The organism is Streptomyces sp. NPDC048734 (assembly GCF_043198675.1).
In the GTDB taxonomy this organism is placed as follows: Bacteria; Actinomycetota; Actinomycetes; order Streptomycetales; family Streptomycetaceae; genus Streptomyces.
Window position 1 is genome coordinate 339,658 of record NZ_JBICUZ010000005.1, and the last position, 115,343, is coordinate 455,000.

Here is a 115,343-nt window from a genome sequence, read left to right on the forward strand (position 1 = left end):
CGAACCACTGGAGCTTGTAGGCGTAGTGCGGGTGGTCCACCTCCCGGCCGTTGGGGACGTAGACCGACCAGACGCGGACCGGACCGCAGGTCGCGGAGACCGCGCGGGGCTCGGCGGCGCCCTCGTACCCCGGATCGCCGGGCAGGCCCTTGACCACGTCCTCGAGGCCGACCCGGGAGACCACCGCCACGCCGTTCCACCGCCCGGTGGCGTTGACCGCCGCCTCGTAGCCCAGCTCGCGCAGCTGGTCGAACGGGAACTGCGCCTCGGCGACCTTGGCCTCCTGGAGGCAGAGCACGTCGGTGCCGCTGCTCTCCAGCCAGGCCAGGAGCCTCGGCAGGCGGGCGGTGATCGAGTTCACGTTCCAGGTCGCGATACGCATGAACGACAACTTACCCGCAGGGTCCGACAACGCCGTGGCTCAGATCCGCGCCGACGCTCCCGACGCCAGCCGCTGGTGGTCCGCGCCGCCGAGATTGCCCAGGTGGGTGTCGTAGATCGGGCGGGCGAGGTCGGTGAGGAGGGCGTCGTGGATGTCGTAGACCCGCAGCGGCCTCACCTCCCTGACGTACTCGATCACCTCGGCGATCTTGTTCCAGGGGGCCATGACCGGGGCGAGGAGGGTCTCCACCGGGTGGTCGGGGACGGTGAGCGCGTCGCCGGGGTGGAAGACGCGGCCGCCGTCGATCAGGAAGCCGACGTTGGTGACGCGCGGCAGGTCCGGGTGGATCACGGCGTGCAGTTCGCCGTGGACCTGGACGTCGAAGCCCGCCGCGGTGAAGGCGTCCCCGTGACCGACGGTGTGGACGCGTCCCGGGAAGGCGCTCGCGATCTTCTCCGCGACCGACTCGAGGGTCCAGATCTCGGCGGCCGGGTCGGCCTCCAGGGCCGCCCGCAGCCGCTCCTCGCTGAAGTGGTCGGGGTGCTCGTGCGTGACGAGGATCGCGTCCGCGCCGAGCGCGGCGTCCGCCTCGGTGAACCCGCCCGGGTCGATGACGAGGGTGCGGCCGTCCTTCTCCAGGCGGACGCAGGCGTGCGACTTCTTCGTGAGCTTCATGGGAGCCGGGGGCGTCATGGTGGTCTCGGGAGTCCTGGGCGTCTCGGGGGTGGTGGGCGTCATGGGTCCATCCTGCCGCCGTCGGGCGGCCGGCTCACTCGGTGGGCGTCGTCTCGTCCCGGATGACCTGCTGCGCCACGCGGAACGCGCTGTTCGCGGCGGGTACGCCGCAGTAGACCGCCGTCTGGAGCAGCACCTCCTTGATCTCGTCAGGGGTGAGGCCGTTGCGCAGGGCGGCACGGGTGTGGGCAGCCAGCTCGTCGAGGTGCCCGCCGGCCACCAGTGCGGTCAGGGTGACGCAGGAGCGCGAGCGCCGGTCGAGGCCGGGGCGGTCCCAGATCTCGCCCCAGGAGTAACGGGTGACCAGCTCCTGGAAGTCACCCGAGAAGTCGTCGGCCTGCGCCAGCGCCCGGTCCACGTGGGCGTCTCCGAGTACCTCTCGCCGCACCTTCAGCCCGGCGTCGTAGGGGTCGGGGCGGCCCATGGCCTGCGAGGGCACGACCACGGGGGCGGGCGCGATCTCGGCGATCGGCGCGGCCTGCGGCGGCACGGGCTGCACCGGCCTGAGGGAGACGCCGGGGACGGCGGTCTGGCCCGTGCTGTTCTCGTACGCCGGCTGCCAGGCGGTGGAGAAGTGCCGGACCAGCAGGTCCGTGACGGCGGCGGGCTGTTCGACCGGCACCAGGTGGGAGGCGCCGGGGACGACGGCGAGACGGGCGTCCGGGATGCCCGCGACGAGTGTGCGGGCCTCGGCGGGGCCGGTGACCTGGTCGTCCGAGCCGACGAGGACCAGCGTCGGCACGCCGACCATGCCGAGTTCGGCCCGCACGTCGAAGGAGGCGAGCGCCTCGCAGGCCGCGATGTAGCAGCCGGGGTCGGTGGTGCGCACCATCTGTACGGCCCACTCGGTGATCGCGGGCTGGGCGGCGGCGAAGCCGCTGGTGAACCAGCGGTCGGGCGAGGTGCGGGCGATGGGGTCGAGACCGTTGGTCCGCACGATCACCCCTCGCTGCCGGAACTCGTCCGCCGTGCCGAACCGCGGCGAGGCCGCGATCAGCGCGAGCGAGGCGACCCGCTCGGGGCGACGCAGCGCCAGCTCCACACCGACCGCGCCGCCGAGCGCACAACCCGCGTAGCCGAAGCGCTGCACGCCGAGCGCGTCGAGCGTGGCGAGCAGCCGCTCGGCGAGGTCGCCGACCGACCCCGCCGGATAGGCCGGCGCCCCGCCGTGACCGGGCAGGTCGAACCGGAAGATCCGCCACTGCTGGGCCAGTTCGGGAACCTGCCGGTCCCACATGTGCCATGTGGTGCCCAGTGAGGGACCCAGGATCAGGACCGGGGCCTCTTCCGGCCCGTCAAAGCGGTATTGCAGGGTGTTCGGTGGTGTCTCACTCACGCCCCAGACCTTCTCACGTATCACGAAATCCCACACGGCCGGTCCCGGTCCGACGGCTCTCGTCCCTCTCCCCACGACAGACCGGCGCTGCCGGCCGGGGCAGCGCAACCCGGCGCCCGCCCGGTGCGACAACCGGGCCGGCAGCCTGCCCGTCGTCGGCCACCGCGCCCGTGTCCCGGTCGACACCGGACGACGGGGAGTCCCACCGTCCTCGCCCAGGGCGAGGTCGTCTCCGGGCACTCGCACACCCTGTACGTCTCGGCCAGACGGCACATCTCGGCCAGACGGCGACGAGCAAGGAAGGCAAGCCCGAGCACGACGGTGACATGGCGGCACAACTGGCTCTGAGCATCGACAACATCGAGGCGGTGCTCGTCGAGGCGGGCATGTGCCTCTGGAACCTCGTCCGGCTGAACGTCTGCACGACCGACGTCGACCTGCTCTTCCAGCACCACGGTGTGCCGGCGGGCCGTCTGGGCGCCGCGGGCGTCGCGCCGACCACCACCATGCTCGGTGCGGCGCGCCTGGCGATCCCCGGTCAGATGATCGAGCCCGAGGGCACCGCCGTCGCGTGAGGTGACCCCGTCCACCGCAGAGCAAAGAAAGAGGAAAGCAGGGTTCCGGCCATGGCCCGCGAACGGTTCCTCGGAAAAGGAATCAGCCGCCCGGTGGATTTCCGGCCGCCACGTCCCGAACGGGGACGGCCGCGCGTTACAGCCTCGTCCGGTCTGCGCCCGGGAGGACGACCGCCTGGTGGGCTCTCTCCACACTGTCCGGGACGGCGGAGCCCACGTGTTCGCCCGGGACACGGTCTTCGACGGCGATCCCGCCCCGTTCGGCCCACGGCGGTTCGTCTCCCCGGCGGACGGCGAGCGCACGGGGGCCGACCGGCCGGGCCGCGCACTTGGCGGATCTCCCGGAGCTTCTTCCTGTCGGCTGCTTCCGGCACCGGGCTTGTGAGCACGTCTTCGAAGGACACCGGGCCGGGCCGTGGTTCACAGGTCGTCGGCCCATGTGGCCAGGCCGGTCAGGGCGCCCACCGGGTCGATGTCGGGGGTGCCGCGTGGCCACCAGTCGTCCTGGCCGGGCTCCGATTCGTACGGGTACCACAAACCGTCGCGGCCGAGGCGGAGTTGGACGTGGCCGAAGGGGTGGGTGAGGTGGTTGCGCCAGGGGCGGAACGCGGGGAGGTCGGCGGCACGGAGCAGGGGGCGGGCCCGGTCGAAGCGGCCGGCGGGCGGGTCCCAGGGGTCCTCCAGGACGGCGAGTCCGTCCGGGCCGCCCTGTCGCCAGGCGGCGACCGCGCGGGCCAGCTCGCCCGGGGTGCGGCCGGCCGCGGAGGCCAGGGAGGCGTAGAGGGCGCGGCTGGTGGCGGTCAGGCCGGAGCCGGGACGCGCCGCGGCGAGTCGTACGGCGTCCTGCCAGAGGGTCAGTTGACCGATCTCGTCGTGACCGGTGGTCAGCAGCGCGTGGGCGCGGAGGGCGGCGTCGGTGGCGAGCTGGTCGAGGGCGAAGGAGTCGGGGCCGTTCGGCACGGCGGGGTAGGAGGGCGGCTGTTCGGGGTGCGGCGGCGGGGGCAGGGGTGCCGGCAACGGCGGGAGCCGGCGTGCGGCGAGGGCGTCGGTGGCGCGGATGCCCGGCACGGGTTCCGGTTCCTGCTCCTGGGCGGCGCGGGCCGCCCGCGCGGCGTTGCGGCGGGACAGCGTGTCGAGCAGTTCGCGTTCGCCCCGGCCGCGCAGCAGGAGCAGGACGAACGGGTCGGCGTCGAGGAGCCGCGCGGTCTGGTAGCAGAGGGCGGCGACGTGCTTGCAGGGGTGTCCGCGGTCGGGGCAGCTGCACTGGGGGGCGAGGTCGCCCGGGCCGGGGAGCAGCGGCACGCCGCAGTCGGCGAGGGACTCGGGCATCTCCTTGTCGAGCAGCGCGGCGATGAGCCCCGGCCGCTCCACCGCGGCGTCCAGGAACCGCTCCCAGTCCTTCTCCCCGAGGGTGCGCAGACGCACCTGGACGCGGTACGGACGGGCCCGGCTGCCCCGCACGTACGCCAGGACCAGGCCGGGCGTGACGGTGATGGCGTCCACGTGCCCCTGCTCGGCGTATCCCCGCCCGCGCGCCAGCCGCTCGGCGTCGAGAGCGCCCTCCTCGAGCGCGGTGATCCAGGCGTCGCCCCACCAGGTCTCGGCGAATCCGCCGCCCTTCCCGGCCGACCGGGGCGGAAAGGCGGGGAAGGTGCGGCGGTGATCGCCGTCGCGGGCGGGGGCGGCCATGGAAGGGAGGGCGGGGGCGATATCAGGACGGGGGTCGGGATCAGGACGGGGGTCGGCTTCGGAACGGACGGCGGGGGCGTCCAGGGAACGGGCGGCGGGGGCGGTCAGGGAACGCGCGGCGGGGGCGGGTGTCCGGGAGGGCGGAGCGACCTCCCGGGGTGCGGACCCGGCCGGCCCGGGGGCTCCGGCCGCTGCCGCGGGGTCGGTTTCCGACGGCATCCGGAAGGCGTCCGCGGCGAAGGTCCGTACGTCCCGCACGCGGGCCTCGGCGGCAGGGTCACCGGCGCGCACCCCGGCGCTCGCGGACGCGCCGGGGCGGGTGGCCCGGCGCGCACTCGTGCCGTCTCCCGGTTCCCCGGTTTCCGGCGGCGTCCGCCGTGCCTGTGCGCGGGCCGCGCGCAGTGCCTCCCGGGCCACGTCGCCGGGCCGCGCACCGGACCTGTCCCGCGGTGCGCGGGGAGCCCGGGGTACGTCCGCTGCCGGGGGGACGTCGGTCCGCGGGGCTTCCTGGCGGGCCCGGGGCGCGTCGGCCGCGCGCCGCAGAGCCGCGCGGGCGGCGTCCCCCGGGCGGGGCGGGGTGCCTTCGGACCGCCGTGCGCCGGACTCCGCGGGCGCGGTCTCCTGCCGCGGCCGGTCCGGGCGCGCCTCGGAGGGTTCCGTGGGTGCGGGTGCGGGTGCGGGTGCCGGTACCGGTGCCGTGTCGTCCGCGCGCTCCCGTGCCGCCCGCAGGGCCCGGCGGACCGCCTCGGCCGGACCGGTCTCCCCGGCCGGACCGCTTGTGCTCGCCTCCGTCATCACGCCTCCCTCCGCAGCCTGACCAGGTCGGACAGTTCACGGTCCGTCAGCTCGGTGAGGGCGGACTCGCCGGAGCCGAGGATCGCGTCGGCGAGTGCGCGTTTGGCCTGGAGCATCTCCGCGATGCGGTCCTCGACGGTGCCCTCGGTGATGAGGCGGTGCACCTGGACCGGCTGGGTCTGGCCGATGCGGTAGGCACGGTCCGTGGCCTGTTCCTCCACGGCCGGGTTCCACCAGCGGTCGAAGTGGACGACGTGGCCCGCGCGGGTGAGGTTCAGGCCGGTGCCGGCCGCCTTCAGCGACAGGACCAGGACGGGGGTCGCACCGTCCTGGAAACGGTCCACCATGCGCTCGCGCTCGGGCACCGGCGTACCGCCGTGCAGGAGCTCCACCGGGACGGCACGGTCGGCCAGGTGGGCGGTGATCAGCCGGGCCATGCCGACGTACTGGGTGAAGACCAGGGCCGAGCCGTCCTCGGCCAGCAGGGTGTCCAGCAACTCGTCGAGCAGGGCGAGTTTGCCGGAACGGGCGGCGAGGGCGTCGCCGGTGGCGGGGGCCTGCTCCTTGAGGTAGAGCGCCGGGTGGTCGCAGATCTGCTTGAGCGCGCCGAGCAGCTTGAGGACCAGGCCCCGGCGGGCGATGCCGTTCGCCGTCTCGATGACGTGCAGCGACTCGCGCACCACCGCCTCGTACAGCGCGGCCTGTTCGCGGGTGAGCGGGACGGGGTGGTCGGTCTCGGTCTTGGGCGGCAGCTCGGGGACGATGCCGGGGTCGGACTTCTTGCGCCGCAGCAGGAACGGGCGGACCAGGCGGGCGAGCCGCTCGACGGCCTCCTCGTCCTCGCCGTTCTCCACCGCGCGCGCGTGGCGGGCCCGGAAGGCCTTCAGAGGGCCGAGCAGACCCGGTGTCGTCCAGTCCAGGAGGGCCCACAGCTCGGAGAGGTTGTTCTCGACGGGGGTGCCGGTGAGGGCCACGCGGGCGGGGGCGGGGATGGTGCGCAGTGCCTTCGCGGTGGCCGAGAAGGGGTTCTTGACGTGCTGCGCCTCGTCGGCGACGACCAGGCCCCACGGCTGCCGGGCCAGGGTGGCGGCGGCCGAGCGCATGGTGCCGTAGGTGGTGAGGACGAAGCCGCCGGTGAGGTCGTCCAGGGTGCGGTCGGAGCCGTGGAAGCGGCGGACGGGGACGCCGGGGGCGAACCGCGTGATCTCCCGCTGCCAGTTGCCGAGGAGGGAGGCGGGGCAGACCACGAGGGTGGGTTCGGGGCGGGCCCGGCGCAGGTGGAGGGCGATGAGGGTGACCGTCTTGCCGAGGCCCATGTCGTCGGCGAGGCAGCCGCCGAGGCCGAGGGAGGTCATGAGGTCGAGCCAGGCCAGGCCGCGCAGTTGGTAGTCGCGGAGGGTGGCGTCGAGGCCGGGGGGCGGCTCGGCGGGGAGGAGGCCGGCGGTGAGGCGGTCGCGCAGGGTGGCGAGCGCGCCGACGGGGACCGCCTCCACGGTCTCGCCGTCGACCTCGGCGGTGCCGCTGAGGGCGACGGCGAGGGCGTCCACCGGGTCCAGCAGGCCCAGTTCGCGCTTGCGGGCCTTGCGGACCAGGGCGGGGTCGACGAGGACCCACTGGTCGCGCAGCCGGACGACGGGGCGGTGGGCCTCGGCGAGGGTGTCCATCTCGGCCTCGCTGAGGGGGTCGCCGCCGAGGGCCAGCTGCCAGCGGAACTGGAGCAGGTCCTCGCTCTCGAAGAAGCCGGTGCCGTCGGTCGCGGAGCCCGGCGCGGGCCGGACCACCGCGGCCGCGCCGAGGTCCTGGGCGAGGTCGCGCGGCCAGTGCACGGCGACCCCGGCCGCCGCGAGGCGGGTAGCGGCCACGCCGAGGAGGTCGCTCAGCTCGTCCTCGGACAGGGCCAGGACGTCGAGGGTCTGCGCGTCCTGGTCGGCGAGGCGGGCGAGGGGCGCCCAGACCCGGGCGGCGCGCCGCAGGGCCAGGGCGGCGTCCACGCGGGCACGTGGCCCGAAGTCGGCGTCGGCCCGGCCCGACCACAGGGCCGCCGCGTCGGTCACCAGGGTCGGGTCGGCGAGGCTGTGCACCTGGACGACGGCGGCTCCGGCGCGCCGGGCTCCTTCGTTGTCGTCGAACAGGTCGTACGCCGACAGGTCCAGGCGCAGGGAGATCCGCACGCCCGCGTCCATGCCTGCGGCGACCTCGGCCGCCCAGTCCCGGGCGCCGGGCAGCCGCTGCGGCCGGCGGTCGGCGAAGGGCCTCCCGGAGGCGTGGGGCGCGGCGGGGGTGCGGGGCAGGGTGTCGGCGACGGCGTCCAGGAAGGCGCGCATCAGGGCCTCCGGCTGCGGCAGCCGGAGGGGACCGGGACCGGGCAGCGGGACGGCGTGGCCCTCGTACGGCAGGGCGGCGGCGACGGCGCGCAGGTGGGCGACGTCCTCCGGTTCGAGCGGGCCGGCCCGCCAGGCGTCGTGGCCGGCCGGGGTGAGGCCCGGCAGCAGCCGGCCGCGGGCGGTGAGCCGCAGCGCGTGCAGGGCGGCGGCGCCCCAGCAGGCGGTCGCGGGGTGGGCGGCGGGGTCGTGCCGGGCGCGCACCAGGAGCGGGAGGGCCACCTCGACGGGCAGGGAGAGGGCGGGGGCCTGCAGGCGGCGGACCGAGGTCCCGTGCGGGCGGACGACGGTCAGTTCGGTGCGCTCGGCGTGCGCCGGCCCGGGCAGCGGGCCGTCGTCCGGGTCCCAGAAGGCGACCCGGCCCTCGCGCGGGAGGGGGGCGGGCAGGAAGACGGCGGCGAGGCTCGCGCCGACGAGTCGCGCCGGGTGCCCGGCGACCCCGGTCGTGTCGCTCATGCGCAGTGTCCACCTCCCGCCCGCGTGTCGGACCAGTCGTCTCCGACTCTACGGGCGGGGTCTGACAACCGGTCCGAGGGAGGGACCCCGGGCACCCCGGGCACCCCGGGCACCCTAGGGGACGGTGCGCGAGACGACGTACACCATGGGGAATATCGGGTTGCCGGTGTTCACCACCACGTCCTGGGTGGGCTGGGGGTCCTTCTGCCTGCGGACGAAGCCGTAGTAGTCGCCGGGCCGGGAGCCGGGTCCGGAGAACTTCCAGCCGGTGATGCTCCGGTCGCGCTCGCTGATCGTGATGTCGTCCTTCTCCAGGTCGGACCGGCTGTAGCCGAGTTCGGCGAGGAAGGCGTCCAGGCCCGCGTGGGTGGTCTGGAACTGGACGTAGAGACGGCTGGTCCGCCAGTTGTTCGTCTCGTAGTAGGCGACCTTGTTCGACGGGTGCGGGACCGGCACCTGGTAGAGGCGCTGCTGGACCTTGGACGGCCAGGCCTCGGTGAGTCCGGTCGCCGAGTACTTGGCCTCCTTGTCCTTGCCGCTGTCGCGGCTCTGGTTGGCGGAGATCACCAGGTAGCCGGCCGGGACGCCGATGAGCAGCACGATGATGAGCAGGGTGAGCGCGCGGCGGCGGATCACGTGGCCGCGGGTCTCGGGCGGGCGGGACGGTTCGTCCGGGGACGCGGACCGGTGGGACGGGGCGGACGTCACGCCGTGTCCCCGGTGGCGCGGCGGGCGGCCTCCGCGAACCGCTCGAAGCGTTCGTGGCGCTCGACGCGGCGCCGGTTGGCCCGCCGGAAGCGGCGGGCGACGAGGCGGGCCAGGTCGGCGGCGCCGACCATGCCGGCCTCCGGGCCGAGCTGGGCGCGGACGATCCGGGCCTCGGGGCGGTAACCGCGCCCGGTGAGCTGCCGCTTGAACGCGTCGCGCGCGGGGCCGATGAGCAGGTCGTCGGCGGCGGAGACACCGCCGCCGATCACGAAGCAGGACGGGTCGAGGGCGGCGGCCAGGTTGGCGATGCCGACGCCGAGCCACTGGCCGATGTCCTGGAGGAGTTCGACGCACATGGCGTCGCCCTCACGGGCCAGCTCGGTGATCATCGGGCCGGTGATGTCACCGATCTGCCCCTTGACGTGCTCGATGATCCCGTACGCCACCGGGGAGTCGGCGGCGGCCAGCTCCTTGGCTTCTCTGACCAGCGCGTTCCCGGAGCTGTACTGCTCCCAGCAGCCGCGGTTGCCGCACGGGCAGCGATGGCCGCCGGGCACCACCTGCATGTGGCCGAACTCGCCCGCGACGCCGTACTTGCCGCGCTTGACCTGGCCGTCCTCCAGGATGGCGCCGCCGATGCCGGTCCCGAGGGTGATCATGACGAGGTGGTCCTCGCCGCGGCCCGCGCCGAAGCGCCACTCCGCCCAGGCGGCGGTGTTGGCGTCGTTGTCGACGAGGACGGGCACCGCGAGGCGGCCGGCGATGCGGTCGCGCAGCGGCTCGTTGCGCCAGGACAGGTGGGGGGCGAACAGGACGCGGTTGCGGTCGGCGTCGACCCAGCCGGCGGCGCCGATGCCGACCGCGTGCACGTCGTGCCGGTCGGACAGGTCCAGGACCAGCTCCACGATCGTGTCCTCGACGACCTTGGGGCTCTTGGACTTGTCCGGGGTCTCCGTGCGGACCTTCTCCAGGATGTTGCCGTCCGCGTCGACGACGCCCGCCATCACCTTGGTGCCGCCGATGTCGATCCCGACCGTGGGCACCCGGGGTGCGGTCAGGTGGGAGCGGCGCTCGCGGGTGCCGACCGTGCGCAGCGCGGTGGCTCGGCGGGAGCCGATGGGGGCGGTGAGGTCGCGGTAGGTGCTCATCGTGGCCGATTGTGCCGCACGGGTACCCGCGGTGCCGAACGCGGGAGGCGGGGTGTGCGCGCGTTGCCGGCAGCAGGCGCGTCGTGGCCTGTCGCGCCCGCGCGGCGGAGCCGCACACCGGTACGGCCCCGCGCCCCTCAGGGACGCCGCAACTCGTGGCGCAGGTCGTCCAGGTCGCTGCCGCCCGCCATCTGCTCGATCAGCTCCTCCAGGGTGATCCCGTCCCGCGTGTGGCTTCCCACCATGCTCCCCCGCCGCAGCAGCACGAACCGGTCGCCCACCAGGTAGGCGTGGTGGGGGTTGTGGGTGATCAGCACGACGCCCAGGCCCCGGTCGCGGGCGGCGGCCACGTATTTCAGGACCACGCCGGACTGCTTGACGCCCAGGGCGGCCGTCGGCTCGTCGAGGATCAGGACCTTCGCGCCGAAGTACACCGCGCGTGCGATGGCGACGCACTGGCGTTCGCCGCCGGAGAGGGTGCCGATGGGCTGGTCCACGTCGCGCAGGTCGATGCCCATGCGCAGGAGTTCGGCGTGGGTGGTGCGGCGCATGAGGTCGACGTCCATGCGCTTGAAGGGGCCGGTGCCCTTGCGGGGTTCCGAGCCGAGGAAGAAGTTGCGCCAGACCGGCATCAGCGGGACGACGGCCAGGTCCTGGTGGACGGTGGCGATGCCGCGGTCCAGGGCCTCGCGCGGGGAGGACAGCCGGGTCTCCTCGCCGTCGAGGCGCAGGGTGCCGCCGTCGTGCCCGTGCAGACCGGCGATGATCTTGATGAGGGTGGACTTGCCCGCGCCGTTGTCGCCGAGGACGCAGATGATGCGGCCGGCGTGGACCTCCAGGGAGACGCCCTCGAGGGCGCGGACGCTGCCGTGGTGCTTGCTGACGTCGGACAGCTCGACGAGCGGCGTGGGGCTGTCGGTGCGTGCCGGTGCGGTGGCCGGTGCCGGTGTCGTCGTCGGTGTCCGGGTCACTTGGTGGCCTCCGCGCGCTTGCGGACCCAGGCGTTGAGCAGGGTCGCGAGGAGCAGCATCGCTCCGAGGAAGAACTTGAACCAGTCGGGGTTCCATTCGGCGAAGACGATGCCCTTGCTCGTCATGCCGAAGATGAGCGCGCCGACCGCCGATCCGGCCGCGCTGCCGTAGCCGCCGGTGATCAGGCAGCCTCCGATGACGGCGGCGATGATGTAGATCAGCTCGTTGCCGACGCCCTCGCCGGACTGGACGACGTCGTACGAGAACAGCAGGTGCTGACCGGAGATCCAGGCACCGAGGGCGACGCCCATGTACAGGCCGATCTTGGTCTTCCCGACGGGCACGCCGACCGCGCGGGCGGCGTCCTGGTTGCCGCCGACGGCGAGGATCCAGTTGCCGGCGCGGGTGCGCAGCATGATCCAGGTGGCCACCGCGACCAGGGCGAACCACCACAGGATCGTGATCTTGACGTTGACGTCGCCGATGGTCAGGGTGGACGCGAAGACGTCGTGGGCGCTCGGGAAGCCCTCCATGTCGGCGATGGTCTTCGTCGAGACGGTGCCGTCGATCAGCTTGGTGAAGCCGAGGTTCATGCCGGTCAGCATCAGGAAGGTGCCGAGCGTGACGATGAAGCTGGGCAGCCCGGTGCGGGTGAGCATGAAGCCGTTGAAGGCGCCGATGGCCAGGGTGACCAGCAGGGAGACGCCGACGCCGACCCAGACGTTCGCCGTCATCTGGTAGCTGAACATCGACGACACCAGTGCCGAGGACGTGACCATCACGCCGGCCGAGAGGTCGAACTCGCCGCCGATCATCAGCAGCGCGACCGGGACGGCCATGATGCCGATGGTCGAGGACGCGTACAGGACGGTGCTGAGGCTGCCCGCGCGCAGGAAGCTGTCGGCGGCGAGGGCGAAGAAGACGAACACCGCGAGCGCGCCGACGACCGAGCCCAGTTCGGGCCGGCCGAGGAGCCTGCGCAGCGGGGAGACCCGCAGCAGCCGTTCGTCCGGGGTGAGCGCGCTCATCGGGTGCCCCGCTCGGTGTACGCGGCCAGCTCGTCCGCCTGGTCCTTCGTGATGATCTGCGGTCCGGTCAGGACGGGCCCGCCGCCGCCGAGGACGTCGGCGTTGTACTTGTACAGCCACAGCAGGTCGACGGCCTGGTAGCCCTGGAGGTACGGCTGCTGGTCGACGGCGAAGCCGAGGGTGCCGTCCGCCAGGCCCGCGGCCACCTTGGCGTTGAGGTCGAAGGTGTCGATCTCGGCCTTGCTGCCGGCGCCCTGCCGGGCCTTGACGGCGGTGTCGGCGAACGGCGCGCCGAGGGTGACGACGGCGTCGGTCGACGGGTCGGCCTGGAGCCTGGCCTCGATGGCCGACTGCACGTCGGGCATGTTGGTGCCGGTGACGTAGAGGTCGGTCACCGTGCCGGTGAAGGTCTTGGCGACGCCGTCGCAGCGCTGCTCGTGCCCGACGTTGCCCTGCTCGTGCAGGACGCAGATGGCCTTCTTCTTCCCGCGCCGGTTCAGCTCCTCGCCGACGGCCTCGCCGGCGATCGTCTCGTCCTGGCCGATGTGGGTGAGAGCGCCGAACGCCTTCGACTCCGCCGAGCCGGAGTTCACCGTGATCACGGGGATGCCGGCCTCGCGGGCACGGGCGAGGGCGGCCTTCATCGCGTCGGGCTTGGCGAGGGTGACGATGATGCCGTCGACCTTCTTGTCGACCGCCGCGTCGACGAGTTGCGCCTGCTGCTGGGCCTCGTCGTCGTGGGAGTACAGGAAGTTGATGTTGTCCTTGACCGCGGCCTGCTTCGCGCCGCTCTGGACGATGTCCCAGAAGGTGTCGCCGTCGCCCGAGTGGGTGATCATCGCGAAGGTCCAGCGGGGGGTGTCGACCGCCGCCCGGCCCTGCGCGGCCGCGGCCTTGCGGGCGTCCTCGGCACGCTTTCCCCCGGTACTGCTGCACCCCGCGAGGGAGACGCAGAGCACCCCCGCCATCGCGATCCCTGTCCAGGTCCCAAACCGTGCCACGAGGCCGTGCCCTTCTTGCCGTGTGCTGCCGTACGCGCGCCTTCGGCGTTCTCTCACCGGACGCAAACGCCCCAGTATCGAACACGGGGATCACGCGTCGCGCGGCCGGGGAGCGCGCACCGGTCGCATTGTCCGGACATTGCGACGAGGGCGACCCTCGGGAAGGCGCGCGCTACGGGCGAAGGCTCGCGCTACGGGCGCACGAGCAGCTGGAACTCGAAGGAGTAGCGGGCGGGTCGGTAGATGTGGTCGCCGAACTCGACCGCGCGGCCCGTGTCGTCGAAGGTGGTGCGCCGCATGGTGAGCAGCGGGGCGCCCTCCGGCTCGGCGAGGCGCTCGGCCTCGGCGGCGGTGGCGGCGCGGGCGCCGATCGACTGACGGGCGCTGTGCAGGGTGATCCCGGCCGCCCGCATCATCCGGTACAGGCCCGTGGTCTCCAGCTGGGCGGTGTCCAGGTCCAGCAGGCCGGGGGGGATGTGGTTGGACAGGTACGCCATCGGCTCCCCGTGCGCGAGCCGCAGCCGTTCCACGCGGTGCACCTCGCTGCCCTCGACCACCGCGAGCGCGGCGGCGACCTCGGCGGACGCGGGCACGACGGTGTTGACCAGGACCGTCGTCGCGGGGCGCTGGCCGGCCGCCTCCAGGTCGTCGTAGAGGCTGCTCAGTTCCAGGGGCCGCTTGACCTGGCTGTGCACGACCTGGGTGCCGACGCCCCGGCGGCGGACCAGCAGGCCCTTGTCGACGAGGGACTGGATGGCCTGACGGACGGTCGGGCGGGACAGGCCGAGCCGGGCGGCCAGCTCGATCTCGTTGCCCAGCAGGCTGCCCGGGGTGAGCGCCCCGTGCTCGATCGCCGCCTCCAGCTGCTGGGACAGCTGGAAGTACAACGGCACCGGAGAGCTTCGGTCCACACGGAGTTCGAGCTGCACGGTCGGGTCCACCTCTGGTTTCGGCACGGGCTCGAGCGTAGCTCTGCGGCCGGTTGACGGGAAGTCGTGTAGTCAGATTGTCCGGACAAACACATTGACAGGTCCCCGCCTCCGACGTCACCTTGATTCCATGCGCATCGGGGTCATCGGGACGGGCCGCATCGGCACCATTCATGCGAACACACTCAGCCGTCACCGCGAGGTCGGATCCCTCATCCTTACGGACACCGAACCCGCGCGGGCGGCGGAGCTGGCGCTGCGACTGGGCGAGACGGCCGCGCCGGGGGTCGAGGAGATCTTCCGGTGGGGCGTGGACGCGGTGGTGATCACCACGGCGACCTCGGCCCACGCCGAACTGATCGGCCGGGCGGCGCGCTCCGGGCTGCCGGTGTTCTGCGAGAAGCCGATAGCCCTCGACCTGGCCGGCACCCTGGCGGCGATCGCCGAGGTGGAGGCCGCCGGAACGGTCCTCCAGATGGGGTTCCAGCGCCGCTTCGACGCCGGGTACACGGGCGCCCGCGAGGCGGTCCGCTCGGGCCGGCTCGGGCGGCTGCACACCGTGCGCGCGGTGACCTCCGACCGGTCACCGCCCCCCGCCGCGTGGCTACCGGTGTCCGGCGGCCTGTTCCGGGACGCGCTGATCAACGACTTCGACGTCCTGCGCTGGGTGACCGGGCGCGAGGTGAGCGACGTGTACGCCGCCGGATCGGACGCCGGACCCGCGATGTTCCGCGCCGCGGGGGACGTCGACACCGCGGCCGCGGTCCTCACCCTCGACGACGGCACCCTCGCCACGGCCACGGCGACGCGGCTGAACGGCGCGGGGTACGACGTCCGCATGGAGCTGGCCGGGGAACTCGACCAGGTCGTGGTGGGACTCGACGACCGCACGCCGATCGCCTCCACCGAACCGACCGGGCCGCCGGCGGCCGACAAGCCGTGGACCGGCTTCCTGGAGCGCTTCGGTCCCGCGTACGAGGCGGAGCTGATCGCCTTCGTCGACGTCGTACGGGGCGGGCGGGCCAACCCCTGCGACGGCCGCGAGGCCCTCCAGGCCCTGCGGATCGCCGAGGCCTGCGAGGTGTCCCGACGCGAGCGGCGGGCCGTGTCGCTGACGGAGATCCCGGACTCGTCGGCGGCGGCGACGGGGGCGTAGCGGGGGCGCGCGGTGTGCGCGGTGCGCGTGTGCGCGGTGCGTGCGCGGCGCCGCGAAGCAGTACGCCGCCCTGCGACCCGGCGCGGGGAGCACGCGGTACGGGCGACCACGCGGTGCCGGCGGAGCACGCGCGGTGCGGGCGACATCAGCGGCGGGCCGCGCCACACCTCACCGCACCGCCGGTACGGTCTCCTGCTCCCCCGGCACCGCCGGTACGGCCCCCTGCGCCACCGCGCACCGCCGTGCCGACGGGTCAGCGTCAGTCGCCGTCCTCCAGCAGTCCCGCGTCGTACGCCAGCAGGGCGATCTGCACCCGGTTGTTGAGGTCGAGCTTGGCCAGGACGCGGGAGACGTGCGTCTTGACGGTGGCGACGCTCATGAACAGCGCGGCGGCGACCTCGGCGTTGGACAGGCCGCGCCCGACGGCGACCGCGACCTCGCGCTCCCGTTCGCCCAGGGCGGCGACGCGCTCACGCGCGCGTGCCCGCCGGGTGTCGGCGGCGGTGCCGACCGCGTGGGCCATGAGCCGACGGGTGACGGTGGGCGACAGGACGGGGTCACCGGCCGCGACCCGGCGTACGGCGTCGACGATCTGGGCGGGCGGGGTGTCCTTGAGGACGAACCCGGCGGCGCCCGCGCGCAGGGCGCGCAGCACGTGCTCGTCGGCGTGGAAGGTGGTGAGGACGACGACCTGCGGGGCGTCCTCACGGGCGCGCAGCCGCTGGGTGGCGGTGAGGCCGTCCACCGTCGGCATCCGGATGTCCATCAGGACGACGTCGGGGCGGGTGCGGTCGACGAGCGCCTCGACCTCGCCGCCGTCGGCGGCCTCACCGACGATCTCGATGTCCTCGGCGCCGCCCATCATGAGGGACAGACCGGCCCGTACCAGGGGGTCGTCGTCGACGAGGAGGAGTCTGATCGCAGTCATGAGCCCTACGTAATCACGTCCGGGGCCGGTGAGTTGGGCCCTGGCGGCAGTCCTGCGACGAAGGCGGCGGCGCGGCGGTGACCGGCCTTCCGGGGATCGGCGCCGCGACCACTGGAGCCGCCGGCGACCGGAGCCGCCGGCGACCGGAGCCGCCGGCGACCGTCCTTTCGGCGGTCGGACTTCCGGTGCCGGCCCGCGTGCCCGGCCCCCGGCCCTCGGTCAGCGTCACGCGTCACCCGGTCCGGGGCCACGGCAGCCACGCGCGCACCTCGAAGCCGCCGTCCTGGCGCGGGCCGTGTTCCAGGCGGCCGCCGGTGAGGGTCGCGCGTTCGGTGAGGCCGATCAGGCCCTGGCCCGAGCCGGGGACGGGCCGGGCGTCACCCTCCGGAGCGGGGTTGCGGACCGTGACCGTGAGGCCTTCTCCGGGGGCACCGGCGACCGTGACCGCGGCCTCCGCGCCCGGCGCGTGCTTGCGGGTGTTGGTGAGGCACTCCTGGGTGATGCGGTAGGCGGTCCGGCCGACGGACGAGGGCACGGCGGCCGGGTCGGTGACCCGCTGGTCGAGGACGACCCTCATGCCCGCCTCGCGGGACTCGGCGACCAGCGCCTCCAGGGCGGCCAGCGTCGGCTGGGGGCGGCCGGCGTCGTCGGGCTCGCCGGCCCGCAGGACGCCGATGATCTCCCGCAGGTCCTGGAGGGCCTCGTGGGCGCTCTCGCGGATGACCCCGGCCGCGCGCACGATCTCCTCGCGCGGCGCGTCCGGCCGGAACTCCAGTGCGCCCGCGTGCACGCTGAGCAGGGTCAGCCGGTGGGCGAGCACGTCGTGCATCTCGCGGGCGATGGCCTCGCGGGCCAGCCGCTGCGCCTGCTCGGCCCGCAGCCGCGCCTCCGTCTCCGCGCGCCGGGCCCGGTCGCGCAGGCTCAGCATGAGCTGCCGCCTGGACCGCACGAGCATGCCCCAGCCGCCGACCGCGAGGACGAGCAGCACCGTCCACACGACGGCAGGACCGTACTCCAGGTCGGGGTCGGGGCGGACCCGCAGCAGCAGCGGGACCACGGCGAGCTGGAGGCCGCCGATCCAGGCGACGTACCGGAAGGGCCGGTGCACGGCGAGGGTGAAGAGGGCGATCGTGCAGGCTCCGGCCGAGGTCGTGGAGAGGAAGCCGAGGGGGATCGTCGCGGCGGCGAGGCCGACGGGCAGGCGGCGACGCAGCCACACCGCGGCGCAGGACAGCGCGCCGAGCCACTGGTCGGCGACGAGGAGGGGACGCGGGAGGTCCTCCTGGTCGGTGAGCGTGTCCGCCACCAGCAGGCCGAGGACGACGGCCAGCACGAAGCAGGTGAAGTCGACGAGCCAGTCGCGCACGGTGCGCCGGGGCCGCCGTCCGGGGCGCGCGAACGGCCCGCCGTCCGGGTCCAGTTCCGCGGCGACGGCGGACGGCAGCAGCCATCGCCGCGTCGGGAAGGCCGCTGCCTCCGTTGTCGGCGCCGGCCGGTCGTCACCCCTCATGGTCGGCAAATCTACGCAGCGCGGAGCCGCGCCGCCCCGTCCCGGCCGGGATCGGCGACCTGCGCCGGACGGACGGCGACCAAAGGAGCGGCGCCGCCGACCGAAGGTGTACTCGGACTCAGCCGGAGGGTGCGTGCGGTGGCCCGCCGAAGGCGGACCCGGTCGCCGACCGCGGATGTACCGCCCCCCGCCGGCGCCCGCCTTCCGGCGCCGGCGTCTCGCCCCGCGGCCGATGTGTGTGGGGGGACCGCGGGGCGAGGGTCTGGGGTATGAGACGACTACTGGAGGCAGCCGGCTTCATCGCCCTGGTGCAGGGCGTCGCCGGCCTGGTGCACGAGTTCACCGACCTGCGCTGGGGACTCGTGCAGCGGCTCGGCGTCCTCGACGGCCACGAGGTCTACGCGAGCGTGGCACTGCTGGTGCTCGCGTTCGCCCTGTTCGCCGCCGCGGAGAGCCGAAAGCCCGGCTGAACGCGGTCCGGGCTCCCGGCCGGTGGCACCGTTCTCCGTGGGCCGGCCCGGTCAGCAGTCGTAGTCGACCAGGTCGAAGCTCGCGTAGTGGTCGGCGGTGTAGTAGTCCTCCTCGTACTGCTGACCGGTCACGATGCGCCGCGCGCCGCGTGTGGAGGAGCCCGGCGTCTTGACCGTGTACTCGTGGTAGTAGCCCGAGGACTTCGAGGGCAGGATGCCTTCCCGGTTCTGGAAGACGGATCCGTCCTGCGAGTACGGGAACGGGCCGCCCTGGTCGATCAGCCGCAGCGTGGTGTACGCCTGCGAGGGCAGGTCGCTGTAGCAGATGCTGCCGACCGCGGTCGCCGCGGCGTTCGCCGGTCCGGCGGAGACGGTTCCGCCGACGAGGAGGGCGGACAGGAGGGCGGCGGTGCCGCCGATGCGAGTGATCCGTGGGGGGAATCTCATGCCTTCATGATGACGCGCGTAGACGATGGCATGTCAATGACAACTTCGAAGATTTTTCCGTCAAGTGCGATGAGTTTTCCGACAGTTAACCTGAGCCGGGCGGACCGGGGCTGCGGCGACGGGCACCACCGGTCGGCGTCCCTCCGCCGCCGGCGGGGCCGAGGTCGACGTCCGCCGGCGGGGCCGAGGTCGACGTCCGTTCGCCGCCAGCGGGGCCGGGCGTCCGGCGCTGGAATGGACCCATGACGACTTCGGGCAAGACACTGAACGGCAAGGTGGCCCTGGTGACCGGCGGCAGCCGCGGCATCGGCGCGGCGACGGCGGTACGGCTGGCGCGCGAGGGCGCGGACGTGGCGCTGACGTACGTGAACGGCAAGGAGGCCGCCGACGACGTCGTACGGGCCGTCGAGGCGCTGGGGCGCCGGGCGGTGGCCCTGCGGGCGGACGCGGCGGACGCCTCGGAGTGCGCGGGCGCGGTCGGGGCGGCGGCCGAGGCGCTGGGCGGGCTCGACGTGCTGGTGAACAACGCGGGGGTCGGGGTGCTCGGTCCGCTGGAGGACCTGTCGCTCGCCGACGTGGACCGGGTGCTCGCGGTGAACGTGCGGGGGGTCTTCCTGACCTCGCAGGCGGCCGCAGGGCGGATGACGGCCGGGGGACGGATCATCACGATCGGGAGCTGCGTGGTCCAGCGGGTGCCGGGGCCCGGGGGAACCCTGTACGCGTTGAGCAAGTCGGCGCTGGTCGGGCTGACCAAGGGGCTCGCCAGGGAGCTGGGGCCGCGGGGGATCACCGCGAACCTCGTCCATCCCGGGCCCATCGACACGGACATGAACCCGGCGGACGGGCCGTACGCGGCGGGCCAGACGGCGATGACGGCGCTGGGGCGGTTCGGGACGGGGGCGGAGGTGGCGTCGACGGTGGCCCACCTGGCGGGCGCCGCCTATGTGACGGGGGCGGAGTTCGCGGTGGACGGCGGTCACGCGGCGTAAGCCCCCCGGGGGGATGTCCCACGAAGGGAATCCCCCGCCGCCCCTCCCCGGACCGGACCCGGGGCTGCCGCCGCAGACCCCGCATCGGTCCCGGACGGGCCTCGTCCCGCACTCCCTCGGCCTCGTCCCCGCACTCCCTCGGGAGGGGACATCCCCGGACGGCGCGGCGCCCTCCGGCTCAGCCACCCAGCTCCTGGTGCCTGGCCCGGAGGGTCGCCGCGCCGTCCTCCGTGAGGGAGCCGATGAGGCGCAGGCGCGAGATGCCTCCGTCCGGGTAGATGTCCACGCGCGCGTGGGTGCCCACCACCGGCGCGGGGAGCACGAAGCGGTGGTTCGTGTCCGGCTGGAGGCGGGTGCGCGCGAGGACCTCCCGCCAGTCGCCTTCCTCGCCGTTCTCGGCGTTCTCACCGTCCCGCACGGACACCGCCGCCCAGCCGGCACTGTTGCCCTTGAGGTACGCCGTGTCGATCTCCAGTGCCCGGATCTCCGCCCGCGCCGCCAGCCGGTACCGGATCCAGTCGTTGCCCCGGTCCCGGCGCCGCCGCGTCTCCCAGCCGTCGTCCATCTTGCGGGAGCGTCCCGGCCGGATGGTGTTGGCGGCCGGTGAGTAGAAGAGGTCGGAGGCGTCCTCGGCCTGCCCGCCGTTCTCGAGGGCGACGACGTCGAAGGTGCCGAGGACGGCGAGCCACTCGGGGTCCGGGACGACCTCGCCGTACACGCGGAGGCGGGCGATGCCCCCGTCGGGGTGCTGGTTGACCCGCAGGTGCGTGAAGCGCCGTTCGACCGACACGGCGAAGCCGTTCGCCGCGTGGCCGCCGACGGGGGTGCGCGGGACGAGCGTCGTCCAGGCGACGTCGTCCCCGAGGAGTTCGCCGGGCGACGGCGAGCCCGGTACCGAGGCGCCCTCGACCGACACGGCCTGCGGGTAATTGCCGCGGAAGTGGGCCGTGTCGACGACGATCCCGCGGATCACGCCGGGCGCGCCGAGCCGGACCAGCGCCCAGTCGTGGTCGTCGGCCGCCGGCCACGGGTGCTCGGCGCAGCCGCCGCGGCGCCGGCGGGTCTCCCAGCCGTCCATGATCTTGCCCTTGTGCCCGAAGTGCCCGGGGTCGAACTCGGCGGGTCCGGGCAGCAGCAGGTTCTCCCGCTGGGCGAAGAACTCGTCGTTGGCGGCGACGACGGCGGCGCCGAGCCGCCGGTCGGCGAGGTCGGCGTGGTGGGCGAAGGGGAGGTCGGCGGTGCGGTAGTCCGCGTAGGGGTCGCCGCCGCCGTAGGGGTTCGCGTCGCCGGTGAAGCCGGGAATCGCCGTCACGGTGATCAGGGGTTCCTTTCGGGGGTCGGCCGCGTGCGGGCGGGTGCGGGGCACGTCGGTGACCGCGGGTTCGGTGACCGCGGTTTCAGTGACCGCGGGTGAGGAGGCGGCCCTTCGGTTCGGTGAACTCGCCGTCGGCGAAGATGCGTTCGCCGCGCAGCCAGGTGGACCTCACGACGCCGTGCAGGGTCTTGCCGGCGTAGGCGGTGACGGGGTTGCGGTGCTGGAGGGCCGCCGGGTCGACGGTGAACGTCTCGTCGGGCGCGAGGACCGCGAAGTCGGCGTCCCGGCCCGCCTCGACGGCGCCCTTGCGGTCGAGGCCGACGAGTGCCGCCGTGCGCGTCGACATCCAGCGGACCACGTCCTCCAGGCCGTGGCCGCGCCGCCTCGCCTCCGTCCAGACGGCGGCGAGGCTGAGCTGCAGGCCGGAGATGCCGCCCCAGGCGGTGGTGAAGTCGCCGGTCTTGAGGTCGGCGGTGGACGGGGAGTGGTCGGTGACCACGCAGTCGATGGTGCCGTCGGCCAGCGCCTGCCACAGGAGGTCCTGGTTGGCGGCCTCGCGGATGGGCGGGCAGCACTTGAACTCGCTGGCGCCGTCGGGCACTTCCTCGGCGGTGAGGGTGAGGTAGTGCGGGCAGGTCTCGACCGTGACACGCACGCCCTCGGCCTTCGCGGCGGCGATCAGCGGCAGCGCGGCGCCGGAGGACAGGTGCAGGACGTGCACGCGCGCGTGGAGGCGTTTCGCCTGCCCGACGAGGCTCGCGACGGCGGTGTCCTCGGCATCGCGCGGACGGCCGGCGAGGAAGTCGGCGTACCTGGGCCCGCCCTGCCGGGGGGCGGCGTCGAGGTGGTGCGGGTCCTCGGCGTGCACGATCAGCAGGCCGTCGAACCCGGCGATCTCGGCCAGTGAGCGGGCCAGTCCGTCCTGGTCGAGGTGGGGGAACTCGTCCACGCCGGACGGCGAGAGGAAGGCCTTGAAGCCGAAGACCCCGGCGTCGTGCAGCGGGCGCAGGTCCTCGACGTTGCCGGGCAGGGCGCCGCCCCAGAAGCCGACGTCGACGTGCGCCTTGTCGGCGGCCACCTGCCGCTTGGTGCGCAGGTGTTCGACCGTCGTGGTCGGCGGGAGGGAGTTGAGGGGCATGTCGACGAGGGTGGTGATGCCGCCGGCCGCCGCCGCGCGCGTGGCGGTCCAGAAGCCCTCCCATTCGGTGCGGCCCGGGTCGTTGACGTGGACGTGCGTGTCGACGAGGCCGGGCAGCAGGACGTCGTCGCCGAGGTCCTCCAGGCGGGCGCCGGGCGGTGTGGCGGCGTCGTACGGGAGTACGGCCGTGATCGTGCCGGCGGACACCGCGACCGAGGCGGCGCGGGTCCCTTCCGCGGTGACGACACGCGTCGAGCGCAGTACCAGTTCGGCGTCGGACACGCGGACCCCTCTCTGCCGCCGTTCACTTCCGGGAAACGGAAGGAGGCCGGGGACGCGCTCAGGGGCGCACTCCCGCGCAACCTCCCCGTAACAAAATTCAACGTTCTGTTGAAGGAGTCTTCACTCCCGGCCGTCGCGCCGTCAAGAGCCCGCTCCCCCCTCGCGCGTTCACCGCCACCACTCTGGACTTTTCCGCATGACGAAATCAAGATTCCGACGAACAGAGCACCGTCCCGCACCAGCGAGGAGCCGACCGACCGCCGGGTAGGCTTCAGCCCTTCCCGCCAGTTTCGAAAGGAACGCGCCGTGCCGACGTCCAGCGCCACCGGCTCCGCCAAGTCCAGCAGCGGCGGGGTCCAGTCCCTCGAGCGCGCCTTCGACCTGCTGGAGCGGATGGCGGACGCGGGCGGGGAGGTCGGTCTCAGCGAGCTGTCCGCGAGCAGCGGGCTCCCGCTGCCGACGATCCACCGGCTGATGCGCACCCTGGTCGCCTGCGGGTACGTCCGCCAGCAGCCGAACCGCCGCTACGCGCTCGGCCCGCGGCTGATCCGTCTCGGCGAGTCCTCCGCCCGGCTGCTCGGCACCTGGGCCCGCCCCCACCTGGCCCGTCTGGTCGAGGAGACCGGCGAGACGGCCAACATGGCACTGCTGGACGGCGACGAGGTCGTGTACGTGGCGCAGGTGCCGTCGAAGCACTCGATGCGGATGTTCACCGAGGTCGGCCGTCGCGTCCTGCCGCACTCCACGGGCGTGGGGAAGGTCCTGCTCGCGGGCTTGCCCGACGCCGAGGTGCGCGCGCTGCTCGCCCGCACCGGCATGCCGGCCGCGACGGACCGGACGATCACCACCCCGGAGGGCTTCCTGACGGCCCTGGAGGAGGTCCGCGCCACCGGTTACGCGGTGGACGACAACGAGCAGGAGATCGGCGTGCGCTGCCTCGCGGTCCCGGTGCCCGGCTCCCCCACCGCGGCGGCCGTCTCGATCTCCGGCCCGGCCGGCCGCGTCACCGAGTCCGCCACCGAAAGGATCGTGCCGGTGCTCCAGCAGGTGGCCCGGGAACTGTCCGAGGCGCTGTCGCACCCGGGCGGCACGACGTTCTGAGGCCTGGCCGCCAGGCCGGTCCGGCCGCCGCACCGGACCGCCCACCGGACCGGGCCGGTCACCGCACCCGGCCGGCCACCCGCCCGACGGCCCCTCACCCGCGCCCCGGCTCCCCGAACAGCTCCACCGCGCTCCGTACGTCCGACAACCCCCGCGCCAGCGCGCTCACCGAGCCGATCGCACCCGCGATCAGCAGCAGGGAGCGGCGCAGCCGGGGTGTCTCCGGGACGCCGTGGGCCGTCATCGCGGCGAGCGCGGCGAGTTCGTCCTCGGCGATGATCCGGTCCGGGAACTCGGCCGGATGCGCGGCGAGTTCGCGGCGCAGCCGGGACACCGCCGTCCGCAGTTCCGCCACCCTCGGATCCCCGTCGCTGCCGGTCACCGGCCGCCGCCCCAAGCTCCGCAACACGACTCCCCCCTGCGCACGTTCTCGCGCGTCCGTACATAGCGTCCTCGTGACGGTGGTCAGACGTGCCGAGGACGCGGGCCAGTAAACGCCACGCGGCGCCCGCCGCGCCACACGGGGGGCCGGAATTCAGCCCGGCGACACCACGCGGCCGGCGCCCCGTCAGGTATGCAGGACCCATGACGCACACGGAAACCCAGGTCGCCGGGCTGCTCCTCGCCGCGGGCGGGGGGCGGCGCCTCGGCGGACGCCCGAAAGCGCTGTTGACTCACCGGGGGCGCCCGCTCGTCGAACACGCGACGGAGGCGCTGCGGGCGGCCGGCTGCACGCGCGTGCACGTGGTGCTGGGGGCCGCCGCCGACACCGTACGGGAGCGGGCACGGCTCGGCGGGTACGTGGTGGTGGTGAATCCGGAGTGGGAACGGGGCATGGGCGGCTCGCTGCGGGCGGGCCTGGACTCGCTGGCCGGGACGGGGGCGCGGGCCGCGCTGGTCTGCCTGGTCGACCAGCCGGGCGTCGGGGAGCGGGCGCTGGCGCGGGTGCTCGCCTCCTACGAGGACGAGACGTCGCTGGCGTCCGCCGCCTACGACGGCAGGCGGGGGCATCCCGTGCTGCTCGGCGCCGCCCACTGGGCCGGTGTCGCGGCGGCCGCGACCGGTGACCGGGGGGCGCGCGACTACCTGACGGCCCACGAGGAGGAGATCCGGCTGGTGGAGTGCGGGGACGTGGCGCGGCCGTACGACATCGACACCGTCGACGATCTGGCCCACCTCGACTGACCCGGGCGAACAGGGCGGCACGCGGAGCGGCACGGAGAGCGGCACGGAGAGCCGCCCTCCTCGCCCCGGAGGGTCTCGACATCAACAAACCATTGAACTTCCACGATGAGGAAACTAGTATCCACCGATCAGTGGCGTTCGGCCGCTCCCCGAGCGCTCCCCGCCGTACCCGGGTCTCCTGGCCCCCGGTGCCAGGCTCGCTGAAGGAAGTGACCGCTCATGTCCGCACCCGTGCCGTCCCCGGCGGCCGTCGTCGACGCCGGACCCCTGCCCCGGCAGGAGGAGGTCCTCACCGACGCGGCCCTGGCCTTCGTGGCCGAACTGCACCGCCGGTTCACGCCGCGCCGTGACGAACTCCTCGCCCGCCGTGCGGAGCGCCGCGCCGAGATCGCCCGCACCTGCACGCTCGACTTCCTCCCGGAGACCGCCGCGATCCGCGCCGACGACTCCTGGACAGTGGCCCCCGCACCCGCCGCGCTGGAGGACCGCCGCGTCGAGATCACCGGCCCCACCGACCGCAGGATGACCGTCAACGCCCTCAACTCGGGCGCGCGGGTCTGGCTCGCGGACTTCGAGGACGCCTCCGCGCCCACCTGGGAGAACGTCGTCGGCGGCCAGCTCAACCTGATCGACGCGTACCGCCGGAACATCGACTTCACCGACCCGGCGTCCGGCAAGTCGTACGCCCTGCGCCCCGACGGGGAGCTGGCGACCGTCGTCATGCGGCCGCGCGGCTGGCACCTCGACGAGCGGCACCTGCGGGTCGACGGCCGGGCGGTCCCCGGCGCCCTCGTCGACTTCGGCCTGTACTTCTTCCACAACGCCCGGCGGCTGCTCGACCTCGGCAGGGGACCGTACTTCTACCTCCCGAAGACCGAGTCGCACCTCGAAGCCCGCCTGTGGAACGACGTGTTCGTGTTCGCGCAGGACCACGTCGGCATCCCTCGGGGCACCGTGCGCGCGACCGTCCTCATCGAGACGATCACCGCCGCGTACGAGATGGAGGAGATCCTCTACGAACTCCGCGACCACGCCTCGGGGTTGAACGCGGGCCGCTGGGACTACCTGTTCTCCATCGTGAAGAACTTCCGGGACGGCGGCGCCAGGTTCGTGCTGCCGGACCGCAACGCCGTCACGATGACCGCCCCGTTCATGCGGGCCTACACCGAACTCCTCGTGCGCACCTGCCACAAGCGCGGCGCCCACGCCATCGGCGGGATGGCGGCCTTCATCCCGTCCCGCCGGGACCCCGAGGTCAACAAGGTCGCCTTCGAGAAGGTCCGGGCCGACAAGGACCGGGAGGCGAACGACGGTTTCGACGGCTCCTGGGTCGCCCACCCCGACCTGGTGCCGATCGCCATGGAGTCCTTCGACCGGGTGCTCGGCGACCGGCCCCACCAGAAGGACCGGCTGCGCGAGGACGTCCGTGTCGAGGCGGCCGACCTGATCGCCGTCGACTCGCTGGAGGCGCGCCCGACGTACACCGGTCTCGTCAACGCCGTGCAGGTCGGCATCCGTTACATCGAGGCGTGGCTGCGCGGGCTGGGCGCGGTCGCCATCTTCAACCTGATGGAGGACGCGGCCACGGCCGAGATCTCCCGCTCGCAGATCTGGCAGTGGATCAACGCGGGCGTCGAGGTCGAGCGCGACGGCACGACGGTGCGGGTGACACCGGAGCTGACCCGCGAGGTCGCCGCCGCCGAACTGGCCTCGATCCGCGCCGACATCGGCGAGGAGGCCTTCGCGGCCGGCCACTGGCGGCAGGCCCACGACCTGCTGCTGACGGTCGCCCTGGACGAGGACTACGCCGACTTCCTCACCCTGCCGGCCTACGAGCAGCTGGAGGGCTGACGCCCCCGACGGCTCATTCCGCCCTGTCCGGCATGTCCGGCCTATCCGAGTGGCCCAGGGACCGTCCCGGGGCCACCCGGTCGCGGACGAGCCGCTTGACCGCGGTGGGCTCCGGGAAACCCTGCTCGCGGCGGTCCCAGACGACCTCGTCGCCGACCCGGACGACGAAGACCCCGCCCGTGCCCGGCCTGAGGGCCAGCTCGGTCAGCTCCGCCTCGAAGGTGGTGAGCAGCTCCTGCGCCAGCCAGGCCGCGCGGGGCAGCCAGCGGCACTGGGTGCAGTACTCGATCTCGATCCGCCGCGGGTCGCTCCCCTCGGGCCGTGTGCCCGCCATCCGTGTGTCCGTCATCCGAGGTGAACCGACCAATCCTGTTCCGCGGCCGGCTTGCCGTGCAGGTCGGGGACCCGCTTGAGCCAGTCCGGCCGTCCTTGCCGTGTCCTCGCCGCCCGCCGGGCCTCCTCGGCGGCGAGTTCGTCCCCGGTGGGGAAGTCCGTGGGCAGCCACGCCGCGGAGGCCCGTGCGCGCGCGTGGAGGTGGTTCACGTACGCCGTCCTGGCCTCGTCGGCGGTCGCGAAGGCCGGCTCGTCCAGGAGCCAGGCGTCCGGGACCTCGGCCACGATCCGCCGCAGCAGTTCCTCGGTCACCTTCGGCGCCAGTTCGGCGTCGGCGGTCCGGACGTCGGGCGCGTAGCGGCCGAGGGCGTGGTGGCGGAAGTCGTACCTCTTCGCCGGGTCGGAGCCGTCCCAGCGGTGGTGGAAGACGAGGGCGGCCCCGTGGTCGATCAGCCACAGGCGCGGCGGCACGGTGCCGAGCGTGGGCCACACCATCAGGTTGGAGCTGTGCACGGTCCGGTCGACGTTGACCGTGAGGGCGTCGAGCCAGACGATCCGGCCGGCCTCCAGGGAGTCCACGGGGAACACCTCGGCGACGTCCGGGGTGAAGTCCCGCGCGCCCGGCAGGTGGTCCATGCCGAGGTTGAGGCCGTGGCTGGCGGCGTGCAGGTCTCGTACCTCCTGGTGGGGCTCGCCGCCCGCGATCGCCGGGTCGAAGTGGACCAGGACCAGTTCCGGGAAACGCAGCCCGAGCGCCCGCGCCAGCTCCCCCACGACCACCTCGGCGACCAGCGCCTTGCGGCCCTGCGCGGAGCCGGTGAACTTCACGACGTAGGTCCCCAGGTCGTCGGCCTCGACGACGCCGGGGACGGAGCCGCCGGAGTGGAGGGGTTCGACGTAGCGGGTCGCGGTGACCTCTCTCAGCATCGTCCGAGGCTCCGCGGCTCTTCGACCGGCATTCTCGTCTTCCTGTCTCGCAGCGGTCCGTCCATGGCGGTGCGGCCCTTGCTTCCCCTCGGGCGTGAGGCGAGCACGATAACCAAGCGTGACACAGACTTCCTCCCGTCGTCCTCCGCCCCCGGCCGGAGGGCGAAGGACATCCGGCGTGCCTGCCGCGCAGGCCGCAGCGGCAGGCCGGGGCCGGCCCCGGCGTCGTCGTCGCCCGGGCCGCCGACGCGCCGCCCCCGCTCGACGCCCTGCGGATCGGCGGTCTGCTCTTCCGGAACGGTCCCGACGACGGTGCCGTCTCCCACACCGGCATCTACCTGGGCGTCGACCAGCACGGCGAGCGCCGCTTCGTCTCCAGCCGCAAGACACCGAACGGGCCGACCATGGCCGGCGTCGGCGGCAGGTCGATCATCGACGGCACGCCGAGCGACCTCCACACGGACAAGCTGCGGGTGATCCGACGCCTCTGATCCCCGCGCCGCCTCGGCGTCGCGCACCGGCGGCACCCGCGAAGGGACGTCACGCCTCCGTCGCGAACTCCACGAACCGCACCCACCCCCCACGGCCGACGGCGAAATGCGGGCGCGTGACGTCCTTGGAGTCCCCTACGCACACGGCCACGCCACGTCGGGCATCCGCCGCCCCAACTCCACCGACTCCATCGTGTGCCTGGAGAAACTCACCAGGCTCGCGAACTCGGTTCTGCTGTACCCCGCGTGCTCGCGCAGTGCCTGCATGACCGCCCCGAACGTCCGCAGGCTGTCCGAGGGACCGGGTTCCCGGTCCGCCTCGCCGCCCGGCACACCCTCGTCCTCCACCACGCCGCCGTCGGTCATCCGCGGCCACCTCCGGTTCCCTGCGCGCACTGTTCGCCGTCCCACATCCGACGAAACTCAACGTGACGCACGAACCGTCGCACCGTCCACGGAATGCGCCCGTACGCTCACGCAACGTACGGCCTGTGTGCCATGAGTTGCGGACGGCCACGGTCCGCACAGCCTCGCCCACGGAACTCCCCGGAACTCCATGGAGCTTTTCGGCCCCGCAGCCGGTGAAGCACCCAGCCTTCCCGCTGTGGGCCGTGTGGCCGGGGTTGATGGGGCCGAGCGGCCCATGCCTCGGGGGTCACAAGCCCCAGGTCTTCCCGTGCGGGTAAGCCTAGCCTCACCTTTGTCGGCGATCGATTGCCGGGCGGACGTGCCCGGCGCGACGGGGTGGAGACGCACATGAGGCGCACGGACGGAGTGTTCGACGAAGCGGACGGTCCGGGGGTCTCCGTCGTCGACGCCCTGCCGCGCTCCCTGGCGGACCTGGCGCCCGGCGCCCGCGCCTCGGTGACCGGAGTCGTCGCCGACGGTGAGCCCACCGTGGTCCGCCGACTGCACGACCTCGGATTCACCCCGGGCGCGGTGGTGGAGGTGGTGCGCCGGGCGCCGCTGCGCGACCCGGTCCTCTACCGGGTCAAGGACTACGAGGTGTGTCTGCGCCGGGCGCAGGCCGCGTACGTGCACATCGTCGAGGCGCAGCGGTGAGCGCGGACTGCCACGCCCGAGAGGGCGCGGACGTGACCCCGGCCGGGGCGCCGCGGATCGCCCTGGTCGGTGCTCCCAACTCGGGCAAGACCAGTGTCTTCAACGGCCTGACGGGCCTGCGTGCCAAGACCGGCAACTACCCCGGGGTGACGGTGTCCCGGTTCGTCGGGACCTCCCGTACGGGCCCGCACCGGCACGTGATCGAGGATCTGCCGGGCACCTACGGCCTGGAGCCGGTCAGCCCGGACGAGCGGATCACCGTCGATGTGCTGGACGGCCGGCTGGAGGGCGCGGAGCGGCCGGACGCGCTGCTGGTCGTGGCGGACGCCACCACGCTGCGGCGTTCCCTGGGGTTCGTCGCCCAGGTCCTGGCCCGCGGACTGCCGACCTGTGTGGTGGTGACCTTCACCGACGAACTGGCCCGCCGTCAGGGCCGCCTGGACCTCGACGCGTTCGCCCGGGCGCTCGGCGTGCCGGCCCTGCCCGTGATCGGCCACCGCGGTCACGGCATCGCGCGGTTGCGCGAGCTGCTCACCACCTGGCGCGCCTGGCCGGTTCCGGCCGTGGCACCGCCCGTGGACCCGGCGGAGCGGGACGCCTGGACGGAATCGGTCCTGGCCCATGCCGGCTACCGGCCCCCCGAGCGTCACCGGATCACCCAGCGCGTCGACGCAGTGCTGTTGCATCCGGTCTGGGGCACGGCGGTGTTCTTCGCGGTGATGGCACTGTTCTTCCAGACCGTCTTCACCCTGGCCGCCTCGCTGCAGGACCGGGTGGCGGCCCTGTTCGCGTGGCTGTCGGCCCAGGTGGACGACCATGTCGGCAATCCGTGGCTGTCCGGACTCCTGGGGGACGCCCTGATCGGCGGGGTCGGTGGCGTGCTGGTGTTCGTCCCGCAGATCGTGCTGCTGTTCCTGCTCCTGGCCCTGCTGGAGGGAGTGGGGTACATGGCGCGGGCGGCGTTCCTGATGGACCGGGTGATGGCCCGCTTCGGCCTGGAGGGCCGGGCCTTCGTGGCGCTGCTGTCCTCGTTCGCCTGCGCGATCCCCGGCATCATGGCCACGCGCACCCTGCCCTCGGCCAAGGACCGCCTGGCCACCATGATGGCCGCGCCCCTGATGACCTGCTCGGCGCGGCTTCCGGTCTACGTGCTGCTCATCGGCCTGCTGGTGGACCCGTCCGCGAAGGCCGGACCGTTCGGCGCGCAGGGCCTGGTCATGTTCGGTCTGTACCTGCTCGGCGCCGTGTCGGCGGTGCTGGCCGCCTGGGCGTTCAAGAAGCTCGGAGACCGTCACGGCCGACCGGTGCCGTTCTTCATGGAGCTGCCGCCCTACCGGTTGCCCGCCCCGCGTGCGGTGCTGGTGGCGATGTGGTCCTCCGCACGTGCCTTCCTGCGCAAGTGCTCGACCGTCATCGTCGCCACCAGCATCGTCCTGTGGCTGCTGCTGAACCTGCCGCTGCACACGGCCGCGCAGATGCAGGCGGCGGGCGTGGACACCACCAGCCCCACGGCCGTCTCCGCCTACACCGTCGACCACAGCTACGCCGCCGGCCTGGGCCGGGCGGTGGCCCCCGTCTTCGACCCGCTGGGCTTCGACTGGCGCATCAACGTCGGCGTCCTGTCCGCCCAGGCAGCCCGCGAGACCTTCGTCGCCACCCTCGGCCAGGTCGCCGCCGCCGAGGACCCCGAACAGCCGGCACAGGCCCTACGGGCCATGACCTACTCCGACGGGCCCCGCGCCGGACAACCGGTGTTCACCGCGCCCACCATCGCCGCGCTGCTGGTCTACTTCGTCTACGCGCTGCAGTGCATGGCCACCGTGGCGGTTCTGCGCCGGGAGACCGGCACCTGGAGATGGCCGGCCACCGCCTTCGCGTATCTGACCGCGCTGGCCTGGCTGATGGCCTACCTGGCGCGGACGGTCACCGTCCTGCTGGGCGGGTGACCCGAACCGTGATCCCCCTGCACCCGCAACGAGTGCCCGGCCGGTCCGACCGGCTGCGCTGGATCATCCCCGCCGGAATCCTCACCGGCACCGGCCCGCTCGCCGAGGTACCCGAACCGCTGGCCGCGCTGATGGCGGACGGCACCCTCGCGGAGATCGCCCTGGAGGGCGAGGCCGTCGTCACCCGCCTCGGTGCGGGCCGCACCTGGTCCCGGGAGGGCGCCAGGGTCCGCAGCGTGCTGCACACCGCTCTCGGCGACCCCTCCGGATGGGTCCCGGCCCGCGGCAGCACCCCCTGCGACGACGACGCGCTGCTGTACGGCGTGGTACGCGAGGTGCTCGCCGGGGAGGTGGGTGACTTCGTCCGGTCCCACGGCGGCAGCATCGGCCTTGTCGGCGTACGCGACGGCATCGTCACCGTCCGCCTCGGAGGCGCCTGCCACGGCTGCCCCGCCTCGTGGTTCACGCTGCACCAGCGCCTGGAGCGTCAACTGCGGCGGCGCCATCCCGGTCTGCGCGAGGTCCGCAACGCCGCCTTTCCGACAAGTCTGTTCGGCCGACCGCACGACTCCCCCGAGACGCCCTCCTGACCACCCCGGCCCCACCGCACGCCTGCGTGAACCGGCCGGCGGGCTGACGGTGAGCAACGATCCGGCCGCCTCCCCGACCGCGTTCCCCTTCAGGGTCGCCGACCTGCCCGGCACCCCGGCCGACCCCGAAGTCGGCGACGCCAGCGCCCGCGTCCGCGACCTCGGCTGTCCACGTACGCCCTACCGCACCCCTCGTGGCGCCATCGGCTACCGCTGCCCGGCGGAGCCTCGTGCGGCGTACGTCCGCAAGAGCGGGGACGCCGGGCGGACCGAGGGGCGGCGGTGTCCGTGCAACGGGCTGCCGGCCGCCGTCGGGTTCGGACGGCGCCGCCCGCGGGGCGTGGTCGAGCCGCCCGTCGTCACCATCGGCCAGGATCCGGACTTCCTGCGGCACATCGCCCCGGACGGCAGGCCGTACAGGGCCGAGACGGTGGTGCGGTGGCTCTCCTCGGGACCGACCGAGGCCGCCGGCTCCCGCGCGTGAGCCACCCGGCCGGGGGCGACGCGGCCTGCTCCTCTCCCGTCCCTCGTCCCCCGTCCCCCGTCCCCCGTCTCCCGTCTCCCGTCTCCCGGGGACCGTCGCCGCCGGGTGCGGCACACCCGGGCGGGGTGGCCGGGCGGGGTGGGCGGGCAGGGCGGCCCGGCGGCGGATCGTGGCGGACGCAGCCGTCGGGCACATCCGCGTCGGTGAGCCCGGCCACCGTGGGCCGGATCGTCACCGCCCCGGGGGTGCGGCGGCCGGTCAGCGCACGCGGAAGACGCCGTGTGCGCCGCGTTCCGCGTCGGTCATGACGTGCGTGACGAAGGGGTAGTCGCCCGCTTCGGGGAAGGACAGCTCGACGAATCCGCCCGACGCGGGAGCGAGATCGAGGACCTGTGCCCCACCGCGCTCGGAGTCTCCCGGTCCCAGATCGTAGGCGCCCTCGCGGAAGACGGTGTCGAACTGACCGCCCACGACGTGGAAGGCGCTGGACACGTTCGGTCCCGCCGCCAGGACCCAGATCCGCACGCGTTCACCGGTCCTCGCCGTCAGCGGGTCGTGGTCGTACTGGTTGGCGTACCCGTTGAAGGCGACCATGTCGGGCTCCTTGGCGTTCACCTTGTCCGCGTCGGCCGTCCCGTTCTGCTCGCCCAGGTAGAACTCGGACTGGACCAGCACGTACTCGCGGTCCGCCTCCGGCAGGCCGGGCGGGTCGATGATCACCGTGCCGAACATGCCGTTGGCGATGTGCAGGGACATCGGCATGGTCGAGCAGTGGTACATCCACACCCCGCTGCGGGTGGCCTTGAACCGGTACGTCAGCGACCGGCCGGGCTGGATGGTGCGCATCGGCCGGTCCGGCGCCAGCGCTCCGGCGTGGAAGTCGACCGAGTGACCGATCGTCCCGTCGTTGACGAGGGTGATCTCGAAGGTGTCACCGACGCGGCCGCGCAGTACGGGGCCGGGCGCCGTCCCGTCGAAGGTCCACAGCGTCTGCCGCACGCCGGGCGCGACCTCGGTCTCCGCCTCCTCGACGGTGAAGGTCCGCCGGTGCAGCCGGGGGCCGGATCCGTCTGCCGCGGGCGGCAGTTCGGCGTCGCGGGCGGCGAAGCCCTCGGCGGGCCCGGCCATCGGGTCGAACGCTTCCGCGGCGGACTCGCCCGTCCCCTCGGACGCTCCCCCGCCGTGGTCGTGCGTGGTGCCGCCGCCTTCCCCGGAGCCGGTGCCGCCGCCTCCGTCGCTGCCGCCGGCCTCGTCGGACGCCCGGGCGCCCGTGACCCGTACCGCGAGGACCATGCCCGTCTGGCGGTGCCCGACCACCGAGCACCAGCCCGAGAGGTCCCGGCCGACGACTCCCGCGTCCAGGGTGTCCCGTTCCCCGGGGCTGAGTCGGTCGGTGCGGGCCCCGGTCTCCAGCACCAGGTCGTGCGTGTCGGTGCCGGTGTTGTGCAGCCGGACCACCAGGCGGTTCCCCGCGGGCACGTCGACGGCGGAAGGGGAGAACCGCATGCCGCGGATCGTCACGTCGGCGGTGGTGGTGCGGCCGGTCGGCCGCACCTCGCCGACGCCGTCCGCGGTCGTGGCGGCGGACCGGCCCGCGGCGGGCAGCGAACGCACGTCCACCGCCCCGCCCGCCGCGACGGCCAGCACCACGACCGCGAGCCCGAGGGCCGCGCCGCCGAGCACACGGTGCGGCGCCGCCGACACCTCGGCGGACGCCGGGGCCGGGGCGGACGCCGGGGCCGGGGCCGGGGCGGACGCCGGGGCCGTGTCCCCGCGTGCCGCCCTGCGGCGGTTCCGCACGCCGCGGACGACCGTGAGCACGAGCAGGACGAGGAAGTACAGCAGCATCCCCAGCAGCAGCGACGAGCACGCCACCCGGACCGTGGACGGCACCGGGAGCACGCAGAGCAGCAGTGCGGCGTTGGTGACGGCCAGCCGGGCGGGCCAGGCCCGTTCGAGTCCCGCGGTGGCGGCGCGTACGGCCGCGGGGCCGCCGCCCAGGACCACAGGCACGAGGAAGCTGAGCGCCCCGAGCAGCACCTGGGCGATCCAGCCGGCGGCGAGCGGCGCGGTCAGCAGGGACACGCGCTCCGCCACCGTCGTCCAGGACGTCGTGGACACGAGGATGCCGGCCAGGGCCGTCAGCGATCCGGCGAGCCACAGGCAGCCCGCGGCCACCGCCCATGCGGCGAAGGAGCGCGGCGTCTTCGCGCGGGCCTCGCGCAGCCAGGGCCTGCCCGCGACCACGAGCCCGGCGGCGTAGCCGGCCACGCCGGGGGCGGCCAGGGGCGGAGGGGCGAGCAGTGCGGCGGCGACGGCCGCGGCGAGTCCGGCGAGCAGGACGGGGAGGGCGGTGCGCCCCGCGCGTTCCGCGCCGTCCGCCACCCGGGTGCGCAGCATCGTCGGCCACAGGGTGACGAGCGTTCCGGCGACGGTGAGGCCGACCCAGCCGAGCAGGTTGATCATCTCGTGCGCGATCAGCAGCCGGTCGGAGAGATCACCGGCGAGATCGCCGCGGGCCATGACGACACCGAGCGCGGCACCCGTCGGCAGCAGGGCGGAAGCGGCGATGTAGTAGCGCACGGTCATGGAGAACCTGCCGGGCAGGGCCCTGCGCAGGAGCCGGACCAGCCACACGGCGTGGGCGACGACCGCGGCCGCGACGAGGCCCGCGCCGACGAGGACGACGTGCCACCGCCCGACGAGCATACCGACCGTCACGGTGACGGCTCCGGCGTTCAGGCAGAGCAGCCGCAGCGCCGCGGGGGCGCTCCGGTTCGCCTCGGGCAGCCGGAGCACGGACGCGGCGAAGTGCCCCGACCAGATGACGACCGCGTTGGTGACCGCCCCGAGCAGCAGCACGTGGACGAGCAGCCAGGAGGAGTGCGGCAGGAAGTGATGGGCGGACGCGGCCGCGGCGAACAGAGCGAGCCAGGCGAACACGATCGTGTTCACGCCGAGGTGCCAGAGGGCGCGCGGTGATCGTCCCGGCGGCCGCGGGGCGGGTCCGCTCGCCGTAGGGGGAGACAGGTGCGTGGTCACCGGGGGTTCCTCGGGTCGGCGGAGGCGGAGGCGGTGGCCGCGCCGGTGTCGGCGGGCCTGGGCGTGATGGTGGCCGCACCGGGATCGGCACCCCTCGGCGGGGCAACCACCGCGCCGGGATCGGCGCCCCTGGGCGGGACGCTGGCCGGACCGGGATCGGCGGACCTGGGCCGGACGGCCACCACGCCGGGATCCGCGCTCCTGCGCGAGCCGGTGGTCCGTGCCGCTGCGGACGCGCGCCGGGTGGCGGTCACCGACGTGGTCGCCGCCGTCAGGACGAACAGCAGGACGGCGGCGATGTTGAGCGCCCCGCCGACCTGCCACGCCTCTCTGACCTCGCGGAGATCACCGATCACCACGCGCAGGGCGAGGGAGAGGTGCAGCAGCCAGGCCGCCACCGCGAGCGCCGGGTGGTACGGCAGGGGGCGGCGCAGCACGGCCGGCAGGATCACCGGGGCGTGCGCCATGATCATCGACATGACGAAGCCCAGGAAGACGGCGTGCACCAGCGCGTCGTAGCGGGTGCCGTCGGTGACCGGTCCGGCCAGCAGCCACAGGGTGCCGGCCAGGCCCAGCCACGTGTACCCGGCGAGCAGGCACGCCGCGGTGAAGCGGGGCAGACCGGTGGAGCGCAGCAGACGACGGGCGACGTCGTGCACGACGAGCCAGGAGACCAGCGCGAGCAGGCCGGCACCGAGGAGCAGGCTGCCCGTCGCGGGCCACATGAGGGTGGTGACGACGCCGGTGACGACGGCAGCGACACAGCCCAGGAAGGTCTGCTCCGCCGACGGCGTCAGGGCTCCCACCCGCGCCAGTTCCAGCCGTTCACCCGCGATGGTCAGGACGAGGAACGCGACCAGCCAGGGCAGCATCCGCGGAACGTCGAGGCCGCCCAGCCACAGCAGTGCCGCGCCGAGCGCCGACACGGCGCCCGCGGCCTGCGCGAGCAGGGAGGCACTCGGCTGCCGGCGCCAGAAGCGGATGTACAGGACGATCAGGGCGGCGGAACCGGCGACGAGCAGCAGCCGCGGGACGACCAGGTCGACCGGGGTGAGCAGGAACAGGCCCCCGGCGCCGAGGCCGGCGGGGGCGAGGTACGGCCAGCGGCCGCCCAGGGCGACCGCGCGTTCCAGCGCCACCAGCGTGCCGGCGAAGCCGAGCACCAGCAGCACGCCGTGGACCTTCGGCAGCCGGTCGCCGGTCACCGGGGCGGGCAGTCCGAGCAGGACGAGGGCGGCGTCGAGGCCGGCGAGCAGACAGAGACCGGCGGCCAGCAGCAGGGGCGCCCGGCGGGCGCCCGCGCGCCGGGCGGCGGAGGTCGGGACTGCAGGGCTCGGAGCGGCAGGGGTCGGGGCGGCAGGGGTCGGGGCGCCGGAGGTCACCGGTTCTCCTCGGGGGTGGTGGGCCGGTGGGGGTGCTGCGCGGCGTCCGGGTCCCCCGGGGCGGTGCCCGTGTCCAAGTGGAGACGGCAGGCGTCGGGTTCGGCGAACGGAAGCAGTTCGACGTCCTGGGGCGTCCCGCTCAGGGCGTCGAGGCCGGCCCGGGCCAGCCCTTCGTGAACGCCGCAGATGACGCCGGGGTGTTGGCGGGCCGCCTCGACGAAGGGGCAGCGGCGCAGCCGGACCCGGCGCGCCCGGGCGTCCGCCTCCGGTGCGAAACCGATCTCCGCGAGAAGGTGCAGCAGCCGTGTCCGCGCTTCTTCGGGATCCGCCGTCGGCTCCTGCCCGGCGGTCAGGACGCGTCCCCACTCCTCGCCCGCGGCGAGGGCGTCCGCCCGCGGATCGGCGCTGGAGCGGGCGATCTGGGCGGCGAGTACGGCGGCGAGCCCGGCGTACTCCCGTGCGGGGGACCCCTGCGGCGGACGTGCCCGGTAGCGCCAGGCGGGACGGCCGCGCCCCGAGGGTGCGGACCGTTCGCGTACGGCGAGACCGTCGTCCACCAGGGCGTCCAGGTGCTCGCGGACGGTGTTGGCGTGCAGCGCGCACACCTGCGCGAGCGCCGTCACGGTCACGGGGGCGGCCTGGCCGCGCAGGTGCTGAAGGACTCCGCGGCGCTGCCGGGAGAGTGGCAGACGGTTCGATCCGCTGCCGGGGAGCGGGCCGTTATTTTCCACGGACATGTCCGTACTATATCGACTGCCGGAACGCCGAGCCCTCACGAGTGCCTCACGGGCACCTCACGAGTGCCTCACGTGCACCCCGTCCATCACATCGGCCCAGCACGCGGTGGCCGCCGAAGCCGTCAGCCGTCAGCCGTCAGGCGTCAGGCGTCAGGCGTCAGGCGTCAGGCGTCAGGCGTCAGGCGTCAGGGCATCGAAACCGTCGAGGCGTCGAAACCGTCGCGGCGCACCCCGCGCGGCACATCGGCCGGCGCGCGGTTCAGATCATGCGCGGGCCAGCGGGTTGGGCAACGGCAGGTAGCGGGCGTCGGCGCCGTCCGCGTCCGTCCAGCGCAGCAGCAGGTTGGTCTTGCCGGGCAGGGTGGGCGCCGCGAGGAGGGCGCGTACCTCGGGGAGGTCGTGGCGGGCCAGCTCGCGGCGGGCGGCGGGCCAGGGGTCGAAGCCGGGGTGGTGTTCGGCCAGGGCGGCGGCGACCTCGGTGAGGTGGTTGACGACCAGGCAGTACACGAGCCGCTCCCAGCCGGCGGCCCGCTCGACGTCGGGCAGCAGCTTGACGCCCTCGGCGTCCCGGAACAGGGCCTGTACCGGCAGTCCGGTGGCGTCGACGGCGACGAGGGTGTTCTGGAGGTGGGCCTCCAGGACGACGCCGTGGTCGGCGAAGGCGGCGAGCGCCGGGGGGACGACCGCGCGCAGGTACGCCTCCCACCAGAGCGCCGGGTCGGCCGTGGCGGCGAGCGGGCTGCCCTCGAAGCCCTCCACGAGACCGGCGGCGAGGAGCGGGGTCGCGCCGGGCGTCACGTGCGCGTGCAGCCCGTCGCGGACCAGCACGGCGAGTTCCTCGAAGGCGAAGCCGGCGGTGCGGTACCCACGGTCGCTGAGCCAGGCCGCGGGGCCGCGGGCCGCCTCGAAGGCCTTGCCGACGGCCGCGTCGGTCCGGCGCAGCCCCAGCAGGTCGTGCCGCCAGAGCCGGCGGACGTCGTTGGTGATGCGCACGTCGAGGCTGACCTTCAGGAACAGGTCCCGCCCGGGTGCGTACAGGGTGCGCACGGCGGCGGTGGGCCACACGTCGAAGGCGGTGGTGCCGAGCCGGATCAGACGGCCGTCGGCGAAGGCGGGGGCCAACGCGGTACGGGCGAGGTCCAGCTGCCAGGGGTGGGCGGGCAGCAGCCGGTAGCCGGGCGGGGCCTCGCCGAGGGCGTCCAGCGCGGTGGTGTCGCCCTCCTCCACCACCGTGTCCTCGCGCAGCGCCAGCAGCACCAGCGGGAAGCGGGCGTACGCCTCGGGCGCGTACGGCAGCCAGCTCTCGGGTGGGCCGCCGCCGCGCGTCTTGGGGGCGGGGTGGTGCGGATGGCCGGTGAGGAGGGACTGCTCGGAGCGCAGGTAGGGGTCCTCGGGCGGGGTGGCACGCGCGCGTGCGGCGAGGAGCGCGGCGACGGCGTCCCTGCTGTCCAGCATCTCGGCGGGCAGCCCGGGGTTGGCCAGGCCGGTGCGGTGGCGCAGTTCCGTGCCGGCCAGGTCGACCAGGCCGCGGTGGTCGAGCCGGTGCCAGGCGCCGTCCGCGCGCACCTCGGGTTCGACGGGCCGCCGGGTGCCGCGCACCCGCAGCAGGCGGCCGGAGGGCAGCCGGTACACCTGCCGTACGCCGTCCCCGGACCGCGGTTCGGCCACCTCCCGCAGCAGACAGTTCAGCAGCGGCGCGGCCGCGAGGGCGTCGGCCCGGACGGCGAAGGCATCCGGGCCGACGGGTTCGGCGCCCCGTCCGGCGGCGTCCACGCCCCGGCCGGCAGCACCGGAGCCGGACGCGGCGGCACCGGTTCCCCGTCCGGTGGCACCGGAGTCCGGTCCGGCAGCACCGACACCCCGTCCGGTGCCGTCGACACCCGGTCCCGCGACACCGACACCCCGTCCGATGCCGTCGACACCCGGTCCCGCGGCGTCGGCGGCCAAGGCGGGCTCTGCGAGCGCCGCGGGGTCGGCGGGGTCGGCGGGGTCGGCGGGCGGGGGGATGAGGTCCACGCGTTCCACTGGTTCCTTACGGTTCTTTCGGGCGGAGACGATCAGTATCGCCGGGGTCACGACCCGTCCGTGACGTCCTGCTCGTGCCCGACCTGTACCGACCTGTACCCGACCCGTACCCGAGGAGCCCGCCCGTGCACCGTCCCCCCACCGCCGAGGCCGAGTTGGCCGCCGGTCTCGCCGCCGTGCGCCCCGCGCTCGGTGCGCGGTTCGCGGCCGAGCTGCCCGGCGCCCGCGCGGCCGTGCTGACCCGCCTGTGGCGGGCGCTCGCGCACGAGCCGCTGCCGTGGGTCGTGCGCCGGGAGCCGTCCCGGGACGGCCTGACGCTGCGCCTCGCCGACGGCCGCCGCCTGCACGGCCCGCGCTCCGACCCGTACGCGACCGTGGACCGGGTGACGGCCGTCGACCTGGAAGGGACGGCGTACGACGATCCCGCGCGGCTGACGACGGCCCTCGCCGTGCCGCACGGCGAGGGCCTCGCCACCGAGCTGGCGGACAGTACGGCGTCGTTGGCGTTGTCCCGGGCCGGTCAGGAGCCCACCGTCCGGAAGCCGGGGAGGCGCCGCCCGCACGAGTGGCCCGCGCACGACTGGGAGTGGGAGCAGCGGGTGGTCGACGGACACCCGTACCACCCCAACTGCCGTTCGCGGCCGGGCTTCTCGGTGGCCGAGCAGCTGGCGTACGGGCCGGAGCACCGGCCGCCGCCGGTGCGGCTGGGGTTGTTGCCGGTCCCGGCCGGCGAGTGTCTCGTGTCGGGCGGGTGGCCCGCCGGACTGCGGGACGGCGGACGACTGCTGATCCCCGTGCATCCCTGGCAGGCGGCGCACGTGCTGAAGCGGTCGTGCGCGGAGGGCGTCGCCGCGCATCCGCTGATGTCGCTGCGCACGCTCGCGGTGCCGGGCGGACCGCACGTGAAGACGGCGCTGAGCGCCCGGCTGACGTCGTCGGTGCGGGACATCTCGGTGGGTTCGGTCGCCGCCTCGGCGGCCCTGTCGGCGTTCGCGCAGGGCCTGGCGGAACGCACGGACGGCCTGCTGCACATGACCCGCTCGCTCGGGGCGGTCACCGCGAACTCCCCGGACCTGGCAGCGGTGTTGCGGGAGTCGCCCGGCGTGTACGCCGGGCCGGGCGAGCACGTCGTCCCGGTGGCCGCCCTCGCCACCACCGGACTGCCGTCCTCGCCCGCCTGGTCGGCACAGTTCGCCCGGCTCGCCCTGACCGTGGGGCTGCGGCTGCTGGAGCAGGGCGTGGCCCTGGAGGCGCACGGGCAGAACCTGCTGGTGGTGCTGTCGGCGTCGGGGGCGCCGGTGCGGCTGGTCTACCGGGACCTGGCCGACATCCGGGTCAGCCCGGCGCGGCTGGCCCGGCACGGCGTGGCGGCGCCGGAGCTGCCGGCCCGGATCCTGACGGACGACGTGCCGGCCCTGCGCCGCAAACTGTTCGGCTCGCTGGTCGCGGGCGCGCTGGCGGCCACCGTGGGCAGCGGGGAGGCGCTGGGCGCGGCGCTGGCGGCGGCCGTGCCGCAGGTGCCGGACACGGTGGACCTGCGGGCGCTGTGCGAGGAGTCGGTGCCGGTGAAGGCGCTGACGCTGATGCGGCTGTCGCCGGACGTGTCCGGGGACCAGTGGGCGCGGCTGCCCAATCCGCTCGCGGGTCACGAGTTCTGATCCCGTTTTGAAGCGGGACACCTCTGATCAATAGGATCCGCCGATGATCAGAACACAACGGCTGGCGGCGGGCGTCTGCGCCCTGCTCGCCGCGCTCGCGGCCGGGCTCGCCTTCCCGGCCGGGGCGGTGGCCGACGAGACCACAGCCAATGCGCCCAAGGTCGACCTGGTTCTCGACGTCAGCGGCTCCATGCGGGCGAAGGACATCGACGGCGGCTCGCGGATGGCCGCGGCCAAGCAGGCGTTCAACGAGGTGCTGGACGCGACCCCCGAGGAGGTCCGGCTCGGCATCCGCACCCTCGGGGCCAACTACCCCGGCGACGACCGCAAGACCGGCTGCAAGGACACCGCGCAGCTCTACCCGGTGGGACCGCTGGACCGCACCGAGGCCAAGGCCGCGGTGGCCACGCTCACGCCCACCGGCTGGACACCGATCGGCCCGGCCCTGCTGCAGGCGGCGGAGGACCTCGACGGGGGCACCGGCTCCAAGCGCATCGTGCTGATCAGTGACGGCGAGGACACCTGCGCCCCGCTCGACCCGTGCGAGGTGGCCCGCGAGATAGCGGCCAAGGGCATCGGCCTGACCATCGACACCCTCGGCCTGGTGCCGAACGTGAAGATGCGCCGGCAGCTCAGCTGCATCGCCGAGGCCACCGGCGGCAGCTACACCTCGATCGAGCACACCGACGAACTCACCGACCGCGTCAACCAGTTGGTGGACCGGGCGGCGGACCCCGTGGTGACGCCGGTCGCCACGCAGGGCGCGGAGTCCTGCGCGAAGGCGCCGACGCTGAAGTCGGGCCTGTACACGGACCGCGAGGAGTTCGGCCAGGAGCGCTGGTACCGCGTGGACCTGGACCCGGGCAAGGAGCTGCGGGCCTCGGTGAGCGTGTCCGCGGACCGGGCGATGAACCCCGACCACGGGGTGCTGCTGCGGGCGGTCACGGTGCACGGCCGGGAGATCGTGCGCGGTGAGGCGGCGGGCAACGGCCGCACCGACGTCATCTCGACCGGTCTGCGCTACCCGAAGGCGGAGAGCGACGACGACGAGGCGCCGGCCGAGACGGTGTGCGTGCAGGTGACCAACTCCTACTCGGCGGCCGCCGGTGTGGAGACCACGCCGGGCATGCCGCTGGAGCTGACCGTGGACGTGGTCGACGGGCCGTCGCGGGCGAGCGACGTGGCCTCGTTCGGTCTGGGCCGCGGCTGGTGGCTGCTCGGCACCCTGGTGCTGGTCGGCTTCCTGGCGGGTCTGCTGTGGGGCTGGCTGTCACGCTGGCGTGTCGCGGTCTGGAGGACCAACTGATGCGGATCGACCGGGTACGGATGAACCAGGTACGGATGAACCGAATTCGGATCAACCGGGTACGGATCACGCGCGCCCTGGGCACGGCCCTGCTGGCGCTCGGCCTCGCGGCCGCTCCGGCCGCCGCCGACTCCACGCCGTCCGCGAGCCCCTCGGGCGACGGCTCGGCGCCCACGACCGCGGGCACGTCGTTCCGTACGGCGACGGAGGTCGACCAGGGGGAGACGGCCACCGCGAGCGGCTCCGCGGGCGACTACCTGTACTGGTCGTTCCCGGCCGACGCGGGACAGCGGCCCACCGTGAAGGCGAAGGTGAAGCTGCCCGCGGAGCACGCCGGGCAGACCTGGCAGGTCGACGTGTACGACGGGCTGCGGCGCCGCCAGGCCTGTCAGTACGGCGCGCAGACCCGCACCGCCGCCCCCGGCACCACCTCGGTGGAGCCGGCCTGTGTCCTGCGCACGGTCCGCGCCTGGTCGGAGCCGTGGGCGAACGACCCGCTGCCCGGCACGTACTACGTCCGGCTGACCGTCGTCGGCCTGAAGACGGCAGACCTCGGTCTGCCGGTCGACGCCGAACTGCGGGTCGAGTCCAAGGACATCGGCGGCGCGGCGGCGGTGGACGGCTCGCTGGCCGAACCCCTGGTGCCGGGCATCGCCGTGACGTCGGCGGCGAAGGACGAGGACGACTCGTCGGCCTCCGCCGTGCTGTCGAGCATCGAGCCGGACGACGGCTGGTCGTCCGGCTGGTGGTCGGACCGCTGGGTGTGGACCGCGATCGGCGGTGTGCTGGCCGCGCTCGCCGGAATCGGCGGGTACGCGCTGACCCGCGGTCCGGGACGACCGGGACAAGTGCCGCCCGGCGTCTGACGCCGCATGCCTGACGCCCCTTCAGAAGGCCCGCCCCGTGCGGGCCTTCTGGTTTCCTCAGGCCTCCCGCAGCTCCTTGGCGAGGGTGCCGTCGCCGCCCACCTCGACGCGTCCGGCACGCACGGCCTCGACCAGGCTCAGCTCGCCCTGGGCCACGGCCGTGCAGGTGCCGGTGTCCATGACGAGCCGGGCGTCGGGTTCGCCGGGGGCCGCCCCGTGACCGTAGACGGGACCCTCCGTCGCGCCGGCGAAGAGGTGGAAGTGGCCTTCCTCGAGCCGGACTTCCACGAGTCCCTCGCCCTCCAGCGCGCGCAGCAGGGGCAGTGCGAACCAGTGCGCGCGGATCGCGTCGGTGGGCCCGCGCTCACCGAGTTCCGTCTGTCCCCATGCGCCGAGGGCCTGGAGCACGGGCAGCAACGCGCGCCCCCGGCCGGTGAGTTCGTAGACGTACGCCGCGCCGGGCGGCGGCAGCCGGCGCCGGGTGGCCAGTCCGTCGCGTTCCATGTCCCTCAGCCGCGACGCGAGTACGTCCGTGCTCACGCCGGGCAGGTCGGCGTGCAGGTCGGTGTAGCGGCGCGGACCGGCGAGCAGCTCGCGGACGATCAGCAGGGTCCAGCGGTCGCCGACGGCGTCGAGGGCACGGGCGGCGGAACAGTACTGGTCGTAGCTTCGGCGAGGTGGCATGCGACGCAGTCTAGACATGTCGTTGGACTTTCCAAGCCCGAACTTGGTAAAACCAAGCAACACCAGATACCGGAGGGGTCCATGGAGTTCCGGCAGTCGAACAAGCTCAGCGAGGTCTGTTACGAGATCCGCGGCCCGGTCATCGAGCACGCCGACGCGCTGGAGGCGGCGGGGCACAGCGTGCTGCGCCTCAACACCGGCAACCCGGCGGTCTTCGGCTTCGAGGCGCCGGAGGAGATCCTCCAGGACATGATCCGGATGCTCCCGCGGGCCCACGGCTACACGGACTCGCGCGGCATCCTCCCGGCCCGCCGGGCGGTCGCCCAGCGCTACCAGGACCGGGGCCTGGACGTCGACGTCGACGACGTGTGGCTCGGCAACGGCGTCTCGGAGCTGGTCTCCATGGCCGTACAGGCGCTGGTCGAGGACGGCGACGAGATCCTGATCCCGGCCCCCGACTTCCCGCTGTGGACGGCCGTCACCACGCTCGCGGGCGGCAAGGCGGTCCACTACCTCTGCGACGAGCAGGCCGACTGGTACCCGGACCTGGACGACATGGCGTCGAAGATCACCGACCGCACCAAGGCCGTCGTCATCATCAACCCCAACAACCCCACCGGCGCGGTCTACCCGAAGGAGATCATCGAGGGCATCCTCGACCTGGCCCGCCGGCACGGCCTGATGGTCTTCGCCGACGAGATCTACGACCAGATCCTCTACGACGACGCCGTGCACCACTCGGCCGCGGCACTCGCCCCCGACCTGGTCGTCCTGACCTTCTGCGGGCTGTCGAAGACGTACCGGGTGGCGGGCTTCCGCTCCGGCTGGCTGGTCGTGACCGGCCCGAAGCAGCACGCGAAGGACTACCTCGAGGGCCTCACCATGCTGGCCTCCATGCGGCTGTGCGCCAACGCGCCCGCCCAGTACGCCATCCAGGCCGCGCTCGGCGGCCGCCAGTCCGTCCTGGAACTGACCGCGCCGGGCGGCAGGCTGCGCGAGCAGCGCGACATCGCCTGGGAGAAGCTCAACGAGATCCCCGGCGTCTCCTGCGTGAAACCCCAGGGCGCCCTGTACGCGTTCCCCCGCATCGACCCCAAGGTGCACCCGATCCACGACGACGAGAAGTTCGTCCTGGACCTGCTGCTGCGCGAGAAGATCCAGGTGGTCCAGGGAACCGGCTTCAACTGGCCGACCCCGGACCACTTCCGCATCCTCACCCTCCCGCACGCGGAGGACCTGGAGGCGGCGATCGGGCGCATCGGACGTTTCCTGAGCGGTTACCGGCAGTAGGAGACCGCGGGTGGCGGAGCGCGGCATCCGCGGACCACGGCCAACGGCCAACGGCCCACGGCAGTCCGGCACGCCGCGGTGCGGGGCACCGGCGCACGCCTGTGCGACTCTGTGCGGCATGGGTGATCTTTTCCTGGTCCGGCACGGAGAGACCGCGTGGTCGCGCTCCGGCCGGCACACCGGACTGACGGACGTCCCGCTCACCGAGCACGGCCGGGACGAGGCGCGGCGCCTGGTGCCGCTCATCCGCTCGCACCGGATCGGCGCGGCGTTCTCCAGCCCGCTCCAGCGGGCGCGGGAGACGGCGGAGCTGATCGGGCTGCACGAGGTGCAGGTCGACGCGGACCTGAAGGAGTGGGACTACGGCGGGTACGAGGGCGTCACGACCGTCGAGATCCAGCGTGAGCGGCCGGGCTGGTTCCTGTTCACGGACGGTGTGGCGCCCGGGCCGCCCGAGCATCCCGGTGAGACGGCCGAGCAGGTCGGGGAGCGTGCCGACCGGGTGCTGGCGATGGCGGACGCGGCGCTCGCCAACACGGAGGGGTGCGTGGTGCTGGTGGCGCACGGGCACTTCCTGCGGGTGCTCACGGCCCGTCGGCTCGGCCTGCCGCCGTCGGCGGGGGCCCTGTTCCAGCTGGCGACAGGGGCGCTGTGCCGGCTGGGCACGGAGCACCGTCGGCATGTGATCGCGGGGTGGAACATCCGGCCGGGCACCTGACCGACGGGGCCTGACCGACGGGGCCTGACCGACAGGCGTCAGCGGTCGGGGCGGCTGGACAGCCCAGCAGGACGTCAGTCAGTGCCCGAGCCACGGCCACCAGAACCTGCCTGGCGATATCAATGTCAGTGCCCGGCCGTAACCTTCACAGCGGTGGGACAGCCGTACCGTCGCCCGGGAGGAAGCACGCCGTGACACGACCGCCGACCGCCGCCCAGCGGCGTGTCATCGACGCCGCCGATCCCGTCACCGGGCGCCTGCGGGGCACGCAGGCCCAGCTGGCCGCCCTGGTCGAGCGAGGGCTCGCCTTCCGGCACCCGCGCCCGCCGCACGACCACTTCCTCACCCCTGCCGGGCACCGGATACGGGAGGAGGAGCCCGAGTCGGAACCCGCCGCCGTGGGCGATGCTCCGCGTACGCGGACCGGTGTGTTCACCGCGCGGGTCGGCGGCGAGGAGGAACCGCCGGACGGCGGGCCGGCCCGGCTGCGGGAGGTGCGCAGCGCCTGGCAGGGACTGCTGGAGCTGCGCCGGATGACCAACCCGCACGGGGAGGTGGACCGGCCGTGCGGGTGGGAGCGTACGCATCTGGTGCAGGCCGCCGCGCTCGCGCTGGAGGCGGCCGGCCACCGGCCCGCCGGACCGGGGGCCGACAGACCGGGGGCCGACGGCTACCGGGTGCGCGCCACCCCGCAGCCGGACGCCGTCGCCGTGCGCGGGCCGGACGACGGGACGCTGCGGGACTGCGCGGCGACCCTGGAGAAGGCGGGCTGGCAGGCGAGCGAGCACACCGACCCCCGGAGCAGGACGCGTTATCTGCTGGCTTCCCCACGCCGGGTGTGACGGGCGTGCCAAGATCGGCGGGCAGGGCATCGACCGTGCTCGTCGACGAGAAGGGGAAGCCGTGAGCGAGCCGTTTTCCGTGCGGGTCACCGTCCGCGGATACGAGACCGACGTGCAGGGCCATCTCAACCAGAGCGTGTACATCAACTACGCGGAGCACGCGCGCTGGTCGCTGCTCCGGGCCGCGGGCATCACCCAGACCGGTCTGATCGGCCGGGGCGTCGGACCCGTCGCCCTGGAGACGACCATCCGCTACCGGCGCGAACTGCTGGCGGGCGACGAGGTCGACGTGACGTGCGTCTTCGAGTGGGGCGGCGGCAAGACGTTCCGCATCGAGCAGACCATCCGCAAGACGGACGGCACGGTCGCGGCCGAACTCTCCGGGGTGGGCGGCCTGCTGGACCTGAGGACCCGGCGGCTGGTCGCCGACCCCCAGGACCACTTCAAGGAACTGGCCTCCGACCCGAGCCTGTTCGGACTCTGACCGGCGGGCCCCGCCACCGTGGACGACGCCGTGGCGCGGGCCGGGGCGGGGGCCGGGGGGGCGCGCCCCCCCCCCCCCCCCCCGGGGGCCCCCGGGGGCGGGGCCCCCCCCCCCCCCCCGCCCCCCCCCCCCGCCGCCCCCCCGGGGGGGCCCCCGCCGCGCCCCCCGCGGGGGGGGATGGGGGCGGGGGGGGGGGGGGGGGGGGCCCCCCCCGCGGGGGGGCGCGGGGGCCCCCCCCCCCCGCCCCCGCCCCCCCCCGCCGGGCCGGGGCGCCGCGGCTCCGCCGTTTCGGGGGCCCGGTGGGCCCGACGGAAATCACCGACTGCGCGTCACGGATATTCCGCCGGCCCCGCGAAGGGCACACGGAGAACACGCGACGGGCACACGAAGGGCGCACCACCGCAAATACGAGGGCGCGCCGAAAAAAGGCAACGGAAATACCTCTCCGTCGAATTACCTTCTTTGTATACGGCTCTCGTGTTAATGCCGGAGGCCGGACATGTTGACGACGTGTTGCGAAGTCCTCACACGGTCCCGGCGGTCGCCGCCCGGAAAGCGCAGCCGGTGCGCGGAGGTCGCGCGCTCGGTGTGCAGCGCCGTCACCGCCCGCGCGCGTTCTCCGTCGCCGCGCGCCACCGCGTCCACGATCGCGCCGTGTTCCGCCCAGGACTCCACCGGGGTGGCCGACGCGTCCACCGTGTACATCCAGGAGATCTTGTGGCGCAGCTGGGTGAGCGTCGAGGTGAGGGCGTGGCTGCCGGAGGCCTGTGCGAGGGTCTCGTGGAACCAGCCCCCCAGGGAGCGCAGGTCCTCGCTGTTGCCGCGCCTGGCACGCTCCTGGCCCAGCCTGACGAGGCCGCGCAGCACCTTGAGGTGGGCCTCGGTGCGCCGCTGGGCGGCCCGGGCGGCGCCGAGCGGCTCCAGGAGCACGCGCATCTCCAGCAGGTCGGCGGCCTCCTGCTCGGTCGGTTCGGCGACGCACGCGCCCGCGTGCCGTCGCGTCACGACGAAACCCTCCGCCTCCAGCGTGCGCAGCGCCTCCCGGACGGGGACGCGCGAGACGCCGTAGCGGCGCGCGAGGAGTTCCTCGGTGAGGCGGCTGCCGCGCTCGTAGACACCCGCGACGATGTCGTCCCGGATGGCCGTGCACACCGAGTGCGCCGGAATACGCATGACGGACCTCCGCCTTAATCCCCGTGAAACGTCGACGATTGACGTGTGTTCCGTGACTCTATTGCAATCAGCGGGAATTTCCGATGGCGGGCCGGAATCCAGGGATATTTTTTGGACAGTACGGTCCCGGAAACGACGAAAGCCCCGGCCGTGCGGGCCGGGGCCGTACGATCTGTCGCCGTACGTCGTCAGATGTTCACGCCGTGCTTGCGGAGGTAGGCGGCCGGATCGATGTCCGAGCCGTACTCCACGCCGGTGCGGACCTCGAAGTGCAGATGCGGGCCGGTGACGTTGCCGGTGGCGCCGGACAGGGCGATGCGCTGCCCCGGGACCACCTTCTGCCCCACCGAGACGCCGATGGACGACAGGTGGGCGTACTGGGTGTACGTGCCGTCGCTCATCCGGATCACGACCTGGTTGCCGTAGGCGCCGCCCCAGCCGGCCTCGACGACGGTGCCGAGGCCCACCGCGTGCACGGGGGTGCCGCTGGCGGCGTGGAAGTCGATGCCGGTGTGGCTGCCGGAGGACCACAGCGAGCCGCCCGACCGGTAGCCGGTGGAGACGTGGGAGCCGCTGATCGGCGAGACGAAGGTGTTCAGGCGCTCGCGCTCGGCCGCGCGGGCGGCGCGCACCCGGGCCTCACGTTCCGCCTCGGCCTTCGCCGCGGCCCGGGCGGCGGCCTCCTTGCGCGCGGCCTCCGCCACGGCGGCCTGCTTCTGCGCGGCGGCCTGGTCGTCGATCCGCTCGGCGACCGTGTCGCCGATGGTGACGACCGGGACGAGGCCGGTCTGCCCGACGGCCTTCTCCGCGGCGAGGGCGGGGCTGGAGGCGACGGTGCCGATGACGCCGGTGGTGGTGAGCGCCGCGATGCCCGCCGCGCGGGCGGTGGTGCGCTTCATCCTGCTGGGACGACGGTGCTTCCCGGTGGCGCAAGTGGACGCCATGAAGTTGAGCGGTCCTTTCCTTCCCTCTCGCCTACCGGGTTAGCTGACGGGTTCGGAGCAGGAAGGTCTCCTACGGACCCCCTCGCGGCTCGCGCGGGCGTCCGATTCACCCCAGGGACTGTGTGGTTGGGTCCCCGGCTCCCCTGGCTCGCGCCGTGCGGGGACTCGGCGATGACTGTCCGGTGCCGCGGACGCGGCGCACTGCCTGACGAACAGCCCGGTCGAAACTAGACGCGGCGGCCGTCGATCCCCAAACAGAACGCGGCTTTTGTAGCGCATGCCACAGGGCAGACAGGCAGCCTTTCCCTCAATTCGGACATCAGGGAGCCCTGGTGACGCATCCGTCCACCAGGGCTCCTGTACGCGGCCTCACGGCCGCCGGTCCGCGTTCCTACTCCGCGGAGACGACCTTCACCTCACCGATGCCGAGGGCCTCGACCGGCGCCTTGATCGCGGCCGCGTCACCGACGAGGACCGTCACCAGGCGGTCCACCGGGAAGGCGCTCACGACCGCCGCCGTGGCCTCCACGGTGCCGGTCGCGGCGAGCTGCTGGTACAGCGTGGCCTGGTAGTCGTCCGGCAGGTGCTGCTCGACCTGGTCGGCCAGCGTGCCCGCCACGGCGGCGGCCGTCTCGTACTTCAGGGGCGCCACTCCGACGAGGTTCTGCACCGCGACGTCCCGCTCGGCGTCGGTCAGACCGCCCTCGGCGAGGGTGCGCAGCACCTTCCACAGGTCCTCCAGCGCGGGACCGGTGTTGGGAGTGTCGACCGAGCCGCTGATGGCGAGCATCGCCGCGCCCGAGCCGTCCGGCGCGGACCTGAGGACCTGGCCGAAGGAGCGCACGCCGTAGGTGTAGCCCTTCTCCTCGCGCAGGACGCGGTCCAGCCGGGAGGTGAGGGTGCCGCCCAGGCAGTACGTGCCGAGCACCTGCGCGGGCCACACGCGCGCGTGCCGGTCGGCGCCGATGCGGCCGATCAGCAGCTGCGTCTGGACGGCGCCGGGGCGGTCCACGATGACGACCCGTCCGGTGTCGTCCGCGGTCACCGGAGGCACCGGTCGCGGCTGGGCCGCGGACCCCGTCCAGGCGCCCAGGGTGTCGCCCAGGAGCGCGTCGAGGTCGACTCCGGTGAGATCGCCGACGACCACGGCGGTGGCCGTGGCGGGGCGGACGTGCTTCTCGTAGAAGGCGCGTACGGCGGCGGAGTCGATCTTCTCGACGGTCTCCGCGGTGCCCTGGCGCGGGCGCGACATGCGCGCGGTCGCCGGGAACAGCTCCTTGGAGAGCTCCTTGGCGGCGCGCCGGGAGGGGTTCGCCAGCTCGTGCGGGATCTCGTCCAGGCGGTTGCGGACGAGGCGCTCGACCTCGCTGTCGGCGAACGCGGGCGCCCGCAGGGCGTCGGCCACGAGACCGAGGGCCTTGGCCAGGCGGGAGGCCGGAACCTCCAGGCTGAGGCGGACGCCGGGATGGTCGGCGTGCGCGTCGAGGGTGGCGCCGCAGCGCTCCAGCTCGGCGGCGAACTCCTCGGCGGAGTGCTTGTCGGTGCCCTCGGAGAAGGCCCGCGCCATGATCGTGGCGACGCCGTCGAGGCCGGCCGGTTCCGCGTCCAGGGGCGCGTCGAGGATGACCTCGACGGCGACGACCTGCTGTCCGGGACGGTGGCAGTGCAGGACGGTCAGGCCGTTGTCGAGCGTCCCGCGCTCGGGGGCGGGGAACGCCCAGGGCCTGGCCTCGCCCGCGCGGGGCTGGGGGTGGAAGTCCATCGCGGCGAGCTCGGTCACTGGGCCGCCTCCTCGTTCTCGTCCTCGTCGGCGGTGTTCTCGGTGGGCTCGGTGGGCTCGTAGACCAGTACGGCGCGGTTGTCCGGGCGCAGGCGGGCCTGGGCGATCTCCCGGACCTCCTCCGCGGTGACGTCCAGCACGCGTTGGACGGCGGTCAGGGCGAGCTGCGGGTCACCGAACAGCACCGCGTACCGGCACAGTTCGTCGGCGCGGCCGGCGACCGTGCCGAGACGGTCCAGCCACTCGCGCTCCAACTGTGCCTGGGCGCGCTCCATCTCCTCGTCGGTGGGGCCTTCCTCCGCGAACCGGGCGAGCTCCTCGTCGATGGCCGTCTCGATGACGGGCACCTCGACGTCACCGGACGTCTTGACGTCCAGCCAGCCCAGGGAGGGCGCCCCGGCCAGGCGCAGCAGGCCGAAGCCGGCGGCCACGGCCGTACGGTCACGGCGGACCAGGCGGTTGTAGAGGCGGGAGGACTCGCCGCCGCCGAGCACGGTGAGCGCCAGGTCGACCGCGTCGCACGCGCGTGTGCCGTCCTGCGGCAGACGGTAGGCGGCCATCAGGGCGCGGGCCGGGACCTCCTCCTCCACGACCTCGCGCAGCTGCTCGCCGATGACGTCGGGCAGGGAGCCGTCACGGGGCCGGGGCTTGCCGTCGTGGGCGGGGATGGAGCCGAAGTACTTCTCGATCCAGGCGAGCGTCTGCTCCGGGTCGATGTCGCCGACGACCGACAGCACGGCGTTGTTGGGCGCGTAGTACGTGCGGAAGAACGCACGCGCGTCCTCCAGCGTCGCCGCGTCCAGGTCGGCCATCGAGCCGATCGGCGTGTGGTGGTAGGGGTGGCCCTCGGGGTAGGCGAGGGCGGTCAGCTTCTCGAACGCCGTGCCGTAGGGGACGTTGTCGTAGCGCTGGCGGCGTTCGTTCTTGACGACGTCGCGCTGGTTCTCCATGGACTCGTCGTCCAGCGCGGCCAGCAGCGAGCCCATGCGGTCCGCCTCCAGCCAGAGGGCGAGTTCCAGCTGGTGCGTGGGCATGGTCTCGAAGTAGTTGGTGCGCTCGAAGCTGGTCGTGCCGTTGAGCGAGCCGCCCGCCCCCTGGACCAGCTCGAAGTGACCGTTGCCCTTGACCTGCGCGGAGCCCTGGAACATCAGGTGCTCGAAGAGGTGAGCAAGGCCGGTGCGGCCCTTGACTTCGTGGCGCGAGCCCACGTCGTACCAGAGGCACACCGCCGCGACGGGGGTCAGGTGATCCTCGGAGAGCACCACGCGCAGGCCGTTGGCCAGGCGGTGCTCGGTCGCTGTCAGGCCCCCGGAGCCTGCCTGGGCTGTGGCCGTGTGACCCTTGGGCATGTACGTCCTTCCGATCGCGGGCGCGGTCGTCGAAACCGCGTTTTTCCTGCCGGTCCTGCCAGTTTTTCCTGCCGGTCCTGCCACTGTATGCAAGCGTGCGGAGCAGCGGTGGAGTTCCCGGGCGGCGTACGCCGAGAGCGAGATCGCGTAGCCTGCGGACAGCCGTGGACGAGGTGCCTCTCCGGCCGGTCCGGTCGCCGACGCCCGGGCCCCGGGACGCACTGTCGGTGCCACGGTCCACAATGGTCCGCGGAGATCCCGTCACACGCCTCAGCAAGAGTGAGCCGCAGGACGCGCGTCGGCACCGACGTGAGCGCCCCGCAGGCGAGCGACCAGGAAACAGGAGGAGCCGGCAGCGATGGCCCGCCGCAGCACGAAGACCCCGCCGCCCGACGAGTCGTACGAGGAGCGGATCCTCGACATCGACGTCGTCGACGAGATGCAGGGCTCCTTCCTCGAGTACGCGTACTCGGTCATCTACTCCCGCGCCCTGCCGGACGCCCGTGACGGCCTCAAGCCCGTACACCGCCGGATCGTCTACCAGATGAACGAGATGGGCCTGCGCCCCGACCGCGGCTACGTGAAGTGCGCGCGGGTCGTCGGCGAGGTCATGGGCAAGCTGCACCCGCACGGCGACGCGTCGATCTACGACGCCCTGGTGCGCATGGCCCAGCCTTTCTCCATGCGCGTGCCCCTGGTCGACGGCCACGGCAACTTCGGCTCGCTGGGCAACGACGACCCGCCGGCCGCCATGCGGTACACCGAGTGCCGTCAGACCGCGGCGACGAGCCTGATGACCGAGTCCATCGACGAGGACACGGTCGACTTCAACCCGAACTACGACGGCCAGGAGCGGGAGCCTGTGGCGCTGCCCGCCGCGTTCCCGAACCTCCTGGTCAACGGCTCCTCGGGCATCGCGGTCGGCATGGCCACGAACATGCCGCCGCACAACCTGGGCGAGGTCGTCTCGGCCGCCCGCCACCTGATCCGGTTCCCGAACGCGGATCTGGACACGCTGATGAAGCACGTCCCGGGCCCGGACCTGCCCACCGGCGGGCGGATCGTCGGCCTCTCGGGGATCCGGGACGCCTACGAGACGGGCCGCGGCACCTTCAAGATCCGCGCCACGGTGTCGGTGGAGACCGTGACGGCCCGCCGCAAGGGCCTCGTCGTCACCGAACTGCCCTTCGCCGTCGGTCCCGAGAAGGTCATCGCCAAGATCAAGGACCTGGTCGGCTCGAAGAAGATCCAGGGCATCGCCGACGTCAAGGACCTCACCGACCGCGAGCACGGGCTGCGTCTGGTCATCGAGATCAAGAACGGCTTCGTGCCGGAGGCGGTCCTGGAGCAGCTGTACAAGCTGACGCCCATGGAGGAGTCCTTCGGCATCAACAACGTGGCGCTGGTGGACGGCCAGCCGCTCACGCTGGGCCTGAAGGAGCTGCTCGAGGTCTACCTCGACCACCGCTTCGAGGTCGTCAGGCGGCGCAGCGAGTTCCGCCGGACCAAGCGCCGCGACCGCCTGCACCTGGTCGAGGGCCTGCTCACGGCGCTCGTCGACATCGACGAGGTCATCCGTCTGATCCGCTCCAGCGACAACAGCGCGCAGGCCAAGGAGCGCCTGATCGAGCGCTTCTCCCTGTCGGAGATCCAGACGCAGTACATCCTCGACACGCCGCTGCGCCGGCTGACCAGGTACGACCGGATCGAGCTGGAGGCGGAGAAGGAGAAGCTCAACGAGGAGATCGCCGAGCTGACCCGGATCCTGGAGTCGGACGCGGAGCTGCGCAAGCTGGTCTCGGCCGAACTGGCCGTGGTGGCGAAGAAGTTCGGCACCGAGCGTCGTACGGTCCTGCTGGAGTCGGCGGGCACGCCGGCCTCCGCCGTGCCGCTCCAGGTCGCCGACGACCCGTGTCGGGTGCTGCTCTCCTCGACGGGTCTGCTGGCCCGTACGGCGAACGCCGAGCCCTTCGGGGAGGACCCGGACGCCCGGCGGACCAAGCACGACGTGATCGTGTCGGCCGTGCCGGCCACCGCGCGCGGGGAGATCGGCGCGGTCACCTCGACGGGCCGGCTGCTGCGCATCAACGTCGTCGACCTGCCTCAGCTGCCGGACACGGCGTCCGCGCCGAACCTCTCGGGCGGCGCGCCGCTGGCGGAGTTCGTCTCGCTGGAGGGTGACGAGACGGTGGTCTGCCTGACCACGCTCGACGAGTCCTCCCCCGGTATCGCGCTCGGCACGGAGCAGGGTGTCGTCAAGCGTGTGGTGCCCGACTATCCGAGCAACAAGGGCGAGCTGGAGGTCATCACCCTCAAGGAGGGGGACCGCATCGTCGGCGCGGTCGATCTGCGCACCGGCGAGGAGGACCTGGTCTTCATCACGGACGACGCCCAGCTGTTGCGCTACCAGGCCTCGCAGGTCCGCCCGCAGGGCCGCCCGGCCGGCGGCATGACGGGCATCAAGCTGACGGACGGCGCGAAGGTGATCTCCTTCACGGCCGTGGACCCGGCGGCCGACGCGATGGTCTTCACGGTCGCGGGCTCGCGCGGCACCCTGGACGACTCCGTCCAGACGACCGCCAAGCTGACCCCGTTCGACCAGTACCCGCGCAAGGGGCGGGCGACCGGTGGTGTGCGCTGCCAGCGGTTCCTGAAGGGCGAGGACTGCCTGTCCCTGGCCTGGGCGGGTGCCGTCCCCGCACGGGCCGCCCAGAAGAACGGCACGCCGGTGGACCTGCCGGAGATCGACCCGCGCCGGGACGGCTCGGGCGTGTCGCTGGGCAAGCCGGTGTCGGTCGTGGCCGGGCCGCTCTAGGCCTCCTCGACCGTCTCGACCGTCTCGTCCGCCTCGTCGTCTGAGTCCCGGACGTAACGGAGGACGCCCCACATGCCGCGCTCGTCGGCGTGCGGGGCGTCGTTCTCGCAGGCCTGCAGTTCCTTGGCGAGGGCGGCGGCCTCGATGCCGGAACCGATGAGGACGAGCTGGGTGCGGCGCTCCTCGGCGGGGCCCCAGGGCTCCGGGTAGAAGCGCAGGAAGCGCCCGACGGCGTGCACGGCATAGCGGTTGACAGGGTCGTGCGGCCCGAAGTCGACGTACCCCTTGATGCGGTACAGCCCTTCGGGACGGCTGTCGAGAAACGGCATCAACCGGCTTGGTTCCAGCGGGACTTCGGAGACGAAGGACACGCTGTCGTAGGCGGTGTGCAGGTGGCCGGCGTGATCGCCGTGACCTTCCGGCCCGTCGGGACCGCCCTGCCGGTCGTGGGCCTGCTGTCCGTCGTGGCCGTCGCCGCCGTCGTGGCCGTCGCCGTCCTGTCGGTGCAGGTCGTCGAAGGAGAGCTGCCCCACACGCTCCTCGTCCGGCCGGCAGTCGAAGAGGAACTCGGGGTCGATACGGCCGTAGGTCGCGGGTACGACGGCGGTCCGGTCGGTGAGGGAGCGGACGAGGTCCAGGACGCGGGCGGCGTCGGGCGTCCGGTCGAGCTTGTTCACCACGACGAGGTCGGCGAGGGCGAGGTGCCGGTCGATCTCCGGGTGCCGGGCGCGGGTCTCATCGAACTCGGCGGCGTCGACGACCTCGACGAGCCCGCCGTACACGATCCCCGGATGCTCGCTGGCGAGGACCATCCGGACGAGTTCCCCCGGCTCGGCGAGCCCGCTGGCCTCGATGACGATGACGTCGATGCCGGTGGAGGGGCGCGCGAGGCGTTCGAGGTACACGTCCAGCTCACTGGCGTCGACGGCGCAGCACAGGCAGCCGTTGCCGAGGGAGACGGTCGAGTCGCCGAGGGCGCCCGCCACGGCCATGGCGTCGATCTCGATGGAGCCGAAGTCGTTCACGATCGCGCCGATACGACTGCCTCCGCTGCGGTGGAGGAGGTGGTTGAGCAGTGTCGTCTTGCCGGAACCCAGGAATCCGGCGAGTACGACGACCGGGATCTGCTGCGGAGTGCGGCTCTGCGTCAACGTGCGACCTCTCTGACACCTACGCGTGCACCGGCTCGCGGCCCGGCGCGCGGTCGGGGATGGAATGCGCAGCCAGGATACGAGCCGGGGGAACCACGGCGAAGTGAACGATTGTTAGCAGCGCTCGCGGGGCAGATGTTGGGCAAGGCGCCGGAGTGTGCGACCCTCGCTTCCCTCCGTGCGCCTCTTCTCCGCCTCCCCCGCCGATCAGAGCCGCTCGGCACCCTGGAGGTGACAAGCGCCGCCCATCGCTCGCCGGTCCCCGTCAGCCGACCCGCACTCGACGACCGGCGGGCGGCCGCCCGATTCGGGGGTTGACATGGCCACACGGAAGAAGATCACGGGGAGGTTCAACTCGGCGGCGACAGGGATTCTGGTCGCCACGGCAGGGTTGACGTTGGCCGCACGTCAGCGGCGAATGGAGAAGGCCCGTCTGCACGCGCGCCGACTGGAGCTGGAGGAGCTGGCGATCCGGCGCGAGTCCCTGGCACATCAGCAGCGCATGCACTGGGAATTGCTGACCAGGGCGATCGACGACCCGTCCCTGGCCGAGGTCATCGACACGTACGACAAGGACATTCCGGCAGAGAGGCGCCGCCAGTTCTTCTACGCCAACGCCTGGTACGTCAACCTCTACCACGTCTACCGGGCGGGGCTGGTGGACCGCGACGAGCTCTACGCGGCCCTCCGGGAGTTCTTCCAGAGCCCGATCTTCCGTGAGTACTGGGAGGCGGCGAGGCACATGCGTGCCTCCCTCGACGAAACTTCGGAAGAGGCGCGCGTGGGCCGCATGGTCGACGGCCTCGTCCAGGACCTCGACGAAGCCGACACGGACGAATGGTGGGTCGTCGGCACTCCTCCCGCCGACTGACGTCGAGCGGTCCCTCCGAACGGGTCAACACACCGGCACCGGTGACACGACGGGGGTGTTTTTCGGCCATGCCGCCACGGAGGCCTCTCCAGCACCAGTAGCGTGTGGCGTTCACCACTCTGCCAGAGTTGATCGTTCATAAGGACCGGTAGCTTTGAAGATCGTGCGCCGCATCGGTGTGCCCCCCAGCGCCCGTGGCAGTTCCTCCGGATCGACCTGCCCCGACGTGTTCGAACTCAGTGACGGCAACTTCGCCGTCATCGGCACCGAGGCCACCGAGGCGCTGGACGCTGAACTGCCCGCGGACGCTGCACGCGCCGACTACGAACGCATCGTCGTCGTGAGCAGGGAGACCCTGATCCGCGCCAAGGCGGACATCCCCGACGCCTGACCCCACCGCCCGGGCACGCGTCCACCCGAAGACCCGTCCCGCCGCTCCCACCCCGGCCGCACGCAACCGCTCGGCGAGCCGGCGGTCACCCGGCGAGCAGCCCGGCACCCCGTCCCTGCTCGATCACTACCGATGAGGCCTGGCGCCGGAACGGCACCAGGCCACACGCGTTCTCCGGCCGCCTTCCGGGAAATCACCCACGGGGCGGGGCACCCGCCGGGGCGGTCGCGCTCCGGCTCAGGCCGCCGACACGGGGACGGGCGCCCGAGGTCCCACGTATCGGGCCGCGGGCCGGATGATCTTCTTGTCCTCCGCCTGCTCCAGGATGTTGGCGCTCCAGCCCACGACGCGGGCCGCCGCGAAGGTGGGGGTGAACATCTCGCGGGGCAACCCGCACAGCTCCATGACCACGCCCGCGTAGAACTCCACGTTCGTGTGCAGTTCCCGGCCCGGCTTCAGCTCGGCGAGGATCGCCTCGACCTGCCGCTCGACCTCCACGGCGAAGTCCACGCGCGGCCCCCCGAAACTCTGGGCGATCTCGCGGAGCATGCGCGAACGCGGGTCCTCGGTCCGGTAGACGGCGTGCCCGAAACCCATGATGCGATCACCGGCGAGAACCCTCTCGCGGATCCACGGGTCGATGCGGTCGGGTGTGCCGATCGCGTCCAGGGTGTCCAGCGCGCGGCTGGGGGCGCCGCCGTGCAGGGGTCCCGACAGCGCACCCACGGCGGCGACGAGGCAGGCGGCCACGTCCGCGCCCGTCGAGGCAACGACCCGGGCGGTGAAGGTGGACGCGTTGAATCCGTGGTCGATGGTGGAGATCAAGTACTGCTCGACGGCCCGCGTCCGCTCCGGCTCCGGCTCGGTACCCGTCAACATGTACAGGTAGTTCGCCGCGTACGAGAGGTCGTCGCGCGGCTCGACGGGCTCGAGGCCCCTGCCCAGCCGGTGGAGCGCGGTGAGGAGCGTGGGTACGGCGGCCGCCGCGGCGAGGGTGTCCTCCCGGCGCCGGTCGGCGTCGATGTCGTACACCGGCCGGAAGCCCTTCGCGGCGCCCAGCAGCGACAGGGCCGTCCGCAGGCCGGTGAGCGGGTCGGCGCCCGCGCCCACCGCCGCGACGGCGGGCAGGGCGGCCGCCACCCGGTCGGGGAGCCTTCGCAGAGCGGCGGTCTCCGCCGCGAAGGCGGCGGCGCGGCCCGCGTCCGGCAGGTGGCCGTGGACGAGGAGGTGCCAGACGTCCTCGAACGGGCGGCTGCGGGCGAGGTCGACGGCCGAGTACTGCCGGTAGTGGTAGAAGCCCTCGCGTCCCCGGACGTCACCGACCTCGGTGTCGGCGACGACGACACCGGCGAGCCCCCGCGGTACCTCGACGGGTGTGGCTGCGTACCTGTTGACGGACATGGTTTCCTCCTCGAACTTGATTCGACTGTCCATGGTTGACTAACGAGGTGTCAATATTGATTGAATCAATAGATGAGTCTTGTGGATACGGTGATCCCATGCGCGATCAGGAACCCGGCCCCGGCCATCCGGAACGACGGCTGACCACCAAGGAGGCCGCCGAGCTGCTCGGTGTGAAGCCCGAGACCGTGTACGCCTACGTCAGCCGCGGCCAGCTGGGCAGCCGGCGCGTGCCCGGCGGCCGGGGCAGCACCTTCGACGCCCAGGAGGTCGAGACCCTCGCGCGGCGCAACAGGCGGGAGAGCAAAGGAAGTCCGGGCGTCGGCGCCGAACTGTCCGTACGCACCCGCCTCACCCTCATCCACGAGGACCGGTACTACTACCGGGGCGTCGACGCGACCGAGCTGGCCGCCCGGCACTCGTACGAAGAGGTCGCCGAATGGCTCTGGACCGGCCGGATGCGGCACGGAGCCACCTTCACCGCGCCGCAGACCGCTGTCGAGGCCGCCCGCCGCGCGGTCGGCGCCCTGCCCGAACACACCGGCCCCACCGACCGCCTGCGCGTCGCGGCGATCGCCGCCGCGGTGGCGGACCCGCTCCGCTTCGACCTGTCCGCGGACGCGGTGCTCGGCGCCGCCCGCGGCCTCATCCCGACCCTCGTCGCCGCCCTGCCGCCGAAGCTGTCCGCCCACCGGGACGGCGGTTCGCTGGCCCAGCGGCTGTGGGGGCGGCTCAGCTGGCAGCCCGCGACGGAGGCGCCCCTGCACCTCCTGGACACCGCGCTCGCCCTGCTCGCCGACCACGACCTGGCCGCGTCGACGCTCGCGGTGCGGGTCGCGGCCGGCGCCCACGCACACGCGTACGCGGCCGTCACCGCGGGGCTCGGAGTGATCGAGGGTCCCCTGCACGGCGCGGCGAGCGGGCTCGCGCACCGACTGGTGCTCGACGTGCTCGACCGGGGCTCTGCAGGCCCCGTGATCGCGGAGGAGCTGCGGGCCGGTCGCCGCATCCCCGGCCTGGGACACCGGCTCTACGCCCAGGAGGACCCCCGCGCGCGCGTCCTCTTCGCCCGCCTGGCGGAGATCCCCGAGGCGGCGCCGGCGCTGGCCGCCGCCCGCGACATCGTGGACACGACCGCCCGCCACGCCCCGCTGCACGCCAACGTCGACCTCGCGCTGGCGGTCCTGACGGCGTCCTGCGGCATGGAGGCGTCGGCCGGCGAGACCGTCTTCGCCGTCGCCCGGACGGCGGGCTGGATCGCGCACGCCCTGGAGGAGTACGGCGAACGTCCCCTGCGCATGCGCCCGAGCGGAGTCTATGTGGGCCCGAAACCTCCCCGGCCGATCCCCGAGTAGGCCTGCCGCACCGCGCCGAACGGCCGTGACGCTGCGGCGCCGGAAATCGAGCGGCACGTGCGCGCGTGCCGTGTCGCGGGACACGCGCCCCACCGGAGGCCACTGAGCACCAAGTCAGGTTAGGCTCACCTCTGTGAGTACGTGCACGACCGTCTCGCGGGACCTCGACGAGCCCATGCCGGGGACCGCGGCCACGGCGACCACCTGGCTGCTCCTGGAGCAGCCCGGCCCCTGGGGTGCCAAGGCGCTCACGTCGAGCCACCTGGATCCCTCGCTGGGCCGCGCCCTGGAGGCCGCCGCGCAGGGCACCGGCGTACGCGTCGCGCTCATCCGCCGCCCCGGACCTCACGCCGACTTCGGCACCCCTCCCCTGCGCCAGGTGTACGCGGCCCACACCGTGCCCGGCGGGGCGTGGCTGCACAGCGCCAGGACCGATGACCCGGGCCGGCTGCTGGACCTCGACTTCGCCGCGCTCGGCCGAGGCGACCACCGGACCTTCGGCACCGCGCTCGGTGGTACTCCGCACACCGGCGACCCGCTCGCCCTCGTCTGCACCAACGGCAAGCGCGACCGCTGCTGCGCCCTCCTCGGCCGCCCCCTCGCCGCCGAGCTCGCCGCGTCGGACGTGGACGGCGTCTGGGAGGTCACCCATCTGGGCGGTCACCGGTTCTCGCCGACCGTGCTCGTCCTGCCGTACGGCTACGCCTACGGCCGCGCTCGGGCCCACTCCGTCAAGGAGGTGCTGCACGGCGTCCAGGAGGGTCGCATCGTCGTGGACGGCTGCCGCGGGAGCTCCGCCTGGGAACGGCCAGCCCAGGCGGCGGAGCTGGCCGTGCGGAGGGCGACCGGCGAGTACGCGGCGGAGGCCCTCACCGTCGTGCGCACACAGGGCGAGGCGCCGCGCTGGGAGGTGACCGTCACCCACGTCGACGGGCGGCACTGGCGGGTCGTCGTGGCCCAGAGCGCGTCCCTGCCGCCCCGCCCGGAGAGCTGCGGGGCAGCGGTCCTGGGATCACCCGCGCGGATGGACGTGGTGGCGGTGCGGGAACGGAGGCCCGCGGTCCTGGTCGGCTGATCGGCCGGTCCATACCGGGCGATCACGCCGTGAACCGATCGCCGAACCGTTTCCTCTTGAGCCGATCAAGAGATCCACACCACACACCCCTACGGCTCTGCGGGGCCGCCCGCGTACCGTCGTGGGCATGAGCCCCACTCCCCCCGTCCGCCGCCTGCGCCTCGGCCTGCCCCGGCGCGTCTTCTCGCAGGTCCTGCTCATGCAGCTGGCGATCGCCGCGGGAGTCGCCGTGCTCGCGACCGGGCTGTTCCTGGCACCGCTCGGCGAGCAGCTGGACGACCAGGCCATGCGCCGCGCGCTCGCCATCGCGCAGACCACCGCCGCCGTACCCCAGATCGCCGAGGACCTGCGGCGCACACAGCCGTCGGCCGACGGGCCGGTGCAGCGCGAGGCGGAGCGGATCCGTGCGGCGAGCGGGGCCGAGTACGTGGTGGTGATGGACCTCCGCGGCGTCCGCTGGTCCCACACCGAGCCGCAGGAGGTCGGCGGCCACGTCTCGACGGATCCCAGCGAGGCCCTGGCCGGCCGGGAGGTCATGGAGATCGACGACGGCACCCTGGGCCGCTCGGCTCGCGGCAAGGTACCCCTGCGCGACAGCACGGGCCAGATCGTCGGGGCGGTCTCGGTCGGCATCGAGTACGACAGCGTGCGCGCCCGGCTGATCCACGCCATCCCGGGGCTGTTCGCCTACGCGGGAGGCGCGCTCGCCGTGGGGGCGCTGGCCGCCTGGCTGATCTCCCGGCGCGTTCAGCGACAGACCCGGGACCTGGCGTTCTCCGACATCTCGGCACTGCTCGCCGAGCGCGAGGCGATGCTGCACGGCATCCGGGAGGGCGTCGTGGCGCTGGACCGGACCGGCCGCGTCCGCCTGCTGAACGACGAGGCGCAGCGTCTGCTGGGCATCGGGGACGAGGCAGTGGGCCGGTCACCGGACGAAGCGCTGGGTGAGGGCCGTACGTCCGACGTCCTGGCCGGCCGGGTGACCGGCACGGACCTGATCGCCGTCCGCGGCCAGCGCGTGCTGGTCGTCAACCGGATGCCCACCGACGACGGCGGCGCCGTGGCCACCCTGCGCGACCGCACCGAGCTTGAGCAACTGGGCCGGGAACTCGATTCCACGCACGGGCTGATCGACGCCCTGCGGGCCCAGGACCACGAGCACGCCAACCGCATGCACACGCTCCTGGGGCTGCTCGAACTGGAGATGTACGACGACGCCGTGGAGTTCGTCGGCGAGGTGGTCGGCGACCACCGGGCGACGGCCGAGCAGGTGACGGAGAAGATCGGGGATCCGCTGCTCGCCGCCCTGCTGGTCGGCAAGGCGACCGTCGCGGCCGAACGCGGCGTGGCGCTGCGGATCTCGGAGGGCACGCGGCTGCCCGACCGGCTGGTCGACCCGCGCGGGCTGGTGACCGTCGTGGGCAACCTGGTGGACAACGCCCTGGACGCCGTGGCGGGCGCTCCCCACGCGCGCGTGGAGGTCGAGTTGCGCGCCGAGGGCCGCACCGTCGTTCTGCGCGTACGGGACACGGGGCCGGGAATCCCGGCCGGACAGCATGAGTTGATCTTCACGGAGGGCTGGTCCACGAAGAAGCCGCCGGCCCACGGCAAGCGCGGCATCGGCCTCTCCCTGGTGCGCAGGCTCGCCGAGCGGCAGGGCGGGCGCGCTTCCGTGAGCGACGCGCACGGCGGGGGCGCCGAGTTCACCGTCGTACTGCCCGAGGCACTGACCGAGGCCCAGATGGAACCCGCCCTGGCCGCGTCCGCGCGGAGCACTGCCGAGGAGGAGGCTCGATGATCGAGGTCCTGGTCGTGGACGACGACACCAGGGTCGCCCGGGTCAACGCGGCCTACGTCGAGAAGGTGCCGGGCTTCCACGTCGCCGGCGTGGCGCACAGCGCGGCCGAAGCGCTCCGCCATGTGGGGCAGTTGCCGCGACTCGACCTGATCCTGCTCGACCACTACCTTCCCGACGGGACGGGCCTGGAGGTCGTTCAGGAGATACGCGGACGCGGTCACCAGACCGACGTGATCATGGTCACGGCCGCACGGGACGTCACGACGGTGCAGGCGGCGATGCGGCAAGGCGCCCTGCAGTACCTGGTCAAGCCGTTCACCTTCGCGGGTCTGCGCGGCAAGCTGGAGGCGTACGCGGAGCTGCGCCGTACGCTCGACAGCCGCGTCGAGGCCGAACAGGCCGACGTCGACCGCATCTTCGGGGCCCTGTCCGCGCCCTCGGAACCGGGGCTGCCGAAAGGGCACTCCCCCACCACGGCGGAACTCGTGCGCCAGTCCCTGATGAACGCCGAGGGGCCGCTGTCCGCCCTGGAGATCGCCGAGCGCACCGGGGTCAGCCGCCAGACCGCGCAGCGTTATCTGAAGCTCCTGGAGCGCACCGGCAGGGCCCGGCTCACCCTGAAGTACGGCGACGCGGGCCGCCCGGAACACCGCTACGTGTGGGCGACCCGCGCCTGAGGACGCGGCCCGTGGACGGCGGGCGAGGCCCTGAGGTCTTCCCGTCCAGGAGGGCGGCGACGGTCGGGGCAAGACCTCAGACGGCCCCCGCACCCGTCAGCGAGCGGACCTCGGTCTCCGCGTGCTTGGCCTCGTCCGGCACCTCGGCCGAGGTGACCGTGCCGAGCCAGCCGGCGAGGAAGCCCAGTGGGATCGAGACCAGCCCGGGGTTCTCGAGCGGGAAGATCTGGAAGTCGACGTCCGGGAAGAGCGCCTGGGGGCTGCCCGAGACCACGGGTGACAGCACGACGAGCACCAGGGACGGAACCAGCCCGCCGTAGATCGCCCAGACGGCACCGCGGGTGGTGAAGCCCCGCCAGAACAGCGAGTACAGCAGGACCGGCAGATTCGCCGACGCGGCGACGGCGAAGGCGAGTCCCACCAGGAACGCGACGTTGAGATCGCGGGCCAGCAGGCCGAGGCCGATCGCGGTCGCACCGATGCCGACGGCGGCGATCCGCGCCACCGTCACCTCGCTGCGCGGTGCGACATGCCTGCGTCGCAGGGACGCGTACAGGTCATGGGCCACCGACGCCGAGGAGGCGAGCGTGATCCCCGCGACCACGGCGAGGATCGTGGCGAAGGCGACGGCCGCCACGATCGCGAACAGCACCGTCCCGCCCGTGGAGCCTGCTCCGCCGCCCAGGTCGAGGGCCAGGAGCGGTACCGCCGTGTTGCCGGAGGCATGGGAGCCGCGTACGGCGTCCGGGCCGACGATCGCCGCCGCGCCGAAGCCGAGGACGATCGTCATGAGGTAGAAGCCGCCGATGAGTCCGATCGACCAGACGACGGAACGCCGGGCGGCCCGCGCCGTCGGCACGGTGTAGAAGCGGGACAGGATGTGCGGCAGGCCCGCCGTCCCCAGTACCAGTGCGAGCCCCAGGCTCATGAAGTCGAACCGTGAGATCCAGTCCCCGCCGTACTTCAGGCCGGGCGCCAGGAACGCGGCCCCGTGGCCGCTGCGCTCGGCCGCCGTGCGCAGCAGCCGGTCGAAATCACCGTGGAACCGCACCAGGACGAGCACGGTGAGCACGATCGTGCCGCCGAGCAGCAGAACCGCCTTCACGATCTGGATCCATGTGGTGGCCCGCATACCCCCCAGCGACACATAGATCACCATGAGCGCGCCGACCCCGATCACCGCCCACGTCTGGGCAGCCTCGCCCGTGCCGCCGAGCAGGAGCGCGACCAGGCTGCCCGCGCCCACCATCTGCGCCACCAGGTAGAGGATCGACACGGTGACCGAGGCCGTTCCCGACGCGATCCGCACGGGGCGTTCGCTCATCCGCGCGGCGATGACGTCGGCAAGCGTGAAGCGCCCGCAGTTGCGCACCAGTTCGGCCACGAGGAGCAGCACGACGAGCCAGGCCACGAGAAAGCCCACCGAGTACAGCAGCCCGTCGTAGCCGAAGAGGGAGATGAGCCCCGAGATGCCCAGGAAGGAGGCGGCCGACATGTAGTCGCCCGCGATGGCAAAACCATTTTCCATGGGCGAGAACAGCCGCCCGCCCGCGTAGAACTCCTCCGCCGAACCATGCCGGCTGCGGCTCACCCACGTCGTGATTCCCAGGGTGATCGCGACGAAGGCACTGAACAGCACCAACGCCAGCATCTGATGGTCACCGGTCACACCGCACCGCCTCGTGCCTCGCGCGTCAGTTCCTGGGTGTCCCAGCGCAGTTCGAGCGCCGCACGGTCCCTGCGCAGCCGCGCGTGCCGGGAGTAGGCCCAGGTGAGCAGGAACGTGCTGAGGAACTGCCCGAGTCCCGCCACAAGCGCCACGTTCACCGCGCCCCACACGGGGCGGGCCATGACTCCGGGCGCGGTCGTCGCCGCCACGACGTAGGCCACGTACCAGAGGAAGAATCCGATGACCGCGGGAACGACGAACCGCCGGTAGTGGCTGCGGACTTCCTGGAACGCGTCGCTCCGCTGCACCTCGACGTACACGAGGGCCGCCGCGGCGGCCCCGTCCGTACGCTGCCGACGGGCTGCCGGAACCTCGGTCACGGGCGGGCCCACGGTGGCCGACTCGCCCCAGCCGGAGGCCAACGCGTCATACCAGGGGTCGTCGTAGCGCACGTCCCCGGGTGCCTCGCCGGATGCCAGGCCCGCGCCTTGCCGTCGGTCGCCCGAACTCTCGGAACCCTGCTCGCTGCCGCGGCCACGGCCGTTGCTTGACTGCATGCCCAAGCATGGACAGAACGGGAAGATCCCCGACTCTTCTTCCCCTCCCACTTCACCCCATCAGGTGACGAAAAGCCCCGTTCACCCCGTCGGCGGACGCACCAACCCCTCCCTGAACGCGTAACGCACCGCCTGCGCCCGGCCCTTGAGCCCCGTCTTGGTGAACATGTTGTTGATGTGGGTCTTCACCGTCGCCGTGGACCCCTGCAGTTCGCGGGCGATCTCCTGGCTGTTGAGCCCCTCCGCGATCAGGACGAGCACCGCGGTCTCCCGCGCGGTCAGCCCGTCGGGCGGCCCGACGACCACCGTCGGTTCCGGCTCGGGCTCCGAGAGACGCTCCAGCAGCCGCCGTTGAACGCTCGGCGACAGTCCCGCGTCCCCGGACAGCACGCTCTGCACGGCCCACAGGATCCCGTCGCCGCCCGCGTCCTTGGTCAGGTAACCCCGTGCGCCCGCTCTGAGCCCGGGGAACAGGGACTCGTCGTCCCCGAAGGCCGTGAGCACCACGACCTGGGTTCCGGGATGCCCGGCACGGACGCGCCGAGGCGCCTCGACTCCGTCACAGCGGGGGATCCGCAGGTCCATGAGCACCATGTCCGGGGCGAGTTCGGCGACGAGCCGCACCGCCTCCTCGCCGTCCGCGGCGGCGCCCACGACCTCGGTCCCCGGCAGCGGCCCGAGCAGCATCACGGTGCCTTCCCGGACGACGGTCTGATCGTCCGCCACCAGGACCCGGGCGAGCAGCCGTCTCGGCCGCGGGATCCCCTCGCGGCCGAGCGCCTCCCGGGAGGGCCGGCGCAGGAAGCTGTCCCGCATCACACGCGCTCCTTCCACCGGGGCCGGGACGCGCCGTCACCGTACGCCGGGTCGGGGGCCGGGGCAGGGGTCGGCTCCAGGGACCGCACCCGCCACGTCAGGATGCCGGAGCGGACGAGCAGGGTGGCGGCGAGAGCGAGCAGCAGGGCCGAGCCGCCCTGGTGGACGCCCACCATCGCGCCGCACGCGAACAGACCCGCACGCAGGCCGATACCGACGGCCCAGACAGCCGCGCCCGCCCTGGTGGTCCTGCTCCACACCGCGCCGTCCGCCTCCACCCATATGCGCGTGGTCCAGGCCCAACCGGCTCCCATGGCGAGACCCACGAGCAGTTCCCCGGCAAGTATCTCGGCGGATGCCGTGTGGTGGCGGGCGTCGAGGAGGCCGGGCTCGTGCAGGGCCGCGACGGCCAGGATGCCGGGCAGCACCCCCCAGCGCCGGTACCTGTCGACGCGGCCGGCGCGGAACTGCCGCACGATCACCACGGCGGCCGCGGCCGCGATCAGCAGTGCGTTGGCGAGCCCGGCCCGGGCATGTCAGCTTCCGTGAGCGGGAAGGGGCCGTCGACGGCGAGTGCCACCGACGCCTCCGGCGCTACGGAAAGGCGCGAGTCCGCAGATCGGACTCCGAGTGGATCATGGGTGGATCTCAGCGAGCCGTGCTCTCCACCCACCGGTGGAGCCTCCGCCGGCCACGCCCGACCGGAACGCCGGGCGGGGCCGACCCGGTGGCCGGGTCGGCCCCGCCCGGTGGCCCGCCCGGCCCGGCGTCAGCTGCTACGCGTCGATCCGCGACCGGTCCAGCGTCGCCGCCGAGCTGGAGATGAACTCCTTGCGCGGTGCCACGTCGTTCCCCATGAGCAGGTCGAACACCTGCTCGGCCGCCTCCAGGTCGGAGAGGTTGATCCGCCGCAGGGTGCGGTGACGCGGGTCCATCGTGGTCTCGGCCAGCTGATCCGCGTCCATCTCGCCGAGGCCCTTGTAACGCTGGATGGAGTCCTTGTACCGGACCCCCTTGCTCTGGAACTCCATGAGCTTGTCCCGCAGCTCGCGGTCCGAGTACGTGTACACGTACTTGTCCTGCCCCCTCTTGGGCTGGACGAGCTCGATGCGGTGCAGCGGCGGCACCGCCGCGAACACCCGGCCCGCTTCCACCATGGGCCGCATGTACCGCTGGAACAGCGTCAGCAGCAGGCACCGGATGTGGGAGCCGTCCACGTCGGCGTCGGTCATCATGATGATCTTGCCGTAACGGGCCGCGTCGATGTCGAAGGTCCGTCCGGAGCCCGCTCCTATGACCTGGATGATCGCACCGCATTCGGCGTTCTTGAGCATGTCGGTCACGGACGACTTCTGAACGTTGAGGATCTTGCCCCGGATCGGCAGGAGTGCCTGGAACTCGGAGTTCCGCGCGAGCTTCGCCGTACCGAGCGCCGAGTCGCCCTCGACGATGAACAGCTCGCTGCGGTCGACGTCGTCGCTGCGGCAGTCCGCGAGCTTGGCGGGCAGGGAGGAGGACTCCAGAGCCGTCTTGCGGCGCTGGGCGTCCTTGTGCTGCCGGGCCGCGATACGCGTGCGCGCGGCGGCGACCGCCTTCTCCATGACGACCCGCGCCTGGGCCGCCGCGTCCCGCTTGGTGGACGTCAGGAACGCCTTGAGTTCCCGGGAGACCACGGTGTTCACGATGCGACGGGCCGCCGAGGTGCCGAGGACCTCCTTGGTCTGGCCCTCGAACTGGGGCTCGGCGAGCCGGACCGTGACGACGGCGGTCAGGCCCTCCAGGGCGTCGTCCTTGACGATGTCGTCCTCGGCGACGCGCAGCAGTTTCTTGGCGCGCAGCACCTCGTTCATCGTCTTGGCGACGGCCTGCTCGAAGCCCGCCACGTGGGTGCCGCCCTTGGGGGTGGCGATGATGTTGACGAAGGACCGGAGGGTGGTGTCGTACCCGGTGCCCCAGCGCAGCGCGACGTCGACGCCCAGCTCGCGGGTGACCTCCGTCGGCGTCATCTGACCGTGGTCGTCGAGGACGGGCACCGTCTCCTTGAAGGAGCCCTGCCCGGTGAAGCGGAGGACGTCGCAGACGGGCCTGTCGGCGGCGAGGTACTCGCAGAACTCGCTGATGCCGCCGTCGAAGCGGAAGGACTCCTCGCCCTTGCTGCCGCCGTCACCCAGGCCGTATTCGTCGCGGACGACGATCGTCAGGCCGGGCACCAGGAAGGCGGTCTGGCGGGCGCGCTGGTGGAGGTGCTCCAGGGAGAGCTTGGCGTCCTTGAGGAAGATCTGCCGGTCGGCCCAGTAGCGCACGCGCGTGCCGCTGCGGGTCTTGGGGATCCGCTTGGTCTTGCGCAGTCCGCTCGCGGGCTCGAACTTCGCGTCGGGCCCGGCGCCGGCGAACGCCCCGGGGACGCCGCGGCGGAAGCTGATCGCATGGGTGTGCCCGCCGCGGTCGACCTCGACGTCGAGCCGGGCGGACAGGGCGTTCACCACCGAGGCACCGACACCGTGCAGACCGCCGGAGGCGGCGTACGAGCCACCGCCGAACTTGCCGCCCGCGTGCAGTTTGGTCATGACGACCTCGACGCCGGACAGACCTGTCTTGGGCTCGACGTCGACGGGGATGCCCCGGCCGTTGTCCCGCACCTCGACGGAGCCGTCGTCGTGGAGGATCACCTCGATGTGGTCACCGTAGCTGCCGAGGGCTTCGTCGACGGAGTTGTCGATGATCTCCCAGAGGCAGTGCATGAGGCCACGGCTGTCGGTGGACCCGATGTACATACCCGGGCGCTTGCGTACGGCCTCGAGGCCTTCGAGGACGAGCAGGTGCCGCGCGGTGTAGTTGGAACCGTCCCGGTCTGCTCCTGCCAGCAGCGCTGTGGACGGCACGGACGTATCGGCGGTCACGCGGTTCGCTCCTCGCTGAATTTCAGATGGGCCCTCACGGGGTAAGGGCGCGGCTTCGGTCGCCGCAAAGAGGGTACCGAGGCCTGGTAGAGCCGTTGTCACGCCACCCTCCCCCGAACTCACACTAGTCCAGCGTCGCATGCGTGTTCGATCCCTCGATGGAGTGAAGTACATATCACGTTCCCTTCGAGGCATGAACCATTTAGGCTCCGGGCACGTCCTCATGAACAAACCGGCAATCCAGCCGGGAGGACCGGCCCATGACCGACAGCGCGAAACCGTACGACACGACAGACACGTAATACGGCACATTCGCCGCCAAACCGGCAGCAGACGGCCGCCTCGGAAGATTTTTTCGAGGAGAAGCCACGAGCGGGAACGTTTGGGGCTGGTTGGATGTTGACCCTGGTACGACAGCTCGTCGAGCTAGAGAAGAGGCGACGTGACTACTGTTCTGACCCCCGCGAGCCCGATGACGGCCGCTGACCGCTGCGACCGCTGCGGCGCCCAGGCGTACGTGCGCGTCGTCCTGCTCAGCGGCGGAGAACTGCTCTTCTGCGCCCACCACGGTCGCAAGTTCGAGCCGGAACTCAAGAAGATCGCCGCTGAGATACAGGACGAGACGGAGCGACTGACCGCCGTTCCCGCCTCAGAAGAAGAGCGCTGACCGTTCGCGTTCGACGACGAGCCACAACCGGCACAGGCTGGTAGCGGGCGGCCGCCCCTGCGTCCCAGGGGCGGCCGCCCGCACTCGTTCGTCGTGCCCGGTTCAGCCCGCGTGCGGCGTCCGGGTGGCGCCCGGCAGCGCGGCCTCCCAGCGCAGTGTGCCGACGATGTCGGACACGCGTGTGTAGACGCCGGGGCTCCCGGCCCGCCCGCATCCGTCCCCCCAGGACACGAGACCGATCAGTCGGCCCTGGGCGACCAGCGGGCCGCCGCTGTCCCCCTGACACGAGTCGCGGCCCCCCTGGGCCTCCCCCGCGCACACCATCGTCTGCACCCGGTACGCACCGTCGGCCGGCCCTGGGTACGCGTTCGCACAGACGCTGTCCCGCAGTACATGCACACGAGCGGCCCGCAGACCGTGGGCGTAGGAGCCGCTCCCCGTGGTGTCCCCCCAGCCGTAGACCATGGCCTCGGTACCCGGCCGGTACGCCGGATCGCCGACGCCGGCCATCGTGATGACCGAGGTCCGGGGCAGCGGCTCGGCCAGCTCGAGCACGGCGAAGTCTCCCGAGTTGCTGTGGGCGTCATAGGTCGGGTTCACCCAGATCTCGTTCACGGCGATCTCCCTGCCGACGTCCGAGTAGAGGTCCGTGCGGCCCGCGACGACCTTCAGATCGTGCACCCGGTCCGGGGGGACCCCCAGGGCTTCCTCACCCATGCAGTGGGCCGCGGTGAGGACCGTGGTCGGGCCGACGGCCACTCCCCCGCAGAACTGCCCGGACCGCATACCTCCGAACCGGTCACGGCTGGACAGGGCGACGGTCCAGGGGCTGTCGGACACGTCGACCGGGAAGCCGCCCACCACGACGCCTTCGGAGGCCGCGTGGGCGTCGGAGACCAGCGGTATGGCCATGGCCGCGGCCGCCAGGACCAGCGGCCGGGTCAGTACCCGGGCAAAGGGACGACGCATGCGGGCTCCTCACTCTGGGGCGATCAAGGGACACTCAGAGTGATCCAGCTCCTGGCGCCGCGCACCCGGGCGGCAAGGCGAAGGCCCGGTCCCCGTGGGGGGGCCGGGCCTTCGGCGTCGTACGGAGTCGACTCAGTCGAGGTAGTCGCGCAGCACCTGGGAACGCGACGGGTGGCGCAGCTTCGACATCGTCTTGGACTCGATCTGGCGGATGCGCTCGCGCGTCACGCCGTACACCTTGCCGATCTCGTCGAGGGTCTTCGGCTGACCGTCGGTGAGACCGAAACGCATGGAGACCACGCCGGCCTCGCGCTCGGACAGGGTGTCGAGGACGGAGTGCAGCTGCTCCTGGAGGAGCGTGAAGCTGACCGCGTCGGCCGGGACGACGGCCTCGGAGTCCTCGATGAGGTCACCGAACTCGCTGTCGCCGTCCTCGCCCAGCGGGGTGTGCAGCGAGATGGGCTCGCGGCCGTACTTCTGGACCTCGATGACCTTCTCCGGGGTCATGTCGAGTTCCTTGGCCAGCTCCTCCGGGGTGGGCTCGCGCCCCAGGTCCTGGAGCATCTGGCGCTGCACGCGCGCGAGCTTGTTGATGACCTCGACCATGTGCACCGGGATGCGGATGGTGCGGGCCTGGTCGGCCATGGCGCGGGTGATCGCCTGACGGATCCACCAGGTGGCGTACGTGGAGAACTTGTAGCCCTTGGTGTAGTCGAACTTCTCGACCGCGCGGATCAGACCGAGGTTGCCCTCCTGGATGAGGTCCAGGAAAAGCATGCCGCGGCCGGTGTAGCGCTTGGCTAGGGAGACCACCAGACGGAGGTTCGCCTCCAGGAGGTGATTCTTGGCGCGGCGGCCGTCCTCGGCGATGATCTCCAGCTCGCGCTTGAGCTTGGGGGCGAGCTTGTCGGCGTTGGCCAGCTTGTCCTCGGCGAACAGACCGGCCTCGATGCGCTTGGCGAGCTCGACCTCCTGCTCGGCGTTGAGGAGCGGGACCTTGCCGATCTGCTTGAGGTAGTCCTTGACCGGGTCGGCGGTGGCGCCGGCGGCGGCGACCTGCTGGGCCGGCGCGTCGTCCTCGTCCTCGTCGGAGAGGACGAATCCGGCGCTCTCGGTGCCCTCGGGCTCGTCGCCCGTCTTGGGGGTCTCCTCGAGGACCTCGTCCTCGACCAGCTCGGCGTCGTCCTTCTTGCCGGCGGTCTTCTTCGCCGCCGTCTTCTTGGCGGGGGCGGCCTTCTTCGCCGTCGCCTTCTTGGCGACGGCCTTCTTGGCAGCCGCCCTCTTCTCGGCGGCGGCCTCGTCCGTGGAGTCGTCCACAGCGGGGGCGGCCGGAGCGGCGGGGGAGGTGGCGGTGGCCTTTCTGGTGGTCACCGTCTTCGCCGCGACCGTCTTGGTGGCGGTGCGCTTGGCCGGACTCTTCGCTGCGACGCTCTTTCGGGTGCGCTTGGGCTCCGCGGCACTGACCATCAGCGTCACACCCTCTTCCTCGAGGATCTGGTTGAGGCTGCGCAGTACGTTCTTCCACTGAGTGGCCGGAATCTGGTCAGCTTCGAAGGCCCGACGCACATCGTCGCCGGCGATCTGCCCCTCAGCCTTTCCCCGCTCAATGAGCGCCATGACAGAGACGGACTCGGCGATCTCCGGCGGGAGCGTACGGGATGTGCTGGCCGACACGAACAACCTCTCGGAACGTTGGAAAACGGCTTCCGGCCCCGTCCACGACGGACAGGAGCCGACCACCGGCCTTGGGGGTGGACCGACGGTGCGGGCGGGGGCCGGGAAGTTGCACAGCGCCTTCTATGGCGTCCGTATTCCTTCCGCGGCAGTCACCTCTTAGGTCATCGCGTTGCTTCCATGAGCGTTACGCCCAATCTTCGTGGCCCGAGTCACACCCCGTAAGCACTCAAAGGCTGTCAGACGCGGGCAGATAAGGTCACCCGCAGTGTCTACCCACACCGTTGCGAGTCAATCGGGCTCGACGCGCGGTCGGACCCCGCAGACCCGAGGTGGGTCCTGCGGGGTCCGACGGGAGGGCGGAGAGGCAGGGGAGGCGAGGAGGCGGAACACGACGCAGGAGGAGGAAGAGGAGCGGGCGCCCCCGACCGCACCGACCGCGGTGTGCGGTCAGTGCTCGCGGGGCGCCGGGACGGCCCGCTCCACCTCGGGGTGGACGGTGAGCAGCTGCCGCATGGCCGCTTCGGCGCCGGCACCGTCACCCGCGGCGAGGGCGTCGGCGATCCTGCCGTGGTGGCCCAGCGAAGCCTCGGTCGGCCGCTCACAGCCCGTGACCGGACCGCCGGAGACCTGAAGCGCGGAGGACACGATGCCGGAGAGGTGCTCCAGCATGCGGTTGCCCGCGACCTGGATGAGCAACGAGTGGAACTCGGCGTCGGCCCGGGAATAGGTGAGCGCGTCACCCTGCCCCATGGCGTGCCCCATGATCTCGACCATGTCCGACAGGCGCTGCTGGACGTCCTCGCGCCCGTGCCCGGCCGCGAGACGGGCGGCGAGCGGCTCGATCGTCCAGCGCAGCTCACTCAGCTCGCGCCGCTGGTTGTCGCGCTGCGGACCGAAGGCCCGCCACTCGATGATGTCCGGGTCGAGGAGATTCCAGTCGCTCACGGGACGCACGCGCGTGCCGACGTTCGGCCGGGCGCTGACGAGTCCCTTGGCCTCCAGGACCCGGAGCGACTCGCGGACGACGGTGCGGGAGACCTCGAAGCGCTGGCCGATCTCCTCCGGCACGAGCGGACGGTCCGCACCCAGATCGCCGGAAACGATCATCTGGCCGAGCTGCTGGACGAGTTGGCCGTGCAGCCCGCGTCCGCGGCTGCCCGCGCCACGTCGGCCCACACGGCCCAGCTCGGGATCCGCACCCTCCCAGACGGGGGCGCCGACGCGGTCGGCGGCGGAGCCCTCCCCGAAGGGGTAGCGGTCGAGTTCGCCCGGGCCGGCCAGACCGGAGTCGGTGGAGCGGGCGGCGGTCATCATGGTGCGCGCAAGGGTACTCACGGATCCTTTGTCGGCGCCGTCTCCAACTCCCTTGAGGTCTTTGGTGAAAAGCACACGAAAGGGTGATCGCTCACCCCGTCGCAATTGACGCCTTATCGGAAAGAAATGGGCGTTCTGCGGGGAGTTGCGCACAATCCGTTCCCGGGCGGGAACGGACGGTCGTCATCGGGCACGACTGCGCATGGTTGTGAGCAGATACGCGCAGAGCAGACCGCTCAGCGACAACGCCAAGGCCCCGCCAACGGGTTGGGCGACCACGCGCAACGCGGCTGCCACATAGCGGTCTCCGCCGAAGGGCCACGGCGAGAGCAGCACCTCACGCAGCCGCACCGGGAATCCGGCGGCGGCCCGCACAGATGCGCTCTCCACGGCCTTCTGTACGAGCGGCACGACGGCCACCGGGACGGCGACCACCGCCGCGAGTCCGGCCGTGGTGGACCGGAAGACGCCCGCGGCCAGCACGCCGGCCCAGGCGCAGCCGACCGTGAGCGCGAGCCAACTCGCGCTCAGCTGCAACCAGTCGGCGGGAACCTGCGTGAACTCCCGTCCATGGACGAGATAGAGCACTTCGGCGTCGCAGCCCGCGGTGAGGAAGGCGAGCATCAGTGCGGTGAGGGCGGAGACGAGGAGCTTGGCGGTGAGCAGGCCCAGCCTGCGCGGCACGCTCCCGCGATCCGCCGCGAGGGCGGGGTGGCGGAACTCGTCTCCGAAGGCGAGCGCGCCGAGCAGGCCCGCGCCGAGCGCCGCCGGGGGCAGCGGCATTTGCACGGGCCAGGCGGCCAGCAGTCGCGCCTGCGAGGTGTGCCCGATACGGGCCAGGACGAGCGAGGTGAGGGCGGAGACGAGCAGGACGACGGCACCGGTGAGGAAGCCTGTGCTGATACCCGCGGCACGGCGCAGTTCGTAGCGGAGAGGGCGCAGCGGGCTGGGGGCGGAACGGACGGCGATGGGGGGCGGCAGAGCGGGCAGGGCGCCCTCGAGAGTGCGAGAGGTGCCCGAGGAGCTCCTGACCGGGGCGAGGGCGGGTCGAGCGGCGGCTGCCGCGGAGTCGTCGGGGACGCCTGCCGGCGGGGCCTGCTGTGCGGGGGGCGCCGTCGCGGCTGCGGCGGCCGGTCCCGGTCCGACGCCTCCCGGCGCGACCGATTCCCCGGCCGGCCTCACCGCTGCCTCTGCGGCGCCCCGTCCCGATCCCACGGCTCCCGGCGCGACCGCACCCTTGACCGGCGCCTTTGTCGTGTCTGTGGCAGCCGGTCCCGGTGCGGTGGGGGCCGGCCGGGGTCCGGCTCCGGTGGAGAGGGAGGGCGTGTTCGGGGTCGAACGGTCCGGTTCCGGGGAGGGAGCGCCGGCGGCCGCGGTGGACTGCTCCTCGTGGGGCGTGCCGCCGGACGGCCGGTCGTCGCGGGCGTGGGCCGGGCCGGGTTCGCCGTCCCGGCCGCCGGTCCCCTGCCCGGCGTGCGTCGGGTCCGCGTTGCCGCCGTCGGCTCCGGGGCCCATGTCTCCTACCTCGTGCGCGAGTTGGTGGACGAGGATGCGGTGCCGGAACGCGGCCTCCCCGATATCCGCACAGGTGCTGCCGTACACGGAGAGGCGGTTGCCGTCCTCCTGAACGACCTCGACGGAGCGGCGAGCGGTACGGGCCTCCTTGGTGAGCGCAGCCGCCAGGCGTGCGGCGTGCGGGCTGCGGACGGCGACACGGGGCCGTAGCCGGGTGCGGGCGAAGTGTGCGGCCTCCTGGTCTGCGACGAGCCTGCCCTGGTCCAGGGTGACGACCCGGTCGGCCGTGCGGGCGGCCTCCTTGGGGTCGGCCGTGGTCGAGAGCACGGTGCCGCCCTGGGCCGCGTGCGCGCGCAGCAGACCGTGCAGCCAGCGGCTTTCGCGCTCGGAGAGCCCGTCGGCCGGATGGTCGAGCACGAGGGTGTGCGGATCGGCGAGGAGGGCGCAGGCAAGGCCGAGCCGGCGGTCCATGCCGCGGGAGAGGGTGCTCAGGCGTTCGTCGCGCAGGCTGACCAGGCCGACCGCTTCGAGGACTTCGTCGGCCCGTCGGACCGGGACACCGGCGGCCGCGCACAACATGCGCAGATGCCCCCGGACGGTGCGGGCCGGATGCCCCGGCACATCCCCCAGGAGGACGCCGACCTCCCGGGACGGGTGGGCGATGCGGTGCAGAGGACGGCCTCTGAAGTAGGTCAGACCACGGCCCCGTTGGAGTTCGAGCATGAGTCTCAGCGCCGTGGTCTTCCCCGCGCCCGGCGCTCCGAGCAGCACGGTCACGTGTCCCGCGCGCGCCTCGAAGGAAACGTCGTCGAGCGCGAGCGGGAGGCCCTTGCGGGGATTGCTGGTCAGTCCGAAGGCCTGGATCACCCGTAGCAAGATAGCGCGCTATGTCATATTTTGCGGGGTAGCACGGCTGGCCACGGGCTCCTGATCGTCACGGGGCGCCAACCACCCTGCCCGGGAAGGCAATCGATACGGACACCTGATACGGGGAGGCGCGAAGCGAACGCCGAGCGGGCGGTCGACGCCCTGCGGCGGTGACGGCCCGGTCAGCACGTCCGGGTCGGTCGAGGCCCTGGCCCGCCATACATGCCCCGAGCCGGTCGAGGCCCTGTCACGCACGTCCTGGTAGGTGCGCAGGAATCACACCTCGGGACGCAGCATCGGCGGGTTGAGCAGGGTCGCGCCACCGGCGCGGAAGAGCTGCGCGGGGCGGCCGCCCTGGCGGGTGGTGGTGCCGCCCGTGGGGACCAGGAAGCCCGGTGTGCCCGTCACCTTGCGATGGAAGTTCCGTGGGTCGAGCGCCACCCCCCACACCGCTTCGTACACACGGCGCAGCTCGCCGACGGTGAACTCGGTGGGGCAGAACGCGGTCGCCAGCGACGAGTACTCGATCTTGGAGCGGGCCCGCTCGACCCCGTCGGCAAGGATCTGCGCGTGATCGAAGGCGAGGGGCGCCATCGGTTCGCCGTCACGCCCGTAACCGCCCTGCTGCAGCAGTTCCTCGACCGGGGCCCAGCGCGCGTTGCTCGCGTCGCCGCCGGCGCGCGGTGCCGGCAGGTCGGGGGCGAGGGCGAGGTGGGCGACGCTGACCACACGCATCCGGGGGTCGCGCCCGGGATCGCCGTAGGTGGCGAGCTGTTCCAGGTGAGCGCCGTTGTCCTGGTCGGGGGCGGCGGGACCGTGGGAACGCAGTCCGGTCTCCTCGGCCAGTTCGCGTGCCGCGGCCTGGGAAAGGTCCTCGTCGTCCCGCACGAAGCCGCCCGGAAGAGCCCACCATCCCTGGAACGGCGGCTCTCCCCTGCGCACCGCCAGCGCGCACAGGGCATGGCGGCGCACGGTCAGCACGACCAGGTCCACAGTGACGGCGAAGGGCGGAAATGCTGACGGGTCGTAGGGCATGCGGCGATCATAGTCGTCTTCCTGACGATAAACACGCCCTTCGTCCGCCGCATCGACGGCTGAGCCACCGCGGTCCCGCGCGGCCGTCTCCACGCGCCCCGGGGCTGTCGGCCCGCCCGCGTCCCACCGGTTCACGCGCCCAATCGCAGCCCGTCGGCCACCTCCTCGACCATGGCAAGCCCGATTCTGCCGACCCGCGCGGAGAAGGCGGCACCGGAGACCCGCAGACCCGTCAGACGGGCCTCGCCCAGGGGCGCGCCGCACAACGGGCGCAACATCACGGTCCCGGCCGGGACATCGGGCCGGATGCCCGCCACCGTGGTCAGGAGGAGGACCCCGGCGGCGGCCGCAGTGGCAGCGGGGCGGCAGGTGGCCGGGTGGGACAGCAAAGCACTGCCCTCGGTTCGCTGCTCCCCGCCGTACACCTCGGGGAGCCTGTGGCCGAAGGCCTCGGCCGCCGCCAGTACGCCCCGTCGCAGGGCCCCCGCCTCCTTCTCGTACCCCGCCGCCAGCCCCGAGACTCCGGTCGCCGACGGGGGCAGATCGGCGGGGCGACGCGGGGTCGCCCTCTGAACCGGAGCCGGTGGCATCTCACGTCGCGGGGACTGAGGTGCCGGACCGGGCCGCGGGAGCACCGGGCGGCGCTCACCGGTGGCTGAGGGCGGAGTCGGCTGGTGCACGAGGTGACTTCCTCTGCTCTCTGGAGCCTCTTGCGTGGTCGACGGCCTTCTCCGGCAGGACGCGGCGGCACGATCCGGGCGGGCTGTGCCGCCACACAGGGGAACGGAGCCGGGCTCCACCAGGTCACGCCCGCGCGGGCGGCGGCCCACCGAATGGCGCTGGCGCGGCGGACGGTCGGCCGCTCCCCGCGGCTGTCCGGCTGTGGGCGGCCTCTCGGCCGGTCCGGTGCGACGAACGGCCGGGTGCCTCCCGCATCCGTGCTCCGGCTGGGTACCCGCTCACCTCTGCCCGTCGTTCTCGTCGCCGTCGGCGCAGCCGCTCCGCCGTGCGGCGGCCTCGCCGGAGGTGCGGGTGCGCGAGCGCGTGTCGCCCCGGCCGGAAGCGGCGGGGCGCGTCGAGCCGGCCGCACGGGCGCCGAGGGTCTTCGCTCCCCGTTCTCGTGCCGCCCCCGCCGTCGTCCGCGCGAGGGGGCCGGCGACACCGGCGGAACGCGCACGGAGTCGGTGGCGGCCGACGCTCGGTGAGGGGGACCGCTCCGGTCCCGGAGTGGAACCGGTCGCGCTGTCGGCGTCCGATGCCGCACCGGACCGGGTCCCGTCCCGGCCGTCGATCCGGTCGGCACCGCTTTCACGGCCCTCGACGCCGATTCGGGCGGCCTGCGCGCCTGCTCGGGGCTGCGTCCCCCCTTGGGCTTGGGCAGCGGCCAGGCCGTGGCCACGAGTCCCGGACGCGGACCCGGTCCGGGTACCGGCCCCGGTCCCAGTACCGGCTCCGGCCCTCCCCCGACGGTCGGTTCCTCCTCCGGCCTGCTGTTCGCGCACCTCACGCTCGGCACGCAGGCAGCGCCGGACCGATTCGGGGTCCAGACCCTCGTTGCAGGCATGGTGCAGGAGGCGGGCGAAGAGGTAGCTCGGGTCCGCGCCCAGGGCCATGGCGAGGGCCTCCCGGGCCTCGAGTTCGTCACCACTGGACCATGCGACCCAGCCGGCGAGGGTGAGCGGGGCCGCCGCGTGCTCGCCGTAGGGGCCGACGCAGCGGCGGGCCAGCGCTCGCCAGAGCCGCAGGGCGGGGGCCGCTTCGTCACCCTCCATCCACTCGGCGGCGCGGTCACGGGTCGCCCGGTCCTGGAGGCCCAGGATGAGGGCAGCGGCTTCGTCGCAAGCCACGAGCTCGTCGTCCCGGCGGTCCGCGGGAAGGGCGCCTGTCACCGAAAATGCCTCGGAGAACCTGAGAATCACGCGTGCGGCCAGTGCGATGGTCTCCTCCGCGACGGCCGCGCGGCTCGTGTCGTGGATCATCCGGGGAAGCAGGTCCATGCCCGCCGTGTCGAGTGCCAGCTCCTGCTCCACGGCGACACCCGTTTCCAGCGGTAGCAGCCGGGCCCTCAACTCCTTCAGCGTGCCGCGGACCTGGATGCCGGCGTAGGTGGCCGCCGCGGCCAGCACAGATGTGCCCGGCAGGCCCATCGGCGTCCCCTCGACCGGGCAGCAGCCCTCGCCGGAGCAGCAGTACGACCAGAAGCGGCCGCCCGAGATGCACAGCGCCTCGATCACCGGGATGTCGAGCCGACCGCATTCGACACGGAGCGCGTGCGCGAGCGGCTGGAGGCGCTCCCTGACCCGACCGCCCGTCTCGCCCTTCGCAGGTTCCTGGCAGAGGTAGGCGACGATCTGTGCGGGGCGGACTCCCCTGCGTTCACTGCCGGTCACGAGGCCCTGTGCCAGTTGCCGGGCCACCGCGGGCCAGTCCTCCGGGTGGGCCGGGATGCCGAGGCGGGCCCGGCCGCCGAACCTGCCCCGGCCGCCCCGGTCGTGGAGGGCGACGAGGACGATGCTGTCCTCGGGCCGGTACCCGAGCAGGTAGGGCAGGGCGTCGGCCAACTCGGCGGGGGTGCGCAGGGTGACCTGGTGAGAGGTGGGGCCTCCGTCGTGGGCCGCGCGCCCGTCGTACGGGACGTGACCTTCGTAGGCGGCTTCGTGGTCGTACGCGGTCTTGTGGTCGTAGGAGGCCGCACGGCCGCACTCGGTCTCGTGGTCGTACGGGGCCCGGTCCTCGTGCGGCCCGGGGCCGGTACGTCCCTCACGTCCGGTGATGTCGCCGTTTCCGGAGGATCCAGTCGTTTCGCTGTGGTTCGTCATGGGTCGACGATCTCGCGGACTGTGAAATTCCGGTTGAGCCTGTGGATAAGTCTGGCCAGGGACACGTCATCGACACGAGGCCCGGCTGCCCGCCGAGCTCCCCCTCCGCCTGGGCCCGAGCCGTTCGCAGAAGATGCTCAGCCCGCCGCGGCGAGGACCAGCGGAAGAACCGCCTCGCTGCCTGCCCGGCGAAGGAGGCGGGCGGCGACCGCGAGGGTCCAGCCGGAGTCGGTGTAGTCGTCCACGAGCAACACGGGACCTGGAGCGGCCGCCAGGGCGGCGGCCAGCTCATCGGAGACCGTGAAGGCCTCCGAGAGCGCCCTGAGGCGCTGGGCGGAGTTGCTGCGACGGACCGCGTGGGCACCGCCCTGGCCTGTGTAGGTGAGGGCGCCCAGGAAGGGGAGGCGGCCGACGGCCGCGATGCCCTGAGCGAGGGAGCCGACCAGCTGCGGGCGGGCCAGGGACGGGACCGCGACGACGCCCACCGGCCGTGCGGAGGCGTCGGGGACGCCGGCCGCCCAGCCGCCCGGGGAGCGCGCCCAGTCGGCGAGGACGGCCACCGCGGCTTTCAGGGCCTCGTCGGGGACGGGTCCGTCGGGGGCGTTCTCTGCCAGCAGGGGTCGCAAGCGGTTGCCCCAGCCGATGTCCGAGAGGCGACCCAGGGCGCGTCCGGTGGAGCCCTGCTCACGAACGGGGATGCGTCCCTTGAGGTCGATGCCGAGGGCGGCCATGCCCGTCGGCCACATGCGGCGCGGCTCGACCTCCACCCCCGGGCGGTCCAGTTCCTTCGTCGCCCCGGTGAGAGCCTCGGCCGAGACCGAGGAAGCGATCCAGGCACCGGCGCAGTTGTCGCAACGGCCGCACGGGAGCGCACCCCCGTCGTCCAGCTGCCGGCGCAGGAACTCCATCCGGCATGCGGTCGTGCTCACGTAGTCACGCATGGCCTGCTGCTCGGCGGCCCGTTGCCGGGCCACCCAGGAGTACCGCTCGGTGTCGTACGTCCAGGGCTGCCCCGTGCTCTCCCAGCCGCCCTTGACCCGCTTGACGGCCCCGTCCACGTCGAGGACCTTCAGCATCGTCTCCAGCCGGGTGCGCCGCAGGTCCACCACCGCCTCCAGGGCGGGCACGGACAGCGGCCGTCCCGCGTCGGCGAGGGCCGAGAGGGTCTGGCGCACCTGCGCCTCGGGCGGGAAGGCGGTGTCGGCGAAGTAGCGCCAGATGGCTTCGTCCTCCTTACCGGGCAGCAACAGCACCTCGGCGTGCTCCACGCCTCGGCCCGCGCGGCCCACCTGCTGGTAGTAGGCGATCGGCGAGGAGGGCGAGCCGAGATGGACGACGAACCCCAGATCCGGCTTGTCGAATCCCATGCCCAGCGCGGAGGTGGCCACGAGCGCCTTGACCCTGTTCTCCTGGAGGTCGGTCTCGGCCTGGAGCCGGTCTGCGTTCTCCGTGCGGCCCGTGTACGAGTCCACCGTGTAGCCGCGCTGCCGCAGGAAGGCGGTGGCCTCCTCGGCCGCGGCGACCGTCAGCGCGTAGATGATCCCGGAGCCCGGCAGTTCGTCCAGGTGCTCGGCGAGCCAGGCCAGGCGGTGCGCGGCGTCCGGCAGCCGGACGACTCCGAGCCGGAGGCTTTCCCTCTCCAGCGAACCGCGCAGCACCAGGGCCTCGCCGGCGCCGGTACCGAGCTGTTCGGCCACGTCGGCCGTCACGCGCGCGTTGGCGGTCGCGGTGGTGGCGAGGACCGGCACACCGGGGGCGAGATCGCCGAGCATGGCCCGCAGCCGGCGGTAGTCGGGGCGGAAGTCGTGGCCCCAGTCGGAGATGCAGTGCGCCTCGTCGACCACCAGCAGACCGGTCGTGGCCGCCAGCTTGGGGAGCACCTGATCCCGGAAATCAACGGAGTTGAGGCGTTCCGGACTGACGAGGAGAACGTCGGTCTCGCCGCGCTCGACCTCCTGGTAGATCGCGGCCCACTCCTCCGGATTCGCCGAGTTGATGGTGCGCGCCTGGATGCCCGCCCGCTCCGCGGCCTCGACCTGGTTGCGCATCAGCGCCAGCAGCGGTGAGACGATCACCGTCGGTCCGGAACCGCGCCGACGCAGCAGCGCGGTGGCGACGAAGTACACCGCCGACTTGCCCCAGCCGGTGCGCTGCACCACCAGGGCCCGCCGGCGCTGCTCGACGAGGGCCGCCACCGCCTGCCACTGGTCCTCCCGCAGCCGCGCCCCCGGCACACCCACCAGCTCGGCGAGGACGGCGTCTGCTTCGGTACGGAGCTCCAGGTTGTCCATGCCCCCATGCAACCCGATGGCACTGACAATCGGCCACCTCACGCTGCGTGAACGAGCGTGGCGCCTGCGTGCGCCCGGAACCGAGGGCGGCACCGTGTGCGCCGGCCGACACCGCCTGCGCGTCGGCCGGGGAAGACCCGTGCGCGGGCCGGGAAACGTCACCCCTGGGGCAGATGAACGGACGGTGCACGACCGGTATACGCGTCACCCTGCGTTCATGGGGTAAGGATATAAGACACTCTCCGCCACATAAGGGTCGGTGGCCCCAATTGCTCGTTGCCGCATCCAAGTTCGACAGGAAGAATTGAGTTCCGCTCCCCGCACGGCTCGCCCGTGGTCCGGCAGGGCTCTGCTGCGGTGTGCGTGCCCCCGAATCCGACCCGCCCGCAGGTGTGGGCCGTAGCCGAAGGGAGGCTCGTGACCCTCGGATTCGCTCCGTCGTCGGCATCGCTGTCGACGTCCACGTCCGCCGCTTCCGCCAACCGCTTGCTCGAACCCGCGGAGTGGGCTTCGGCCGGCATTCCGCTGCTGCGCAACCCGCGGGAGGTCGTCAGCGGCCTGCACGCGCGTCATCTGCCGAAGCCGGCCACCGCGATCGTGGCGGTGCTCGATCCGGACGAACGGTTGCTGGCCAGCGCCTCGTTCACACGGCGCCAGGCGCAGGCCGACGGCTGGATGTTCCGCAACGCGCTGCTCGCCCAGCTGCGCCGGGTCATCCCGCACGATCTGCGGCGCCGCACGCCGGTGCGAACCGCCGTGCTGCTCTACTGCCGCGAGGGCGACGCGCGCTGGACGGAGGAGGACGGTGCCTGGATGTGGGGTCTGCGTGACGCCTGCACCTTGCACGGGCTGCGCTGCGGGGCGTACATCACACTGACCCGGGACGGCTGGCAGGTCCTCGGCGAGGGCCGCGGAGGCCGTCGCCCCCACGCGGGTTCACCGCCGGAGCCCTTCGCGCTGTCCGAGGCGCCGCCGCCGCTGCCGCGGACCGGCGGCGCAGCCTCGGAGGTGCTGCGCCGCGCGGCCGCGCGCTGAGCCCTGCCGACTCCCCTCCGAGTCGGCAGAAACGATCCGCCTTCACCGGACAGCGGTCACGAAGACCCGACTGCGCGGTGCCGCACCGCACGACACTGGGCGTCGGCACCGCGCGTCACGCGCCACGCGTCGGCACGGCACATCACGATGTCGCGCGCGACGCATCATGACGCCCGCGGACGACGCCGCATACCGGCTCGCCCACCGTGCGGGGCCGGAGCCCGCGCGAGCCCGCGGCCACGTGCACGCCGAGGGGCGCACCCGGGCTTCCGGGTCCGCGCCTCCGAAGACCGTCGCGGAGGTGCCGCGAGGCGGCTCCTCCCCCACCCCGGGTGCTCTCCCGGACGGCCGGGAGACGACCTGGAGCGGGCTCAGATGCCCGCGCCGAGCACCGAGTTGATCTGCTGCGGGTCACCGCAGACGATCAGCAGGGCACCGGCCCGGGCGCGGGCCGCCGGAAGGGCGGTGGCGGCAGCGGAACCTTCGTTGACCGCGACGACGACCACGGGTCGCACCGCCGCCCGGTCCAACGCGGAGGCACCGGCGTAGAAGACGTCGTCCCCCGAGTCGTGCTGCGCCCAGTAGGACGCCTCACCGAAGGACAGTTCGTGGGTGGCCCACGGGTGCTGTTCGCCGGTGGTGACCACCAACACCTCACCCGGGGCGCGGCCCGACTCGAGCAGCAGGTCGACGGCCTCCTCGGCGGCGTCCAGCGCACCCGCGGCCGAGGCCGGGATCAGCTGGATCTGAGGAGTCGCCGAAGCGGGTACGGAAGGGGAAACGGCAGGGGCGGCCGGGACCGAAGGCCCGGGCACGGCGGCCACATCGCGCGGCGTGCGCTGCACGGGCGGCGTGGGCCGGACAGGACCAGGCCGACCGGGACGCGACGGAGCCGCGGGACGGGGACCGGGTACGGGTCGAGGGGTCGGCGCGGTGCGGCCACTGGCCGGAGTGGCGCGGGGACCCTGGGCACTCTCGTGAATCTGAGGCTCCTCGGGAATGAGAGGCATGGGCTGATGTCTATCAAACGGTGGTGCGGTTCGCGCCAGCGGGTGGCACATCAGTGCGAGCGGAATCGTCAGAAGTCGAAGCCGAGCTGGCCCTCGATCTCCGGCGCGCTTCCGTTCGCCCAGCTGCGGGCCTTCTTGAGGTGCCGCCACTGGGGCAGCGCATCAAGATACGCCCACGACAACCGGTGGTACGGGGTGGGTCCCCGCTCCTCCAGTGCGGCCTTGTGGACGGGCGACGGATACCCGGCGTTGTCCGCAAAACCGAAGTCTGCATGGTCGATACCCAGTTCGGCCATCATTTTGTCGCGCTGCACCTTGGCGAGGACCGAGGCCGCCGCGACGGCCACGCACGACTGATCGCCTTTGATCACCGTGCGGACCCTCCAGGGGGCGCCGAGGTAGTCGTGCTTGCCGTCGAGGATCACCGCCTCGGGGCGCACCGGCAGGGCGTCCAGGGCGCGCACCGCGGCGAGCCGCAGGGCGGCGGTCATCCCCAGGTCGTCGATCTCCTCCGGAGAGGCGTGCCCGAGGGCATACGAGGTCACCCACTTCTCCAGTTCCACGGCAAGCTCGTTGCGACGCTTGACGGACAGGAGCTTGGAGTCGGTGAGGCCGACGGGGGGCCGGCGCAGTCCGGTGACCGCCGCGCAGACGGTGACGGGACCGGCCCACGCACCGCGCCCCACTTCGTCGACACCGGCGATGATCTTGGCTCCGGTCGTGGCGCGGAGGGAGCGCTCGACGGTGTGAGTGGGTGGTTCGTACGGCATGGCGGCCTTAGCCTACGCCGCCCGGTTCCCCTTGTGACACCCCGGTCGACAGGAGCCCGCGCGCGATCACCGAAGGACTCGCCGACGGCTCGTTCAACCCGCGTCCGGCCGCAGCAGCGGCAGCATCAACTTGGTCGGTCATCTCCTCGATCTCCCGATCACTCCCTTTACTGTCGCACATCTTGGAACGGCACATCATCATGACCGCGGCGGTGTCCGGCGCACAGCCGTTCGCCGCGCCGGAACGCACCTCTCCTCTTTCGTTCCCACGCCTGACGACCTCACGCAGAAGCTGAACGGCCGGCTCGACGAACCCCTCGATGGTCAGGGCGTGGAAGCGCTCCGCTCGATTCGGATCGCACTCGTGAATGATCGAGCGCGTTGCGGAAACCGGCTGGGAGCACATGGCGTCGCGCGCCCTGCGGGCCAGGGCCGACAAGTCCTCGCGCACGCTCCCCGGATCGGGCGCCGCGTCCGGTCCCGGCAGCCCGGCACGCAGGGCGTCGGCGACGAGGTACCCCTCGGACGGCCGACGGCGGTACACGGCCGCCTTGCCGGTCCGGGCGTCGACTGCCGCCCCTTCCCTCGTGAGGCCGTTCCACCCGACCGTGCCCAGTTGATCCAGAGCGGCGTCGAGGATCGCGCGTTCGAGCACGACGCCGGGCCGGCGGGAGGAGTGCCGCCCGAGCGGGAGCGGCCGTGCAGCGTGAAGCAACCATCTGTAGGCCCCCGGGCGAGCGCAGTGAGCCGGGAGGGGCGATACGGGGAGCGGGGCCGTTCACAGGGGAGAGACCGGAGAGCGGTTGGGGGGGAGGAGATGACGGCACTCCGAGCGTCGCGGTGCGGGACACGCCGACGGAACGCATCGCGCGTGAACGCTTGCGTTCACCAAGGCACCCGTGGAGGACCCCGGCGTCGACGCACCCGTGCACAATGGCGGACACCGTCACGACCGCCCCCACCGCGAACCTCACGGTCACCCCGCCTCCATCCAGCCGCTCGACCGTCTCCCCGCTTCCGGGCTCACCGATCGCGGAGCGGATGTCCGGATAACGCGCGAACGGTCACACAGGGTTCCCGCCGAACACACAGCGTTCACCCGGGTGAAAAGCGGGTGGAGACAGAAACCGCCCAGTGGTGGGAGCAGCGGCGCTCAGGACGCGGAGGGGACCCAGGCCGGCAGCGCCTCCACCTGCTCCGCCCAGGTGGCAGGAGGCGTCCCGGCCTTTCCGGAGGCGATGACGCCGCCGACGATGGCGCAGGTCGTGTCCACGTCCCCACCGGCCTGAGCGGTGGTCCAGAAGGCCTCCTCGTAGTCGCCGAGGGAGCGGGCGGCGGACCAGAGCGCGAACGGCACGGTGTCGTGGGCCGTCGTACGCCGGCCGCAGCCCAGCACCGCCGCGACGGTGCCGGCGTCGTCGTAGTCGAGCATGTCCCGGGCACGGCGCAGCCCCGCCGTCACGGCGCTTCTGGGGATGAGGCCGATGACGCCTTCCAGGAGGGCGTCGGCGCCGGGCGGACCTCCCGGCGCACCGGCCAGCGCGGCCGCCGCGGCGACGGCCATGGCGCCGACCACGGCCTCCCGGTGCTGGTGCGTGGGGTAGGCGGAGATCTCGGCCTGGTGGGTGGCCTGCTCGGGATCGTCGGCGTACCAGGCGCCCAGGGGGGCGATCCGCATGGCGGCGCCGTTGCCCCAGGAGCCCTGGCCGTTGAACAGGGCCGCTGCGAGTTCGCGCCAGTCGCCGCCTTCCCGGACCAGTCTCAGCAGCCGGTTGACGGCGGGGCCGTAACCGCGGTCGAAGTCGTGGTGCGCGGCGAAGGAGTGGGCCAGGGCGTCCTGGTCGATGCGCTGGTGGGCGGCCAGGACGGCGACGACGGAGCAGGCCATCTCGGTGTCGTCCGTCCACTGCCAGGGTCCCGGCGGCAGTGCGCGGTGCTTCAGCAGCGGGTAATGGGCCGGCACGAAGAACTGTGAGCCCAGCGCGTCCCCCACCGCGAGTCCGCGCAGCGCTGCCAGGGCACGCCCCAGGCGTACCTCGGAGGAGGAGTCAACGGTCATCGCTCTGCCACTCTCCAGTGATCCCGTACGGCTCCGGAACTCGCCACCGGTCGAACGGCCGGTCGAGGGCGTACTTGCCGTCGTCCCCGAGAACGAGCATCCGCATCTCGGCGTTCCCGGGATTCGACAGGGACTCGAATTCGGCGACCGTCCAGTGGAACCAGCGCATGCAGAACAACCGCATGGCCAGGCCGTGCGTCACGATCAGCACGTTCGGCGGGTGGTCGGGTGCCTCGAAACTGCGGAACAGGCTCTCCAGGAAGCCGCCGACCCGGTCGTACACGTCCGCCCCGCTCTCGCCCTGGGCGAAGCGGTAGAAGAAGTGCCCGTAGGCGTCGCGGTAGGCCTTCTGGAGGCGGACGTCGTCGCGGTCCTGCCAGTTCCCCCAGTCCTGCTCCCGCAGCCGGGGCTCCTCCCGCACGCGTATGAGGTCGGGGTCGAGGTGGAAGGCGCGGAGGGTCTCATGGGTGCGTCGGTAGGGCGAGACGTACACGCTGACCTGTTCGTCGCCGAACACCTCCCGCAGTCTCCTGCCCGTCTCCTCAGCCTGGTGCCGGCCCCGCTCGGTCAGGGCCAGCGCGTGGTCGGGTTCACGCTCGTAGACGGTGTCATCAACATTGCCCGTTGACTCCCCGTGCCGGACAAGGACGATGCGCCGTGGTCTTGCCATGCGGAAACACTAGATCGAGTGGCGGCCGATCGAGCACTCGTACGGCCTCCATACGGCGTAGGTCACACGAATTCCCGCACCCGGGAGGCGCGTCGGCGCGCGCGGTCCGGGAATCCGGATCTCACACCGTCCAGGTGGGCTCCAGCTCCACGATGTCGCCGGTCATGGCCGAGACGTCCGCCTCGGTCTGCGCGCGCAGGGCGAGCCGTTCCACTCGCTCGGTGCGGTACTTGCCGTGCTCGGCCTGCGAGCGCCACATCGACAGGACCAGGAACTCGTGTCCCGGCGCCTCCGCGAACAGCCCGCGGACCATGCCGGGTGATCCCGCCATGGCCGGGTTCCACACCTTCTCCTGCATCAGGGTGAAGTGTTCGGCGCGTTCCTCGTGGACCCGGCACAGGGCCACCCGGACCAGGTCGGAGTCGGTGAAGCGGGGCTCGAAGCCCGTCTTCACGTCGAAGCGGTAGTCGAACAGGCGGACCTGGGCGTCCTTGAAGGTGCCCGCCTGGGCGGTCGCGAGCCGGTCGTGGGAGCGCGCCATGAAGGAGTCGTAGAAGGCCCGGCTCTCCCAGAAGGCGAAGACATGCGCGACCGAGGGCCGTGTCCTGCTCCAGCCCCCGCCCTGCCCCCGAAATCCCGGCTCCCCCGGAAGCCCCGCCCACTTCCGCTGCCCCCGCTCGAACCCGCGACGGTCCACCACGGTGCAGCGAATCCACTTGACCAGCACCGCGCCATGGTACGGCCGACGGGGTGGCGTCGCTCACTCCTGGGCACCAGGTACCCGTGCGGGCTGCCACGCGCGCGTGGCAGGATGGACAACCGGCCCTGATGAGCGGCCAGTTCGGCGCGACAGCAGACGGGGACGAGGAGGGGAAGACCGGTGAACGGCCTCAACAAGGGGATCCGCAAGGTCGAGATGTCGCTGAGGTGGGACCCTAGTCCGGCGGGTGAGCCGCACACCGACCTGGACATAGTGGCCGGCACCTACCTCGCGGACGACCCGGGGGGCGAGCCCGCCTACGTGGTGCACTTCGACAGCCGCTCCCCCGACGGCACCATCACGCTCCACCGCGACAGCACGGACGGCAGGGGCTTCGGCTGGGACGAGGTCATGACACTCGAACTCGACCGGCTGGACGCCCGGTACGCGCGCGTGGTGGTCGGCGTCCTCATCCAGCAGCGCCCCGAGGAACGGACCTTCGTCAGCGTGCGCAATCCGGCCTTCCGGATACGCGAGGGGTACACCGTGCTGGCCGAGGACGACTTCGGCGGCGTGCTCGGCGCGACGGCGGCCACGGTCGCGGAGTTCGTGCGCGACCCGGTCGACGGCTGGTCGCTCCACGACGGCGTGCAGGGCTACGAGGACGACCCGGCGGCCTTCACCAGGATCATGGGCCGACTGCGCCGGTCCTGAACGCCGGTGGGACACGGGGTGAGCGGGTGGAGCCGGGGCCCGGCTCCACCCGCTCACCCCGTCTCGGCCGAGGTCCCCGGGAGGCCCGCGGCTCCGGTTCCCGCACCATCGAACGCCGAGAGCGGTGGGGCCGGAAACCGGCTCCACCGCTCTCGCCAGGTCATTCACCCCGGGCAGGCCCTACCGCCCGGGGTGGCCCGGGGTCAGCTGCAACCGCTGGTCGAGCCGCAGCCCTCGCAGATGTAGCAGGAACCGGCGCGCTGCATCTTCGTGCCGCAGGAGAAGCACAGCGGGGCGTCGGCGTGGATGCCCAGCTGCATCTCCACCAGTTCGGCGCTGGTGTGGGCCTGCTGCGGGGCCGGCTTGGCGGCCTCCGTCTCGGCCTTGGGCGTGGCCACGGCCTTCAGGTCCTGGGCGCGCGGGGCCGACTGGGCCAGGCCCTCGACGTCGACGTCCTCGTCGGACGGCTCGTACGAACCGGTCTCCAGGTGCCGCTGACGCTCCTCGGCGGAGTGGATGCCGAGCGCGGAGCGCGTCTCGAAGGGCAGGAAGTCGAGCGCCAGGCGGCGGAAGATGTAGTCGACGATCGACTGGGCCATCCGCACGTCGGGGTCGTCCGTCATGCCGGCCGGCTCGAAGCGCATGTTGGTGAACTTCGCGACGTACGTCTCCAGCGGCACGCCGTACTGGAGGCCGACGGAGACCGCGATGGAGAAGGCGTCCATCATGCCGGCGAGCGTCGAGCCCTGCTTGGACATCTTCAGGAAGACCTCGCCGAGACCGTCGTCCGGGTAGGAGTTGGCGGTCATGTAGCCCTCGGCGCCACCGACCGTGAACGACGTCGTGATGCCGGGACGGCCCTTGGGCAGGCGCTTGCGGACCGGGCGGTACTCGACCACCTTCTCGACCGCGGTGCGGATGGCGTCCTCGGCCTTCTCGGTGATCTCGGCCTTCTCCTGCTCCTTGGTGTCCTTCGTCTTCGCGGAGAGGGGCTGGCCGACCTTGCAGTTGTCGCGGTAGATCGCGAGCGCCTTGACGCCGAGCTTCCAGGCCTCGAAGTAGATCTCCTCGACCTCCTCGACGGTCGCCGTCTCCGGCATGTTGACCGTCTTGGAGATGGCACCGGAGATCCACGGCTGGATCGCGGCCATCATGCGGACGTGGCCCATCGGGGAGATGGCGCGCTCGCCCATGGCGCAGTCGAACACCTCGTAGTGCTCGTGCTTGAGGCCGGGGGCGTCGATCACATTGCCGTGCTCGGCGATGTGGGCGACGATCGCCTCGATCTGCTCCTCCTGGTAGCCCAGGCGGCGCAGGGCCTGCGGCACGGTGCCGTTGACGATCTGCATCGAGCCGCCGCCGACCAGCTTCTTGAACTTGACCAGGGCGAGGTCGGGCTCGACACCGGTGGTGTCGCAGGACATCGCCAGACCGATGGTGCCGGTCGGGGCGAGCACGGAGGCCTGGGAGTTGCGGAAACCGTTCTTCTCGCCGAGGTTCAGCACGTCCTGCCAGGCCTCGGTGGCGGCGGCCCAGACGGGGCTGTCCAGGTCGTCGATGCCGACGGCCTTCTGGTTGGCGTCGGAGTGCTGCTTCATGACGCGGTTGTGGGCGTCGGCGTTGCGGGCGTAGCCGTCGTAGGGACCGACGACCGCGGCCAGCTCGGAGGAGCGGCGGTAGGCCGTACCCGTCATCAGGGAGGTGATGGCGCCGGCCAGCGAGCGGCCACCGTCCGAGTCGTACGCGTGGCCGGTCGCCATCAGCAGGGCGCCGAGGTTGGCGTAGCCGATGCCGAGCTGGCGGAACGCGCGCGTGTTCTCGCCGATCTTCTGGGTCGGGAAGTCCGCGAAGCAGATGGAGATGTCCATCGCGGTGATGACCAGCTCGACGACCTTCTGGAAGCGGTCGGCCTCGAAGGACTGGCTGCCCTGGCCGTCGTCCTTCAGGAACTTCATCAGGTTCAGCGAGGCGAGGTTGCAGGACGTGTTGTCCAGGTGCATGTACTCGCTGCACGGGTTCGACGCGGTGATCCGGCCGGACTCGGGGCAGGTGTGCCAGGTGTTGATGGTGTCGTCGTACTGGATGCCCGGGTCGGCGCACGCCCAGGCGGCTTCGGCGATCTTGCGGAAGAGCGACTTGGCGTCGACCTCCTCGATCACGTCACCGGTCATCCGCGCGCGCAGGCCGAACTTGCCGCCCTGCTCGACGGCCTTCATGAACTCGTCGTTGACACGGACGGAGTTGTTGGCGTTCTGGTACTGGACGGACGTGATGTCGTCGCCGCCCAGGTCCATGTCGTAGCCCGCGTCGCGCAGGACGCGGATCTTCTCCTCCTCCTTGACCTTGGTCTCGATGAAGTCCTCGATGTCGGGGTGATCCACGTCGAGGACGACCATCTTGGCGGCGCGGCGGGTGGCACCACCGGACTTGATGGTGCCGGCGGAGGCGTCGGCGCCGCGCATGAAGGAGACCGGGCCGGAGGCGTTGCCGCCGGAGGAGAGCAGTTCCTTGGAGGAACGGATGCGGGAGAGGTTCAGGCCGGCACCGGAGCCGCCCTTGAAGATCATGCCCTCTTCCTTGTACCAGTCGAGGATCGACTCCATGGAGTCGTCGACGGACAGGATGAAGCAGGCCGAGACCTGCTGGGGCTGGGGCGTGCCGACGTTGAACCAGACGGGGCTGTTGAAGCTGAAGATCTGGTGCAGGAGGGCGTACGCCAGCTCATGCTCGAAGATCTCCGCCTCGGCGGGCGACGTGAAGTACTTGTGGTCCTCGCCGGCCTTCCGGTAGGTCTTCACGATGCGGTCGATCAGCTGCTTGAGGCTGACCTCGCGCTGCGGGGTGCCGACGGCACCCCGGAAGTACTTGCTGGTGACGATGTTGACCGCGTTCACCGACCAGAAGTCGGGGAACTCGACGCCACGCTGCTCGAAGTTGACCGAGCCGTCGCGCCAGTTGGTCATGACGACGTCACGGCGCTCCCAGGCCACCTCGTCATACGGGTGCACGCCGGGGGTCGTGTGGATGCGCTCGATACGCAGGCCCTTGGTCGCCTTGGCGCCCTTGGCTCGGGAACCCCGCGCCGGACCGCTCGCCGTCTCTGTCATGCCGCCTCCCTGTACGGGCGAAAACGCCCTGAAATGCCACGCTGTTCCCGTGACACGGTGTTCTGTCTTGTGCTGCGGGCACCACCATTCGCCACGCCCGCAGCAGGTCTCGTCCGCCGCCGCCCGGTCCGGTCCGGACCCTGCGTTCCGGTTCCGGCCCGCGGTCAGTCGGCGGAGTGGGCGGGCTCGGGAACCTGCACGGTCCCTCCGCGCCCGCCGTCGTCCTCCCGGCCCCCCGCGACAGCGTCTGCCGCGCCCTCGCGGCCGTCGTCGTCCGCGTCGGGGTGCCGCGCCTGCCTGAGTTCCGCGATCGCGGCCTCGAAGTCGTCGAGCGAGTCGAACGCCCGGTAGACGGAGGCGAACCGCAGATAGGCGACGAGGTCCAGCTCCTGCAACGGGCCGAGTATGGCCAGTCCCACGTCGTGGGTGGTCAGCTCGGCGCTTCCGGTGGCCCGCACGGCTTCCTCGACCCGCTGACCGAGCTGGGCGAGCGCGTCCTCCGTGACGGGCCGTCCCTGGCAGGCCTTGCGCACGCCGTTGATGACCTTGGTGCGGCTGAAGGGCTCGGTGACCCCGGACCGCTTGACCACCATGAGCGAGCACGTCTCCACGGTCGTGAAACGACGGGAGCAGTCAGGGCACTGGCGGCGCCTGCGGATCGACGTGCCGTCGTCGGTCGTACGACTGTCGACGACACGGCTGTCGGGGTGCCTGCAGAAGGGGCAGTGCATGATCCATCCCTCCTCACAGCAGTCTCCATGGCCTCGCGGGCCTCACGGGCCCCTCGAAGCAGCCCCCAGCATAGGTGATTCCGGAGGGTGCGAAGTCCCGGGGGAAACACAACTTGTGGGCTGCCGGGGACATCCAACCACTAGATGTAGGGCTTGGCTTATTCACCCAGGCCGTGTCGCGTGTCGCGCCGACGCCCCTCACAGGACGCGTTCCGGCGGTCACGGCGAGCACACGGAACCGGCCGTGCGCGGTCCGCCGCACACGTGCGTCTACGGCCGCGCCCTCGTGCGCGTACGGCCGGTGCGGTCGCCCGCGCACGGCCGAGCCGCCCGGGCCGCGCACGGGTGTGCCGTGAGCGCCAGGAGGAGGAGAGGTGGGACTCTCGCGCAGAGCCGGGCCCGGCTCCAGGACCGCCGGGGTACGGGTGGCAGACTGGGGCCGCCCCTCACAAGGCGATCGGCTCCGGCGGCGAAGAGTACAACAAGCACCTCTCACGTCAGGCGGGCAGCGCGTCAGCTATACACCCCGACACGTGATCAAGTCAGGCTATTCACGCTTTTTCACTCGAACGTGTGTTTGGCGCAACCTTTCGAAAGCAACTACCGTTGTTCAGCAGGGAGACAACCGAGAGGGGCCGACGTGACCACCACCGCAGACAGTGCCACCATCACTGCCCAGGACCGCTCCCAGGGCCGACTCGAGCCGGTGCACGCGATGAACGAACCCATGAATCCGGAGGGGCACAAGCGCTCCCTGCCGGGCCGACCTCCAGGCATCCGGGCGGACAGCTCGGGGCTCACCGACCGTCAGCGGCGGGTGATCGAGGTCATCCGGGATTCCGTGCAGCGGCGCGGATACCCGCCGTCGATGCGGGAGATCGGCCAGGCGGTCGGCCTGTCCAGCACCTCCTCGGTCGCACACCAGCTGATGGCACTGGAGCGCAAGGGCTTCCTGCGCCGTGACCCTCACCGTCCCCGCGCGTACGAGGTACGCGGCTCCGACCAGGCCACGGCGGTGCAGCCCACGGACACCGCCGGCAAGCCCGCCGCGTCCTACGTCCCGTTGGTCGGCCGGATCGCCGCCGGTGGCCCGATCCTCGCCGAGGAGTCGGTGGAGGACGTCTTCCCCCTCCCCCGGCAGCTCGTCGGCGACGGCGAGCTGTTCGTGCTCAAGGTCGTCGGTGACTCGATGATCGAAGCCGCGATCTGCGACGGCGACTGGGTCACCGTCCGCCGCCAGCCGGTCGCGGAGAACGGCGACATCGTGGCCGCCATGCTGGAGGGTGAGGCCACCGTGAAGCGCTTCAAGCGCGAGGACGGCCATGTGTGGCTGCTCCCGCACAACGCGGCGTACGAGCCGATCCCCGGCGACGACGCGACCATCCTCGGCAAGGTGGTGGCCGTTCTGCGCCGCGTCTGAGCGCGGCGGCGGACGAGCCTCCTCGACCGCCCCGCCCCCTGACTGGGTCCCGGGATCCCTGCGCCGGTTCCGGGGCCCTGTGCTGTCCGGACGCCGACCGGGTCCTGTGCCGCCCCAGGACCCGGTCGGTCCTGTGCCGTGGGGCGGTCAGGTCACCGATGGAACCCGGCGGGACGGAAGGGGGCTCGTGTCCTGGGGGCGGGCCCCCTTCCGTGCGGCCCGTGCCCTATGCGTCGGTCTTCTTCGCAGCCGCGTCGATCGCCGCCAACGACCTGCGGACCTGGTTCGGGTCCGTCGTGAACCAGAAGTCGGGCATCGAAGCCTTCAGATAGCTGCCGTAGCGGGCCGTGGCGAGCCGCTGGTCCAGCACGGCGACGACTCCGCGGTCGCCCGACGCGCGGACGAGCCGGCCCGCGCCCTGGGCCATCAGCAGCGCGGCGTGGGTGGCGGCGACCGCCATGAAGCCATTGCCGCCGGCCTCCTCCACCGCCTTCTGGCGAGCGCTCATCAAAGGGTCGTCCGGACGCGGGAAGGGGATCTTGTCCATCACCACCAGCTGACAGTTGGGGCCGGGCACGTCGACACCCTGCCAGAGCGACAGCGTGCCGAAGAGACAGGTCTCCGGGTCCGCCGCGAAGTTCTTGATCAGCTCACCGAGCGTCTCCTCACCCTGCAACAGGATCGGGAACTCGGGGATGCGGGCGCGCAGCTCCTCCGCGGCCAGCTGGGCGGCGCGCATCGAGGAGAAGAGACCGAGGGTGCGTCCGCCGGCCGCCTGGATCAGCTCCGTCAGCTCGTCCAGCATGTCCGCGCGGTCGCCGTCGCGCGCGGGGCGGGCCAGGTGCTTGGCGACGTACAGGATGCCCTGCTTGGGATAGTCGAAGGGGGAGCCGACGTCGATGCCCTTCCACTGGGGGACGTCCTCGCCCTGGGTGCCCTCCGGGGCGAGTCCCATGGAGGCGCCCACGCCGTTGAAGTCGCCGCCCGGTTTCAGCGTCGCCGAGGCCAGGATCACGGAGCGGTCCGCGAAGAGCTTCTCGCGCAGGAGGCCCGAGACGCTCATGGGGGCGACGCGCAGGGAGGCGCCGAAGCGGTCGTGCCGCTCGTACCAGACGACGTCGTACTCGGAGCCGTTCACGAGGCGCTCCGCCACGGCGTGGACGCTCTCCACCGACGCCAGCGCCTGCTTGCGGACCGAGTCCTCGTCCTGGACGGACTTGTCGCGGGTCGCGCCGATCGCTGAGATCACCGTGCGGGCGGCGTCGCGCAATGCCATGAGGACGTAGCCGAGGTCTTCCGGGATCTCTTCCAGACGGCCCGGAAGGGCCAGCTCCATCAGTCGCTCGAAGCCCTCGGCGGCGGTCTGGAGCTGATCGGCCGCCTTCTCGTCGACGAGCTTCGCGGCACGGCGCACTGCCCTGTTGACCTGGCCCGCGGTCAGCTCGCCGGTGGCGACGCCGGTGACCCGCGAGACCAGTTCGTGGGCCTCGTCGACGATCAGCACCTCGTGCGGGGGAAGGACGGGAGCGCCCTCGATGGCGTCGATGGCCAGCAGGGCGTGGTTGGTGACGACGACCTCGGCCAGTTTGGCCCGCTCGCGGGCCATCTCCGCGAAGCACTCGGCACCGTACGCGCACTTCGTGGCGCCGAGGCACTCGCGGGACGAGACCGAGACCTGGCCCCAGGCGCGGTCGGAGACGCCGGGGGTCAGGTCGTCCCGGTCGCCGTCCTCCGTCTCGTCGGCCCAGTCGCGCAGCCTCAGCAGGTCCTGGCCCAGCTTGCTGGTGGGCGCGGCGGCCTCGAACTGGTCGAAGAGGCCCTCCTCCTCGTCCTGGGGCATGCCCTCGTGCAACCGGTGCAGGCACAGGTAGTTCGACCGGCCCTTGAGCATCGCGAACTCCGGGCGGCGGCGCAGCAGCGGATGCAGCGCGTCGACCGTGCGCGGCAGATCGCGCTCCACCAGCTGGCGTTGCAGCGCCAGGGTGGCGGTCGCCACGACGACCCTCTCCCCGTGTGCGAGCGCGGGCACGAGGTACCCCAGCGACTTGCCGGTGCCGGTGCCGGCCTGGACCAGCAGATGGGATCCGTCGTCGATCGCCTCCGCGACGGCTTCGGCCATGGTCACCTGGCCGGGGCGCTCCGTGCCGCCGACGGCGGCGACGGCGGCGTGCAGGAGTTCGGGGAGTGAGGGCTTCGTCATAGCGCGACCACCCTACGGGGCGGCACTGACAAAGGCGTGGTCACGGGGGACGGGAGCGACGTGATCAAGACGGTGGGCCTCCCTCTGAGCAGGGCGGGGCACCGGTTCCGGCACGCGGGTGACCGATCGGGACCGGATGCGGGCGGCCGCTGACCGGACAGCTCGGCAGGGTGTCAGAGCAGATGACGCGAAGCCCGGTCCCGGATCATGAGAGCGGCTCGTTTGGCGGGCAGGCCGACCTCCGCGGAGAACCGGAAGCCGGCGGTCAGGAAGGCCGCGACGGACGGCGTGTTGCGGATGTCGGGTTCGGCGACGACCCGCGCGCAGCCGGGTCTGCTGGCGAGGACGAGATCCGCGACCGCCCTGAGCAGTACGGCACCGAGGCCGCGGCCCCGGTCGGCGCCGCGGCCGAGGAGAACGTGGAGGCCCGTGTCGTGCGGTCGGGCCGGATAGAAGCCGGCCAGGGGATCGAGGTCCGCCCGGTAGATCTCCCAGTAGCTCATCGGGGTGCCCTCCAACACACCGAGGCACGGGACGCTGCGGCCGTCTCCGGCCAGTTGCCGACGCAGGTGCGCCGCGGTCACGGCGTCCGGGCCGGCCAGTTCCCAGAAGGCCGCGACCTCGGGGTCGTTCATCCACCGGGCGATGTGGGGCAGGTCCCTGTCGAGCCGGACGGGGACGAGCCGGAAGGCACCGACGGGGGTGACCGCCCGGCCCCAGCCCTCGATGTGGTCGAGCGGGGCTCCCGGGTCGGCGGGGCCGGGCGGGGGGCGCGGGACGGACGTGACGGACGCGGAAGGTCCGGGTGACGTCCGGATCGCGCCCTCTCCAGGCGAGGCGGGCGAGGCCCGGACGCGGTCGGGCGGACGTGGCTCCGAGGTGTCCTCGGCATCGGCGGCGGGCACGGCTCCACTCCTCTCGGCAAGCGTGGTTCAACGGTGCAGGGGGTTGGCGATGGTGACGTAGACGGACTGGGTGTCGACCGGGCCGACGAGTTCGTCCAGGCCGTGGAGGCGGGTGAGGAGGTTGGCCTTGCAGCGCAGGTGCGGCGAGTCGAGCAGCCGGGCGGGCAGCGAACTCCGTGTCCGACCGGGGCCGGTGCGGGAGCGCGGGCCGGGACCGGTGCGGGGGCCGGCGTCGGCGTCGGCGTCCGGAGCGGCGAGGGCAGCGTCGTGGGCATCGTCATCGGCATCCGCGTCCGCAGCGGCGAGGAAGCGTCGGAAGGCGGCGAGTAGCACGTGTTCGTCGGCGAGCCGCTGGGAGCCGAAGGCGCCGACGAGTCCCAGCACGTTGTTGATGCCGAGGTAGTAGGCGAAGCGCTCGTCGGCGACCTCGTCCGGGACGAAGGTGTCGCCGGCTTCGCCGATGCCGGGCAGCCGGGCATCCAGTTCCGCGCGGCGGGACTCGCGGAAGTAGTAGCCCTGGTTGTCGCGGTAGCGGCCGCCGCTCGGCCAGCCGTCGGGGTCCAGCAGCACCAGCGTGTTCTGCTGGTGCGCCTCCAGCGCGATCCCCGCCACGCCGTCGAGCCACAGCACGGGGCGGACGACCCGCTCCAGGTAGCGCAGGAACCACTCGGCGGCCACGGTCTCGCGCGGCCGGCCCGTCACCGCGGCGAGCCGCCCGACGAGCGCCGCGAGCCGGGAGGGCGCCAAGCCTCCGTCCTTCGCCCGATGCGGGTCGGGGCGGGGCGCGACGAGTCCGGCGAGGCAGGAGACGTCGTCGGCCGGGGCGAACGGGTTGTGCCGGATCACCACGTCGAGCCCGGTCACCGGACGGCCTTCCGGCCCGTCCACGGCGAGCCAGGCCGGGTCCCGGACGATGTCGAAGCCGGGGTGGGCGGCCCGCCACCGCTCGCCGAGGCCGGTGCGCAGCAGACGGTGGACCTCGACTCCCCGGTGCAGTTCCTTGCGGAGGTTCTCACGGCGGGAGTTGGTGATGCGCAGTCCCAGCGAGAGCTTGAGCATCGCCGGTGCGCCGGAGCGGTGGACGGTACGCACGGAGGAGGTCGGGTGCCACGGGGGGCCGTGGGCGCCGAGGTCCCGGAGCAGGCCGGCGTCGAGCAGGGCCGCGACCTCCGGACGGTGGCGGACCCCGCGAAGCTGCCAGGGGTGCACGGGCAGGGCGGCGTACCCGTCGGGCAGCGGCAGTGGGGTGCCGGCGAGCCGGGCCGTCAGCGTCCGGGCGGGGACGGGACGGCCGCGCTCGGTCCAGGCGGAGTCGGCGGCCAGCACGCCGGGCGCGACAGCCAGCCAGTGAAGGGGGAAGGAGCCGTGCGCCTCGGGTGAGTACAGCCGGGTTTCGGCGTCGGAGAGGCCCTCGCGGCTCTTGGGGGCCGGATGCAGCGGGTGCCCGAATGTCAGAGCCTGCTCGGCCGAGAGGAAGAGGTCGGCCCGCTCCGCGGGACGCTGCCGGTCCGCGGGGTGTTCCCGGTGCGCGCGGCGTTCCCGGTGGGCGTCGACCAAGGTGGCCGTGCGGCGGACGGAGTCGGCGACCCGGGCGACGAGGTCGTCGTCCCGCGCCGCGCCCCCGGGCACGGCGTCCGTCGCGCGCGGGGCCGTGCCGGGCGGGGCCCCGGACGTTCCGCCGGGCCTGGTGAGCAGCGCCTCGCGGCCGAGCAGGGCCGCGACCAGGACCGCGTCCACGGGCGCGGAGTGCTCGGGGGCGCCGGCCGGGCGCGCAGGCCCGAAGCGGTGCCATCCGGTGGGCGACCAGTAGCGCACGGGGACGTGGAGAGCGGTGCCGGTGGCGGGCAGCGGGATGCGCAGAACACCGTCGTCGGGGGCGGGCAAGCCGGTCTCGCGGACCCAGCAGCGCAGCAGGTTCTCCACGGCCGCCGCCTGGGCCGCCCGACGGGGGTCGGGGTGGTGCAGCGGGTCGGCCGCGGTGCCCTGCTGCCCGCGGGGGGCCGGGAGGACCGACGTGGTCGACGATGACGAAGGCGGGGTGTTCACGGGTGTTCCTTTGCTGGCGTGCGGGCCACGGCGTGCACCGCGTCCGAGAGTCGGTCGAGTACGGCCGCCGCCTGTTCGTCGGTGATCGTCAGGGGCGGCAGCAGGCGTACGACGCTCGCGTGGCGTCCGGCCAGTTCGACGATCAGGCCGCGGCTCAGGCATTCCCGCCGGACGGCGGCGGCCAGTTCGGGCGACGCGGGAGGGATCCCCCGGGCGGCGGCACCAGGTCCACCCCGGATCCCCTCCGGGTCGACCATCTCCACCCCGATCATCAGGCCGCGCCCTCGTACGTCCCCGACGCACGGGAAGTCGTCCGCCAGACAACGGAGTTGGCGCAGGAGGCGGTCGCCCAGGGTCGCCGCGCGGCCGGCGAGGCCGTTGGCGCGGACATGGGCGAGGGTGGCCGCGCCGGCGGCCATGGCGAGCTGGTTGCCGTGGAACGCGCCCGCGTGGACGCCGGGTTCCCGGACGTCGAGGTCGTCCCGGTGGACGATCACGGCCAGGGGCAGACCGCCGCCGACGGCCTTGGACAGGACCATCACATCGGGGGTGATGCCACTGTGTTCGACGGCCCAGAAAGCACCGGTCCGCCCGACGCCCGTCCGGGCCTCGTCGGCGATCAAGGGGATCGAGCGTTCGGCGGTGATGCGGCGCACACGGCGCATCCAGGCGTCCGGCGCGGGGGTCACTCCCCCCTCGCCCTGGACGGGTTCGAGGATCAGCCCGGCCGGCGGGCGCGCCCCCGGCCCGAGGTCGTCGAGGAGCGACTCGGTCCAGCGGACGGTGAGTTCGGCGCCCCGCTCGCCACCGGAACCGAAGGGACAGCGGTGATCCCGGGGGTACGGCGGCCGGGTCACCCCCACGTCCGGGTCGCGGCCGAAGGCTTCGGGGGAACCCGCGGTCGTTCCGTGGCGGGCGCCGGTGAACGCCAGGACCCCGGTGCGGCCCGTGGCGGCCCGGACCAACGCGAGCGCGGCGTCCACCGCGTCCGAGCCGGCCGGTCCGCAGAACCGCACGCGCGCGTGGCCGGCCAGTCCCGGCGGCAGGGTGTGCAGCAGCTCGGCGACGAAGGCGTCCTTGAGCGGTGTGGCGAGGTCGAGGGCCTGCAGCGGGGCTCCCGAGTCGAGGACCTTGCGGACCGCCTCCAGGACGACGGGGTGGTTGTGACCGAGCGCGAGGGTCCCGGCGCCCGAGGCGCAGTCGAGGTAGCGGCGGCCGTCGGCACCCTCGACGGTCAGCCCCCGGGCCCGGACCGGCACGACCGGCAGGGCTCGGGCGTAGGCCTGCTCCGCCGGTTCGCGTGCCGACCGCCCGCCCGGGACGCTCTCCCGGGCGGGACGTCCGCGCACGGGAGTGCCGGGCGCGGGGCCCTCCGCACCGGCCGGGCTCCCGCACAACGGGGCCCCCACGGCGGTTCCCCCGTCGGCATCACGTCCCGCGGACGTCTCCCCCGGCACTGGCTGCGTCACGGCCACGGTTTCCTGTCCTCCCGCTGTCCACAGGCGAGTCGGTGCGCCGCGGGGCTCCCCTCGCCGGGTCCTGACCGGTGCGCCGGGCCGAGGGCGGCGACACCGGGCCCTCGGGGGATTCCCGCTGGAAGGGGACCGCGCACGGACCGCCGCCCCACGGCTACCAACCGCCGACGGTGCTGCGGGTTACGGGTTGCCCCAAGATCCTTGCCGTGACGGAACCGTTGCTGTTCCGTCGGCGCTCCCCCACAGCGAACGCATATCGTGTGATGCCGTCCCACCCGGCCGTGAGACCCGCCCGAACCAGGCACGAGAGGACGCCGAGTTCCCGGGGTGTGCGCGGCCACCGCTCCAAGTTCCTTGACACCACGGGGAGTCACACCATGCGATCCATACGGCCGTCCTTCATCGCCCGGCGGGGGAGGAACGCCTCACGCAGAACCTCCCCCGCTCTGGGTGCCGTCGCCCTGGCGTCGGCGCTCGTCCTCACCGCGACCGCCTGCGACTCGGGTGGCGCCGACGCCGGCAACCAGGCCGGTGCCTCCGCCTCGGCCGCGGGCGACGGAAAGATCACGATCCCGGACGACATCAAGGACCGGCTCAAGGAACACGGGATCGATCTGGACAAGTGGAAGAACGGCGCCTGGAAGAACTGGGACAGGGACGACTGGCTGCGCGAGGCGCAGGACTACGTCAACCCGATCATCAAGGGCCTGTGGGACCCGGACCGGATGCGTGAGGCGGAGGACCCGGACCGCAGCGTCGACGAGAGCGACCTCTCCGACGACCAGGGTGTGACCGACCCCGAGCCGACGGCGGTGGACGCGGCGGCCGTGCCGACCACCTACCACGCCAACGCCCCCGAGGCGGGCAAGGTGTTCTTCGACTCCCCCGAGGGCACGATGGTCTGCTCGGCCACGGTCGTGCAGGATCCGGCCCACCCGGGCAAGTCCAACATGGTGTGGACGGCCGGCCACTGCGTGCACGCCGGCAAGAAGGGCGGCTGGTACCGCAACATCGCCTTCGTGCCGTCGTACAACGACTCGGGCATGTCGGCCGCGAAGCTGCAGACGGCGACCAAGGAAGAGGTGGCGCCGTACGGGGTCTGGTGGGGCGACTGGGCGCAGACGTCCGACCAGTGGATCGAGCAGGGCGGGCAGACCGGCGGCGACGGCGCCGCGTACGACTTCGCCGTCATCCACGTGACGCCCGAGGAGGGCGGCTCCGGCAAGTCGCTGGAGGAAATGGTCGGTTCGGCGCTGCCGGTGGACTTCGCGGCCCCGGCGGTGGCCAAGGTGGAGAGCATCACGGCGACGGGCTACCCGGCGGCGGCACCGTACGACGGGCAGACGCTGTACCAGTGCCAGGACAGGCCCGGGCGGCTGTCGCTCAACGGCACCGACCCGACGATGTACCGCATCGGGTGCACGATGACCGGCGGTTCGTCCGGCGGCGGCTGGGTGACCGCGGGCTCGGACGGCAAGCCCGCGCTGGTGTCCAACACCTCGATCGGCCCGGTGGACGCCGGCTGGCTCGCGGGTCCGCGGCTGGGCGAGGTGGCCAAGGGCGTGTACGACTCGGTGAGCGAGAAGTTCGCCGGCCGGTAGACCGGCGCACGAGCCGGCCGGTGGACCGGCGCACGACGAAGGCCCGCCCTCCGCGACGAGCGGGGGCGGGCCTTCGGGTGAACCGACGCGTCAGCCGAGCGGCGCGGGAACGTACGGCGCGAGATCCGCCGCCAGTTCCTCGTGCACCCGTGCCTTCAGCAGGGTGCCCTCCGCCGTGTGCTCCTCGGAGATCACCTCGCCCTCGGCGTGGGCGCGCGCGACCAGCTTGCCGTGGGTGTACGGCACCAGCGCCTCGATCTCGACGGACGGCCTGGGCAGCTCGTCGTCGATGAGCGCCAGCAGTTCGCCGATGCCCTGGCCGGTGCGGGCCGAGACGGCGATGGAGTGCTTCTCGTTGCGCAGGAGCCGCTGGAGCGTGAGCGGGTCGGCCGCGTCCGCCTTGTTGATCACGACGATCTCGGGCACGTCGGTGGCGCCGACGTCCCTGATCACCTCGCGCACGGCGGCGAGCTGCTCCTCCGGGGCCGGGTGCGAGCCGTCCACCACGTGCAGGATCAGGTCGGACTCGCCGACCTCCTCCATGGTGGAGCGGAACGCCTCGACCAGGTGGTGCGGAAGGTGACGGACGAAGCCGACGGTGTCGGCCAGCGTGTAGAGCCGGCCGCTCGGGGTCTCGGCCCGGCGCACGGTCGGGTCGAGGGTCGCGAACAGGGCGTTCTCGACCAGCACGCCCGCGCCCGTGAGCCGGTTGAGCAGCGAGGACTTGCCGGCGTTGGTGTAGCCCGCGATGGCGACGGAGGGCACCTTGTGGCGCTTGCGCTCCTGGCGCTTGATCTCGCGCCCGGTCTTCATCTCCGCGATCTCCCGGCGCATCTTCGCCATCTTCTCGCGGATCCGGCGCCGGTCAGTCTCGATCTTGGTCTCACCGGGACCGCGGGTGGCGAGGCCGCCGCCCTTGCCGCCGCCCATCTGACGGGACAGCGACTGACCCCAGCCGCGCAGCCTCGGCAGCATGTACTGCATCTGCGCGAGCGCGACCTGCGCCTTGCCCTCCCGGGACTTGGCGTGCTGGGCGAAGATGTCCAGGATCAGGGCCGTGCGGTCGATGACCTTGACCTTGACGACGTCCTCGAGGTGGATCAGCTGGCCCGGGCTCAGCTCACCGTCGCAGATGACGGTGTCCGCGCCGGTCTCGAGGACGATGTCGCGCAGCTCGTCGGCCTTGCCGGAGCCGATGTAGGTGGCGGCGTCGGGCTTGTCGCGGCGCTGGATCACGCCGTCGAGCACGAGTGCGCCCGCTGTCTCCGCGAGGGCGGCCAGCTCGGCGAGGGAGTTGTCCGCGTCCTGTGCGGTCCCCGAGGTCCAGACGCCGACGAGCACGACCCGCTCCAGGCGGAGCTGACGGTACTCGACCTCGGTGACGTCCTCGAGTTCGGTGGAGAGACCGGCGACGCGGCGCAGGGCCGCCCGCTCGGAGCGGTCGAGCTGGTCGCCGTCCCGGTCTCCGTCGGTGTCGAGGCTCCAGGCGACGTCCTCTTCCATCAGGGCATCGGCCCGAAGACCTTCGGGGTAGTCGTGCGCGAGGCGCTTGGTGTCCTGGGAAGGGGAAGAAGAGGAGGTCATTGGGTCCTTACGTCGTTGGGGATGCCGGTTCGGCGGTCATACTGCACAACGCACGAGCAGTCCGGGAGATTCCCGCGTCCCGTGCCCCGCCGACCCGACGATGGTCGCACGGTACGGCCCGTCTCGTCATCGCCTTATTCGGAGGCCTCGACGGCGGGTCCGGTGGCCTTGCCGGCGGGCGCGACCGGCTTCCATTCCGGGTGGCCGGGCATCGGCGGGGTCTTCTCGTCGTACAGCCAGTGCTGGAAGAAGCTCCCGAGGTCGCGGCCGGAGACCCGGGCGGCGAGGCGGACGAAGTCGGCCGTGCCCGCGTTGGCGTCGCGGTGTTCGCTCAGCCAGCTCCGTTCCAGCCGGTCGAAGGCCTCCTGGCCGATCTCCTGGCGCAGGGCGAAGAGCACCAGGGCCGCGCCGTCGTAGACGTTGGAACGGAAAATGCCGATCTTCTGGCCGGGCGCCGGCGGCTTGGGGGCGCCGGGCGGGCCGCCGGCCGCGCGCCAGCGGTCGGAGGCGCCGTACGCCGCCTTCATGCGGGCCTGAAGGGTGCGGTCGGCCTTCTCCTGCGCGTACAGGGCCTCGTACCAGGTGGCGTGGCCTTCGTTGATCCAGAGGTCGGACCAGGTGCGCGGGCTGACGCTGTCGCCGAACCACTGGTGGGCCAGCTCGTGCACCATGATCGACTCGACGTACCACGTGGGGTAGGCGGGCTCGGTGAACAGGCCCTTCTCGAAGAGGGACAGGGTCTGCGTCTCCAGTTCGAAGCCGGTGGCGGTGTCGGCGACGAGCACGCCGTACGTCTCGAAGGGGTAGGGGCCGACCTTGCTCTCCATCCAGGCGATCTGGTCGGGGGTCTTCCGCAGCCAGGGTTCGAGGGCCTCGCGGTCCTCGGCGGGGACGACGTCCCGCACGGGCAGTCCGCGCGGCCCCTCGCGGTGCAGGACGGCGGAGCGCCCGATGGAGACCTGGGCGAGTTCGGTGGCCATCGGGTGCAGGGTGCGGTACGTCCACGTCGTCGCGCGGCCCGCCCGGTCGACGTCGGTCGGCAGACCGTTGGCGACGGCCGTGTACCCGCTGGGCGCGGTGACCCGGACGGTGAACATGGCCTTGTCGGAGGGGTGGTCGTTGCACGGGAACACCAGGTGGGCGGCGTCGGCCTGGTTGGCCATGGCGAGCCCGTCCGCGGTCCGCAGCCAGCCGCCGTCCCGGCCGTCGGGACTCACCGGATCGCTGGTGTGACGCACGGTGACGCGCATCCAGTCGCCGCGGGGCAGCGGGTGCGCCGGCGTGACCACCAGGTCCTCGCCCGCGGTGGCGAAGTCGGCGGGCTCTCCGTCGACCTCGACGGACCGGACCTCGCCGTGGGCGAAGTCCAGGTTGATCCGGTCCAGGGTGTCGGTGGTCCAGCCGTCGATCGTGGTGACCGCCTGGAGCGGTTCGTCGTTGCTTCCGGAATACGTGAGGGCCAGGTCGTACGACGCCACGTCGTAGCCGGGGTTGCCCAGGTGGGGGTAGAGGCGGTCGCCGACGCCGAGCGGGGTGGGCGGGGCACCCGCGGCGACGAGGCAGACGGAGACGGCCGAGGCCAGGAGGGCGGAGGCGAGGCGGCGGGAGCGGGCGGTGCGGGGCCGGCGGGTGCCGGCCCGGTGGGCCTGGGCGCGGGGGGAGAGCAGCATGCACCACGGCTACCAGCGCGCCCCGCCCGTGCGGCGCCGACGCGCGACCGGCCCACCCGAACGGGTTGCGCACGCGCACGTGCGGTGACGGACGGGACGGGAAGGCCCCAGGCCGTGCCCCGGGGGATCAGGAGAACGGCGCCTGGTGGTGCGCGCGCCCCACGTCGTACACGCCGGGGACGTCGCGCATGGCGCGGATGAGGGTGGGCAGCCGGGCCGCGTCGGGGAGCTGGACGGTGTAGGTGTGGCGGACCCGCTGCTGGCTGGGCGGTTCGACGGTCGCGGAGACGATCTCGGCGCCCTCCAGTGCCATCGCCTCGGTGAGGTCGGCGAGCAGGTGGGGGCGGCCGAACGATTCGGCGAACAGGGTGACCCGGCACTCGGTGGTGTCCCCCCAGCGCACGTCGACCACCGCGCGCCCCGCCTGCGTCATGCGGGCCACGGCGGCGCACTCCACGCGGTGCACGGTCACCACGCCGCCGCGTACGGCGAAGCCGGTGACCTCGTCGGCCGGGACGGGCGTGCAGCACCCGGCGAGCCGGACTCCGGCGTCGGGGCGGTCGACGACGGTGATCGCGGCGCCGGGGCGGGGTGCGGGGACCTCGGACGCGGGGGCGTCCGGTGCGGGGCGGGCCGGGGCGCCGTCGGACGGGGGCCCGGCCGGGCCGGCCTTCGTGCCGTCGGCCTCGGCGGGCGCACCGTCCGTACCCGGGTGGGCCGCGAGCCACCGCTGGATGGCGATGCGCGCGGCAGGCGTGTGGGCGTGCTCCAGCCACTCCCTGGAGGGCTCGGAGGCGGGGTCCTGGCCCATGAGGAGCTGGACGCTGTCGCCGTCCCGCAGCACGGTGCTCAGGGTCGCCAGGCGGCCGTTGACGCGGGCGCCGAGGCAGGCGTGGGCGTCCTCGCCGTACTGCGCGTACGCGGCGTCCACGCAGGTGGCGCCCTCGGGCAGGCCGAGGGCGCCGCCGTCGGGGCGGAAGACGGTGATCTCGCGGTCCTGGGCGAGGTCCTCGCGCAGGGTGGACCAGAACGTGTCCGGGTCGGGGGCCGCCTCCTGCCAGTCGAGGAGACGGGAGAGCCAGCCGGGGCGGGTGGGGTCGACGCGCTCGCCGTCGGGCGCGCCCTGCTCCTCCGCCGGCGGGGCGTAGGGATTGCCGAGCGCGACGACTCCGGCCTCGGCGACCTTGTGCATCTGGTGGGTGCGGATGAGGACTTCGGCGACCTGGACGTCGGCGGGGGTGCCCCCGGACGAGTCCGTCCGGGCCCGGGGGAGGGAGACGGCGGTGTGCAGCGACTGGTACAGGTTGAACTTGGGGACGGCGATGAAGTCCTTGAACTCCGAGACCACGGGCGTCATACAGGTGTGCAGTTCACCGAGGACCGCGTAACAGTCGGCGTCCTCGTTGACGAGGACGAGCAGGCGGCCGAAGTCGGAGCCGCGCAGTCGTCCGCGTTTGCGGGCGGTGCGGTGCAGGGAGACGAAGTGCCGTGGCCGGATGAGGACTTCGGCCTGGATGTCGGCGTCGCGCAGCACCGCGCGCGTCACGTCGGCGAACTCGGTGAGGGGGTCGTCCGCGCGCGAGGCGTTGTCGGCGATCAACTTGCGCGTGTGCTCGTACTCCTCGGGGTGCAGGATGGCGAAGACCAGATCCTCCAGTTCGGTCTTCAGCGCCTGGACACCGAGGCGTTCGGCGAGCGGGATGAGGACGTCGCGGGTCACCTTGGCGATGCGTTCCTGCTTCTCGGGACGCATCACGCCGAGGGTGCGCATGTTGTGCAGCCGGTCGGCGAGTTTGATGGACATCACGCGGACGTCGTTGCCGGTGGCGACGAGCATCTTGCGGAACGTCTCGGGTTCGGCGGCGGCGCCGTAGTCCACCTTCTCCAGCTTCGTCACGCCGTCGACGAGGTAGCGCACCTCGGCGCCGAACTCGTCACCGACCTGATCGAGCGTCACATCGGTGTCCTCCACGGTGTCGTGGAGCAGCGAGGCCGTCAACGTGGTGGTCTCCGCACCGAGTTCGGCCAGAATCAGCGTCACGGCCAGCGGGTGCGTGATGTACGGCTCGCCGCTCTTGCGCATCTGGCCGCGGTGGGAGGACTCCGCGAGCACGTAGGCGCGGCGCAGCGGTTCGAGGTCGGCGTCCGGGTGGTGGAAGCGGTGGGCCTCGGCCACATGACCGATCGCGTCGGGCAGCCTGCCGCGGGAGGCGGGGCCGAGCAGGGCCGCCCGGCCCAGACGCCGCAGGTCGATCCGGGGGCGGCTGCGCCTGCGGGGCGCGGCAGGCACTACCGGGCCTGGGGTCGCGGGATTCGTGGCCTCCGCACTCATGAGCACCTCCGGCTGCGTCGACCGGCGGACGGGGTGCCCCAGGGCGGACACGGCTCGGGGGGCTGGCGACAGTCCCCCGTCCGGGCCGGTGCTTGATGCTACCGAGCCCATCACGTCCGACCGACCGCCTCTCGCCGAGCGTGAAACGGATCACCCATTCGAGCGAAGCCTTTGAGGTTTACGGTTTTGCGCCGCCCGGCACCGGGTCGGTCTTGATTTCGAACCCACAGCCACGGCCCCGGCGGCGCTCCTGTGCGCGCCGGGCCGCCACGGCCTCCGATGCCAAGCCGTGCCTCCCTCAGCGGGCGGCGTTTTCCAGCCACTCGGAGTCGATCTCGCCTTCGGCGACGATCACCGCGGGACCGGTCATCTCGATCTCGCCGTCGGGCCGCTCGGTGATCACGAGCCGCCCACCGGGGACATCCACGGTGTACGTCACCGGCATACCGGTGACGGACGGGTCGGCGCCGTCCCTGCGAGCGGCGGCCACGGCGACGGCGCACGCGCCCGTGCCGCAGGAACGGGTCTCGCCGGAGCCGCGCTCGTGCACGCGCAGCGCGACGTGCCGCGGGCCGCGGTCGACGACGAACTCGACGTTGACCCCGTCCGGGTAGGCGGAGGCGGGGCTGAAGGGGGGCGGCGCGTACAGGTCGCCCGCGTGCGCGAGGTCGTCGACGAAGGCGACGGCGTGCGGGTTGCCCATGTTCACGTTCCGTGCGGGCCAGCTGCGCTCGCCGACACCGACCGTGACGTCGCCCTCGGGGAGGCGCGCCCGGCCCATGCCGACGGTGATGTCGCCGTCCTTGGCGAGGTGCACGCTCTTCACGCCCGCGCGCGTGGCGATCGCGAGGTCGCCCTCGGGGACGAGGCCGGCGTGGCGGAGGTAGCGGGCGAAGACCCGGACGCCGTTGCCGCACATCTCGGCGATCGAGCCGTCGCCGTTGCGGTAGTCCATGAACCACTCGGCCTCGGCCGCCAGGTCCTTCGCCTCCGGGTGCGCGGCGGAGCGCACGACGTGCAGCAGTCCGTCGCCGCCGATGCCCGCGCGGCGGTCGCACAGGGTGGCGACGGCGGCCGGGGAGAGGTCGATGGCGTTCTCGGGGTCCGGGACGATCACGAAGTCGTTCTCGGTGCCGTGTCCCTTGAGGAAGGCGATCCGCGTGCTCATCCCCCGATCGTACGGGGTGGGTACGACGGTCCCGCCCGACGGCGAAGCGGGACGGGGGCCGGCGGGGTCTAACGCAGCCGCGCGACCCGCAGGACGGCCAGGACCACGACCGCGGCGACCAGGACGACGTAGGCGAGGACGACCCGCCAGTCGGGACGGCGACCGGAGCCGCGCTGCGGCAGGCCGGGCCAGGTGTGTCCGACGCGGCGGGCGGCCATCATTCCCCAGCCGGCCGCGCAGGAGCAGATCAGCAGGCCCAGCATGGCGATCACGGCGCCGCTGTCGCCGAAGTCGAAGGCGAGCGGGAAGGCGAACATCAGGGAGCCCGTCGCGGCCAGGGCGACGATGGGGGCGAGCTGCCAGATCCGCAGCCTGCGCTGGGGGCGCAGCTCGACCTCGACCTCCGGGCCGCCGGCGAACATCTCCTCCGGCTCGGGACCGTCGGCGGTCACGCCGTCCTCGGCCTCGTCCGTGTCGTCGATGTCGTCGATGCCGTCCGTGTCGTCGGTGCTGTCGATGTCGTTCGAGCCGTCGGGGCTGCCCGTACCGCCGTCGCCGTCCGGGCCGTCGGCGCCGTCCGCTCCCGCGGGGCCCGGACGGCCGTCCGCCGGCTCCGGTTCGCCGTGCTCGCCGGTGACGTGCTCGGTGCCTTGTGCGGTGTCACGAGGGCCGGCCTCCATCGCCACGCGCCCTCCCCACTCGGACTCCACTTGGTCGATCGAAGCTCGATGATGGCACGGGGCCGGAGGCCCGGATGACGGCCTGAGCGTCCCGATGCCATGACGTGATCAGGCTGTGACCGGTCGTTCGACCAACGCCAACGCGAGCTGCGGAAGTTCCCCGAGGTCCGCCGCGGCCCCACTCAACCAGTGCACCCGCGGATCGCGCCTGAACCAGGAATCCTGACGGCGCGCGAAGCGTTTGGTGGCGCGGACCGTCTCCGCCCGCGCCTCGTCCTCGGTGCACTCGCCGGCCAGGGCGGCGAGGACCTGCTGGTAGCCGAGCGCGCGCGAGGCAGTGCGCCCCTCGCGCAGGCCTCGCGCCTCCAGTGCGCGCACCTCGTCCACGAGCCCCGCGTCCCACATCCGGTCGACTCGCCGGGCGATGCGCTCGTCGAGTTCGGGCCGGGTCACGTCCACGCCGATCTGGATCGTGTCGTAGACGGAGTCGTGCCCCGGCAGATTGGCCGTGAAGGGCTTGCCGGTGATCTCGATCACTTCGAGGGCGCGGACGACACGGCGGCCGTTGCTCGGCAGGATCGCCTGCGCCGCCTCCGGGTCGGCGGCCGCCAGACGGGCGTGCAGGGCGCCGGAGCCGCGCAGCGTCAGCTCCTCCTCCAGCCGGGCCCGCACCTCGGGGTCGGTGCCGGGGAACTCCAGGTTGTCGACGGCGCCGCGGACGTACAGCCCGGAGCCGCCGACCAGGACCGGCCAGCGGCCCTCGGCGAGCAGGGCGTCGATGCGGGCCCGGGCCAGGCGCTGGTATTCGGCGACCGAGGCGGTGACGGTGACGTCCCAGATGTCGAGGAGGTGGTGCGGGACGCCGCCGCGCTCCTCGGGCGTCAGTTTCGCGGTGCCGATGTCCATCCCTCGGTACAGCTGCATGGAGTCGGCGTTGACGACCTCGCCGCCGAGCCGTCGAGCCAGAAAGACGCCCAGATCGGACTTTCCGGCCGCGGTCGGTCCGACGACGGCGATGACCCGGGGGGTGGGGGGTGCGCTGCTCACCGCACCAGTCTCCCAAACGTCACCCCGTGCCCTCGAACGAGTGAGGTGACAGGACTCGCGCCAGGTCGTTGCCCGTTGCGGGATTCCCGTCGCCCGTTCACGGGGCGGCGTGCCCCGGTGACGCGAACGGACGCACCGGACGACGCGGGATTTCGCCCGCACGAGTACCGTATGGAGTGAATATGGGCGTTATGGCATGGCTTTTCCGTAGGTCGAAGGCCGCACGGCAAGCGGACGCGGACGGGACGGTCACGGAAGAGACGGTCACGGAGGAAGCGGCCGCACAGGAGACGGCGGTCACCTCCGGGGCACCGGCCGGTTCGTCCGGAGGCGGCGCCGGGGCGGAGGAATCCGCCGAGGACGGTGTCGGCATCCCGCGGCAGCAGCCGTCCGGCAAGGCGGCCGACAATGAGGCCGGCGAGAGCGCCCGCACCTGACGGACCCGCCAGGGAAGGTGACCCATGGGTCTTTTGCACAATCTGAAGGCCAGACTCAACCCTGCCAAGGACAAGATGTCCGGCCTCGCGCAACAGCACGGGGACAGGATCCATCACGGGATCGACAAGGCCGCCCACGTCGTCGACGAGAGGACGAAGAGCAAGTACTCGGGCAAGATCCAGTCGGGCACCGGCAAGGCCAAGGGCGCGGTGGACCGGCTCGCGCACAAGGACGAGCCGGGGGCGGGCGGCGACACGTTCACGCCCCCGAGCACGCCTCCGCCGACGTCCTGAACGACGGTCGGCGTCGGCGCGACGGAGACGGACGGAGACGGACGGTCGCGGTGCGCGCACGTGGCCGTCCGCCGGTCCCCGCGCGCCGACGCCGGGGCGGCCGAGACCGCGGCGCCGGGCGGCGAACCGAGCCCGGACCGGACCGGGCCGCGGCCACGCAGCGGGGCCGAAGGGGTCAGGACCAGGCCGCGACCACGTACCCGACGCCGTACGGCGCGTCCTCGTACAGCAGGGTGCCGGACAGGCCGGCGTCCTGCGCCGCGCCCGCGAGCACCTGCCAGGGGGCCCGCCCGGCCGCCTTCAGCTCACGGGCCAGTCCGGCGTCGAGGGCCTTCAGGGCCGCGATGTCGGCGGCGCCGAGCGCCCGCCCGGCCTCGGCGTCGAAGGGGGCCGCGCGCTCGTCCAGATAGCCCGGCGCCTTCAGCGTGCGGCAGGCGCTCGCGTCGCCCATCACCAGGAGCGCGATCCGGTCGGACCGGGCGGCGATCTCCCGGCCGGCCTCGGCGCATCGCCCGGGCGCGAGGGACTCCTCCACGCCGAGTCCCTCGACCGGGGCGTCCGACCAGCCGGCCCGCTCCAGCAGCCGGGCGCCCACGGCCAGGGAGGGCGGCAGGTCGCGCCCGGACGCCGTCTCCGCCTCCGCGCCCGCCCCGCCGAGCCGTACGGCGAGATCCACGCCGAAGCCGCGGAAGGATCCCGGCGTGCCCGCGGGATACGCGCCCCGCCCGGCCTCCTCCACGGGGCCGATCACCACTAGCCGGTCCGGCCGGGCGGCGGCGAGCACCGACAGCGCGTCCGAGCAGGCGGTACGCGCGGCGTCCAGCTCGGGCGCGGCGCCCGCGGCCACCTCGGGCACGAGCAGGGGCGGACAGGGACAGACTGCGGCGGCGACAAGCATGATCGGCAGGGTAACCCCGGGCCACCGGTACCGCCCACGCCGGCACCGGCGTGGGCCCGCGTGGTGCGGGACGGGCGGAGCCCCGGTCAGTCGCGGCCGCAGCCGCTGCCGTCGGCCACCGGGAGCGGCGCGGGGGCGCCGACCTTGGGCAGGCCCAGCATGACGCCGGCCGACTCGGCCGCCTTCTCCGCGGTGCGCTTCTCCCAGGCGTCACCCGCGCGCGTGCGGCGCACGTCGAGGACGGCGCCCTCGGCGAGGAGGTGGTGCGGGGCCGCGTAGGTGATCTCGACCGTGACGACGTCGCCGGGTCGGACCTCCTGGTCGGGCTTGGTGAAGTGGACGAGGCGGTTGTCGGGGGCGCGGCCGGAGAGGCGGTGGGTGGCGCCGTCCTTGCGGCCCTCGCCCTCGGCGACCATCAGCTCCAGGGTGCGGCCGACCTGCTTCTTGTTCTCCTCCCAGGAGATCTCCTCCTGAAGGGCGACGAGACGCTCGTAGCGCGCCTGGACGACCTCCTTGGGGATCTGGTTCTCCATGGTGGCGGCCGGGGTGCCGGGCCGCTTGGAGTACTGGAAGGTGAACGCCTGGGCGAACCGGGCCTCACGCACCACGTGCAGGGTCTCCTCGAAGTCCTCCTCGGTCTCGCCGGGGAAGCCCACGATGATGTCGGTGGTGATCGCGGCGTGCGGGATGGCCGCGCGGACCTTCTCGATGATCCCGAGGTAGCGCTCCTGGCGGTAGGAGCGGCGCATCGCCTTCAGGACGGTGTCCGAGCCGGACTGGAGCGGCATGTGCAGCTGCGGCATCACGTTCGGCGTCTCGGCCATGGCGGCGATGACGTCGTCGGTGAAGTCGCGCGGGTGCGGCGAGGTGAACCGCACGCGCTCGAGGCCCTCGATCGTCCCGCACGCGCGCAGCAGCTTGCTGAAGGCCTCCCGGTCGCCGATGTCGGAGCCGTAGGCGTTGACGTTCTGGCCGAGCAGCGTGATCTCGCTGACGCCCTCGCCCACCAGGGCGTCGATCTCGGCGAGGATGTCGCCGGTGCGGCGGTCCTTCTCCTTGCCGCGCAGAGCCGGGACGATGCAGAACGTGCAGGTGTTGTTGCAGCCGACGGAGATCGACACCCAGGCCGCGTACGCGCTCTCGCGGCGCGTGGGCAGCGTCGAGGGGAACGCCTCCAGGGACTCGGCGATCTCGACCTGCGCCTCCTCCTGCACGCGCGCGCGTTCCAGCAGGACCGGGAGCTTGCCGATGTTGTGGGTGCCGAAGACGACGTCGACCCAGGGGGCCTTCTTCACGATGGTGTCGCGGTCCTTCTGCGCCAGGCAGCCGCCGACCGCGATCTGCATGCCGGGCCGCGAGGCCTTCCGCGGCGCGAGGCGGCCGAGGTTGCCGTACAGCCGGTTGTCGGCGTTCTCCCGTACGGCGCACGTGTTGAAGACGACGACGTCCGCGTCACCGTCCGACCCCTCGGGGGCGCGCACGTAGCCGGCGTCTTCGAGCAGCCCGGACAATCGCTCGGAGTCGTGGACGTTCATCTGGCA

General features: G+C 72.9%; 94 protein-coding genes, 4 pseudogenes and 1 riboswitch (2 of these 99 only partly in view). Of the genes and pseudogenes, 32 read left to right on the top strand and 66 right to left on the bottom strand.

What is annotated here, in order from left to right:
* The 3 genes from ACGFQC_RS16425 to pcaC form a co-directional block, all read right to left on the bottom strand.
* Positions 1–382, bottom strand: partial view of an exodeoxyribonuclease III gene (locus ACGFQC_RS16425; RefSeq protein WP_363088668.1) — the beginning only. Its footprint begins 398 nt before the window's first position; 382 of the gene's 780 nt are visible here — the first part of the coding sequence; it begins with the start codon at positions 380–382; the stop codon falls past the left edge of the window.
* Between the two features lie 39 nt (positions 383–421).
* On the bottom strand, positions 422–1,057 hold the full coding sequence (locus ACGFQC_RS16430) for an MBL fold metallo-hydrolase (protein WP_363088857.1): 636 nt from the start codon (positions 1,055–1,057) through the stop codon (positions 422–424).
* 94 nt (positions 1,058–1,151) lie between these two features.
* A complete protein-coding gene (gene pcaC / locus ACGFQC_RS16435) occupies positions 1,152–2,453 on the bottom strand; it encodes a 4-carboxymuconolactone decarboxylase (RefSeq protein WP_363088667.1) in 1,302 nt (433 codons plus the stop codon).
* Positions 2,454–2,702: 249 nt separating this feature from the next.
* Here pcaC and ACGFQC_RS16440 point away from each other — a divergent pair.
* A pseudogene (locus ACGFQC_RS16440) lies at positions 2,703–3,028 on the top strand (RidA family protein).
* Positions 3,029–3,448: 420 nt separating this feature from the next.
* Here the strand turns inward: ACGFQC_RS16440 and ACGFQC_RS16445 are convergent.
* From ACGFQC_RS16445 to ACGFQC_RS16480, 8 genes are all read right to left on the bottom strand, one after another.
* On the bottom strand, positions 3,449–5,512 hold the full coding sequence (locus tag ACGFQC_RS16445) for an SWIM zinc finger family protein (protein ID WP_363088666.1): 2,064 nt from the start codon (positions 5,510–5,512) through the stop codon (positions 3,449–3,451).
* Complete coding sequence (locus tag ACGFQC_RS16450) at positions 5,512–8,349, bottom strand: DEAD/DEAH box helicase (RefSeq protein WP_363088665.1); 2,838 nt, start codon at positions 8,347–8,349, stop codon at positions 5,512–5,514. Before ACGFQC_RS16450 ends, ACGFQC_RS16445 begins: the two co-directional genes overlap by 1 nt.
* 114 nt (positions 8,350–8,463) lie before the next feature.
* Complete coding sequence (locus ACGFQC_RS16455; RefSeq protein ID WP_363088664.1) at positions 8,464–9,057, bottom strand: sugar kinase; 594 nt, start codon at positions 9,055–9,057, stop codon at positions 8,464–8,466.
* On the bottom strand, positions 9,054–10,205 hold the full coding sequence (locus ACGFQC_RS16460; RefSeq protein ID WP_363088663.1) for an ROK family glucokinase: 1,152 nt from the start codon (positions 10,203–10,205) through the stop codon (positions 9,054–9,056). The genes ACGFQC_RS16455 and ACGFQC_RS16460 overlap by 4 nt, the downstream gene beginning before the upstream one ends.
* A 137-nt stretch (positions 10,206–10,342) precedes the next feature.
* The gene (locus ACGFQC_RS16465) at positions 10,343–11,176 is read right to left on the bottom strand and encodes an ATP-binding cassette domain-containing protein (RefSeq protein WP_393288282.1); all 834 of its coding nucleotides are present in this window, start codon (positions 11,174–11,176) and stop codon (positions 10,343–10,345) included.
* Entirely contained in the window at positions 11,173–12,204 is a 1,032-nt protein-coding gene (locus ACGFQC_RS16470) for an ABC transporter permease (RefSeq protein ID WP_363088662.1), read from the bottom strand. The genes ACGFQC_RS16465 and ACGFQC_RS16470 overlap by 4 nt, the downstream gene beginning before the upstream one ends.
* Positions 12,201–13,205 (bottom strand): sugar ABC transporter substrate-binding protein, encoded by a 1,005-nt coding sequence (locus tag ACGFQC_RS16475; protein ID WP_363088661.1) that lies wholly within the window; start codon positions 13,203–13,205, stop codon positions 12,201–12,203. The genes ACGFQC_RS16470 and ACGFQC_RS16475 overlap by 4 nt, the downstream gene beginning before the upstream one ends.
* A 191-nt stretch (positions 13,206–13,396) precedes the next feature.
* Positions 13,397–14,134: a GntR family transcriptional regulator gene (locus tag ACGFQC_RS16480; RefSeq protein WP_363088855.1), complete on the bottom strand. Its 738-nt coding sequence runs from the start codon at positions 14,132–14,134 to the stop codon at positions 13,397–13,399.
* Between the two features lie 130 nt (positions 14,135–14,264).
* On the opposite strand from ACGFQC_RS16480, the gene ACGFQC_RS16485 reads away from it, so the two are divergent.
* On the top strand, positions 14,265–15,290 hold the full coding sequence (locus ACGFQC_RS16485; RefSeq protein WP_363088660.1) for a Gfo/Idh/MocA family oxidoreductase: 1,026 nt from the start codon (positions 14,265–14,267) through the stop codon (positions 15,288–15,290).
* A gap of 259 nt (positions 15,291–15,549) precedes the next feature.
* Here ACGFQC_RS16485 and ACGFQC_RS16490 read toward each other — a convergent pair whose 3' ends face one another.
* Together ACGFQC_RS16490 and ACGFQC_RS16495 are read right to left on the bottom strand one after the other, a co-directional pair.
* Positions 15,550–16,218, bottom strand: a complete 669-nt coding sequence (locus ACGFQC_RS16490; protein ID WP_363088659.1) for a response regulator transcription factor — start codon at positions 16,216–16,218, stop codon at positions 15,550–15,552.
* Positions 16,219–16,450: 232 nt separating this feature from the next.
* Positions 16,451–17,728, bottom strand: a complete 1,278-nt coding sequence (locus tag ACGFQC_RS16495; RefSeq protein ID WP_363088658.1) for a histidine kinase — start codon at positions 17,726–17,728, stop codon at positions 16,451–16,453.
* Between the two features lie 269 nt (positions 17,729–17,997).
* Between ACGFQC_RS16495 and ACGFQC_RS16500 the strand changes: the two genes are divergently transcribed.
* Positions 17,998–18,198, top strand: a complete 201-nt coding sequence (locus ACGFQC_RS16500; RefSeq protein ID WP_363088657.1) for a hypothetical protein — start codon at positions 17,998–18,000, stop codon at positions 18,196–18,198.
* Positions 18,199–18,249: 51 nt separating this feature from the next.
* On the opposite strand, the gene ACGFQC_RS16505 is transcribed toward ACGFQC_RS16500, so the two are convergent.
* Positions 18,250–18,645 (bottom strand): ribonuclease domain-containing protein, encoded by a 396-nt coding sequence (locus tag ACGFQC_RS16505; protein ID WP_363088656.1) that lies wholly within the window; start codon positions 18,643–18,645, stop codon positions 18,250–18,252.
* Positions 18,646–18,887: 242 nt separating this feature from the next.
* Here ACGFQC_RS16505 and ACGFQC_RS16510 point away from each other — a divergent pair, with 242 nt between their 5' ends.
* Positions 18,888–19,634, top strand: coding sequence for an SDR family oxidoreductase (locus ACGFQC_RS16510; RefSeq protein WP_363088655.1), 747 nt, complete (start codon positions 18,888–18,890; stop codon positions 19,632–19,634).
* Between the two features lie 178 nt (positions 19,635–19,812).
* On the opposite strand, the gene alc is transcribed toward ACGFQC_RS16510, so the two are convergent.
* Both alc and allB read right to left on the bottom strand, forming a co-directional pair.
* Positions 19,813–20,946, bottom strand: coding sequence for an allantoicase (alc, locus tag ACGFQC_RS16515; protein WP_363088654.1), 1,134 nt, complete (start codon positions 20,944–20,946; stop codon positions 19,813–19,815).
* An 85-nt stretch (positions 20,947–21,031) separates the two neighbouring features.
* A complete protein-coding gene (allB, locus tag ACGFQC_RS16520) occupies positions 21,032–22,369 on the bottom strand; it encodes an allantoinase AllB (RefSeq protein WP_363088653.1) in 1,338 nt (445 codons plus the stop codon).
* A 306-nt stretch (positions 22,370–22,675) separates the two neighbouring features.
* Here allB and ACGFQC_RS16525 point away from each other — a divergent pair, with 306 nt between their 5' ends.
* Positions 22,676–23,470 carry an IclR family transcriptional regulator gene (locus ACGFQC_RS16525; protein ID WP_363088652.1) on the top strand — a complete coding sequence of 265 codons (795 nt, stop codon included), beginning with the start codon at positions 22,676–22,678 and terminating at the stop codon, positions 23,468–23,470.
* 94 nt (positions 23,471–23,564) lie between these two features.
* Here ACGFQC_RS16525 and ACGFQC_RS16530 read toward each other — a convergent pair whose 3' ends face one another.
* On the bottom strand, positions 23,565–23,879 hold the full coding sequence (locus ACGFQC_RS16530; protein WP_363088651.1) for a DUF5955 family protein: 315 nt from the start codon (positions 23,877–23,879) through the stop codon (positions 23,565–23,567).
* 176 nt (positions 23,880–24,055) lie between these two features.
* Here ACGFQC_RS16530 and ACGFQC_RS16535 point away from each other — a divergent pair, with 176 nt between their 5' ends.
* Both ACGFQC_RS16535 and aceB read left to right on the top strand, forming a co-directional pair.
* On the top strand, positions 24,056–24,655 hold the full coding sequence (locus tag ACGFQC_RS16535; protein WP_363088650.1) for a nucleotidyltransferase family protein: 600 nt from the start codon (positions 24,056–24,058) through the stop codon (positions 24,653–24,655).
* 219 nt (positions 24,656–24,874) lie between these two features.
* Positions 24,875–26,506, top strand: coding sequence for a malate synthase A (aceB, locus tag ACGFQC_RS16540; RefSeq protein ID WP_363088649.1), 1,632 nt, complete (start codon positions 24,875–24,877; stop codon positions 26,504–26,506).
* A gap of 13 nt (positions 26,507–26,519) precedes the next feature.
* Here the strand turns inward: aceB and ACGFQC_RS16545 are convergent, their stop codons facing one another.
* The 5 genes and pseudogenes from ACGFQC_RS16545 to ACGFQC_RS16565 all read right to left on the bottom strand — a co-directional run.
* Positions 26,520–26,840: a SelT/SelW/SelH family protein gene (locus tag ACGFQC_RS16545; protein ID WP_363088648.1), complete on the bottom strand. Its 321-nt coding sequence runs from the start codon at positions 26,838–26,840 to the stop codon at positions 26,520–26,522.
* Between the two features lie 11 nt (positions 26,841–26,851).
* Positions 26,852–27,766 (bottom strand): HipA family kinase, encoded by a 915-nt coding sequence (locus ACGFQC_RS16550; protein WP_363088647.1) that lies wholly within the window; start codon positions 27,764–27,766, stop codon positions 26,852–26,854.
* Positions 27,760–28,284, bottom strand: coding sequence for a hypothetical protein (locus ACGFQC_RS16555; protein ID WP_363088646.1), 525 nt, complete (start codon positions 28,282–28,284; stop codon positions 27,760–27,762). Before ACGFQC_RS16555 ends, ACGFQC_RS16550 begins: the two co-directional genes overlap by 7 nt.
* A 22-nt stretch (positions 28,285–28,306) precedes the next feature.
* Positions 28,307–28,405, bottom strand: a pseudogene (locus tag ACGFQC_RS16560) (DUF397 domain-containing protein); the annotation flags it as partial.
* Between the two features lie 8 nt (positions 28,406–28,413).
* A pseudogene (locus ACGFQC_RS16565) lies at positions 28,414–28,623 on the bottom strand (helix-turn-helix domain-containing protein); the annotation flags it as partial.
* 390 nt (positions 28,624–29,013) lie between these two features.
* Here ACGFQC_RS16565 and ACGFQC_RS16570 point away from each other — a divergent pair.
* The 4 genes from ACGFQC_RS16570 to ACGFQC_RS16585 are packed head-to-tail and all read left to right on the top strand — an operon-like array spanning position 29,014 to position 32,339.
* Positions 29,014–29,319 (top strand): FeoA family protein, encoded by a 306-nt coding sequence (locus ACGFQC_RS16570; protein ID WP_363088645.1) that lies wholly within the window; start codon positions 29,014–29,016, stop codon positions 29,317–29,319.
* Positions 29,316–31,265: a ferrous iron transporter B gene (locus ACGFQC_RS16575; protein ID WP_363088644.1), complete on the top strand. Its 1,950-nt coding sequence runs from the start codon at positions 29,316–29,318 to the stop codon at positions 31,263–31,265. Before ACGFQC_RS16570 ends, ACGFQC_RS16575 begins: the two co-directional genes overlap by 4 nt.
* Positions 31,262–31,855, top strand: a complete 594-nt coding sequence (locus ACGFQC_RS16580; protein ID WP_363088643.1) for a NifU family protein — start codon at positions 31,262–31,264, stop codon at positions 31,853–31,855. Before ACGFQC_RS16575 ends, ACGFQC_RS16580 begins: the two co-directional genes overlap by 4 nt.
* A gap of 49 nt (positions 31,856–31,904) precedes the next feature.
* Positions 31,905–32,339, top strand: coding sequence for a hypothetical protein (locus ACGFQC_RS16585; RefSeq protein WP_363088642.1), 435 nt, complete (start codon positions 31,905–31,907; stop codon positions 32,337–32,339).
* Between the two features lie 258 nt (positions 32,340–32,597).
* On the opposite strand, the gene ACGFQC_RS16590 is transcribed toward ACGFQC_RS16585, so the two are convergent.
* From ACGFQC_RS16590 to ACGFQC_RS16605, 4 genes are all read right to left on the bottom strand, one after another.
* Positions 32,598–35,294 (bottom strand): multicopper oxidase domain-containing protein, encoded by a 2,697-nt coding sequence (locus ACGFQC_RS16590; protein WP_363088641.1) that lies wholly within the window; start codon positions 35,292–35,294, stop codon positions 32,598–32,600.
* Between the two features lie 83 nt (positions 35,295–35,377).
* A complete protein-coding gene (locus ACGFQC_RS16595) occupies positions 35,378–36,763 on the bottom strand; it encodes a hypothetical protein (RefSeq protein ID WP_363088640.1) in 1,386 nt (461 codons plus the stop codon).
* A complete protein-coding gene (locus ACGFQC_RS16600) occupies positions 36,760–37,500 on the bottom strand; it encodes a helix-turn-helix domain-containing protein (protein ID WP_363088639.1) in 741 nt (246 codons plus the stop codon). Before ACGFQC_RS16600 ends, ACGFQC_RS16595 begins: the two co-directional genes overlap by 4 nt.
* A gap of 264 nt (positions 37,501–37,764) precedes the next feature.
* Entirely contained in the window at positions 37,765–39,273 is a 1,509-nt protein-coding gene (locus tag ACGFQC_RS16605) for an IucA/IucC family protein (protein WP_363088854.1), read from the bottom strand.
* Positions 39,274–39,650: 377 nt separating this feature from the next.
* Here ACGFQC_RS16605 and ACGFQC_RS16610 point away from each other — a divergent pair, with 377 nt between their 5' ends.
* The 3 genes from ACGFQC_RS16610 to ACGFQC_RS16620 are packed head-to-tail and all read left to right on the top strand — an operon-like array spanning position 39,651 to position 43,355.
* Entirely contained in the window at positions 39,651–41,183 is a 1,533-nt protein-coding gene (locus ACGFQC_RS16610) for an IucA/IucC family protein (RefSeq protein WP_363088638.1), read from the top strand.
* 43 nt (positions 41,184–41,226) lie between these two features.
* Positions 41,227–42,489, top strand: coding sequence for a VWA domain-containing protein (locus ACGFQC_RS16615; RefSeq protein ID WP_363088637.1), 1,263 nt, complete (start codon positions 41,227–41,229; stop codon positions 42,487–42,489).
* Positions 42,489–43,355: a hypothetical protein gene (locus tag ACGFQC_RS16620; protein ID WP_363088636.1), complete on the top strand. Its 867-nt coding sequence runs from the start codon at positions 42,489–42,491 to the stop codon at positions 43,353–43,355. Before ACGFQC_RS16615 ends, ACGFQC_RS16620 begins: the two co-directional genes overlap by 1 nt.
* A 57-nt stretch (positions 43,356–43,412) precedes the next feature.
* Here the strand turns inward: ACGFQC_RS16620 and ACGFQC_RS16625 are convergent, their stop codons facing one another.
* On the bottom strand, positions 43,413–44,039 hold the full coding sequence (locus ACGFQC_RS16625; RefSeq protein ID WP_363088635.1) for a winged helix-turn-helix transcriptional regulator: 627 nt from the start codon (positions 44,037–44,039) through the stop codon (positions 43,413–43,415).
* 81 nt (positions 44,040–44,120) lie between these two features.
* Here ACGFQC_RS16625 and ACGFQC_RS16630 point away from each other — a divergent pair, with 81 nt between their 5' ends.
* From ACGFQC_RS16630 to ACGFQC_RS16645, 4 genes are all read left to right on the top strand, one after another.
* Entirely contained in the window at positions 44,121–45,329 is a 1,209-nt protein-coding gene (locus tag ACGFQC_RS16630; protein ID WP_363088634.1) for a pyridoxal phosphate-dependent aminotransferase, read from the top strand.
* Between the two features lie 118 nt (positions 45,330–45,447).
* A complete protein-coding gene (locus ACGFQC_RS16635; protein WP_363088633.1) occupies positions 45,448–46,047 on the top strand; it encodes a histidine phosphatase family protein in 600 nt (199 codons plus the stop codon).
* 191 nt (positions 46,048–46,238) lie between these two features.
* A complete protein-coding gene (locus ACGFQC_RS16640) occupies positions 46,239–46,889 on the top strand; it encodes a hypothetical protein (protein WP_363088632.1) in 651 nt (216 codons plus the stop codon).
* A 61-nt stretch (positions 46,890–46,950) separates the two neighbouring features.
* Positions 46,951–47,373: a thioesterase family protein gene (locus ACGFQC_RS16645; protein WP_363088631.1), complete on the top strand. Its 423-nt coding sequence runs from the start codon at positions 46,951–46,953 to the stop codon at positions 47,371–47,373.
* Positions 47,374–47,853: 480 nt separating this feature from the next.
* Here the strand turns inward: ACGFQC_RS16645 and ACGFQC_RS16650 are convergent, their stop codons facing one another.
* From ACGFQC_RS16650 to ACGFQC_RS16665, 4 genes are all read right to left on the bottom strand, one after another.
* A complete protein-coding gene (locus ACGFQC_RS16650) occupies positions 47,854–48,546 on the bottom strand; it encodes a GntR family transcriptional regulator (RefSeq protein ID WP_363091892.1) in 693 nt (230 codons plus the stop codon).
* A 188-nt stretch (positions 48,547–48,734) separates the two neighbouring features.
* Positions 48,735–49,490, bottom strand: a complete 756-nt coding sequence (locus ACGFQC_RS16655) for a M23 family metallopeptidase (RefSeq protein WP_363091893.1) — start codon at positions 49,488–49,490, stop codon at positions 48,735–48,737.
* Between the two features lie 13 nt (positions 49,491–49,503).
* Positions 49,504–49,671, bottom strand: a riboswitch (cyclic di-AMP (ydaO/yuaA leader).
* 210 nt (positions 49,672–49,881) lie between these two features.
* Complete coding sequence (locus tag ACGFQC_RS16660) at positions 49,882–51,270, bottom strand: pitrilysin family protein (RefSeq protein ID WP_363091894.1); 1,389 nt, start codon at positions 51,268–51,270, stop codon at positions 49,882–49,884.
* Positions 51,267–52,619, bottom strand: coding sequence for a pitrilysin family protein (locus tag ACGFQC_RS16665; protein WP_363091895.1), 1,353 nt, complete (start codon positions 52,617–52,619; stop codon positions 51,267–51,269). Before ACGFQC_RS16665 ends, ACGFQC_RS16660 begins: the two co-directional genes overlap by 4 nt.
* Positions 52,620–52,977: 358 nt before the next feature.
* Here ACGFQC_RS16665 and ACGFQC_RS16670 point away from each other — a divergent pair, with 358 nt between their 5' ends.
* Complete coding sequence (locus tag ACGFQC_RS16670) at positions 52,978–55,434, top strand: DNA topoisomerase IV subunit A (RefSeq protein ID WP_363091896.1); 2,457 nt, start codon at positions 52,978–52,980, stop codon at positions 55,432–55,434.
* Here ACGFQC_RS16670 and ACGFQC_RS16675 read toward each other — a convergent pair.
* The gene (locus ACGFQC_RS16675) at positions 55,431–56,585 is read right to left on the bottom strand and encodes a CobW family GTP-binding protein (protein WP_363091897.1); all 1,155 of its coding nucleotides are present in this window, start codon (positions 56,583–56,585) and stop codon (positions 55,431–55,433) included. The two genes, ACGFQC_RS16670 and ACGFQC_RS16675, sit on opposite strands and share 4 nt — an antisense overlap.
* Positions 56,586–56,904: 319 nt before the next feature.
* Between ACGFQC_RS16675 and ACGFQC_RS16680 the strand changes: the two genes are divergently transcribed.
* Together ACGFQC_RS16680 and ACGFQC_RS16685 are read left to right on the top strand one after the other, a co-directional pair.
* On the top strand, positions 56,905–57,456 hold the full coding sequence (locus ACGFQC_RS16680; protein WP_363091898.1) for a DUF6082 family protein: 552 nt from the start codon (positions 56,905–56,907) through the stop codon (positions 57,454–57,456).
* 154 nt (positions 57,457–57,610) lie between these two features.
* Positions 57,611–57,847, top strand: a complete 237-nt coding sequence (locus ACGFQC_RS16685; protein ID WP_363091899.1) for a hypothetical protein — start codon at positions 57,611–57,613, stop codon at positions 57,845–57,847.
* Positions 57,848–58,084: 237 nt separating this feature from the next.
* Here ACGFQC_RS16685 and ACGFQC_RS16690 read toward each other — a convergent pair whose 3' ends face one another.
* A complete protein-coding gene (locus tag ACGFQC_RS16690; protein WP_363091900.1) occupies positions 58,085–59,248 on the bottom strand; it encodes a citrate synthase/methylcitrate synthase in 1,164 nt (387 codons plus the stop codon).
* A 98-nt stretch (positions 59,249–59,346) separates the two neighbouring features.
* Here ACGFQC_RS16690 and ACGFQC_RS16695 point away from each other — a divergent pair, with 98 nt between their 5' ends.
* The 4 genes from ACGFQC_RS16695 (at position 59,347) to ACGFQC_RS16710 (ending at position 64,153) form a co-directional block, all read left to right on the top strand.
* Positions 59,347–60,603 (top strand): citrate synthase, encoded by a 1,257-nt coding sequence (locus tag ACGFQC_RS16695; protein WP_363091901.1) that lies wholly within the window; start codon positions 59,347–59,349, stop codon positions 60,601–60,603.
* A gap of 133 nt (positions 60,604–60,736) precedes the next feature.
* Complete coding sequence (locus ACGFQC_RS16700; RefSeq protein ID WP_363091902.1) at positions 60,737–61,678, top strand: sucrase ferredoxin; 942 nt, start codon at positions 60,737–60,739, stop codon at positions 61,676–61,678.
* Positions 61,679–61,805: 127 nt separating this feature from the next.
* Positions 61,806–63,476 (top strand): sensor histidine kinase, encoded by a 1,671-nt coding sequence (locus ACGFQC_RS16705; RefSeq protein WP_363091903.1) that lies wholly within the window; start codon positions 61,806–61,808, stop codon positions 63,474–63,476.
* Entirely contained in the window at positions 63,473–64,153 is a 681-nt protein-coding gene (locus tag ACGFQC_RS16710) for a response regulator (protein WP_363091904.1), read from the top strand. Before ACGFQC_RS16705 ends, ACGFQC_RS16710 begins: the two co-directional genes overlap by 4 nt.
* A 76-nt stretch (positions 64,154–64,229) precedes the next feature.
* On the opposite strand, the gene ACGFQC_RS16715 is transcribed toward ACGFQC_RS16710, so the two are convergent.
* The 5 genes from ACGFQC_RS16715 to ACGFQC_RS16735 form a co-directional block, all read right to left on the bottom strand.
* Entirely contained in the window at positions 64,230–65,822 is a 1,593-nt protein-coding gene (locus ACGFQC_RS16715; RefSeq protein ID WP_363091905.1) for a cation acetate symporter, read from the bottom strand.
* A complete protein-coding gene (locus ACGFQC_RS16720; protein ID WP_363091906.1) occupies positions 65,819–66,379 on the bottom strand; it encodes a DUF485 domain-containing protein in 561 nt (186 codons plus the stop codon). Before ACGFQC_RS16720 ends, ACGFQC_RS16715 begins: the two co-directional genes overlap by 4 nt.
* An 81-nt stretch (positions 66,380–66,460) precedes the next feature.
* Positions 66,461–67,195, bottom strand: coding sequence for a response regulator transcription factor (locus ACGFQC_RS16725; RefSeq protein ID WP_363091907.1), 735 nt, complete (start codon positions 67,193–67,195; stop codon positions 66,461–66,463).
* Positions 67,195–67,671, bottom strand: a complete 477-nt coding sequence (locus ACGFQC_RS16730; RefSeq protein ID WP_363091908.1) for a DUF1453 domain-containing protein — start codon at positions 67,669–67,671, stop codon at positions 67,195–67,197. Before ACGFQC_RS16730 ends, ACGFQC_RS16725 begins: the two co-directional genes overlap by 1 nt.
* Positions 67,672–67,971: 300 nt before the next feature.
* Complete coding sequence (locus ACGFQC_RS16735) at positions 67,972–70,095, bottom strand: DNA topoisomerase IV subunit B (protein WP_363091909.1); 2,124 nt, start codon at positions 70,093–70,095, stop codon at positions 67,972–67,974.
* A gap of 442 nt (positions 70,096–70,537) precedes the next feature.
* Between ACGFQC_RS16735 and ACGFQC_RS16740 the strand changes: the two genes are divergently transcribed.
* The gene (locus ACGFQC_RS16740; RefSeq protein WP_073492764.1) at positions 70,538–70,762 is read left to right on the top strand and encodes a hypothetical protein; all 225 of its coding nucleotides are present in this window, start codon (positions 70,538–70,540) and stop codon (positions 70,760–70,762) included.
* A 102-nt stretch (positions 70,763–70,864) separates the two neighbouring features.
* Here the strand turns inward: ACGFQC_RS16740 and ACGFQC_RS16745 are convergent, their stop codons facing one another.
* From ACGFQC_RS16745 to ACGFQC_RS16780, 8 genes are all read right to left on the bottom strand, one after another.
* Positions 70,865–71,731 carry a serine protease gene (locus tag ACGFQC_RS16745; RefSeq protein ID WP_363091910.1) on the bottom strand — a complete coding sequence of 289 codons (867 nt, stop codon included), beginning with the start codon at positions 71,729–71,731 and terminating at the stop codon, positions 70,865–70,867.
* Between the two features lie 132 nt (positions 71,732–71,863).
* Entirely contained in the window at positions 71,864–73,405 is a 1,542-nt protein-coding gene (locus tag ACGFQC_RS16750; RefSeq protein WP_363091911.1) for an RNA polymerase sigma factor, read from the bottom strand.
* 450 nt (positions 73,406–73,855) lie between these two features.
* Positions 73,856–74,743, bottom strand: coding sequence for an FCD domain-containing protein (locus tag ACGFQC_RS16755; RefSeq protein WP_363091912.1), 888 nt, complete (start codon positions 74,741–74,743; stop codon positions 73,856–73,858).
* A gap of 162 nt (positions 74,744–74,905) precedes the next feature.
* Positions 74,906–77,104 (bottom strand): ATP-binding cassette domain-containing protein, encoded by a 2,199-nt coding sequence (locus tag ACGFQC_RS16760; protein ID WP_363091913.1) that lies wholly within the window; start codon positions 77,102–77,104, stop codon positions 74,906–74,908.
* Positions 77,105–77,380: 276 nt separating this feature from the next.
* Entirely contained in the window at positions 77,381–78,139 is a 759-nt protein-coding gene (locus tag ACGFQC_RS16765; protein WP_363091914.1) for an NUDIX hydrolase, read from the bottom strand.
* A gap of 131 nt (positions 78,140–78,270) precedes the next feature.
* Complete coding sequence (locus ACGFQC_RS16770; RefSeq protein WP_393288293.1) at positions 78,271–78,729, bottom strand: hypothetical protein; 459 nt, start codon at positions 78,727–78,729, stop codon at positions 78,271–78,273.
* 369 nt (positions 78,730–79,098) lie between these two features.
* Positions 79,099–80,958 carry a DUF4192 family protein gene (locus ACGFQC_RS16775; protein WP_363091915.1) on the bottom strand — a complete coding sequence of 620 codons (1,860 nt, stop codon included), beginning with the start codon at positions 80,956–80,958 and terminating at the stop codon, positions 79,099–79,101.
* Positions 80,959–81,095: 137 nt separating this feature from the next.
* Complete coding sequence (locus ACGFQC_RS16780; RefSeq protein ID WP_363091916.1) at positions 81,096–83,249, bottom strand: RecQ family ATP-dependent DNA helicase; 2,154 nt, start codon at positions 83,247–83,249, stop codon at positions 81,096–81,098.
* A gap of 417 nt (positions 83,250–83,666) precedes the next feature.
* On the opposite strand from ACGFQC_RS16780, the gene ACGFQC_RS16785 reads away from it, so the two are divergent.
* Positions 83,667–84,284, top strand: coding sequence for a hypothetical protein (locus ACGFQC_RS16785; RefSeq protein ID WP_363091917.1), 618 nt, complete (start codon positions 83,667–83,669; stop codon positions 84,282–84,284).
* Positions 84,285–84,655: 371 nt separating this feature from the next.
* On the opposite strand, the gene ACGFQC_RS16790 is transcribed toward ACGFQC_RS16785, so the two are convergent.
* The 6 genes and pseudogenes from ACGFQC_RS16790 to ACGFQC_RS16815 all read right to left on the bottom strand — a co-directional run bounded on the left by ACGFQC_RS16790 (position 84,656) and on the right by ACGFQC_RS16815 (position 89,520).
* Positions 84,656–85,294, bottom strand: a complete 639-nt coding sequence (locus tag ACGFQC_RS16790; protein ID WP_363091918.1) for a hypothetical protein — start codon at positions 85,292–85,294, stop codon at positions 84,656–84,658.
* A 68-nt stretch (positions 85,295–85,362) separates the two neighbouring features.
* Positions 85,363–86,064: a ribonuclease HII gene (locus ACGFQC_RS16795; RefSeq protein ID WP_363091919.1), complete on the bottom strand. Its 702-nt coding sequence runs from the start codon at positions 86,062–86,064 to the stop codon at positions 85,363–85,365.
* Positions 86,065–86,157: 93 nt separating this feature from the next.
* Positions 86,158–86,783: pseudogene (locus tag ACGFQC_RS16800) on the bottom strand (TetR-like C-terminal domain-containing protein).
* A 434-nt stretch (positions 86,784–87,217) separates the two neighbouring features.
* Entirely contained in the window at positions 87,218–88,123 is a 906-nt protein-coding gene (locus tag ACGFQC_RS16805; protein WP_363091920.1) for an ADP-ribosylglycohydrolase family protein, read from the bottom strand.
* Entirely contained in the window at positions 88,113–88,793 is a 681-nt protein-coding gene (locus ACGFQC_RS16810; protein WP_363091921.1) for a histidine phosphatase family protein, read from the bottom strand. The genes ACGFQC_RS16805 and ACGFQC_RS16810 overlap by 11 nt, the downstream gene beginning before the upstream one ends.
* A 121-nt stretch (positions 88,794–88,914) precedes the next feature.
* Positions 88,915–89,520, bottom strand: coding sequence for a YdbC family protein (locus ACGFQC_RS16815; protein ID WP_363091922.1), 606 nt, complete (start codon positions 89,518–89,520; stop codon positions 88,915–88,917).
* 153 nt (positions 89,521–89,673) lie between these two features.
* On the opposite strand from ACGFQC_RS16815, the gene ACGFQC_RS16820 reads away from it, so the two are divergent.
* On the top strand, positions 89,674–90,207 hold the full coding sequence (locus tag ACGFQC_RS16820) for a TerD family protein (protein WP_363091923.1): 534 nt from the start codon (positions 89,674–89,676) through the stop codon (positions 90,205–90,207).
* A gap of 203 nt (positions 90,208–90,410) precedes the next feature.
* Here ACGFQC_RS16820 and ACGFQC_RS16825 read toward each other — a convergent pair whose 3' ends face one another.
* Both ACGFQC_RS16825 and nrdR read right to left on the bottom strand, forming a co-directional pair.
* Positions 90,411–93,314, bottom strand: a complete 2,904-nt coding sequence (locus tag ACGFQC_RS16825) for a vitamin B12-dependent ribonucleotide reductase (protein WP_363091924.1) — start codon at positions 93,312–93,314, stop codon at positions 90,411–90,413.
* A gap of 164 nt (positions 93,315–93,478) precedes the next feature.
* Positions 93,479–94,045, bottom strand: coding sequence for a transcriptional regulator NrdR (gene nrdR, locus ACGFQC_RS16830; protein WP_363091925.1), 567 nt, complete (start codon positions 94,043–94,045; stop codon positions 93,479–93,481).
* Positions 94,046–94,685: 640 nt separating this feature from the next.
* Between nrdR and lexA the strand changes: the two genes are divergently transcribed.
* Positions 94,686–95,465, top strand: a complete 780-nt coding sequence (gene lexA / locus ACGFQC_RS16835) for a transcriptional repressor LexA (protein WP_363091926.1) — start codon at positions 94,686–94,688, stop codon at positions 95,463–95,465.
* Positions 95,466–95,691: 226 nt separating this feature from the next.
* Here the strand turns inward: lexA and ACGFQC_RS16840 are convergent, their stop codons facing one another.
* From ACGFQC_RS16840 to ACGFQC_RS16855, 4 genes are all read right to left on the bottom strand, one after another.
* The gene (locus ACGFQC_RS16840) at positions 95,692–97,665 is read right to left on the bottom strand and encodes an ATP-dependent DNA helicase (protein ID WP_363091927.1); all 1,974 of its coding nucleotides are present in this window, start codon (positions 97,663–97,665) and stop codon (positions 95,692–95,694) included.
* Positions 97,666–97,838: 173 nt separating this feature from the next.
* Positions 97,839–98,570 (bottom strand): GNAT family N-acetyltransferase, encoded by a 732-nt coding sequence (locus ACGFQC_RS16845; protein ID WP_363091928.1) that lies wholly within the window; start codon positions 98,568–98,570, stop codon positions 97,839–97,841.
* A gap of 27 nt (positions 98,571–98,597) precedes the next feature.
* The gene (locus tag ACGFQC_RS16850) at positions 98,598–100,616 is read right to left on the bottom strand and encodes an IucA/IucC family protein (RefSeq protein WP_363091929.1); all 2,019 of its coding nucleotides are present in this window, start codon (positions 100,614–100,616) and stop codon (positions 98,598–98,600) included.
* A complete protein-coding gene (locus tag ACGFQC_RS16855; protein WP_363091930.1) occupies positions 100,613–101,965 on the bottom strand; it encodes a diaminobutyrate--2-oxoglutarate transaminase family protein in 1,353 nt (450 codons plus the stop codon). The genes ACGFQC_RS16850 and ACGFQC_RS16855 overlap by 4 nt, the downstream gene beginning before the upstream one ends.
* Before the next feature lie 503 nt (positions 101,966–102,468).
* Between ACGFQC_RS16855 and ACGFQC_RS16860 the strand changes: the two genes are divergently transcribed.
* Complete coding sequence (locus ACGFQC_RS16860) at positions 102,469–103,692, top strand: hypothetical protein (RefSeq protein WP_363091931.1); 1,224 nt, start codon at positions 102,469–102,471, stop codon at positions 103,690–103,692.
* Between the two features lie 90 nt (positions 103,693–103,782).
* Here the strand turns inward: ACGFQC_RS16860 and hflX are convergent, their stop codons facing one another.
* From hflX to miaA, 6 genes are all read right to left on the bottom strand, one after another.
* Positions 103,783–105,276 carry a GTPase HflX gene (hflX, locus tag ACGFQC_RS16865; protein ID WP_363091932.1) on the bottom strand — a complete coding sequence of 498 codons (1,494 nt, stop codon included), beginning with the start codon at positions 105,274–105,276 and terminating at the stop codon, positions 103,783–103,785.
* A 134-nt stretch (positions 105,277–105,410) separates the two neighbouring features.
* Positions 105,411–106,946 (bottom strand): M1 family metallopeptidase, encoded by a 1,536-nt coding sequence (locus ACGFQC_RS16870; protein WP_363091933.1) that lies wholly within the window; start codon positions 106,944–106,946, stop codon positions 105,411–105,413.
* Positions 106,947–107,073: 127 nt separating this feature from the next.
* Positions 107,074–109,278 (bottom strand): HD domain-containing protein, encoded by a 2,205-nt coding sequence (locus tag ACGFQC_RS16875; protein WP_363091934.1) that lies wholly within the window; start codon positions 109,276–109,278, stop codon positions 107,074–107,076.
* 298 nt (positions 109,279–109,576) lie between these two features.
* Positions 109,577–110,446 carry a diaminopimelate epimerase gene (gene dapF / locus ACGFQC_RS16880; RefSeq protein ID WP_363091935.1) on the bottom strand — a complete coding sequence of 290 codons (870 nt, stop codon included), beginning with the start codon at positions 110,444–110,446 and terminating at the stop codon, positions 109,577–109,579.
* A 68-nt stretch (positions 110,447–110,514) separates the two neighbouring features.
* The gene (locus ACGFQC_RS16885) at positions 110,515–111,126 is read right to left on the bottom strand and encodes a hypothetical protein (protein WP_363091976.1); all 612 of its coding nucleotides are present in this window, start codon (positions 111,124–111,126) and stop codon (positions 110,515–110,517) included.
* A 108-nt stretch (positions 111,127–111,234) separates the two neighbouring features.
* Positions 111,235–112,173, bottom strand: coding sequence for a tRNA (adenosine(37)-N6)-dimethylallyltransferase MiaA (miaA, locus tag ACGFQC_RS16890; RefSeq protein ID WP_363091936.1), 939 nt, complete (start codon positions 112,171–112,173; stop codon positions 111,235–111,237).
* A 191-nt stretch (positions 112,174–112,364) separates the two neighbouring features.
* Here miaA and ACGFQC_RS16895 point away from each other — a divergent pair, with 191 nt between their 5' ends.
* Positions 112,365–112,610 (top strand): hypothetical protein, encoded by a 246-nt coding sequence (locus ACGFQC_RS16895; RefSeq protein WP_393288297.1) that lies wholly within the window; start codon positions 112,365–112,367, stop codon positions 112,608–112,610.
* Positions 112,611–112,634: 24 nt separating this feature from the next.
* Positions 112,635–112,904 (top strand): antitoxin, encoded by a 270-nt coding sequence (locus tag ACGFQC_RS16900; RefSeq protein WP_363091938.1) that lies wholly within the window; start codon positions 112,635–112,637, stop codon positions 112,902–112,904.
* A 175-nt stretch (positions 112,905–113,079) separates the two neighbouring features.
* Here the strand turns inward: ACGFQC_RS16900 and ACGFQC_RS16905 are convergent, their stop codons facing one another.
* Together ACGFQC_RS16905 and miaB are read right to left on the bottom strand one after the other, a co-directional pair.
* On the bottom strand, positions 113,080–113,802 hold the full coding sequence (locus ACGFQC_RS16905; RefSeq protein ID WP_363091939.1) for a class III extradiol dioxygenase subunit B-like domain-containing protein: 723 nt from the start codon (positions 113,800–113,802) through the stop codon (positions 113,080–113,082).
* Positions 113,803–113,888: 86 nt separating this feature from the next.
* Positions 113,889–115,343: the 3' portion of a tRNA (N6-isopentenyl adenosine(37)-C2)-methylthiotransferase MiaB gene (gene miaB / locus ACGFQC_RS16910; protein WP_363091940.1), read on the bottom strand. Its footprint extends 75 nt past the window's final position; the window shows 1,455 of its 1,530 coding nt (coding positions 76–1,530); its start codon lies off the right edge, out of view — the gene reads right to left on this strand; the stop codon is at positions 113,889–113,891.

Bases quoted from the DNA above. Each gene is read 5' to 3' on its own strand.
- ACGFQC_RS16430 (WP_363088857.1), bottom strand. From the start codon at position 1,057: ATGAAGCTCACGAAGAAGTCGCACGCCTGCGTCCGCCTGGAGAAGGAC.
- ACGFQC_RS16445 (WP_363088666.1), bottom strand. From the start codon at position 5,512: ATGACGGAGGCGAGCACAAGCGGTCCGGCCGGGGAGACCGGTCCGGCC.
- ACGFQC_RS16450 (WP_363088665.1), bottom strand. From the start codon at position 8,349: ATGAGCGACACGACCGGGGTCGCCGGGCACCCGGCGCGACTCGTCGGC.
- ACGFQC_RS16460 (WP_363088663.1), bottom strand. From the start codon at position 10,205: ATGAGCACCTACCGCGACCTCACCGCCCCCATCGGCTCCCGCCGAGCC.
- ACGFQC_RS16470 (WP_363088662.1), bottom strand. From the start codon at position 12,204: ATGAGCGCGCTCACCCCGGACGAACGGCTGCTGCGGGTCTCCCCGCTG.
- ACGFQC_RS16485 (WP_363088660.1), top strand. From the start codon at position 14,265: ATGCGCATCGGGGTCATCGGGACGGGCCGCATCGGCACCATTCATGCG.
- ACGFQC_RS16490 (WP_363088659.1), bottom strand. From the start codon at position 16,218: ATGACTGCGATCAGACTCCTCCTCGTCGACGACGACCCCCTGGTACGG.
- ACGFQC_RS16495 (WP_363088658.1), bottom strand. From the start codon at position 17,728: ATGAGGGGTGACGACCGGCCGGCGCCGACAACGGAGGCAGCGGCCTTC.
- ACGFQC_RS16500 (WP_363088657.1), top strand. From the start codon at position 17,998: ATGAGACGACTACTGGAGGCAGCCGGCTTCATCGCCCTGGTGCAGGGC.
- ACGFQC_RS16505 (WP_363088656.1), bottom strand. From the start codon at position 18,645: ATGAGATTCCCCCCACGGATCACTCGCATCGGCGGCACCGCCGCCCTC.
- ACGFQC_RS16510 (WP_363088655.1), top strand. From the start codon at position 18,888: ATGACGACTTCGGGCAAGACACTGAACGGCAAGGTGGCCCTGGTGACC.
- ACGFQC_RS16535 (WP_363088650.1), top strand. From the start codon at position 24,056: ATGACGCACACGGAAACCCAGGTCGCCGGGCTGCTCCTCGCCGCGGGC.
- aceB (WP_363088649.1), top strand. From the start codon at position 24,875: ATGTCCGCACCCGTGCCGTCCCCGGCGGCCGTCGTCGACGCCGGACCC.
- ACGFQC_RS16545 (WP_363088648.1), bottom strand. From the start codon at position 26,840: ATGGCGGGCACACGGCCCGAGGGGAGCGACCCGCGGCGGATCGAGATC.
- ACGFQC_RS16550 (WP_363088647.1), bottom strand. From the start codon at position 27,766: ATGCTGAGAGAGGTCACCGCGACCCGCTACGTCGAACCCCTCCACTCC.
- ACGFQC_RS16570 (WP_363088645.1), top strand. From the start codon at position 29,014: ATGAGGCGCACGGACGGAGTGTTCGACGAAGCGGACGGTCCGGGGGTC.
- ACGFQC_RS16600 (WP_363088639.1), bottom strand. From the start codon at position 37,500: ATGTCCGTGGAAAATAACGGCCCGCTCCCCGGCAGCGGATCGAACCGT.
- ACGFQC_RS16615 (WP_363088637.1), top strand. From the start codon at position 41,227: ATGATCAGAACACAACGGCTGGCGGCGGGCGTCTGCGCCCTGCTCGCC.
- ACGFQC_RS16620 (WP_363088636.1), top strand. From the start codon at position 42,489: ATGCGGATCGACCGGGTACGGATGAACCAGGTACGGATGAACCGAATT.
- ACGFQC_RS16625 (WP_363088635.1), bottom strand. From the start codon at position 44,039: ATGCCACCTCGCCGAAGCTACGACCAGTACTGTTCCGCCGCCCGTGCC.
- ACGFQC_RS16630 (WP_363088634.1), top strand. From the start codon at position 44,121: ATGGAGTTCCGGCAGTCGAACAAGCTCAGCGAGGTCTGTTACGAGATC.
- ACGFQC_RS16635 (WP_363088633.1), top strand. From the start codon at position 45,448: ATGGGTGATCTTTTCCTGGTCCGGCACGGAGAGACCGCGTGGTCGCGC.
- ACGFQC_RS16650 (WP_363091892.1), bottom strand. From the start codon at position 48,546: ATGCGTATTCCGGCGCACTCGGTGTGCACGGCCATCCGGGACGACATC.
- ACGFQC_RS16655 (WP_363091893.1), bottom strand. From the start codon at position 49,490: ATGGCGTCCACTTGCGCCACCGGGAAGCACCGTCGTCCCAGCAGGATG.
- ACGFQC_RS16665 (WP_363091895.1), bottom strand. From the start codon at position 52,619: ATGCCCAAGGGTCACACGGCCACAGCCCAGGCAGGCTCCGGGGGCCTG.
- ACGFQC_RS16670 (WP_363091896.1), top strand. From the start codon at position 52,978: ATGGCCCGCCGCAGCACGAAGACCCCGCCGCCCGACGAGTCGTACGAG.
- ACGFQC_RS16680 (WP_363091898.1), top strand. From the start codon at position 56,905: ATGGCCACACGGAAGAAGATCACGGGGAGGTTCAACTCGGCGGCGACA.
- ACGFQC_RS16690 (WP_363091900.1), bottom strand. From the start codon at position 59,248: ATGTCCGTCAACAGGTACGCAGCCACACCCGTCGAGGTACCGCGGGGG.
- ACGFQC_RS16695 (WP_363091901.1), top strand. From the start codon at position 59,347: ATGCGCGATCAGGAACCCGGCCCCGGCCATCCGGAACGACGGCTGACC.
- ACGFQC_RS16705 (WP_363091903.1), top strand. From the start codon at position 61,806: ATGAGCCCCACTCCCCCCGTCCGCCGCCTGCGCCTCGGCCTGCCCCGG.
- ACGFQC_RS16710 (WP_363091904.1), top strand. From the start codon at position 63,473: ATGATCGAGGTCCTGGTCGTGGACGACGACACCAGGGTCGCCCGGGTC.
- ACGFQC_RS16720 (WP_363091906.1), bottom strand. From the start codon at position 66,379: ATGCAGTCAAGCAACGGCCGTGGCCGCGGCAGCGAGCAGGGTTCCGAG.
- ACGFQC_RS16725 (WP_363091907.1), bottom strand. From the start codon at position 67,195: ATGCGGGACAGCTTCCTGCGCCGGCCCTCCCGGGAGGCGCTCGGCCGC.
- ACGFQC_RS16745 (WP_363091910.1), bottom strand. From the start codon at position 71,731: ATGCGTCGTCCCTTTGCCCGGGTACTGACCCGGCCGCTGGTCCTGGCG.
- ACGFQC_RS16765 (WP_363091914.1), bottom strand. From the start codon at position 78,139: ATGCCCTACGACCCGTCAGCATTTCCGCCCTTCGCCGTCACTGTGGAC.
- ACGFQC_RS16770 (WP_393288293.1), bottom strand. From the start codon at position 78,729: ATGCCACCGGCTCCGGTTCAGAGGGCGACCCCGCGTCGCCCCGCCGAT.
- ACGFQC_RS16775 (WP_363091915.1), bottom strand. From the start codon at position 80,958: ATGACGAACCACAGCGAAACGACTGGATCCTCCGGAAACGGCGACATC.
- ACGFQC_RS16780 (WP_363091916.1), bottom strand. From the start codon at position 83,249: ATGGACAACCTGGAGCTCCGTACCGAAGCAGACGCCGTCCTCGCCGAG.
- ACGFQC_RS16790 (WP_363091918.1), bottom strand. From the start codon at position 85,294: ATGCCTCTCATTCCCGAGGAGCCTCAGATTCACGAGAGTGCCCAGGGT.
- ACGFQC_RS16795 (WP_363091919.1), bottom strand. From the start codon at position 86,064: ATGCCGTACGAACCACCCACTCACACCGTCGAGCGCTCCCTCCGCGCC.
- ACGFQC_RS16805 (WP_363091920.1), bottom strand. From the start codon at position 88,123: ATGACCGTTGACTCCTCCTCCGAGGTACGCCTGGGGCGTGCCCTGGCA.
- ACGFQC_RS16810 (WP_363091921.1), bottom strand. From the start codon at position 88,793: ATGGCAAGACCACGGCGCATCGTCCTTGTCCGGCACGGGGAGTCAACG.
- ACGFQC_RS16825 (WP_363091924.1), bottom strand. From the start codon at position 93,314: ATGACAGAGACGGCGAGCGGTCCGGCGCGGGGTTCCCGAGCCAAGGGC.
- nrdR (WP_363091925.1), bottom strand. From the start codon at position 94,045: ATGCACTGCCCCTTCTGCAGGCACCCCGACAGCCGTGTCGTCGACAGT.
- ACGFQC_RS16840 (WP_363091927.1), bottom strand. From the start codon at position 97,665: ATGACGAAGCCCTCACTCCCCGAACTCCTGCACGCCGCCGTCGCCGCC.
- ACGFQC_RS16860 (WP_363091931.1), top strand. From the start codon at position 102,469: ATGCGATCCATACGGCCGTCCTTCATCGCCCGGCGGGGGAGGAACGCC.
- hflX (WP_363091932.1), bottom strand. From the start codon at position 105,276: ATGACCTCCTCTTCTTCCCCTTCCCAGGACACCAAGCGCCTCGCGCAC.
- ACGFQC_RS16870 (WP_363091933.1), bottom strand. From the start codon at position 106,946: ATGCTGCTCTCCCCCCGCGCCCAGGCCCACCGGGCCGGCACCCGCCGG.
- ACGFQC_RS16875 (WP_363091934.1), bottom strand. From the start codon at position 109,278: ATGAGTGCGGAGGCCACGAATCCCGCGACCCCAGGCCCGGTAGTGCCT.
- dapF (WP_363091935.1), bottom strand. From the start codon at position 110,446: ATGAGCACGCGGATCGCCTTCCTCAAGGGACACGGCACCGAGAACGAC.
- ACGFQC_RS16885 (WP_363091976.1), bottom strand. From the start codon at position 111,126: ATGGAGGCCGGCCCTCGTGACACCGCACAAGGCACCGAGCACGTCACC.
- ACGFQC_RS16895 (WP_393288297.1), top strand. From the start codon at position 112,365: ATGGCATGGCTTTTCCGTAGGTCGAAGGCCGCACGGCAAGCGGACGCG.
- ACGFQC_RS16900 (WP_363091938.1), top strand. From the start codon at position 112,635: ATGGGTCTTTTGCACAATCTGAAGGCCAGACTCAACCCTGCCAAGGAC.
- ACGFQC_RS16905 (WP_363091939.1), bottom strand. From the start codon at position 113,802: ATGCTTGTCGCCGCCGCAGTCTGTCCCTGTCCGCCCCTGCTCGTGCCC.